Genomic DNA, 103,248 nt, shown 5'->3' with positions numbered 1-103,248 from the left:
CAAGACTGATTGTTAGTTGGCGCGGACGGGCGAACCGACTACCAGCCGCCCTGGGCCATCGTCTGGAACAGCCACTTGCCGTCGGTCTTCACCAACAGGTCGCCGTACCGCACGACCTGCGAGAAGTCACCGGCGGTGATGGTCGCGTCGGTGATCACGAACACCAGGTCGGCGTTGATGAACACCGGCGTCCGGACGGACTCCATCCGGACGTCGCCGTCACCCAGCGTCGCCCTCATGTCGGCGAGGAACCGCTCCCGGTCCCACGACTGCGCCGACCCGTCGGTCACCGCGTTGACCGGGAACAGCGCCATGTCGGCCATCGCCTCGACGTCCTTGGCCACCGCCAAGGCGTCCCACTGCTCGAACCACGCGAGCACGCCCGCCACGTCGTCGTCGGTCGGTACGAACCCAGCTCCACTACCCGGCACGGCACTCATGTCGTACATTGTACCGTACAGTGTACGGCGATGGTCGAAGACGGGTGCGAAAGGGATTTGGCCAGGGTTTTCCGGAATCCGGCGCGGGTCAGGCAGGCCAGGCGGTCAAGGCGATGTCGACCATCCGGTGCAACTGCTCGCGGTCGACGCCGTCCGCCGCCTGCACCGAGATCCCCTGCGCGACCAGCACCACGAACTTGGCCAGGTCGGCCGCGTCCACGTGGGCGGGCAGGTCGCCCTCGGCCTTGGCCCGCTCGAAGCGGTCCCGCAGCCCGACCTCGCCGGCCCGACGCCAGTCGGCCAGTCGCTCACGGGTCGCCACCGCGTCCTCGCCCATGGCCAGGCCGCCTTGCAGGCTCAGGCAACCGGTCGGGCAGCCGGGCCGGGTCGACACGTCGGCGGCGCCGCACAGCATGCGCTCGGCGGCGGCACGGGCGGTCGGCTGGTCGAGCGCGTCCCGCACGTGGACGGCCTGCCGGTCGGTGTAGCGCTCGAGCGCCTTGCGGAACAAGGACTCCTTGTTACCGAAAGCCGCGTACAGGCTGGGGCGGTTGATGCCCATCGCCTCGGTCAGGTCGGAGAGGGCCGCGCCCTCGTAGCCGCGTTCCCAGAACACCCGGAGGGCCTGGTCCAGCGCCTCGTCGGCGTCGAACCCGCGTGGACGTCCACCGGCCATCGATCCGTCACCTCGATTCTGGACCTGTCAGTACGGTACTCGATCCTCGCCGGTGAGAGCCGTCACAGGTTGTTGACCGATCGGTACAGAACGCGAATTGTGTACCTCATGGTAAATAACTCGGGCAGGTTGGCGGGACGGCGTGCGGTGGTCACCGGCGGCACGCGGGGCATCGGTGCGGGGATCGTGCGCAAGCTGGTCGCCGAGGGCGCGGTCGTGCTGACCACGGCCCGGTCGGCGGGCGGCGCGGACCTGCCGCCGGGCGTGCACTTCACCACCGCGGACGCGGCCGACCCGGACTCGGCGTCCCGGTTGGCGGACGAGGCCGTCAGGCAGCTCGGCGGGGTGGACATCCTGGTGAACAACGCCGGCGGTGGCCAGGCGAAGCCGGGTGGCTACGGCGACATCGACGACAAGGCGTGGCAGGAGATCCTGGAGACGAACCTGCTGGGCGCGGTGCGGCTCGACCGCGCGCTCCTGCCCGGGATGGTCGAACGGGGCTCGGGCGTGATCATCCACATCTCGTCGTCCGCGGCGCACGTCCCCGTCGGCCCGCTGCTGCACTACTCGGCCGCCAAGGCGGCGCTCTCGAACTACAGCAAGGGGCTGGCCGAGGAGGTGGCGCCCAAGGGCGTGCGGGTCAACCGGGTCTCCCCCGGCATGACCGAGACCTCCGCGGTGGACGCGGTGCTCGGCGAACTCGCCGCGAGCACCGGCGGCGGCCTCGACGACGCCCGCGCGGCGCTGGTCGGGATGATCGGCGGCATCCCGATCGGCCGCACCGGCACGCCGGAGGACATCGCCAACCTGGTGGCGTTCCTGGTGTCCGACGAGGCGGCCTGGATCACCGGCGTCGACTACGTCATCGACGGCGGCACCCTCAAGGCCGCGTAGCCCGGGGGGTCGACCGGCTCCTCGTCAGCGGTCCGAACAGCGGTTCCGCCGTGATCGGACGCCTTGTTCGATGAGGGCTGACTGACGAGGAGGCCGGGGTGGCGTTATCACGACGGGACGTGCTGCGGTGGGCGGGCGCGGCGGTGGCGGCAGGCGGCACGGTGGCCGCCGGCAGCGCGCCGGCCGCGGGTGGCACGGTGGCGGCGAGTGGCGCGCCGGCGGTGGCCCGGCCCGGGAGGTGGGCGCGGCTGCGCGCCCGCCTGGCCGGTGAGCTGCTGGTGCCAGGCGACGACGGCTACGCCGCCGCGCGGCTGCCGTTCAACAGCTTGTTCGACCACCACCGACCGGCCGCGATCGCCCGCTGCGCGCGTGCGGAGGACGTGCAGCGGTGCCTGGAGGAGGCTCGGCGCGGCCGGATCCGGGTGGCCGCGCGCGGCGGCGGGCACAGCTACGCCGCCTACTCCACCCCGCACGACGGCCTGGTGGTCGACCTCGGGCCGATGGCGGGCATCGACGTGCGGCCCGACGGCACCGCCGTGATCGGCGCGGGCGCGCGCCTCGGTGACGTCTACGCGGCCCTCGCCGCGGCCGGCCGGTGCCTGCCGCTGGGCAACTGCCCGTCCGTCGGCATCGCCGGCCTCACGTTGGGCGGTGGCCTCGGCTGGGTGGACCGCGCGCTCGGCCTCACGTGCGACTGGCTGCGCGCAGCCCGCGTGGTCACGGTCGACAGCCGCCTGGTCACCGCCTCCGAGGACCGCGAGCCGGACCTGTTCTGGGCGTTGCGCGGCGGCGGGGGCGGCAACTTCGGCGTGGTCACGTCGTTCGAGTTCGCCACCGCGCCCGCGCCGGAGGTGCTCACCGTGTTCCGGCTGAGGTTCCCGGCCGGGTCGGCGGCGGACGTGCTCGGGGCGTGGCAGCCGTGGAGCGCCGGGGCTCCCGACCGCTTGTCCAGCACCTGCGTGGTCCTGCCCGACGGTTCGGTCGACCTCACCGGCTGCTCGATCGGCCCGGCGGCCGCGCTGCTCGGCGACCTGGCCCGCCTGGGCGTCGACGGGCAGCTGGAGCACGCCGAGGTCGACTACCCGACCGCGACGGCGATCATGACCCAGGGGCACCCGCCCCGCAACGCCTTCCGCGCGTCCTCACGCATCGCGGACGGCATGTGGGACGACCCGGCGGCGGTGGCGGGGACGGTGCGGGGCAAGGACAGCGCGCTGCTCATCGTGGGCGCGCTCGGCGGTGCGATCGACCGGCTCGGCCCCACCGACACGGCCTACCCCCACCGCGGCGCGCCGACGTCCATCGAGGTCTTCGGCACCGTCGGCGACCTGCCGCCCGAGCTGGTCACCCACGAGGTGGACGACGCCCAGTCGGCGTTGGCCGGCCTGGTCGGCACGGGCACCTACATCAACTACCTGGACCCCGAGCAGGAGGACTGGGCGGCGACGGGCTACCGGCACAACCTGCCCCGGCTGCGCGCCGTCGCGCGCCGCTACGACCCGGACGGGGTGCTGCGGTTCCCGCAAGCGGTCGGGGCGCGGTGAACCGAGGGGTCGCGTTGGCCGTCTCGGGACTCCCCGGGCAGCACCGCGGGGAGTCCCGGACGTGGCGACGTTCGGTCGAGCGGATCTCAATCGCCGAGCGGGTCCCAGTCATCGAGTGGGTCCCAATCGTCCAGCGGGTCCCAGTCGTCAAGCGGGTCCCAGTCGTCAAGCGGGTCCCAGTCGTCGAGCGGGTCCACGTCCCAGTCGTCCAGCGGGTGCCCCTTGGCGACCGAGTCGCCGACGGCGTGGTCGGCCGGGACGGCGGACACCGGTTCGGCGTTGGCGGTCATGGTTCCGACCAGTAGTGCCAGGCCGCTCATCGTCGTGGCGGTCGCGGTGAGCAGAGTGCGTCGCATCGTCAGCCCTTCCTCGTGGCGGGTGCTGCGGCTGGGATAGCCGCCGACGCGAGGACGACGCCGCCGGACCGCCACCAGCACCCGAAGGAGTTACAGGAGGTTCACGACCGAACGCACCGGGTAAGCATCCGGGTCGCGGTCAGAGGGTCGCGGTCACAGCAAGGTCAACTGCTCCTGCACGACCGGGCCGTTCGGCGTCGAGGCGGGCAGGCTGCCCGCCGGCCACACGCCCTCGTCGTCGCCGGGCACGCCGACCGCGTCGCGGCCACCGCGCACGTCCAGGCCGTGCCGGCGCAACAACGGCTCGATGCGCGCCGCCAGCCACCGCCGGTACCGGACGTCCACATAGGACCCGCGCGCGTACAGCCCCCGGTAGTCGTCGGCCAGGTCCGGCCGCTCGCGCACCAGCCACCGGGCGAACCACTCGCGCGCGCCCGGCCTCAAGTGCAGGGGCAGGACCGTGACGCCGGTGGCGCCCGCGGCGGCGATCGAGGCCAGCAACGCGTCCAGCTGCTCGTCGGAGTCGGTCAGCCTCGGCAGCACGGGCGCGACGAACACCCCGCACGGCAACCCCGCGTCACGGACCCGGCGCACCAGCTCCAGCCTCGCCTGAGGACTGGGCGTGCCCGGTTCCAGCCCGGATTGCAGCTCGCGGTCCAGCAGCGCCAGTGACACCCCGATGCCCACCGACACCGAGGACGCGGCCTCCGCCAGCAGCGGGATGTCCCGCGACAGCACGGTCCCCTTGGTGAGGATCGAGAACGGCGTGCCGGAGTCGGCCAGCGCCCGGATGATGCCCGGCATCAACGCGTACCGGCCCTCGGCCCGCTGGTACGGGTCGGTGTTCGTGCCCATCGCCACGTGCTCGCGCCGCCACCGCTTGGACCGCAACTGGCCCGCGAGCACCTCGACCGCGTTGACCTTCACCACCACCTGGGTGTCGAAGTCGCGCCCTGCGTCCAGGTCGAGGTACGTGTGCGTGTTGCGGGCGAAGCAGTTGTGGCTGACCAGGCCGTTGGCCACGAAGTCGCCGGTGCCGGTGGTGATGTCGTACAACGTCCGCGTCACGCCGAGCGACTCCACCGACACCACCGCCAGCCGGGACGTGGACGGCACCGCCATGCCCTCCACCGCGTTGCCGCGCCCGATCGCCGGGCCGACGAGGTGCAGGAACCGCAGCCGCTCGGCCAGCCCGCCGGTGATCCGCACACCGCGCACCTCGACCACGTGCGACACGCGCAGCCGCAGCAGCGCCAGCACCGCCGCCTCGAACACCGCGCTGTCCGAACTGGACATCACCAGCTCGCCGCCGGTCGAGCTGCCCCGCGCGTCGAACAGACCGGCCAGGAAACCCTTCGACCACTCGTCACCCGGCGTGGTGGGCCACCGCACCAGGTCCTGCTCGCGCGGCACCCGGCCGCCGGCGAACTCGCGCACGCGACCGAGCACGTCCGGGTGGCTGGGCAGGCCGCCGCGCACCGCGCCCCAGAGGTAGCCCGCGCGGTACTCCTCGCCGTGCGCGGGCGGCGAGGCGAACCGGCCCGTCCCGACCAGCTGCGCGCCCTTGACCAGGAACGGCCGCTCCTCGAAGTCGTCGCACCGGCCGGGCGTGACGTGCTTCCACCCCTCGTCGGTGAGGAACCGGTGGTCGCCGCCCGCAATCACCTGCGTGCCGTCGGCCAACGTGACCCGGTAGGCGGGCTTGGAGGTCTTCCAGTGCGCCCGCACGCGGGTGACCACGAACCGGCCCTGCGCGGTGCCGAACACCTCCTCGCCGACGGCCAGCTCGGCGATGGGCTTGGTGCGGCCGTCCGCCAGCAGCACCGGCGTGTCACCGGTCAGGCAGTACGTGCAACCGTGCGTGCAGCCGCGGTACGGGTTGACCGTCCAGCCGAACGGCAGGCCGCCGCCGGGCACCTTGTTCAGCACGGACTTGGCGTTCACCTCGTGGAACACGACGTCGGCGAAGTCGGGAGTTCGTACGCTTCGGACCAGCCCCGGCAATCCCGGCAGGGCCTGCTGCCGGTCCGCCCCGTCCTTCTGCCCGTCCCATCGCATGTCCACATTCGAACACGTGTTCGAAAAAGGGTCAAACGGAGTGCTTGTGTCTGTGCTGGACGTCATCTTGTGGCCCTTCACCACCACCGCGTTCACGTTCGCCGGCGTCGCCACGAGCTGGGGCGAGGTCGCCGGTTTCGTGACCGGCGCGCTCTGCGTGTGGCTGGTGGCCCGGCAGAACCCGCTCAACTGGCCGATCGGCATCCTCAACAACCTCGCCTTCCTCGTGCTGTTCGCGACCAGCGGCCTGTACGCGGACTCGGGCCTCCAGGTCGTCTACGTGGTGCTCGCGCTGTACGGCTGGTGGGCCTGGCTGCGCGGCGGCGTCGAGCACACCCCGCTGCCGGTCGGTCGCACCACGCGCGAGCAGTGGTGGTGGCTCCTCGCCGCCGGCGTGGCGGGCACCCTCCTGCTGGTGTGGGTGCTCACCACGTTCAGCAACTCGACCGTGCCGTGGGCGGATTCCGCGACCACCGTGCTCTCGTTGCTGGCCACGTGGGGCCAGACCCGCAAGAAGGTCGAGTGCTGGTGGCTGTGGATCGCCGCGGACGTGATCTACGTTCCGTTGTACGCCTACAAGGGCCTGTGGCTGACCGCGGTCCTCTACGTGGGCTTCATGGCGCTGTGCGTGCTCGGCCTGCGCAACTGGACGAAGGCGTTGCGCCAGGACGAGGCGGTGGCCGCGTGACCGACTTCGACCACGCGCTGGTGCTCGGCAAGTTCTACCCCCCGCACGCCGGTCACCACCACCTCATCCGCACGGCCGCCGCGCGCAGCCGGCGCACGACCGTGACCGTGCTGGCGTCGGGCGCCGAGTCCATCCCGGTCGCCGACCGGGTGTCGTGGCTGCGCGCCGAGCACGCGGGCACGCCCGGTCTCGTCGTGCTCGGCGACGTCGACGACCACCCGATGGACTTCCACAGCGACGTGGTGTGGGAGCTGCACATGGGCGTGGCACGGGCGGTGCTCGCGCGGCGGGCCATCCTGGACGGCGACCCGGCGTCGGCGGCGGTCGACGTGGTGTTCTCCAGCGAGCGTTACGGCGACGAGATGGCCAAGCGGCTCGGCGCGCGGCACGTGCTGGTGGACCTCGACCGCGGCGCCGTTCCCGTGTCGGGCACGGCGGTGCGGGCCGATCCGCGCGGGCAGTGGGGGTGGCTCGCGCGGGCGACCAGGGTCGGGTTGTGCGCGCGGGTCGTGGTGGTGGGAGCCGAGAGCACGGGCACGACGACGTTGTCGCGGGAGTTGGCGGAGGCGTTGGGTGCGCCGTGGGTGCCCGAGTACGGGCGTGAGCACACCGAGCTGAAGCTGGCGGCCGCGCGGGCGTTCGACCCCGAGGCGGGGGTCGACGGTCTCGTGTGGACGGTCGGCGACTTCCAGGACGTGGCGCGCAGGCAGCAGGAGCTGGCCGACGCGGCGGTGGACGGGCCGGTCCTGGTGTGCGACAACGACGCGTGGGCGGCGACGGTGTGGGGTCACCGGTACCTCGGCGCGCCGCACCCGGACATCGCGCCGGACGCCCACCGCCCCGCCCTGTACCTGCTGACCGATCACGTCGGCGTGCCGTTCGAGCAGGACGGGTGGCGGGACGGCGAGCACCTGCGGGAGTGGATGACGGACCTGTTCCGGGTCGGGTTGGCCCGGCGGGGTGTGCCGTGGCGGTTGGTCACGGGGTCGCCGGAGGAGCGGCTGCGGCAGGCCTTGGCGGCGTGCGAGGAGGCGGTGGCGGCGCACTTCCGGTTCGCCGATCCGTTGCCCCAGGCCGATCCGTTGGAGCCCGGTCGGTGACGCGGCCGGGTCGGCATCAGCCCCGGAGGGCAGTCAGATGGTGACGAGGACTTGGTCCAGTGATTTGCGGACCAGGGCGGGCACCACGCAGTCGTCGGCCGGGTAGCCGATCGGGATCACCGCGAACGCCTTCTCGTTGCGCGGGCGGCCCAGCACGTCGCCGAGGAACTTCATCGGTGACGGCGTGTGGGTCAGCGCGCCGAGCCCGGACAGGTGCAGCGCGGTCAGCAGCATGCCGACCGCGATGCCGACCGACTCGTCCACGTAGTAGTGCTTGCGGCGGGTGCCGTCGGGCTCCAGGTAGTACCGCTGCTCGAACACGACGACCAGTTCCGGCGCGTCGGTCAGGTGCGGCTTGACGTCGTCGGTGCCGAGCGGGCGCAGCGCGTCCAACCACTCGTCGCCGAGCCGGCCCGCGTAGGAGACGCGTTCCTCCTGCTCGGCGGCCTCGCGGATGCGGCGACGCACCGCGGGGTCCTTGACCCGCACGAACGTCCAGGGCTGCTGGTGGGCGCCGCTGGGCGCGGTGGAGGCGACCGCGATGGCGTCGAGCACCACCTGGTCGGGCACGGGATCGGTGGAGAACATGCGCACCGTGCGGCGGTCCCGCATCCGGGCGCGCAGGTCGGCGGCCGTGCGCAGGGACTCGTCGACCGGCATCCTGGCCGGTCGGTACGGGACCGGCTCGAAGGACCGGCCGTGGATGGGTGTCCAGTTCGTGGTCACGTCGGCGAGCGTGGCACCGACCGGGGCGCGGTTGAAGGGCTCACCCCGAAATTCGCACCGAACTGTCCGACATGCGGACGACCGGGGTGGGCGGGCAGTATGTGCGCGTGCGCGCCAAGGACCTCATCGCCGCCCATGGACACGGCCATGGGCACGGCCCCGTCGAGCCTGCTTCCCGACGTGTGCGGAAGCTGCTGCTGGTCCTGCTGCTGCCGCTCGTGCTCGCGACCGTGGTCGGCGCGCTGCTGCTGTACCCGTTCGGGCACGAGCAGCGCACGGGCGCGGAGGCGGGGCTCGCGCAGGTGCCGGTGCGCGGTGACGTGACGGCGGTGGCGCGGGGCGGGTGCGGTCCGGACACGGGCGAGCCGGGCGCCACCGGGTGCGTGCTGGTGACCGTGAAGATGAGCGACGGCGCTGCGGCGGGTCGGGAGATCCGGATCCCGGTGCCGGACCAGCCGGGCACGCCGACGTTCACCGTGGGCGACGCGGTGGTGCTGTCCTACGGCGGCGGCGACCCGAACGACAGCACGTCCTACCAGCTGGCCGACTTCCAGCGGGGCGTGCCGTTGCTGCTGCTGGCCGTGCTGTTCGCGGCGGCGGTGCTGCTGCTGGGGCGGTGGCAGGGGCTGGCGGCGCTGGGCGCGCTGGCGTTGAGCTTCGTGGTGCTCGTGCTGTTCGTGCTGCCCGCCATCCTGGCCGGCGAGAACCCGCTGACCGTGGCCGTGGTCGGCGCGGGGTTGATCATGTTCGTGGTGCTGTACCTGACGCACGGGTTGTCCGCGCGGACGTCCACGGCGGTGCTGGGCACGTTGGTCAGCCTGGCGTTGATCTGCGTGCTGGGCGCGGTGTTCTCGGCGTTCGGCAAGCTGACCGGGTTGGACCAGGAGACGGCGAACCTGGTGTCGCTGCTCGGGCACGGCATCGACACGCGCGGGCTGCTGCTGGCGGGCACGATCATCGGCGCGCTCGGCGTGCTGGACGACGTGACCGTGACGCAGACCAGCGCGGTGTGGGAGCTGCGGCGGGCGAACCCGTCGCTGGGGTTCCGCGAGCTGTACGCGGCGGGGTCGCGGATCGGTCGCGACCACCTGTCGTCCGTGGTGAACACGCTGGTCATGGCGTACGCGGGCGCGGCGCTGCCGTTGCTGCTGGCGTTCACCCTGTCGGGGCGGAGCCTGGGCGAGATCCTGACCGCGCAGGAGGTCGCGCAGGAGGTCGTGCGGACCCTGGTGGGCAGCATCGGGCTCGTGGCGGCGGTGCCGATCACGACGGCGTTGGCGGCGTTCGTGGCTGGGCGTGAGGTGGTGCCGGTGCCGGGTGGGTCGGGTGAGTCCGGTGGGTCGGGTGAGTCCGGTGAGGTTGGTCGAGATCCCCTGTGGCGCAAGCACGTGAGGGGTGACCTGCGCACCGGCTACGACCCGGCGAAGGGGCCGTGGCGCCGTCCGGCTACCTCGCCAGCACCACCAGCAGCAACGCGATCGCGGCGGGCACGGACTGCACGACCAGGATCCGACGACTGACGGTCGCGGCGCCGTACAGGCCCGCGATGATCACGCAGATCAGGAAGAAGACGGAGAAGGCGAACCCGGTGGAGCCCCGGACGATCAGGGCGAAGATCAGCCCGGCGGCCAGGAACCCGTTGTAGAGGCCCTGGTTGGCGGCCAGCACCTTCGACTCGGCGGCGAACTCGGGCGTGGTGCCGAAGGTCGCACGGCCGCGTGGCGTGTTCCAGAGGAACATCTCCAGCACGACGATGTAGAGGTGGATGGCCGCGACCAGCGCGGTGAGGACATCTGCGGCGAGCTGCACGGATCGGTACCGTACCGCCATGCTGCGGACCGTGTTGGGTCTCACCGCCCGTGTCGCCACCGGGCTGGTGTCGGGCGTGCGCGCGTTGCCGCGCATCGCCGACGCGCTGGAGAAGCTGGCACCGCTGGCGCAGGCGTTGCCGCAGGTCGCGGAGTTGCGGGGCACGCTCGAACGGCTGGAGCAGCTCGCCACGTTCGTGGCCAACGAGGTGCCCGAGGCGTTGCACCAGCTGGAGGCGGTGCAACGCCGGTTGACGGAGCTGGAGCCCCGGATCGCCACGTTGGCCGGCAGCACCGGGCAGCTGGACGAGTCGATCCGCGTGCTGGCCGCCGCGCTCGGGCCGTTGCAAGGTACGACCGAGCGCCTGGGCAGGCTGGTCGACCGCCTGCCGGACCGGAAGCGCCGCACGCAGTCGCTACCGGGATAATCGTCGGGTGGGACGGATCCGGAAAGCCGACGAGACCATCAGCCGTGAGGTCGACTCGGGCATCGCGGAACTGATCCCGGACCCGGACGTGCCGAGGGCGTGGATGCTGCGGTTGAACGGAACGCCGCAGTCCCACGTGGACCTGGACGACCCCGGGCACCTGGAGTTCGAGTACCTGCGGCGGCTCGGCCACGTCGCCGACCTGGTCGCGCCGGGCAGCGAGCCGATCCGGGCGCTGCACCTGGGCGGCGGCGCGCTGACGCTGCCCCGGTACATCGCGGTGACGCGGCCGCGGTCCAGCCAGCAGGTGGTGGAGATCGACGCGGCGTTGGTCGACCTGGTGCGCGGCGTGCTGCCGCTGGACCGGAACTGGCGGCTGCGGATCCGCAACGGTGACGCGCGGGCGGTGCTGGAGAAGGCGCCCGAGGCGGCGTTCGACCTGGTGGTGACCGATGTGTTCGCCGGGTCGCGCACGCCCGCGCACCTGACGTCGGTGGAGTTCGTGGCGTTGGCGTCACGGGTGCTGCGGGCGGGTGGCGTCTACGCGGCCAACATCGGCGACGGCGGGAAGCTGGCGTTCGCCAAGGCCCAGGCGGCGACGGTTCGGGCGGTGTTCCCGCACGTGTGCGTGCTGGCGGAGCCGGCGGTGTTCAAGGGCAGGCGGTTCGGCAACTTCGTGCTGGTCGGGTCGCACGTCGAGCTGCCGGTGGCGGCGTTGACCCGGTTGACGGCCGGTGACCCGTTCCCGGGGCGGGTGGAGCACGACGACTCGCTGATCCGGTTCATCGGCGGGGTGCCGGCGACGACCGATGCGACGGCCACCCAGTCGCCCGCGCCGCCCAAGGGGACGTGGGGTTTGCCGGATGATTAGGGCGGCGCGCCCTTCCTCGTGGGGAAGGGCGCGCCGGTGGACGTGGGGCCTGGGTGGTCAGGGTTGGTCGAGGGTGGAGACGAAGCGGGAGATGGCTTCCGGGTTGAGTTTCTGGGCGAGGCGGCCGGTCGGGGCCTTGGAGCCCAGTTGGTAGAGGGGGCGGTCGGAGGCGGGGAGGCCTCGGGCTTCGGCGCGGAGTTGGGCGACCAGGAGTTCGGAGAAGACGAGGCCTGGGGGGTCGCCTCGGCCGGCTAGGACGTCGGCCAGTTTGCGCAGTGGGAGGACGCCCTGTTCGCGGCCCCCGGTGCCGGCGTAGATGGCCAGTGCGAGGTTGATCGCCTTGCCGCCGCCGCGCACGAAGAGGCCGACGGTGCGACTGCCGCGCACGTCGGTCACCAGCAGGTCGAGTTGGTCGGCGGTGTGCAGGTCGACCGAGCGCGTGCCGAAGGCGCGGACGGAGAGGACGTGGCCCTCCAGCCAGACCCTGCGGCGGGCTTCCGACCAGGCCAGCAGGAGGAGGGGTATGGCGAAGATCGCTGCCGCGACGAGACCCGCGGTCCGACCGGCGAGCAGGCCGAGCAGGCCGCCGAACGCGGCGGCGACGATCAACGCGCCGATGGCGACCGTGCGCGCGCGTTTGCGCACCGACTTCGGGTCAAGCAGGTCAAGGGCAATCCGCTCGCTCACCGGCCCAACGCCTCCAGCACTGAGATCACCACGTCCGCCAGCGGCACCTCGCGCTGGTCGCCCGACGACAACTCCTTGACCTGCACGACGCCGGCCTCGATGTCGCGCTCGCCCAGGACGAGGGCGAAGCGCGCACCCGAGCGGTCGGCGCCCTTCATCGCGCCCTTGAGGCCCTTGCCACCATAGGACAGGTCGAACCGGACGCCGGCGGCGCGCAAGGGAGCGGAGAGGGCGACGAGGCGGGACTTCGCGGCCTCGCCCAGCGGCACGCCGTAGACGTCGCAGCGGGTCTGGTCGCCCGGGGTGACGCCCTCGACCTGGCACGCCAGCAGCGCGCGGTCGACGCCGAGGCCGAAGCCGACGCCCGACAGTGGCTGGCCGCCGAGTTGTTCCATGAGGCCGTCGTAGCGACCGCCGCCGCCGATGCCGGATTGGGCGCCCAGGCCGTCGTGCACGAACTCGAAGGTCGTCTTCGTGTAGTAGTCGAGGCCGCGGACCATCCGGGGGTTCTCGGCGAACTTCACGCCCAGCTCGTTGAGGTAGCCCTTGACCTGCTCGTAGTGGGCGAGGGACTCGGCGGAGAGGTTGTCCACCATGAGGGGCGCGTCGGCGACCAGTTCGCGGACCTCGGGGCGCTTGTCGTCCAGCACGCGGAGGGGGTTCAGCTCGGCGCGGCGGCGGGTCTCGTCGTCCAGGGGCAGCTCGGCGAGGAAGGCCTGGAGCTTGTCGCGGTACTGCGGGCGGCACGTGGAGTCGCCCAGTGACGTCAGTTCGAGGCGGAAGCCGGTCAGGCCGAGGGCTCGGAAGCCGGCGTCGGCGATGGCGATGACCTCGGCGTCCAGGGCCGGGTCGTCGACGCCGACGGCCTCGACACCGACCTGGTGGAACTGGCGGTAGCGGCCTGCCTGGGGCTGTTCGGCGCGGAAGAACTGGCCCGCGTACGCGAGCTTCACGGGCAGCTGGCCGCGGTCGAGGCCGTGCTCGATGACGGCCCGCATGACGCCCGCCGTGCCCTCGGGCCGCAGCGTGATGGACCGCCCGCCCCGGTCGGTGAACGTGTACATCTCCTTGCTGACCACGTCGGTCGACTCGCCGACGCCGCGCGCGAACAACGCGGTGTCCTCGAAGACGGGCAGCTCGATGTAGCCGTAGCCGGCTCGGCGCGCCGACTCCACCAGCGTGTCGCGCACCGCCAGGAACGACGCCGAGGTGGGCGGGAAGTAGTCGGGAACGCCCTTGGGGGCGGCGAAGGGGGTCGTCACTGTTCTCTACAGTCCTCGGTGCGGTGCGGCCGGCGCGTCCGGTGAGCCCAGCTCCAGCAGGAACGGGTTGCTCACGCGCTCGCGACCGATGGTCGTCGTCGGTCCGTGGCCGGGCAGGACCACCGTGTCGTCGGTCAGCGTCAGCACCTTCGTGCGCAGCGACGTCAGCATCTCGCGGTGGTTGCCGCCCGGCAGGTCGGTGCGTCCGATGGAGCCGGCGAAGAGGGTGTCGCCGGACAGCACGAGCCGTCCGCCCTCCTCGGTGCCGGCGCGGAACATCACCGACCCGCCGGTATGGCCCGGTGTGTGGTCGACGGTCAGCCGGAGGCCGGCCAGGTCCAGCTCGGCGCCGTCGGTCAGCTCGCGCACCTCGCGCGGCTCCCGCATCTCCAGGTTGCCGCCGAAGAAGGCCCGTGACTGGGCGCTGATGCCCTTGAGCGGGTCGGCCAGCATCTCGCGGTCGTCGGGGTGGATCCACGCGGGGATGTCGTTGCCGTCGCAGACGGGCGCGACGGAGAACGTGTGGTCGAAGTGCCCGTGCGTGAGCAGCACCGCGACCGGCGAGAGCCGGTGCTCGCGCAACGCCTCGGCGACCGGCTCGACCGCGTCCTGACCGGGATCGACCACCACGCACGCCCCGCCCGCGCCCGTGGCCAGCACGAAGCAGTTGGCCTGGAGAGCGCCGGTCGGGAACCCGATCACCAGCACGGGATCACCTCTCGACGGCAACGGATCGACAACGGATCCCTGTGGACCACGCCAAGCAGCCTATCCGGCATACACCAGTCACATACCCGCCCCCTAGACTGCTGACCGATCGTCGCCGTCGACGAAGAGATCAGGGAGGTTGCAGGTGCCGACCAACGTGCAGCGCCGCGAGCAGGCCAAGCGGAAGCTGGAACGCCAGCTCGTCCGCAGGGCGGAGCGCGCGAAGCGGCGCCGGGTGATCGCGGTCGTCGCGACGGCGGTCACCGTCGTCGTGGTCGCGGGCGGTGTGTACTTCCTCGCCACGACCGATTTCAGCAGCACCGGCGACGACGCCGCCGCCAGCTCGACCACCCCGGCCCCGATCGAGATCCCGACCGAGGTGAAGGCGCTGCCCACGCGCCCGACGCCCATCGCGGACCCGGCCACGTGCGAGTACCGGCCGTCGACGGAGCCCGCGTCCAAGGAGGGCACCAAGGCCCCCGAGGCGAGCGCCCCCGCGACCGGCACGGCGACCGCCACCATCAAGGCCAACATCGGCGAGCTGAAGCTGACCCTGGACCGCGCCCTGGCGCCGTGCGCCGTGAACAGCTTCGTCAGCCTGGTCAAGCAGGGCTACTACGACGGCAGCACGTGCCACCGCATCGGCACCGAGGGCCTCCAGATGCTGCAGTGCGGCGACCCGACGGGCACCGGCACCGGCGGCCCGGGCTACACGTTCGACAACGAGACGTGGCCCGAGCTGACCTACGGCCGCGGCTACCTGGCCATGGCGAACGCCGGCCTCGACCAAGCGACGCAGAAGGGCACGAACGGCAGCCAGTTCTTCATCGTCTACGGCGACGCGCAGCTGTCGCCCGACTACACCGTCTTCGGCAGCCTCGACGAGGCCGGTCTGAAGCTCATCGACGAGGTCGCCCGCGCGGGCCACGACGGCTCGTTCGACCCGAGCCCCGGCGGCGGCAAGCCGAACAAGGAAGTCAAGTTCGAGTCGGTCGCGGTCGCCTGACGACAGCCGCGGAGAACACGCAGGGGCCCGGCACTCGGGAGAGGAGTGCCGGGCCCCTGCGTCTTCCTCATCGGCCAAGCCGATCTCTCGGATGGTCCCACCGGCCCCTTACGTTTCACTGACGCCACCAGGATCCCTGGCTGCCTCCGGTGCCCGAGACGGCCGCCGGGCCTCCTAGTGCGATCTCTTCACCCTTCAGCAACGCGAACCACATCCCCGTGCTCGGGTACGCGGACACGATCCACGGATCCCGGGCCGACGTGTGCGGGGTGCCGGCCAACGTCGGGGACCTGGTGACGTGGCACGTGGACACCTGGGACGACAACTTCCCCGCGTCCCGGGCGCTGCCGAGCCGGATCGACTTCCCGCGCGGGACGAGGCACGACGGATCAGCCTGGGGGCGGCGCGTCGGACGTGGAGGCGCGGTCAGCCGGTCACGACGCCGACGTCACCCGGTACACGTCGTACACGCCCTCCACGCTGCGAACCGCCTTCAGCACGTGACCGAGGTGCTTCGGGTCGCCCATCTCGAACGAGAACCGCGACACCGCGACCCGGTCCCGCGACGTCGTCACCGACGCCGACAGGATGTTGACCTTCTCGTCGGCCAGCACCTTCGTCACGTCCGACAGCAGCCGGTGCCGGTCCAGCGCCTCCACCTGGATCGCCACCAGGAACACCGAGGACGACGACGGCGCCCACTCGACGTCCAGCAGCCGCTCGGGCGTCCTGAGCAGCTCGTCCGCGTTGGTGCAGTCCGTCCGGTGCACCGACACCCCGCCGCCGCGGGTGACGAAGCCGAGGATGTCGTCACCCGGCACGGGCGTGCAGCAGCGCGCCAGCTTGACCCACACGTCGGCCGCGTCCTTGACGACGACACCGGCGTCCCCGGTGACCCGCCGCCGGGCGACCGTGGACGGCGTCGACCGCTCCGCCAGCTCTTCCTCGGCGTGCTCCACACCGCCGAGCTGCGCGACCAGCCGCTGCACGACGTGCCGCGCGGAGGTGTGGCCCTCCCCCACGGCCGCGTACAGCGCCGACACGTCGGGGTAGTGCAGCTCCTTCGACAGCGCGCCCATCGAGTCGGCCGAGACCAGCCTCTGCAACGGGAGCCCGACGCGTCGGACCTCCTTCGCGATGGCGTCCTTGCCGACCTCGATGGCCTCTTCCTTGCGCTCCTTCGCGAACCACTGCTTGATCTTCGCCTTGGCCCTGGGCGAGGCCGCGAACGACAGCCAGTCGCGGGACGGGCCCGCGCCCTCCGCCTTCGAGGTGAAGATCTCGATGACCTCGCCGTTCTCGAGCTTGCGCTCCAGCGCGACGAGCCGGCCGTTCACCCGCGCGCCGATGCACCGGTGACCCACCTCGGTGTGCACGGCGTACGCGAAGTCGACCGGCGTGGACCCGGTCGGCAACGTCACCACGTCGCCCTTCGGCGTGAAGACGAAGATCTCCCGCGCGGCCAGGTCGAACCGGAGCGACTCCAGGAACTCACCGGGGTCGGCGGCCTCGCGCTGCCAGTCGAGCAGCTGGCGCATCCAGGCCATCTCGTCGACCTCGACGCCCTTGCCGGTGTGCGTGCCGCGCGTCTCCTTGTACCGCCAGTGCGCCGCGATGCCGTACTCGGCGGTCCGGTGCATGTCGTAGGTGCGGATCTGCACTTCCAGCGGCTTGCCGTCCGGCCCGATGACCGTCGTGTGCAACGACTGGTACACCCCGAACCGGGGCTGCGCGATGTAGTCCTTGAACCGGCCCGGCATCGGCTGCCACAGCGCGTGCACGACCCCCATCGCCGCGTAGCAGTCGCGGACCTCGTCCACCTGGATGCGCACGCCCACCAGGTCGTGGATGTCGTCGAAGTCCCGACCGCGCACGATCATCTTCTGGTGGATCGAGTAGTAGTGCTTGGGCCTGCCCTCGACCTTGGCCGTGATCTGGGCCGCCGCCATCTGCTGGGACAGCTCCGTGATCACCCCGCCCAGGTAGGTGTCCCGGGACGGCGCGCGGTTGGCCACCAGGCGCACTATCTCGTCGTACTTCTTGGGCTGGAGGATCGCGAACGCGAGGTCCTCCAGCTCCCACTTCACCGTCGCCATGCCGAGGCGGTGCGCCAGCGGCGCGAGCACCTCCAGCGTCTCGCGCGCCTTGCGGGCCTGCTTCTCCGGCGGGAGGAACCGCATGGTGCGCATGTTGTGCAGCCGGTCGGCGAGCTTGATCACCAGCACCCGGGGGTCCTTGGCCATGGCGATGACCATCTTGCGGATGGTCTCCGCCTCGGCCGCCGCGCCGAGCTTGACCTTGTCGAGCTTGGTGACGCCGTCCACGAGGAGCGACACCTCGGTGCCGAAGTCGACCCGGAGCTGGTCCAGCGAGTAGTCGGTGTCCTCCACCGTGTCGTGCAGGAGGGCGGCGACCAGCGTGGTGGTGTCCATGCCCAGCTCGGCCAGGATCGTCGCCACGGCGAGCGGGTGCGTGATGTAGGGGTCGCCGGACTTGCGCCGCTGCGGGCGGTGCTTCTCCTCCGCCACGTCGTAGGCGTGCTGGAGCAGCGCCAGGTCGGCCTTCGGGTGCAGGTCGCGGTGGACGGCGGCCAGCGGTTCGAGCACCTGCTTGACCGGCGCGGCGCGCTGGGCGGTGATCCGACGTGCCAGCCGCGCGCGCACGCGCCTCGTCGCCGACGGAGGCCGTGCGGGCACGGGCTGCGACGTCTGCGCGGGTTCGGTGTCCTGGCTCAACCACGCTCCTCGGGTCTAGGAACCGAGGATAACTCCGTTGCGGGCCTCACCCCGGCGGCGAGCCGATGAGCGGTGCAGTTCACACGACGAGCAGCACCTGTCAATCAGCGCGACCGGTCGGGTTTCACCAGCCTGAACCCGTCCGCCAGTCACCCTTGAGACCGGCCAGGAACGCCGAGAAGCTCGTCCGGGGGAACCTCAACTGCCCCGCTTCCGGCTGCTTGCTGTCCCGGACCGCGGTCGCGTCCGCCGTGACCGACAGCTCCACGCAGTCCGGCTGACTCGAGCTGTAGGTCGACTTGCGCCACTGTCCCTGCTGGTCAGGCATACCTGGTACCCCTCACTTCCCGGATGCGCTTCGCGGACTGCCTCGGATCGAGCGCCCGCCGGGCCACGTCGTCCCAGGCCGCGGCCAGCTTGCTCACCACCCGTTCATTCTCCACGACCTTGATCCCGCTGTGGCCCTCCACGAAGACCGAGAGCGGCTCCTCGGGTTCCGGGTAGTCGAGCAGGGTCAACGCGCCGAACTGGGGACCATAAGCGCCGGTCTCGAAGGGGATGACCTGGAGGGTGACGTGGTCGTGCTCGGCGACCGCGAGCAGGTGCGTCAACTGCTCGACCATCAGCTCACGGCTGCCGACCACGCGGTGCAGCGCCGCCTCGTCGATCAGCGCGTGCAGGTGGAGCGGGTTGACCGGACGGGAGAGCAGCCCTTGCCGATCACGTCGCTCGGCAGCCGCCTGCGCGGTCCAACCCTTGCCCGCGGTCAAGGCCGGAGCGCATCGGCCGAGTTCCTCCGCGTAGCCGCCGACCTGGAGGATGCCCGGAATCACGGAGGGATCGAGTGAGCGCTCCTGGGCCGCCTCACCCTCGTCCATCCGGAACCGGAGGTAACCCGGCGACAGAGCGGACGCGTGCTCGACCACCACCGCGTCCACGTTCGCGCGTTCCCAGAGCGCCGTGCCCTCACCCAGCTCCTCATCGGTCGCCTTGAGGACCATCATGATCGCCAGGAACGTCGGGTAGCGCGGCAGGTGGTCGCCGGACAGCAGTCGGTTGACCGTGTCCTTCGACGTCTTGACCAGGTCCGCGACCTCGGCCGGCTTGAGCCCGGCCCGTTCCACGATCGGTTTGACGTGTCGACCGAGCCTGCGCTTGGCACGTGTGGTTCCTACCGCCATGGCGATCACCTTAGCCACTGTGCGTAACCGACTTGCACGCACAGTTAACCCGATTGCTTACCGCAAATTTGCTATCCGCAAACGATATGGTCGCAGCCATGACCGAGAGGTAGACCAAGCGGCCGTACGCCTCCGCTGCCAGTCCCCACACGTACGGCTTGGCGGCCACGCTGGAGGTGCACCGGGCGACCCTCGACCTCGCCGCGCGCCACCCCTCGTCGGAGTCGGCCGCCGTGCCGCCGGAGGTGGCCGCGCAGGTCTACGCGCGCATGGGCCTGTTCCAGGCCGCCACCACGATGGCCACGCGAGCGGTCGAGTTGCGGCGGGACCTGTCCCCGGAGTCGGCGACCGAGGACCGGCTCGCCCACCACGTGTTCGCCCTGGACCTCTTGGCGAGCACCTTCCGGGCGCGCGGGATGACCGACGCCGTCACCGGGTGCCTCGTCCAGCTGGTCGAGCTGCACTTCGAGTGCGACAACGCGGTCGCGAAGTTCACCCGAGCCGACGAGCTCTACGCCGAGTACGACACCGACACCGCGATCGCCGAAGAACGCGGTGAGCCGGTTCGCGATCGGCGACTTGGGCGTCATCCCCTGGTAGGCGAAAGTCGTTATGCTGCAACGGTTTCACTTGATCGAGTGATGCCGGCCGAATGCTCGTTCGAATGTCATCTAGTCATGGACACATCGCCCGCGCTGCTCACCGAGGACGGCCTCTTCGCCGCCGTCGCCTCGGTCGAGGCGTCGATGCGGGCGTTGCACCGGCGGCGGTTGGAACTGCCGGCCGAAGTGCTGCGGTGCGGCTATGACCTGGACGCCTTCCGTCGCCTGGCACGGGCGAACCCGGCCGAGATCAAGCAGTGGGTCGCGCAGGTCGCGTTGTTCCTGCCCTCGATCACCCCGACCGGGCAGCCGTTGCCTCCGTCGCACCCCGAGATCGGTGCGGCGTTGGCGGAGCAGGAACTGTCGGACGGTCATCTGCGGTAGTTGACGCGGGCGATCACCCCGCTGAAGCTGCCCGACTCGTCGGAGGCGATCCTGGTCGAGGCCGCCCGGTCCGTGGAGCCGCAGGCGGTGCGCCGGCCGGCCGACCGGATCCGGGACCGGATGGAGCAGGACGCGGCCGACGAGTGGGAGGAGCCCGTCGCCGAACCCGCCGACGTGCTGCACGTGCGCGACCTGCCGGGTGGCCGGATCGAGTTCTGGGGTGAACTGTCCGCAGAGACCGGGGCCCGGTTCACCGCCATGCTCGAACCACTCGCCCAGCCTCGTCCGGACGGCCCGCAGGACCGGGCGCTCCGGTGGGGCGAGGCGTTCGGCGACCTGGTCTCACCGGCCTCGCGGTCGACTCACCTGCCCTCCGAGGCCGGGGAACGCCCGCACATCAGCGTCACGCTCGACTTCGAGACGCTGCGACGGGGCGTCGGACACGCGGTGCTCGACGGCGGCCACTACCTCAGTGCCGCGCGGCGCGCCGGATCGCCTGCGACGCCAAGGTCATCCCGGTGGTGCTGGGCGCCGGCTCCGAGGTGCTGGACCTCGGGCGGACGAAACGAACGGTCAGCGTGGCGCAGCGCAAGGCACTGCACGCGCGGGACCGGGGGTGCGCGTTCCCGGGCTGTGGTCGGCCGCCCAAGCGGTGCGACGCGCACCACGTCGAGCACTGGGCCGACGGCGGCGACACCGACCTCGACAACATGGTGTTGCTGTGCCGCACCCACCACAGCCTGATCCACCACTCACGCTGGAGGATCACCATGACCGGCGGGGTGCCGGCGTTCATCCCGCCCCGCCACGTCGACCCGGCCCGACTCCCCCCGCCAGAACCTGCTCCACCGACCACCCACCGTCATCGCGGCCTGAGTCCCGAAGGGGGTCAGGCCGTGGGGGCAGGAGGTGGGGTCACACGGTCAGCAGGGCGTTGACGTCATGGCCGGCCAGCCGCTCACGGCCGCCCAAGCCGGGGATCTCCAGCACCACCGAGATCCCGGTGACCACGCCACCGGCGCGTTCCACCAACTCGCACGCCGCCGCGGCGGTGCCGCCGGTCGCCAGCACGTCGTCCACCACCACGACGTGCTGCCCCGGCACGATGGCCTCCGCCGGCAGTTCCAGCGTGGCCGTCCCGTACTCGAGGTCGTAGGACACGCGGTGCGCGACCGAAGGCAGCTTGCCCGGCTTGCGCAGCGGCACGACGCCGTAGTGCCAGCCGTACCCCAGCGCGGCGCCCAGCAGGAAGCCGCGCGACTCGATCGCGGCCACCACCTGGGTGTCCGGGTGGATCTTGTCCTGAAGGGCGTCGACCACGGCGCGCAGCGCGTCCGGGTCGGCGAGGACCGGCGTGAGGTCCCGGAAGACGACCCCCGGCAGGGGGAAGTCCGGGACCTCACGCAGCAGCCCTAGGGCGCGGTCGAGCTTCAACGGTGCTTCTTGCCCGTCGGGCGGCGCCGCGCGTCGCTCGCCTTGCCGGTCCGAGCGGGCACGCCCGCCGCGGCCGCCATCGCTTTCTCCTTGCGCAACTCGGCCTGCAGCGACTCGTCGTCGGTCGACTCCACGATGTCGCCACCGCTGACGACCTCGCCGGTCGCCTCGCCGGTCGCGGCGGCCCGGCGGGCCAGGTTGTCCCGACGCGCCTGCACCCGGGCGGCCTGCGCCTTGTACCGGGCGTCGCGCATCTTCAGGTCCACCGCGATCGGGGTCGCGATGTAGATGGACGACAGCGCGCCGATCACGATGCCGGTGAGCTGCACCAGCGCCAGGTCCTTCAGCGTGCCGACGCCGAGCAGGCCGACGCCGATCGCCAGCAGGCCCAGCACCGGCAGCACCGCGATCAACGAGGTGTTGATCGAGCGCATCAGGGTCTGGTTGACCGCCAGGTTCGCGGCCTCGGCGAACGTGCGGCGGGTGAGGCCGAGCAGGCCTCGGGTGTTCTCCCGGACCTTGTCGAACACCACCACCGTGTCGTACAGCGAGAAACCGAGGATGGTGAGCAGGCCGATGACCGTCGCCGGCGAGACCTCGAAGCCGACGATCGAGTACACGCCGGCCGTGATCAGCACGTCGTGCAGCACCGCGACGAGCGCGGCGATCGCCATCGACAGCTCGAAGTACAGCGCCAGGAAGATCATCACCGCGACGAAGAACACGAGCAGCGCGATCAGCGCCTGGCTGGTGATCTCACCGCCCCACGAGGCGGACACGGCGCTGTCGCTGATGGCGTCCACGCCGCCGTTGGGCTTCAGGTCCTCGTTCAGCGTGGTCTTGAGCTTCAACACCTGGTCGGCGTTGAGCGTCTCCGACCGGATCTGGATGGTCGCCGAGTCGCCGGTGCCCACGGTCTGCGTGGCGGCAGGCTCCTTGCCGAGGGCCTTCTCGAACGACTCCTTGGCCGCCTCGACGCCGATCGTGCCGGAGGAGCTGCTCGCGGGCATCTGGACGCGCGTGCCGCCGGTGAAGTCGATGCCCCGGTTGAAGCCCTTGAACACGATCGACAGGATGCAGATCAGCAGGATGACGCCGAAAATCACGTACCAGCGCTTGCGCTTGCCGACGATGTCGAACGCGCCGTTGCCGACGTAGAGCCGCTGGAAAACGTTGCGCTTCTTCGTCTCGGTCACGTCAGACCTCCTTCACAGCGGTGCTCTTCGCACCCGACGGCGCGCGGTCGTCGACGGCGGCCTGGACGGCGCCGCCGAGACCCGAGAGCTTCGGGTTGGACAGGCGCTTCGACTTGGAGATCATGCTGACCAGCGGGTGCGTGACCAGGAAGACCACGACCAGGTCGAGGACGGTCGACATGCCCAGGGTGAACGCGAAGCCCTTCACCTGGCCGACGGCGAGCACGTACAGGATGGCCGCGGCGAGGAAGCTGACCATGTCCGCGGACAGGATCGTGCGACGGGAGCGGACCCACGCGCGCGGCACCGCGGACCGGAACGACCGGCCCTCCCGCATCTCGTCCTTCAACCGTTCGAAGAACACCACGAACGAGTCCGCGGTGATACCGATCGACACGATGAAACCGGCGATGCCCGCGAGGTCGAGGGTGAACCCGATCCAGCGGCCGAGCAGCACCAGCACCGCGTAGACGACCACACCCGACAGGGCGAGCGACAGGATGGTCAGCACGCCGAGCAGGCGGTAGTAGAACAAGCAGTAGACGAACACCAGCGCGAGGCCGATTCCACCCGCGATCAGGCCGGCCTCCAGCGAGGCGAGGCCCAGCGTCGCGGACACCGTCTCGGCCTCGGAGGCCTCGAACGACAGCGGCAGCGAGCCGTACTTCAGCACGTTGGCGAGGCTGTTCGCCTCCGCCTGGCTGAACTTGCCGCTGATCTGCGTCGAGCCGCCGAGGATGGGCTCGTTGATGTTCGGCGCGGACACGACCTGCGTGTCCAGCACGACGGCGACCTGCTGCGAGACGTTCGCCGAGGTGAACTTGCCCCACTTCTCGCCGCCCTCGCCCTTGAAGGTGAGGTCGACGACGAAGCCCGCGCCCTGCGGGTCGGTGCCGGACACCGCGTTGTCGACGTCCTCGCCGCTCAGGCGCGAGTACAGGGTGAAGTCGTCGTCCTTGACGCTGCCGTCGGTCGGCGGGGTGACCGGGGCCAGCACGTACTTCTCGGTGCGGTCCTGGTCGCAGGTCAGCAGCGGCAGCGCCGGGTCGTCGTTGCCGATCAGCGGGTCGACCGTGGGGCAGGTGAACGCGGCGAGCGCCTGGGACACGGTCTGCGCGTCCAGCGTGGTCAGCTGCGGGTCCTGCCGGCAGGTGCGGGACTCCTCGATGGCCCTGGTCGGGTCGTCGGAGTACTGGCCCTGGAAGACCGCGCGGCAGTCGACCTGCGACTCGGCGGGCGGCTGCTCGCCGGCGGGCGCGTTCGGGTCCGCGGGCGGCGTCGTGGCGTCGGCCGGCGGGGTCGTGGTGGTCGGCTGGCCCTCGAACGCCGGGGCCGGGCGGCCCTGCGCGGTCGTCGGCGCGACGGAGTTCGCGGTCTCGGTCGGCTCCTTGCCCGCGCTCTCGGTCGGCGCGGCCGAGCCGGACGTGGACGGCGGCGCGCTCTGGGTCGGCTCGGGCTCCGGCGCGTTGGGCACCGGCGAGCCGATGACCTTGCGGAAGTTGAGCTTCGCCGTCTGACCGAGGCGCTTCGCGCCCTCGCTGTCGGAGCCGGGGACCGTGATCACCAGGTTGGTGCCGTCGCGGATGACCTCGGGACCGGCCACGCCCAGACCGTTGACGCGCGTCTCGATGAGCGTGCGCGCCTGGTTGAGCGACTCCTCCGACGGCGTCTTCCCATCAGGAGCCCGGGCGGTCAACGTGACACGGGTGCCACCCTGGAGGTCGATGCCGAGCTTGGGGGTCGCCTTGCCGTTCCCGGTGAAGAACACCAGGGAGTACAGCGCGACCACGATGAGGACAAATGCGCCCAGGTACTTCGCGGGGCGGATTTGCCCGGCCGGAGGTGCCACGGTCCGTCCGTCTCCTGATAGTTGACAAGGTCAGCGAGGCCGCAGCGTACCCCTGATGGTGTGAGCTGCGCGTCACTGCCTGGAGTCGGCACGTTGACAGTTGCCGGCTCCAGGCGAGGGGTCCGCTGGTTACTGCGGGTCTACTTCTGGTTACTTCTTGCTCTCCTGCTGTGCGCGGTCGACGTCCGCGGTCTCGTCCACGACGTCGTCGACATCCTCGACGTCGTCCACGACCGCGTCGGTCTCGGTGTCCACGACAACCTTCTCGCGAATGGCCTGGCGCAGCCAAGTGGTGACGACACCGTCGGCGATCTCGAGTTCGATCGTGTTGTCGTCGTCGTCCACGCCGGCCACCGTCGCGTACAGCCCGGAGGTGGTCATGACCCGGTCACCCGGCTCCAGCGAGTTCAGCAGCGCCTGCTGTTCGGCGACGGCCCGCTTCTGCTTGCGGGCGCTGAGGAACAGCGGCACCGCGAGCAGCACGAGCAGCAGCGGGAACATCAAGGAGGACAGGTCCATCATTCTCCGATCAACCGGACGGGGCAGACGCGAACAGCGCCCGGTACGTCCGAATTTCTGGGGTGCCTTCGCCGATTGTGCCAGGTGAGCAATACCGATCACTCGGTGGCGTCGTCGAACAGGGATCGGGTGGCCTCGCCCGGCGCCCGCGGCGGCGGCTGCAGGCCCAGGTGCAGCCATGCCGTGGCGGTGGCGACCCGACCACGGGGCGTGCGCGCCAGCATCCCGGCCCGGACCAGGTACGGCTCGCAGACCTCCTCGACCGTGGTGGGCTCCTCACCCACCGCGACGGCCAGCGTGGAGACGCCGACCGGACCGCCGCCGAACGAACGGACCAGCGCGCCCAGGACCGCCCGGTCCAACCGGTCCAGGCCCAGTTCGTCCACGTCGTAGACCTTCAGGGCGTCACGGGCGACCTCCAGGGTCACCGCGCCGTCCGCGCGCACCTCTGCGTAGTCCCGAACCCGCCGGAGCAGTCGGTTCGCGATGCGGGGCGTGCCGCGGGACCGGCCCGCGATCTCCCGGCCGCCGTCGTCGCGCAGGTCGACGCCGAGGATCCGGGCGGACCGGCGGATGATCAGCTCCAGCTCCTCGGGGCTGTAGAACTCCATGTGCCCGGTGAAGCCGAACCGGTCGCGCAGCGGCCCGGTCAGCGCGCCGGACCGGGTGGTGGCCCCGACCAGGGTGAACGGGGCGATGTCGAGCGGGATGCTGGTCGCGCCGGGGCCCTTGCCGACGACGACGTCGACCCGGAAGTCCTCCATCGCCAGGTACAGCATCTCCTCGGCGGGCCTGGCCATCCGGTGGATCTCGTCGATGAACAGCACGTCGCCCTCGACCAGGTTCGACAGCATCGCCGCCAGGTCGCCCGCGCGTTCGAGGGCGGGGCCGGAGGTGATGCGCAGCGACGCGCCCAGCTCGGCCGCGATGATCATGGCGAGGCTGGTCTTGCCCAGGCCGGGAGGACCGGACAGCAGCACGTGGTCGGGCGGCGCGCCGCGCTGCATCGCGCCCTGGAGGACGAGTTCGAGCTGTTCGCGGACCTTCGGCTGGCCGACGAACTCGTGCAGGTCCTTCGGCCGCAGGGTGGTCTCGAGGTCCCGCTCGGCGGGGTCGGGCAGCGGGTTGAGGGTGTCGTCCTCGTCGTGGTTCATCGCTTGCGGCCCAGGGCGGCCAGGGAGTGGCGGAGGACTTCGGACGTGCCGAGCGCGCCGTCGGCGGCCAGCACGGCGTCGACGGCCTGCTCGGCCTGCTTGGCCGGGAAGCCGAGGCCCAGCAGCGCCTCGGTGACCTGCGCGCGGACCTGGCCGGCGTCACCGGTGGCGCTCGGCGCGGGTTCGAGCCGGCCGACCTTGTCGCGCAGCTCGATGATCAGGCGCTCGGCGCCCTTGCGGCCGATGCCGGGCACCTGGGTGAGCACGGTGATGTTGCCCTCGGAGAGGGCGGCGCGCAGCTTGTCCGGCTCCAGCACGGCCAGGGTCGCCAACGCCAGCCTCGGCCCTATCCCGGACACGGTCTGCAGGAGGCCGAACAGCTCGCGGGCGTCGGCGTCGGCGAAGCCGAAGAGGGTCAGCGAGTCCTCGCGCACCACCAGCGCGGTGGCCAGCTGGGTCTCCTCGCCGCGGCGCAGCGTGGCGAGCGTGGCGGGGGTGGCCTGCACGGCGTAGCCGACGCCGCCGACCTCGACGACGACGTGGTCGAGCCCGATGGACAGCACCTGCCCGCGCAGTGACGAGATCACTGACCCTTACCTGCTTCCCGCTTGTCGATCGGTGTGGCCTTGGTCGATGCGGCCGATGCCCGCGCACCCGCCTGTGCCAGTTTCGCGCGGTGCGTCCGGGCGATCTCAGCCGCCCTCGCCTGCGCCTCCTCCAGGCGCGACCGCATGGGCGCGCGCCACAGGTGGCAGATGGCCAGCGCGAGCGCGTCGGCGGCGTCGGCGGGCTTCGGCGCGGTCTTGAGGCCGAGCAGCTTGGTGACCATGGCGGTGACCTGCGCCTTGTCCGCCCGGCCCGACCCGGTGACGGCGGCCTTGACCTCGCTCGGCGTGTGGAACACGACCGGCAGGCCGCGGCGGGCCGCCGACAGCGCCACCACGCCACCCGCCTGCGCCGTGCCCATCGCGGTGCGCACGTTGTGCTGGCTGAACACCCGCTCGATGGCCACCACCTGCGGCTGGTAGCGGTCCAGCCACTGCTCGACCGCGTCGGAGAGCTGGAGCAGCCGCAACGCCAGGTCCTCGTCCGCCGGCGTGCGCACGACGTCCACGGCGATCGGCCGCACCGCCCGGCCGGGACCGCCGTCGACCACCCCGAACCCGCACCGGGTCAAGCCGGGGTCGACTCCGAACACGCGCACGCTGGTCCCCTCAACCGCCGACGAACACCAGTTCGAAACCTTAGAGGGTGATCACCGCGGACCGCCCGGTGACACGCGCACGGTGACGAACAGGTACCCCCCGATCGACACAGCGTCACGAGGTCATTACAGTGGCTCGGTCAACTGATCGACTCCAGTGGCGGCATGAGCGGGGTGGCATGACCCTGAGGCGGTTCGGCGTCGTCGCCGTCGCCGTCTGCGCCCTGGTCGTCTGCGCCGTCAGCCTCGTGGTCTCCGGGGTGCTCGACCGGCCGACGTCCGTCGCGATCGACAAGTTCACCCAGTTGCTCGCCTCGGTCGCCGCGATGGTGTCGTACTGGCGGGCCGCGCGGGCACGGCAGGGCGTGGCCCGGCGCTGGCGGCTGTGGATGGTCGCCGCGATGGCGAGCCTGGCCATCGGGCTGGCCGTGTGGATCTGGGGCCAGGTGTTCCTCGGGGTGTCGCTGCCCTCGTCCACGCTGGCGCCGATCGGGTTCATGCTCGTGCCCGGGCTGACGCTGTGCGCGATCCTGGTGCTGGCGCACGGCGGGTCGGGCAAGCTGCCCGGCCACCGCAGCAAGCTGGTCGTCGCGCTGGACGGGCTGATCGTGGTCGGCTCGCTGTTCGTGCTCACCTGGGTGTCGCTGCTGGAGTCGATGGTCCGCGCCTGGGCCACCTCCGGCCCCGGTTTCGCGACCGTCGTGGCGCACCCGGCCGCCTACCTGGTGATGCTGGTCGTGCTGCTGGTGTCGTCGTGGACGCACCGCTCGGTGCGGCAGCTGCCGGTGCTGTTCATCGCGTTGGCGGGCTTGGCGCAGTCGGCGTCGGGCTGGATGTTCGCGTACCTGGTGAGCAAGGGCGCCACCGCCATCCCGACGGCCGCCGACATCGGGTTCATGGTGTGCCCCGCGTTGTTCTTCCTCAGCTCCATCGCGCCGAGCAACGCCGCGCGGGAGCGGGTCGGCGCGGCCAGGCTGCGCGCGGGCGAGCTGCTGCACCTGCTGGTGCCGTACCTGCCGATGCTGGTCACGGGCCTGTTCATCGTGGTCGGCACGGCGACCGGCGTGCGGCTCAACCCGCTGGAGATCTACGTCGGGCTCGGCGTGGTGCTGCTGGTGATCGCGCGGCAGCTGCTGACGCTGATCGACAACGTGAAGCTGCTGGAGCAGCTGCGGGAGAGCCGGGAGCGGCTGCGGCACCAGGCCTACCACGACCCGTTGACCGGGGTGCCCAACCGCGCGCTGTTCCGGGAACGGCTGGACGCGGCGCTGGCCGGGACGTCGCCGGTGGTGGTGCTGTTCATCGACGTGGACGGGTTCAAGGACGTCAACGACAACTTCGGCCACGCCGAGGGTGACGCGGTGCTGCGGATCGTGGCCTCGCGGTTGCAGGCGTGCGTGCGGTCGCAGGACGTGGTGGCGCGGCTGGGCGGTGACGAATTCGGCGTGCTGGTCGACGGCTACCCGCAGCCGCCGGAGGAGATCGGGCGGCGGGTGCTCGGCGCGCTGGACGAGCCGCACCGCACGGCGAACGGCTCGCACGTGATCCGCGCGTCGATCGGGATCTCGCACCGCGAGGCGTTCGACCCGACGTTGACCGCCGACGACCTGCTCGGCACGGCGGACGCGGCGATGTACACGGCGAAGCGGCTCGGCAAGGGAATGGTCGTAGTGCACGGATCGGTGGAGGCGGAGCTGACATGAGCACTGAGGACGTCATCAAGACGCTGGGGATGGTCGAGTTATCGGTCGAGGGAGGGTGGTGGGCGCAGTCGTGGCGGTCGCCCGAGGCGTCCGCGATCTACTACATGCTGCGGGAGGGCGAGTTCTCCGGCATGCACCGGCTGGACCACTTGGAGATCTACTCCTACCACCGCGGCGCGGCGCTGCGGATGCTCCTGCTGCACCCGGACGGCACGGTGACCACGCCGGTGCTGGGCCCGGACCTCGCCGCGGGCGAGCGACCGCAGGTGGTCGTGCCCGCCGGGGTGTGGCAGGCCGCCGAGCCTGACGGCGACTGGTCGATCGTGGGCACGGTCGTGGTGCCGCCCTACACCGATGACGTGGTCAGCTTCGGCGAGGCCGACACCCTCGCGCCGCTCTACCCCTCGCACGCCGACCAGATCCGCCGCTTCTGCCGCTACTGATCGCCGTCTTTCAGTGGTGGTGACGCTCCCGGCCGAGGGTGTCGACCGGGAGCGCGCCGGGGCGGGTCCACTGCGGCACGGGGCGGCTCGTCGGGCCCCAGGTGGCGTTCCCGTCCGAGTCCGCGCGCCAGGACCAGCACGCGTCCCGACCCGCCGGCCACCCGTCGGGGTTGTCCTCCCACGCCTCGCCACGGCCGTACGGCGTCAGGTCGAGCAGGCCCAGGGACCCGTTGACCCGCTCGTTGCCGCGCCCGGTCGTGGCGTAGGTGAGGAACGCGCGGTCGCCGTCGCGCAGGAAGCAGGTGATATGCCCCATGCTGTCGCCGAGCGGCGCGGCCAGGTCGCGCACCGAGTACCAGGGCTGGGTGTAGCCCATGAACTCGACGTAGGAGGCCACCTCGTCCCAACGGCCCGTGGTCAGGACGGCGAACGAGACACCGCGGGCGTTGAGGTAGACGGCGTCCTTCAGGTGCCAGGCCGTGGTGGTGCAGCCCTCGCACTGCCCCTGGTGCGGCGCGCCGTCGTACCACATGTGCTTGTAGACCACGAGCTCGTCGCGGCCCTCGAACAGGTCCAGGAACGGGACCGGGCCGTCGGGTCCGACGAGCTCGACCGCGGGGTCGAACTCCACCATCGGCAGCCGGCGGCGGGCGGCGGCGAGGGCGTCGCCCTCGCGGGTGTGCGCCTTCTCGCGGACCAGGAGCTCGTCACGGGCGGCCTGCCAGGTGGCCAGGTCGACGACGGGCGGGCGGCCGGGCGGCGCGGTGGTCGGGTCGGGCGTCATGGTGTCCTCCGGGTGTCTCGTGCGGGTGCTGCTCGTGCGTCGAACGAGGACGCCCCGGATCGACACGTGACCCGACCCGTCACGCGCCGGGGTCAGCCCATCGTCTTCTGGCCGTCGAGGGTCTCGCGGATGATGTCGGCGTGGCCGGCGTGCTGGGACGTCTCGGCGATCAGGTGCAGCACCACGCGGCGGACGGACCACGAGACGCCCGGCTCGAACCACGGTGCCACCGGCAGCGGGTGCGCGCTGTTCAAGTCCAGCTCCGAGAGCAGCCGCTCGGTCTTCGCCGCCGTCTCCTCGTAGTCCGCGAGCAGCCCCGCCAGCGTCTCGTCCGCCAGCATGCGGAAGCCGTTCTCCCAATCCGCCGGCTCGCTCTCCATCAGCTCCGCGCCGCCGACCGCGAAGCGCATCCAGCCCTCTTCCATGGCGCGGACGTGCTTGATCAGGCCACCGAGGGAGAGCGCGCTCGCCGTGGGCGTCTCCCGCGCCTGCTCGTCGCTCAGCCCGCGCACCGTGACGCGGAGGAACCCGCGGTGCCGGTCCAGGCTCGACAGCAGGTCGGTGAGCTCGGTCGAGAGGGTGGTGTTCATGGTGTGGTTCTGCCTTCCGCCTCAGTGGTGAGACCAACCCTAGGAGGCAATGCGGACGACTTCCGCCCTCAATTCCGATCCACGGTGAATTCCCCTGCTCCGAATTACGCTCGGGCGCGTGGACCTCCCCGTGATGCCCCCGGTGCGACCGATGCTCGCCAAGGCCGTGCACTCGGTGCCGCGCGAGCCCGGGCTCGTCTTCGAGCCGAAGTGGGACGGGTTCCGGTGCGTCGTGTTCCGCGACGGCGACGAGCTGGAGCTCGGCTCCCGCAACGACCGGCCGTTGACGAGGTACTTCCCCGAGGTGGTCGAGGTGCTGCTGGCCGGGCTGCCGCCGCGGTGCGTGGTGGACGGCGAGATCGTCATCGTCACGCCCGCGGGGTTGAGCTTCGACCTGCTGCAACTGCGGCTGCACCCGGCCGCGTCGAGGGTGCGCAAGCTGGCCGTCGACACGCCCGCCGGGTTCGTCGCGTTCGACCTGCTCGCGCTGGAGGACCGTGACCTGACCCAGACGCCGTTCGCGGAACGCAGGCGGCTGCTGGAGGGCGTGCTGCGGGACGTGCCGGGGCTGTACCTGACGCCCGCGACGGACGATCCGGACCAGGCCGAGGACTGGTTCACCCGGTTCGAGGGCGCGGGGTTCGACGGCGTGGTGGCCAAGCGGACCGACCTGCCGTACGAGCAGGACAAGCGGGTGATGTGGAAGGTCAAGCACGAGCGGACGGCCGACTGCGTGGTGGCCGGGTTCCGGCCGCACAAGGACGGGGTCGGGGTCGGCTCGCTGCTGCTCGGCCTGTTCGACGACGCGGGCTCGCTGCACCACGTCGGCGTGGCCAGCAGCTTCACCGCCGCGCGCCGCCGTGAGCTGCTGGAGGAGTTGGCGCCGTACCGGGAGGACGCGCTCGCCGACCACCCGTGGGCGGAGTGGGCCTCGATCGACGCCGCCACGCCCGGCGCGCAGAGCCGGTGGAACCCGACCAAGACGCTGACCTGGGAGCCGCTGCGGCCGGAGCTGGTCGCCGAGGTGCGCTACGAGCACCTCCAGGCACGGCGGTTCCGGCACACGAGCAGGCTGGTCCGCTTCCGCCCCGACCGCACGCCCGAGTCGTGCACGTACGCCCAGCTCGAAGAAGTCGCGCCGGCGGAGTTGACGGACATCTTCGGCGCCTGACCGCCGCTGCTCCGCGGCCGGCGGCCCGGTCGAGGTCGGGACCTGTCCTACTCGTCGGGCATCCTTGGTCGGGTGACCGACACCGCGGGCCGGCTGCTCTCCCTGTTGTCCCTGCTCCAGATGCCCCGCGAGTGGCCGGGCAGCGAGCTGGCGCGGCGGCTGGAGGTCAGCCCGCGCACGATCCGCCGCGACGTCGACCGGCTGCGCGAGCTCGGGTACCCGGTCGAGGCGTCGATGGGCGCCGAGGGCGGTTACCGGCTGGTCGCGGGCACGGCCATGCCGCCGCTGCTGCTGGACGACGAGGAGGCCGTGGCGATCGCGGTCGGCTTGCGGACGGCGGCGCGGCAGACCGTGGCGGGCATCGAGGAGGCGTCGCTGCGGGCGATGGCGAAGCTGGAGCAGGTGTTGCCGTCACGGTTGCGGCGGCGGGTGGCCGCGTTGGGCGCGGCCACGGTGCCGGTGGTGCTCGGCGCCGACGGGGTGACCGTGGACCCCGAGCACCTGACCGTGCTGGCGTCCGCCATCGCGAACCGGGAACGGCTGCGGTTCCGGTACTCGGCGGCGGACGGCGCGGAGAGCAGGCGGCACGTCGAGCCGCTGCACCTGGTGCCGTCCGGGCGGCGCTGGTACCTGGTGGCGTTCGACCCGGAGCGCGACGACTGGCGGTTCTTCCGGGTCGACCGGATGACCGCGTTGTCCCCCACCGGGGCGCGGTTCGCGCCGCGCGCGCTGCCCTCCGACGACCCGGCCGCCTACCTGGCGGAGCACATGCTCAGCCGTGCCCCGACCTACACCGCCGTGGCGACCGTGCACCTGCCCGCCCGCGACGTGCGGGCCAGGTTCCCCGGCGCGGGCGTCGAGGTCGTCGACGAGCGGACGTGCGTGATCAGCGACTTCACCGACACGGTGGAGTACCTCGCGTTCCACCTGGTGCAGCTGGGCTGCGAGTTCGAGGTGCACGAGCCGCCCGAGCTCGTCCGGCACCTGGGCGAGCTGCACGACCGGATCGGCCGGGCGGTCGGTCGGGCCTGAGCTCCCGGGCGCTCACTCGGCCGCCTTGGCCGCCTGCCGACAGGCGTCGACGAGCTGCGGCCACCGGCCCGCCCGGTCGCGGTTGATGGACAGCGGCGACGGGTGGGGCGCGTTGAACACCTTCAGCTTGTGGCCGCGGCCGGACAGCGTCCATCCCGTGCCCGCCGGCCTGCCCAGCACCACGACCGCCTTGAGCGCGGTCAGCATCCGCAGCAGTTCCACCAGGTACGGCACCGCCGCGCGCAGGTCGGCAGGCGACGGCTCGCGGCCGGACAGGTACCAGGGCACCACGTTCCAGCTCAGGCTCACCCGCCGGGACAGGCCCGCCTCGGCCATCGCGGCGAACACGTTGGCCGCGGTCGGGTCGTCGTTGTCCGGCGAGTTCAGGCCCGAGCCCGACGACGCGGGCCCGGGCGACTCCAGCAGCAGCAGGACCTTGGAGTTCACGCCGCCGCTCGCGGGGTCGAACAGCGGCACGTCGGCCTTGCGCTCGGTGGCGACGCGCTGCGCGAACTCCGTCAACTTCGCCAGGTGGGGCGCTTTGAGCAGAGCCATCTTCCGAGCGACGACCACGGGGTTCCGGTGTGCCCTCGGGGTGGAGGGGAAGACGTCCATGGGCGCTAGCGTTCCCGTCTTGATCAGGCACTACCATCCGCCGTCCGGGCGGCGCCCCGGAATCGTGCCGGCGTCACGCGAAGTGGGTGCGGGGCCGCTCCTCCAGGACGCCGTCGACATAAGTGTCGACCTTCTCGTTGTAGAACGCGACCAGACCCGCGAGCGGCCTGCTCTCCGGCAGCGGGTTGCGGTAGCCCCAGACGACGTTCTCGTGCGTCTGGTCGCCGACCACCACCGACCAGTACTCCGCGGTGCCCTTGTACGGGCAGCTCGTGCTCAGGTCGGTGGACCGCAGGAGGTCCAGCCGGACGTCGGTCATCGGCAGGTAGTAGCGGGCGGGCAGCCCGGTCTCGAACAGGATCACCGGGCGGTGCGAGTTCGCGACCTCGACGCCGCCGACCTCGACCCGGACGTGCCTGCTGCTCTGCAACGCGTCGACCCTGGTGTAGGGGTCGCGCGGGTGGGCGTAGACCGGCTCGTCCTCCTCGAACCACTCGTCCATCGCGTCCCAGTCCAGCCGGACCAGGCCGCGCAGCGCCTCCAGCGGCGAGTCCGGGTACCGCAGCCCCGCGCCCGCCGCCGAGGCCGAGCCGGTCTTCACGTCGAACAGCCGGCCGTTGCCCCTGCTGGGCGACCGCTTCACCTCGCCCGTCGCCACCAGGTCCGCCCGGACGTCCTCCGCCGGGAAGTAGTACGTGGGGTAGTAGGGCATCTCCCACACCAACACCGGCCGCGTGGTGTCCACGACCAGTTCGCCCGCGAGGAAGGCCCGGACCCGCTTGGTCCCGGTCTCCACCCGCACCCGTCCGCGTTCCGCAGCACTCATGATTCCGAAACTACGCGCGAGTCCGCCCGGCCGGGAGGCGTCGGGTTTCTCCGGTGTTGCCCAACGTTGCGCGGTGTCGCGGGACTGCGGCGCACCTGATCGGCGCGGTGGCCGAACACCCTGCGCCGAACGCCGGTTCCCGCTCTCCGGGCAGTCGAACCCACTGCGCCGAACACCCGCTCCCCCGCCACCGGCACGGCGGATGGCTATGCTCGGCCGGTGGTCGAGGTGGTCGACAACGGATCGGCGCCGCGTCTGGTCGTCTTCGACCTCGACGGGACGCTCTACCCGCGCGAGCTGTACACCGGGCTGGTCCTGGACGTCATCGGCGCGATGTTCGTGGAACTGCGTGGCGCGACGCCCGACCACGCCGCCCGCAAGGTGGCGGAGCTGCGCGAGCTGATGCGGACCGAGTGGTCGCGCACGTCGACCACCTCGTTCGTGCTCGCCAACGGGTTCGACGTGGACGAGTGGCGCGAGTACCGCGACGCGCACCTGTCGATCGTGGACGGCGTGCGGCCCGACGAGCTGGTGGTGCGCGAGCTGGAGCGGCTGCGCGCGGTGGTGCCCATCGCGTTGCTCACCAACAACACCACCGGTGCGGCGGAGGCGATCCTCGACCGGATCGGAATCGGCGTGGCCGGGTTCACCGGTGTGGTGAGCGCGGACGACGTGGGTGGCAGGCCGAAGCCCGACCCCGCCGCGTTCCGCGTGGTGCTGGAGCGGTTCGGCGTCGACGCCCGCCACGTGTGGGGCGTGGGCGACCGCTACGACATCGACATCCGGCCGCTGCGCGAGCTGGGCGGCGCGGGCATCACCGTCGAGGGACCGGCCGACCTGCCCGAGGCGGTCGACCACGTCCTCGGGCGCGTCTCACCGGCTTGATCCGGGTGGGCTCGCCGCCGACGGCGCCACCGCGGCCAAGCGCGCGGTCTGCGCGGCGCGGGCCGTGCCGATCGACGCCGCCAAGTCTCGGGTCTCCTGGTCCGCGCCGCTGTCCTGCTCGCCGCGCGCGAGCAGCGCCGACTGCTCCAGGTGCTCGCGCAGCTTCGCGGGCAGGCCGGACGGGTCGAGGCGCAGGCCCGCCAGGTCCGCCTCGGACACCAGGCCGGGCATCTGGTGACCGGCGTGCGGGTTGTCGTCCGACAGCCCGGCGCGCTCGCGCAACCGCTTGAGCTGAGCCAACTCCCGCTCGTGCGACTGCTCCACCTCCGCCGCGAACGCCGCGAGCTCGGGCGGCGCGAGGGCGAGCGCGGGCAGCAGCTGCTCGTTCATCGGGATCATCAGCTGGATCCACGCGGTGTCGGTGGCGTTGAACGGTGAAGCTGCCGGAGCGGGAGCCGGCGCCTGCGCGCACGCGGCCAGGAGCAGCAGGGCGGCACCCCAGAGCGCCCGCAAGCGCCCCGGGGTGGACGGGATCGTCGTCACCGCGGCAGCCGGTAGTCCGGCCCGAGGGCGGCGCCCCGGTGCGGCTTGTACTGGTCGTACCCGCGCGGGTCGCACTGGAGGCCGCCGTTGACGCAGTGGCTGACCAGCGCCTGCAACGTGGGGCCGTCCCACGCGTTCATGAAGTCGTAGTGCCAGGTGTACCCGCGCCCGCTCGCCAGCCGCACGCGCGACATGTCGCCCGACACCGGGAACGCGATCTTGAACTCCAGCATCGGCACGGGCACCGGGTGCGTGGACGGGCACACGAGCGTCGCCCGGTCCGGGTACGCCATGTGCGACTTGTGGTCCGCCGAGTCGAGGTCGCGCCCGTTCCAGCAGCTCGGGGCCTGGTAGCGGACGTTGAGCTGGGTCCCCGGCGGGCAGTAGGACGGGAAGTCCCAGTTGTGGGCGCTGTTGCCGCACTCCCAGCCCTCCACGGCGCCCGGCGCGGTGCGGAACTGGTCCTGCGTCGCCGTGGGGCTGCCCACCACGAACCGGATCCCGGCCGGGAACGACCGGACCTCCTGGTACTTCAGGATGCCGGACTTGTAGTAGATCACCTGCGGGAAGTCCGGCACGATCAGCTGGTCGCCGTTGTAGAGCGACGGGAACCAGTACGCCGACTTGTCGTCGGGCGTCCTGCAGTTGGTCTGCCCGGCCTTCAGCGAGTTGTTCGTGCTGTGGGCGTTGGTGGAGTTGTTGCCGAGGAACGTGTGCATGTGCGACGCGCCGGGCAGCCCGGGGAAGACGATCGGGTCGTCCGGCCGGTGCGCGGTGACCGAGCAGTTGGCCTGGAACTCGTGGTGCGTGACCAGCTCATCGGCCTGCGCCGGTTGGGTGGCGACCGCCAGGGTGGTCGCGAGTAGGCCGACCGCGGCGGTCGCGGCCAGCGTGCGGAGTGTTCGGGACACCTGTGTCCTCCTGCCGACGTGGGAACGTGGCTGGGAGAGCGCTCTCCCGATTGAGGTTGCCCGCCCGCCACCGAGGTGTCAAGGGGCGGCGCATTGACAGATCCGTAGTCGGTTCGTAACACTTCGAGCCGGGTTGAGAGAGCGCTCTCCCGCACCTCGATCCGACGATCCGGCAGGAGACGCCATGCACCGCCTCCGATCCGCCAGCACGGCACTCGCGCTGCTCATAGGACTCGCAGTGGTCCCGGGCACCGCGAACGCCGCACCCGTGCTGCTCTCCCAGGGCAAGCCGGCCACGGCGTCCTCGACCGAGGGCGCGGGCACACCCGCGTCGGCGGCCGTGGACGGCAACGCCGGCACCAGGTGGGCCAGCGCGTGGAGCGACCCGCAGTGGCTGCGGGTGGACCTCGGCGCCACCTCGATCCTCAGCCGCGTCGAGCTCGACTGGGAAGCCGCGTACGCCACCTCGTTCCAGCTCCAGGTCTCGGCCGACGGCAACACCTGGACCACCGTGCACACCACGACCGCGGGCACGGGCGGCAGGCAGGGCTTCGCCGTCACCGGGTCGGGCCGGTACGTCCGCGTGCACGGCACCCAGCGCGCCAACGGCTACGGCTACTCCCTGTGGGAGTTCCGCGTCTACGGCACGCAGGGCGACACTCCCCCGCCCGGCACGGGCGTGCGCGTCACCGGCTCCCAGGGCAACTGGCAGCTCATGGTGGACGGTCAGCCGTGGACGGTGAAGGGCCTCACCTGGGGCCCGCCGGCGGCGGACGCGGCCCGCTACATGCCGGAGCTGAAGTCCATGGGCGTCAACACGTTGCGCACTTGGGGCACCGACGCCTCGACGCGGCCCCTGCTGGACGCGGCGGCGGCCAACGGCATCAAGGTGATGAACGGCTTCTGGCTGCAACCCGGCGGTGGTCCGGGCTCCGGCGGCTGCGTCGACTACGTCACCGACGCCACCTACAAGAACGACATGATGAACACGATCCGGCAGTGGGTGACCACCTACAAGGACCACCCCGGCGTGCTCATGTGGAACGTCGGCAACGAGTCCATCCTGGGCCTGCAGAACTGCTACTCGGGCACGGAGTTGGAGAACCAGCGCGTCGCCTACGCCAAGTACGTCAACGAGGCCGCGCGCGCCATCCACGCCATCGACACCAACCACCCGGTCACGAACACCGACGCGTGGACCGGCGCGTGGACCTACCTCAAGGCGCACGCGCCCGACCTGGACCTGTACTCGGTGAACTCCTACGGCAACGTGTGCCAGGTCCGGCAGGACTGGGTCAACGGCGGCCACACCAAGCCGTACATCCTCACCGAAGCGGGCCCGGCCGGCGAGTGGGAGGTGCCCAACGACGTCAACGGCGTGCCCAGCGAGCCGACGGACGTGCAGAAGCGGGACGGCTACACCCGGGCGTGGGACTGCATCACCGGGCACGCCGGTGTGTCGTTCGGCGGCACGTTGTTCCACTACGGCACGGAGTACGACTTCGGCGCGGTGTGGTTCAACCTGACCCCGGCGGGCAAGAAGCGGCTGTCGTTCTACTCGGTGCAGCGGGCGTTCGGCGGCGCGACGCCGGCCAACACCCCGCCGGTGATCACCGCGATGTCCCTGCCCACCAGCGTCCCGGCGGGCGCGCGGCTGGACGTCGACGTGGCCGTGAGCGACCCGAACGGCGACCCGATCACCTGGTCGGCGGCGTTCAACAGCAAGTACATCGACAACAGCGGCGGCCTGGGCTTCACGCCCGTGCAGGTCGACGGCAACCGGCTGACGGTCACCGCGCCCGATCGGCTCGGGGTGTGGAAGGTGTACGTGATGGCCGAGGACGGCCGCGGCAACATCGGCATCGAGACGAAGTCGGTGCGGGTGGTCGCGCCGCAGCCCGCGGGCGTGGACGTGGCGCGGGGCAAGCCCGTCACGGCGTCGTCCTACCAGCAGGTGGGCGACGGCGCGCCGTTCCCGCCGTCGAACGCCGTCGACGGCAACGCGGGTACCCGCTGGGCCACCGACTGGTCCGACCCGCAGTGGTTGCGGGTCGACCTCGGCGCGGTGACCACGTTCCACCACGTGCAGCTGGTGTGGGAGGGCGCGTACGGCCGGGCGTACGAGATCCAGGTGTCCGACGACGGCGCCACCTGGCGCTCGGTGCACGGCACCACCACCGGCAACGGGGGCGTCGACTCGATCGACGTCACCGCGACCGGCCGGTACGTGCGGCTGCACGCCACGCAGCGCGGCACCGGGTGGGGGTACTCGCTCTACGAGTTCGGCGTCTACCGGCGCTGAGAGCGAGGGCGGAGGGGCCGGCGGGAGCACGTGCACCGACGCCGACCGGCAAAGCCGAAGGGCCGGAGGGGGAACTCCTCTCCGGCCCTTCGGCCGTCGCGCCGCCGGGTGCGGCCACTCCGGCGACGACGCGCGGGTGAGGGGCGTGCCGCGCAACACCCGCGGCACGCCCCTCGGCCGTTCCGTCAGCTGCCGCGGACGCGGCGAATCGTGTCCCGGTACCACAGCGCGCTGCTCTTCAAGGTGCGGACCTGGGTGTCGTAGTCCACGTGCACCAGGCCGAATCGCTTGTCGTAGCCGTAGGACCACTCGAAGTTGTCCATGAGGGACCACGCGAAGTAGCCGCGCACGTCCGCACCCGCCGTGCGGGCCTTGGCCACGGCCGCGATGTGCGACTCCAGGTACGCGGTGCGGTCGTCGTCCTGCACGAAACCGCTGTCGTCGGCCTTGTCGTCGAACGCGGCGCCGTTCTCCGTGATGACCATCGGCACGCCCGGGTACTCCTCACCGATCTGCACGAGCAGGTTGGTGAAGCCCTCGGGGACGATCTCCCAGTCCATCGCGGTGACCGGGCGGCCGTAGCGGACCTCCCGGCAGACCGGCACGCCGTCGGCGTCGGCCGTGTTGCCGTCCTCGTCCACGCCGGAGAACTTCGAGCTGGAGTAGTAGTTCACGCCCAGCACGTCGATGGGCTGCTTGATGATCTCCAGGTCGCCCGGCTCCTCGGGGATCTCCACCCCGCGCGCGGCCAGGTCGTCCACCACGTCGGCCGGGTAGTGGCCGCGCACCAGCGGGTCGAGGTAGATCCGCCGCGAGAGGCCGTCCGCGCGGCGGGCCGCGTCGTGGTCGGCCTCGCTGTCGGTGGCGGGGCTGGCGTGGCTCATGTTGAGCGTGATGCCGAACTCCATGGGCTCGGTCGCCGCCTCGCGCATCCGCTGTGTGGCCAGGCCGTGGCCGAGCAGCAGGTGGTGCACGGCGTGGATGGCCGCCTCGAAGTCCTGCCTGCCCGGGGCCTGCCGACCCTCGTAGTAGCCGAGCATCGCCGAGCACCACGGCTCGTTGAGCGTGGTCCAGTGGCGCACCCGGTCCGACAGCGCGTCGAACACGAGCATCGAGTAGTCGGCGAACCGGTAGGCGGTGTCGCGCACCGGCCAGCCGCCCGCGTCCTCCAGCTCCTGCGGCAGGTCCCAGTGGTAGAGCGTGACCCACGGGTCGATGCCCTTGGCCAGCAGCTCGTCGACCAGCCGGTCGTAGAACGCCAGGCCGGGCGCGTTGACCGGGCCCTTGCCGCCCGGCTGCACGCGCGGCCAGGCGACGGAGAACCGGTAGGTGTCCACGCCGAGGGAACCGATCAGCGCGACGTCCTCGGGCATGCGGTGGTAGTGGTCGCACGCGATGTCGCCGTTGTCGCCGTTGTGCACCATGCCGGGCGTGCGGCAGTACGTGTCCCAGATGGACGGTCCGCGACCGTCTTCCTCATGAGCCCCTTCGATCTGGTACGCGGAAGTCGCCACGCCCCAGCGGAACGAGGCGGGCAGGGTGTCGATCGCGGGGTCGAGCCCGACGGTCGGCGCCGTGGTGTCCATTGATCTCCTCTGGAGTCGGAACCCGTTGTCGTGAACGGGATCAGAGCCCGTTGTCGTGAACGGGGTGCAGCCAGCAGGCCACGGTGCGGTCGGCGGGGCCCTCGTGTGCCGCGTGGTCCTTCACGGGGGGAACGCCGAGCACCGGGACCTCCACACCGCAACGCTCCATTGCGTGCGGACAGCGTGGGTGGAACGCGCAGCCCGCGGGCATGGCGCGCAGGTCGGGCGGTGAGCCGGGGATGCCGGTCAGCTCGCGCTTCGGCCCGCGCAGCGCGGGGAAGGAGTTGAGCAGGCCGTGGCTGTAGGGGTGCAGCGGGTCGCGGTAGAGGTCGGCCGAGGTCGCCTCCTCCACGATCCGACCGCCGTACATGATCGCGATCCGGTCGGAGAACTCGACCAGCAGCGACAGGTCGTGGGTGATGAACACGACCGAGAACCCGAGCCGTTCGCGCAGCTCGACGAGCTGGCGCAGGATCTGCCGCTGCACCACCACGTCCAGCGCGGTGGTCGGCTCGTCCATGATGACGACCTTCGGCTCCAGCGCCAGCGCCATGCCGATCATCACGCGTTGCCGCATGCCGCCGGAGAGCTGGTGCGGGTAGCTGTCCAACCGGTCGGCGGAGATGCCGACCAGGTGCAGCAGCTCGCGGGCGCGGGCCAGCCGGGACGCGCTGCTGCCGCGCGGGTCGTGCGCCTTGATCACGTCGGTGAGCTGGGTGGAGATCCGGTGCACCGGGTTGAGCGAGTTCATCGCGCCCTGGAACACGATCGCGGTCTCCGCCCACCGGAACTTCCGCAGCTCGGGGTGGCTCATCCGCAGCACGTCGACCGGGTCGCCGCCGTCGGGGTGGTAGAGCACCTCGCCGCCGGTGATCACGCCCGGCGGCGGCAGGAGCCTGGTCAGGCCGTAGGCCAGGGTCGACTTGCCGCTGCCGCTCTCGCCCGCGAGGCCGAGGACTTCGCCCCGGTGCAGGGTGAGGTCCACGTCGCGGATCGCGTGCACGGCCTCCTCGCCGAGGCCGTAGTCCACGTTCAGGCCGCGGATCTCCAGCACCGCGTCGGTCACGGCGTCTCCCTTCCCTCGGACCGGGCCTTCGTCGCGAGCACCGGCGTGAAGCCGACCCGCATCCGGACCGTGTGGCCGTCGGCGGTCTTGACCTCTGTCTTGCCGCCGCCGCGCAGTCGCGGGCTGACGAACTCGTCGATGCCGAAGTTCACCAGCGACAGCGCGGTGCCCAGGAGCGCGATGGCCAGGCCCGCGGGCACGAACCACCACCACGCGCCCTGCGCCAGGGCCTGTTGGCTCTGCGCCCAGTACAGGACGGTGCCCCAGTTCCAGTCGCCGCCCGCGCCGATGCCGATGAACGCCAGCGTGATCTCCAGGGTCACCGCGAAGATGACCGTGCCGACGAAGCCGGAGGCGATGACGGCGGTGAGGTTGGGCAGGATCTCGAACAGGATGATCCGCGACGACTTCTCGCCGGTCGCCCGCGCGGCCTCCACGTAGTCGCGGCCGCGCAGCGACAGCGTTTGCGCCCGGAGCACGCGTGCGCCCCAGGCCCACGACGTGAGGCCGATGACCAGGGCGATGGTGAGCGTGCCCGTCTCCGGCAGCGTCGACGTGATGATGATCATCAGGGGCAGCGCCGGGAGCACCAGGAACACGTTGGACAGCGCGGAGAGCACCTCGCTGCCCGCGCCCGCCAGGTAGCCGGACGTGACGCCGACCAGGATCGACAGGATCGTGGCCACGACGCCCGCGACGAACCCGACGACCATGACGCTGCGCGTGCCGACCACGACCTGGCTGAAGATGTCCTGGCCGAGGTGGGTGGTGCCGAACCAGTGCGCGGCCGACGGCGCCTGGAGCAGGTCGTTGCTGCGCCCGGACGGGTCGTACGGCGCGATCCACGGCCCGATGATCGCGATCAGGGCGAAGAAGCCCAGGATGACCAGGCCGGCGGTCGCTTTGGGGTTGGCCACGAACCGCAGCCGGCGGCGCTTCACGGGCGCCGCGACCGGGGTGGCGGTCCCGGTGGTGGGTACCACGGTCACGGCTCAGCCCTCCCGTCGGGTGCGCGGGTCGAGCGCGAGGTAGGCCACGTCGGCGAGGAAGTTCGCCAGCAGCACGGACAGCGTGATGATCAGGAAGATCCCTTGCATGAGCGGGTAGTCCTTGGCGCCGACGGCCTGGAACAGCTGCAGGCCGAGGCCCGGGTAGGAGAACACGATCTCCACCAGCAGCGTGCCGCCGACGATGAAGCCCAGCGACAGCGCGAAGCCGGAGACGTTCGGCAGCAGGGCGTTGCGCGCCGCATAGGACAGCATCACGCGCCGGTCGGACAGGCCCTTGGCGTGCGCGACGGTCACGTAGTCCTCGGAGGCCACCGTCACCATCATGTTGCGCATGGACAGGATCCAGCCCGCCATGGACGAGATCAGGATGGTGAACGCGGGCAGGATGCCGTGCCGCAGCACGCTGCCGATGAACTCCAGGTCCGGGTTGGGCACCAGGCCGTTGTCGTAGGCGCCCGAGGCCGGGAAGAAGCTGTCCGGGCCGGTCAGCAGCGCGATCGCGATGAGGCCGAGCCAGAAGTACGGGATGGACGACACGAACGTGGTCACCGGGATCAGCGCGTCGGCCCACGAGCCGCGCCGCCAGCCGATGCCCGTGCCCAGCGCGGTGCCGATGAGGAAGCCGAGCACGGTGGTGATGCCGACCAGGCCCAGCGTCCACGGCAGGCCGTCGCCGAGCACCTGCGACACCGGTGACGGGAAGTAGGTGAAGGACAGGCCGAGGTCGCCGCTGAGCAGCTGGCCCAGGTAGGTGAAGTACTGCTCGACCAGGCTCGCGTCCTTGTCCAGCCCGAACAGCACGTACAGCGACTGCACGGCCTCGGTGGTCATCTGGCCGCGCGACCGGGTGATCAGCGCCTGCACCGGGTCGCCCGGGATGACGCGCGGGATGAAGAAGTTGATGGTGATCGCGGCCCACGCGGTGAACAGGTAGAACGCGATCCGCTTGAGGAGGTAGCTCACGAAGCCCCCTCGACGCCGCGCAGCTTCACCTTGTCGTCGTCGGACAGGTCGCCGTAGAGCCAGCAGGCGGCGAAGTGGGCCCCGGAATCGCCTTCCACGCTGCCGTCGCCGATGGCGAACCGCGGCGGGACCTTCCGCGCGCACACCTCCATGGCAAACGGGCACCGCGGGTTGAACCGGCAGCCGTCGGGCGGGTTGATCAGCGACGGCGGCTCACCCGTCCCGCCGTCCTTCTCCTGCGCGGCGGGCCGGTCGGGGTCCGGCGCGGAGTCGATCAGCAGCTGGGTGTACGGGTGCGCGGGCCGCTGGGTCACGGTCTCGCTGTCGCCGCCCTCGACCACGCGGCCGGCGTACATCACGAACGTCTCGTCGGCGAAGTAGCGGGCCGACGCGATGTCGTGGGTGATGTAGAGGATCGCGAGGTGCAGGCGTTCCTTGAGGTCGCGCAGCAGGTTCAGCACGCCGAGCCGGATGGAGACGTCCAACATGGACACCGGCTCGTCGGCCAGCAGCACCTCGGGGTCGGCGCCGAGGGCGCGCGCGATGGCCACGCGCTGGCGCTGGCCGCCGGACAGCTCGTGCGGGAACTTGTCCACGTACCGCTCGGGCGGGGTGAGCTGCACGCGGGTGAGCAGGTGGGCCAGCGCCTCCTCCAGCTCGGCCGGCGTGCGGCCCGCGTTGCCGTGGATCTTCAACGCGCGGGTCAGGTGGTAGCGCACGGTGTGCACGGGGTTCAGCGAGGCGAACGGGTCCTGGAAGATCATCTGTACGCGCTTGCTGTACGCCCGGAAGCGCTTGCCGCCCTTGGTCCTGACCGGCTCGCCGCGCAGCCGGATCTGGCCAGAGGTCTGGGGGTAGAGCTGCGCCAGCAGGCGGGCCACCGTCGACTTGCCCGAGCCGGACTCGCCGACCAGCGCGGTGACCCGGCCGCGGTGCAGCCGCAGCGTGACGTCCTCGACCGCGCGCACCGAGCGCGTGGTCTTCGACAGCAGCTCACGCCCGCGCTTGCGGACCGGGAAGTGCTTGGTCAGGCCATCGGCCTCCAGGACCACCTCAGTGGTCCCGGAGGCCGACGGTGCGGTGCTCGTCGTCATGCGGCCGGCTTCAGGTGCAGGACGACGTCGAGCGCGTTCTCCAGCGTGGGCTGCAGCGGCGCGTACTGGTTGGACTGGTCGGGCCAGCCCACCCAGTTCTTGGTGCTGTACTGGCCGCCCGCGTTGGCCGCGGAGGTGATGGCGACCGGCATGTCCCGCACGTGGATCTGCTGGATCTTGTGCAGGGCCGCGGTGCGGGCCGCGTCGTCGGCGGCGTTGGCGTACTCGTTGAGCAGCGCGGTCGCCTCGGGGTTCTCGTAACGGCCGTAGTTGCCGTTGATGCCGCCCTCGCCGATCGGCTTGTACAGCGCGCCGTTCATGATGTTCTCGAAGATGTCGTACGGCGTCGGACCGTTGTTGGTCCAGTGCAGCGCGGCCTGGAAGTCACCGGTGTCGAGCGCCTTGCTCCACGCGTCGGCGTTCGGCAGGTCGACCGTGGCCTCGATGCCGATCTCGGACACGTTGTCCTTGATGATCTCCAGGTTCGTCACGTAGTCCGACCAGCCGGACGGCACGGTCATCTTCAGCGTGACGGGCTTGCCCGACGGGTCCTTGAGCTTGTCGCCGTCGAAGGTGAAGCCGGCGGCGGTCAGCTCCTTCTTCGCGCCGTCCACGTCGACCGTGACGATCTTGTTCTTGAACTCCGGCGCGATGTACGAGTCGCCGGCGGGCGTCGGGATGCCGGTGATGTTGTCGACCTTCGGGTAGAAGTACCCGGCCTCACCCTGCATGAAGATGTCGTCGCGGTTGATCACCATGTTGACCGCGCGGCGCAGGGCCGGGTTGTCCCACGGCGCGACCTTGGTGTTGAACCACAGGCCGTGGATGCCGAGCACCGGCGGGAAGTAGAGCTTGTAGTGCTCGGGGTCCTTCGAGGTGTAGACGGCCTCGTAGTTCGGGATGAACACGAAGCTCCACTCGGCCGCGCCGGTCGCGAGCGCCGTGGTCTGCGCGTTGTTGTCGCTGTAGGAGGTGTAGCGGACCTCCTTGACCTTCGGCAGCTCCTGCCAGTACGAGTCGCGCACGGTCAGGGTGACGGTCTGCGGCGTGAACGACTTCAGCGTGTACGGACCGCTGCCGACCGGGCTCTTGAGCGTCTCCGTGCTCGGGTTCGCGATCGTCGACCAGATGTGCTTGGGCACGATCAGCTGCTCGAGGATCTTCTTCTGGTTGACGAACTGCGACCTCGGGAACTCGACCTCGACCTTGCTCCCGGAGGCGGTGACCTTGTCGTAGGGGACGGAGTCGACGTTCAGGCCGGGGTTCTTCTTCAGCAGCTCGAAGGTGAACGCCACGTCCTCGGCGGTCAGCGGCTTGCCGTCCGACCACGTCGCGCCGTCGCGGATGGTCAGGCTCAACTTGTGGAAGTTCTCGGTCCACTCCCACTCCGTGGCCAGCCACGGCTTGGGCTTCTCCGCGGGCTTGGTCTCGTTGACCATGGCCAGCGGCTCGAAGAGCAGCCGGCGGTAGCCGAGCGAGCTGGCCGCGGACGTGTTGAGGAACGGGTTGTTGTTCTCGGTCTGCGGACCGTTCGGCATGCCCACGTTCAGCACGCCTTCGTTCGTGCTGTTCGCACCGGGGTTCGAGGTCGAACAGGCTGCCGAGAACAGCAGTGCTGCCGCGACGGCGAGGGCGGACGTTCGCCTGAGTCGCATGGGTTCTCCTTGTCGGGCGGGGAAAGGGCGAGCGCTCGGGAGTGCGGGCCGCGCGTGCCATCGCGGCTGGGACGCTGGGCGCGTCCTCGTGTCGTTGCAGACTCAACCCCGGTGAGCCAAGTCACGTCAATCACGAACAGGTTACAAACTTAGACTAATTTTAAGTCGCAAACTAAGGTCCGTGCCGTGGCACCGAAGCGCACCACCGTCCGTGACCTGCGTCGGCAGAACCGCTCCACCCTGCTGTCGACGCTGTTCTTCGACGGACCGTTGAGCAGGTACGAGCTGTCCCGGCTGTCGGGGCTGTCGGCGGCGACGGTGTCCAACGTGACCGGCGAGCTGGTCGACGACGGGCTCGTGGTGGAGGCCGGTTCGGTGGACTCGGACGGCGGCCGGCCGCGCGTGCTGCTGCGCGTGAACCCCGCGTTCGCGCACGTCGTCGGGGTCGACGTCGGCGAGACCGGGATCAAGGTCGAGCTGTTCGACCTCGCGTTGACCCAGTTGGCCGCCCTCGACCACGCCCTGTCGCCGTCCTCGCCCGCCGCGGTGGCGTCGTTGATCGCGTCGTCGGTGCGGGACGTGGTCGCCGCGGCGGGCGTTGCGGCGTCGACCGTGCTGGGGGTCGGGATCGGCGTTCCCGGGACCGTGGAGCAGGGTGCGACGGCGGTCGTGCACGCGCCGACCATCGGGTGGGACGGCGTGCGGCTGGAGGAGCTGGTCGCGTCGGCGTCCTCGTCCGCCTGGCCGTTGTACGTGGAGAACGGGGCGAAGACGCAGGGCCAGGCCGAGATGTGGTTCGGCGCGGGCCGGGGCGCGAAGCACGTCGTCATAGCCCTCATCGGCTCCGGCGTCGGCGCGGCGGTCGTCACCGACGGCGGGGTCTACCGGGGCGCCACCAGCTCGGCGGGCGAGTGGGGCCACACGACGATCGTCTACGGCGGTCGGCCGTGCCGGTGCGGTGCCCTGGGTTGCCTGGAGGCCTACGTGGGCGCCGAGGGCATCCTCGACCGGTACCGCAAGGCGCGCGGGCGTGAGCTGCCGGCGGGTGACGAGCAGTCCACCGTGGCGGCCCTGATCGACTCCGCGCCCCGCTCCAGGACCGCCGCCCGCGTGCTCGAGGAGACCGCCGGCTACCTGGGGGCGGGCATCGCGAACCTGGTGAACCTGTTCAACCCGGAGCGCATCGTCCTGGGCGGCTGGGCCGGGCTGGCCCTGGGCGCGCACCAGCTGGACCGGATCGTGGCCGCCACCCGCGCGCACGCGCTGCGGCACCCGTACGAGCAGATCTCGATCGAACTGGGCCGCCTGGGACCGGACGCCGTCGCCGTCGGCGCCGCCACCCTCCCCGTCGCCGCCCTCCTGGACCGCGCCGCCGACCCGCGCAAACCGTCCTCGCCCGACCTGAGCGTCGAACTCGGGGTGCCCGACCGCAGGACTCGCGCGTTCTGAGCGCAGGACTCTCGCGCGAGTCCTGCGTTCGCGTCCCGCGTGTCGAACGCTCAGGACCCCCGAGTTCAACGCCCAGGTGGTTGACAGAGCGGGCCGGGTGGCCCGACGCTGGTCGGGAGAGCGCTCTCCGAGGCAAGGGGTTGGGTGTGGACGAGCCGGATCTTGGTCTGCTGGTCGGCAAGCTGGACGTGGCGCGCAAGGTCTGGCTGCTGACCGGTGCCACGGGGTGGCGGACGCACGAAGAGCCGGACATCGGCCTGCGGTCCATCGTCGTGTCTGACGGGCCGATCGGCGTGCGCGGCCAGGGGTGGGACGAGCGCAGCACGTCACTGGCCCTGCCCTCCCCGACCGCGCTGGCAGCCACCTGGGACGTCGACCTGGTGCGACGGCTGGGCGTGCTGCTGGCGGCCGAGGCGCGGCGCAAGGGCGTCGACGTGCTGCTCGCACCGACGCTCAACCTGCACCGCTCGCCGTTCGCCGGCCGGCACTTCGAGTGCTACTCCGAGGACCCGCTGCTCACCGGGCGCATCGGCGCGGCCTACATCACCGGCGTGCAGAGCGGCGGGGTGGCCGCCACCGCCAAGCACTACGTGGCCAACGACTCCGAGACCGAGCGCATGACGCTGAACGCCGACGTCGACGAACGCACCCTGCACGAGGTCTACCTGGCCCCGTTCGAGGCCGCCGTCGAGGCCGGCGTGTGGGTGGTGATGTCGGCCTACAACGGCGTCAACGGCGTCACCATGTCGGAGAACCCGCTGCTCGACGAACCGTTGAAGGGCTCCTGGGGCTTCGACGGCCTGGTGGTCTCCGACTGGGGCGCGATCCGCTCCACCGCGCCGTCCGCGCGTGCGGCCCAGGACCTCGCCATGCCCGGCCCGGAGAGCCCGTGGAACGACCTGGTCGCCGCCGTCGAGAACGGCGAGGTGCCGGAGAGCGCGCTGGACCTGAAGGTCGAACGACTGCTCCGCCTGGCCTCCAGGGTCGGCGCCCTCAACGGCACCACCGCCCTGAAACCCCACGTCGACGCCCCGCTGGACCTGCTGCGCGAAGCCGTCGCCGCGAGCACCGTGCTGCTGCGCAACGACGGCATCCTCCCGCTGTCGCCCGGCGTGAAGGTCGCCGTCCTGGGCCCCAACGCCGCCACCGCCCGCATCCAGGGCGGTGGCAGCGCGGGCGTCTACCCCGAGTCGGTCGTCTCCTTCCTGGACGGCATCGAGGAGATCTCCGAAGTCGTGCACACCGCCGGCGTCCGCCTCCAGGACCGCCCCGCGCCCCTGACCACCGCCAACTCCCGCCACCCGCACCACGGCGAGCCGGGCGTGCAGGTCCGCCTCCTCGACGCCGACGGCGCGGAACTGTCCACCGACCACCGGCTCCTCGGCCGCATCCTGGAAGTGCCCCTGGTCGACGGCGCGCGCACGATCGAGGTCCACGGCAAGCTCGACGTGGACGTGACCGGTGACTGGACCATCTCCGTCGCCGGCTTCGGCCACCTCACCGTCGACCTGGACGGCAACCGCCTGATCGACGAGAACGTCCCGCTCGACACCGACGACCCGGCCGTCATCCACCTCACCCCGCCGTACCGACAAGCCACCGCGCACCTCGAAGCGGGCACCACGGTCGACCTCGTCGCACGCCGCGAGCTGCGTGAGCACACCGGCACGGCCACCGTCCTCGCCGCCGACCCACCACGCCTGAGCGCCGCCGACGAACTGGCCCGCGCCGTCGGCCTGGCCCGCACCAGCGACGTCGCCGTGGTCGTCGTCGGCACCACGGACGAGATCGAGAGCGAAGGCTTCGACCGCACGTCCCTGGCCCTGCCGGGCCGTCAGGACGAGTTGGTGCGCGCCGTCCGGGCGGTGAACGACCGCACGGTCGTCGTCGTCAACTCCGGCGGCCCGGTCGAACTGCCGTGGCGCGACGAGGTCGCCGCCGTCCTGCTGACCTGGTTCCCGGGCCAGGAAGCCGGCCACGGCCTGGCCGACGTGCTCTTCGGCCTCCGCGAGCCGTCCGGCCGACTACCAACCACCTGGCCCGCCACCCAGCAAGACCTCCCCGTGTCGAACGTCCAACCGACCCACGGCGTCCTGCACTACAACGAGGGCCTCCACCTGGGCTACCGCGCGTGGCACCGTGCCGAAACCGCCCCTGCCTACTGGTTCGGCCACGGCCTCGGCTACACCACCTGGGCCTACGAACACGCCGGCACCACCAACTCCGGCCTCCGCGTCCGCCTCCGCAACACCGGCGACCGCCCCGGCCGCGAGGTCGTGCAGGTCTACGTGACGCGGCCGGACAGCGCACTCGAACGCCCGGAACGCCAACTAGCCGCCTGGACCATCACAAGTGCGGACCCAGGCGAAACCGTCGAAGCGGACATCGAGATCCCAGAACGCGCCTACCAACACTGGACCCCCACCGGCTGGACAACCGAACCAGGCCACTTCACCCTGCTGATCGGCCCCTCCTCCGGCAACACCCCCCTCACCCTCCAACACCACCCCCAACTCCCAGACTCCCCTCGACCCCAACCCTGACCACCAACCCACACCTCCCACCACGGCCCCGCAACCAACCCACCTAGGCCCGATTTGACATGGCTTCGGCCTGCCTGGGGTGCCCGTAAGGGCTCCATGTCAAATCGAGCCGGCCCCAACCCCGACCCGAACGTTCAACTCGACTATCCCGAACGTAGGACTCTCGCGTCCTGAACGTAGGACTCTCGCGTCCTGAGCGTAGGACTCTCGCGTTTCTGAACGTAGGACACACCCGACCTGAGCGTTCGACACGCGGGACCCGAAGGTTCGACACGCCCGGACAAGGAAGGCGGAGAGCGCTCTCCGGTGCATGGCAGAATGACTCCATGAGCAGATCGCCGACGACCCCGCCGACGTTGGAAGACGTGGCGCGGGTCGCCGGCGTGTCCCGCGCCACCGTCTCCCGCGTCATCAACGGCACCCGCAACGTCGACCGCAAGATCCAGGAAGTCGTGCGCGCCGCCATCGACAAAACCGGCTACGCCCCCAACCGCGCCGCCCGATCCCTGGTCACCAAACGGGCAGGCACGATCGCCCTCGTGGTCTCCGGCGCAGGCGACCCGGGCGACGAAGACGCCTTCGCCGCACGAGTGTTCTCCGACCCGTTCTTCGGCCGGGTGGCCAGCGGCGTCCTCGGCTTCCTGCGCACGCGCGGCGTGCACCCGGTGCTGATGGTCGCCGACACGGACCCGGCGCGCGAGGACGTGCTGTCGTTCCTCCGCCAGGGCAGCGCGGACGGCGCGCTGCTGGTCTCGACCCACGCCGAGGACCCCCTACCGGCCCGCCTGGTCGCAGCCGAACTGCCCGCCGTGCTGTTCGCGCGCCCGGCCCGTCCCGCGCCGATCAGCTACGTCGACCTGGACCACCAGGCCGGCGCGAAGCTCGCCGCCGACCACCTGGTGCGCCGCGGCTGCACGCAGGTCGCCACGATCACCGGCCCGCTCGACGTCCCCGCGTCCCAGGACCGGCTGACCGGGTTCCGCGACGCCATGGCACGGCACGGTTTCCCGTACGTCCCGATCGCCGAGGGCGGCTTCACCTCGGTCAGCGGCGAGGCCGCGATGGAACGACTGCTGGCCGAACACCCCGACATCGACGGCGTGTTCGCGGCCAACGACCTGATGGCGCAAGGCGCCCTGCTGGTGCTGCACAAGCACCAGAGGCGCGTCCCGGACGACGTGGCGCTGGTGGGTTTCGACGACAGCAGCCCCGCGCAGTCCTGCCGACCGAGGCTGACCACGGTGCGGCAACCGGTAGAGGACATGGCGGCCGGGATGTCCCGGTTGCTGCTGGACCACGTCGAAGAACCGGGACTGCGCCCCAGATCCGTCATCTTCGAACCCTCGCTCGTCGTGCGGGATTCCGCCTGAACCGTCGTTGACGTCTTCGCAACATCGGCGTTACGCTCCGAGAGAGCGCTCTCTCAGCGCCTCCGGTGCCACGGAGGCACGGCTCCGGGCCTTCTCGCGCCCCTTACCTCGTCAGGTAGGACAATGAGCTCTCCCCGTTCCCTGTCACGGGTCCTGACCGCCGCGCTGGCACTCGGCCTCGCCGCGGTGCTCAGCCCCGTGATCACCCAGTCCGCGCAGGCCGCCGAGTGCGGCACGACCAACGCCGCGCTGAACCGCCCGGCGACCGCGTCGTCCGTCGAGAACGGCGGCACCCCTGCCGCCGCCGCGGTCGACGGCAACACCGGCACCCGCTGGTCCAGCGCGTTCGCCGACCCGCAGTGGGTCCAGGTGGACCTCGGCTCGACGCAGCAGGTGTGCCGCGTGACGCTGACCTGGGAAGCCGCGTACGGCAAGGCGTTCCAGATCCAGCTGTCGGACAACGCGTCCACCTGGAACACCGTCTACTCCACCACCACCGGCACGGGTGGCGTGCAGAACCTGACCGTCACGGGCTCCGGCCGCTACCTCCGGGTCCACGGCACGGCGCGCGCCACCGGCTACGGCTACTCACTGTGGGAGCTGGCAGTCAACACCGAGACGACCGGCGGACCCGTCATCCCGCCCACCGACCCGCGCAACCCCGACTTCGGCCCCAACGTGCTCGTCTACGGCCCCGGCTACGACCGGGCCGCGATGCAGTCGCGCTTGGACCAGATCGCCACCCAGATGAAGACCAACCAGTTCGGCAGCGAGCGGTACGCCGTGCTGTACAAGCCGGGCGTGTACGACGCGGACGTCAACCTCCGCTTCTACACCCAGGTCGCGGGCCTCGGCCTGCGTCCGGACGACGTGCGGCTCAACGGCCACGTGCGCGTCGAGGCGGACTGGCTCCAGCAGGGCGACAACCCGAACAACCTCGGCAACGCCACGCAGAACTTCTGGCGCCAGGCCGAGAACCTGCACGTCAACCTGCCGGCCGGGCAGATCGAGCGGTGGGCCGTGTCGCAGGCCGCGTCCTACCGGCGGATGCACCTCAGCGGCCAGATCCACCTGTGGAACGGCGGCGACGGCTGGGCGTCCGGCGGCCTGATCGTGGACAGCAAGATCGACGGTGTCGCGGTCTCCGGTTCGCAGCAGCAGTTCCTGACCCGCAACAGCAACCTCGCGGGCGGCTGGAGCGGCTCGGTGTGGAACATGGTGTTCGTCGGCACGCAGGGCGCGCCCGCGCAGCACTTCCCGAACCCCTCGCACACCACCGTCGACACCAGCCCGGTCGTGCGCGAGAAGCCGTTCCTGTACTTCGAGAACGGCGAGTACAAGGTGTTCGTCCCGGCGCTGCGGCAGAACGCCCGCGGCACGAGCTGGGAAGCGGGCGCGCCCGCCGGCCAGTCGATCTCGCTGGCGGACTTCTTCATCGTCAAGCCCGGCACCCCGGTGGCGACGACGAACGCGGCGCTGGCGCAGGGCAAGCACCTCCTGTTGACGCCGGGTGTGCACCGCCTCACCGACACGATCAACGTGACGCGGCCGAACACCGTCGTGCTCGGCCTCGGCCTGGCGACCCTCTCCCCCGACACCGGCAAGGCCGCGATGGCGGTGTCCGATGTGGACGGTGTCAAGCTGGCCGGGTTCCTGGTCGACGCCGGTGTGCAGAACTCCCCCGTGCTGCTCCAGCTCGGCCCGACGACCTCGTCGGCGTCGCACGCCGCCAACCCGACCTCGATGCACGACGTGTACCTGCGCGTCGGCGGTCCCCAGGCGGGCAAGGCGACGACCTCGCTGGAGATCAACAGCGACCACGTGATCGTGGACCACACGTGGGTGTGGCGCGCCGACCACGGCACGGGTCCGACCGGCTGGACCGCCAACACCGGTCGCAACGGCGTCGTCGTCAACGGTGACAACGTGACGGCGTACGGGTTGTTCGTCGAGCACTACCAGGAGTACAACACGGTGTGGAACGGCAACGGCGGCCGGACGTACTTCTACCAGAACGAACTGCCGTACGACCCGCCGAACCAGGCCGCGTGGATGAACGGCTCGAAGCTGGGCTGGGCCGGGTACAAGGTGGGCGACCACGTCACGACCCACGAGGGTTGGGGCATGGGCGTGTACGCCTTCAACCAGGCCGATCCGAGCATCCGGACGGCGAACGGCTTCGAGGTGCCCAACCGGTCGGGCGTGCGGCTGCACGACCTGGTGACCGTGTCGCTCGGCGGCGTCGGCACGATCGACAACGTCGTGAACGGCATCGGTGGCGCCGCGAACATGGCCACGCAGCAACGTTACGTCGTCAACTACCCGTGATCGCGTGAGCAACCGCCCCGCCGAGGCTTTCATCCTCGGCGGGGCGGTTCGCGTTATCGGGCGCTTTGCTCCGACGCCGGGAAATCGCTTCAGGGAGTCGGAAGGTGAGGACCGGATCTGGCGGGTTCGCCTGGTCGACTGATGCCGTGTCCGGTATGGCCCGGGTGACTACCCTCCGCTGCACCCCACGAGGTGTCACGTCATTCCGACACGTACGGGTGAATGCTTGCAGCTTCACTGACGAGGCGTGGACTCCTCCCCCACCCGCGCCTGCAGTCGAGTCGCCCAAGCGGCAATGCGAACCAATAGCCCTCACCGCGCGAATACGCGCGGGCGATTCATCACATTCATCCCACGATCAGGTGGGAATTTCGTGACCACGCAAGATTCGACCGCTTCGACCGCACAGGGGACCCAATCCGAGGGGCGACGAACATCAAGGAGCTCCGCGCGAAGGGCGGCAAGGGCGTCACGGGTTCGTGAACTTCCTGTAGCGCGAGGGGTTTGCCCGCGCTAGCCCGCGGACAAGGGCAGGGAGTTCGTCGGCAGGCGCACCTTGCGCAGGAACGCGGGCAGCAACCACGGGCGTCGCCCGGCGACCCGCAGCTTGCCCGTGACCGCGGCACGGGCGCGGCTGACCCGGCCGAACAGCACCAGGTTCAGCACGGCCGGGTCGAAGGTCAGGCGCACGTCGACCGGCTCGCCCGGCTCCCCGATCGACACCCGGCCCTGGTGCAGGACGATCGTCACCGGGGTCGTGTGGCGGGAGCGGAACGCCACGGCGACGCGGCGGTCGCTGGGCGGTTCGCCGTCGAGCACGCCGCCGACGTCGTTGCGGATCATGCCGACGAGGAACAGCTCGAAGAACAACGCGGCTTCCCGCGCCGGGATCGACCACGGCGTGCCGACGCCCCGGGCGATGTCCCACCCGTGGACGAGCAGTTCGTTGACGAGGTGGGCCAGCACGCCCGCGATCGGCACCCGGGACGCGCCCAGCCACGGCACCGTCCGCTCTGGGTCGGCCTCCGTCGTGATGTCCAGGATCGAGGCCACCATCGACCGCAGCATGGCGCTCAGCGCGGCGGGGTCGCGCTCGGTGAACCGCCGCAGCGCCAGGTCGTTCAGGTTGGCGACGGTGTCCACGGTGACGGCGGGGATGCGCTCGGCGAGGCTCGGGTCGGCCACCTCCCCGCCGCCCGGTGCCAGCAACGTGGTGTAGATCGAGGCGATGGCGACGACGTGCGCCGCCGTGTCCGCCACCGTCCAGTCGGCGGTCGCGAGCGCGCTCGGGTCCGACGCGGCGACGAGGTCCGCGAACCTCCCCGTCACGTCCGACAGCACGTCCCGCACCACAGGCCACTGCTCATCGACCACGGCATCCCCCAGGTTGCTCGGCCCGTACGATAACAGCGTTTCGGTGATGGAGGCTACCGGAGCCGCACGGTGGTCTCCACGAACGCGCGCACCACCGGCCGGGCCGTCTCCGGCACCCACCCGACCGCGATCCGCAGCGGCTCGATGTCGGTCACCGGCCGCCACGCCAGGTCGGGGTGCGCGTAGTACTCGGCCATCGACTCCGGGCCGAAGCACACCGCCGCGCCGGCCGCGACGTGCTCCAGCATCTCGTCCGCGTTGTCGTTCTCCGGTCCCCACACGGGTTCGCCGCCGTCCGGCCGCGGGTTGACGGCCCACCAGTCCACCCACGCCTTCGGCGCCTTGCGCGTCCACATGAGCGGCTCGTCGCGCAGGTCCGCGATGCCCACCGACTCACGCGCCGCCAACGGGTGGCCGCGGGACAGGGCGACGTACCGCGCCTCGGTCGCCACCACGTGGGTGCGCAGGCCGTCGGTGTCGGCGGGCAGCCAGACGAACGCCACGTCCACCAACCCCTGCCGCAACGCGTCCGGCTCGCCGCCCCAGTCGCACCGCTTCGGCTCGATCGTCACGTCGGGCCGCTGCTCGGCGAACGCCGCCCGGGCCCGGCGCGCCACGCTGCCACCGCCCGACGTGACGAACCCGACCCTCAGCACGTTCGCCTCAGCCGCCGCCGCGGAACGCGCCGACCGCACCGCGTCCCGCCACTCGTCCAACGCCTTGCGCGCCAACGGCAGCAGCTCGCCGCCCGCCGCCGTCAGCCGGACCTCCCGGCCGGTCCGCACGAACAACTCGACGCCCAGGTCGGTCTCCAACTGCCTGATCTGCCTGCTCAACGCGGGTTGCGAAACGTACAGGGCCCGCGCCGCCCCGGTGAAGCTCAAGCGTTCGGCCACGGCCACGAAGTACCGCAGCACCCTGGTGTCCACGTCGAGAGGACTCATACAGGCAGCGTATTGGCCACCTGATCACCGCCGTGCCACGCCCGTGCCGCCCGCGGGCTAGGCCGTGACCGAACGTCGTTGCGGCGCGCGGTAAGCCCAGTCCCACACCGTTTCCACGGGGCCGCGCTCGAACCGCCGCATCCACCACGACGCGCCCACCACCAGCAGCACGGCGACCACCAGCCACACCCCGCCGGTGAACCACGGGCCCAGGTGACCCCACCGCCGCGCCAGGCCGAGACCCCACTCGTAGCACAGCACGGACGCGATCACGTTCTGGCCGACGTAGCAGCTCAACGCCGATCGGCCGACCGCCGTGACGCCACGGCGCACCGGGCCCGCGTCGGCCCGCATCCGGTTGACCAGCGCGGTGATCCCGCCGAGCAGCCCGAACGCGACCAGCGGCGCGCACACGTAGCGGTCGACGGCGAACCAGTCGGCGCCGGCGAGCGTGGTGGTGACGTTCAGCGGCACGCCGACCCCGAGGCCCCACACCACCAGCCGCCGTTGGATCCGGGCGCCACGGGCGGAGTTCTCCAAGGCGCCCGCCTTGAACAGCCGCGCACCCGCCAGGAACAGCAGCCCGCTCAGCGGCAGCACCAGGAACCCCTCGGCCCGGAAGACCGCGAAGTGCTCGACCCTGGCCCGCACGCCGTCCCACCAGCTGTCCGTGGCCGGCACGAACCCCGGATCGCCGACCGTCGTGACGTCGGTCAGCAGCGCCACCGTGATCAGGCCGACGATCCCCAGGTTCGCCGCGCCCATCGCGACCATCCAGCCGACCTGGACCCGCCCGCTGCGCCCCACCAGGTAGGCCACCAGCACGGACACCACCGCGTAGAACATCAGCACGTCGAACTCGAAGACCAGCACGTAGTGCAGCAAGCCCTCGAACAGCAGCAGCGCCGAGCGCCACAGGTACCACCCGGGCCACCGCTGCCCCCGCCGTTCGGCGGAGCGGTGCTGGATCGCGAGGCCGATGCCGAACATGATCGACAGCAGGCCGAGGAACTTCCCGTTGGTGATCATCTGCAGCAACGCGGTCGCGGTGTCGCCCGCGCCCGAGCCGAAGCCGGCCAGGAAGCCCATCACCCCCTGCGGATGCGTGAAAGCCCACACGTTGGTCCCGAACGTGCCCAGGATCGCCACCCCGCGCAGCACGTCGAGCGCCACGATTCGTCCGCCCATGACCCACCTCCCCCGAATCAGGTACCCGGCGAACGTAGGACGAAAGGCCGTTCGCGATCGTCGGTCGAAGGTGCCCGGCGGTGTCGCACCTTCGGACGATGGCCGACGGCCGAACGGATGACACGACGACCGCGCAAGGTGAGCGCGGAAGGTCACAACTCCATACCGTGAGGAGTTGGCCACGCGAACGTAACCTCGCGCGCCCGGCACGCAACACGCGGTTCATAGCTTCTCGGTTCCACCTGCCCGAAAGGAGCCGCCGGTGCGTCCCAGAACCTTCAGCCGCGGTCTGATCGCCCTCCTGCTGCCCGCTCTGCTCGCGACGGCCTGCGTCGACGAGCCCGGCGGTGGCGCGGGGGCCTCCGGTGACGAGATCAAGGTCGGCGTCCTGCACTCGTTGAGCGGCACGATGGCCATCAGCGAGGTGACCGTGCGCGACGCGGAACTGCTGGCCATCGAGGAGATCAACGCCAAGGGCGGCGTGCTGGGCAAGAAGGTCGTCCCGGTCACCGAGGACGGCGCGTCGGACTGGCCCACGTTCGCGGAGAAGGCGCAGAAGCTCATCTCGCAGGACAAGGTGGCGGCGGTGTTCGGCGGCTGGACCTCCGCCAGCCGCAAGGCGATGCTGCCGGTGTTCGAGCGCAACAAGGCGCTGCTGTGGTACCCGGTGCAGTACGAGGGGCTGGAGAGCTCGCCGTACATCTTCTACACCGGCGCGACGACGAACCAGCAGATCGTGCCCGCGCTGGACTACCTGGCCGCGCAGGGCAAGGAGAAGCTGTTCCTCGTGGGCAGCGACTACGTGTTCCCGCGCACCGCCAACAAGATCATCAAGGCGTACGCCGCGGCCAAGGGCATCGAGATCCTGGGCGAGGAGTACACGCCGCTCGGCCACACGGAGTACAGCACGCTGGTCAACAAGATCGTCGACGCCAAGCCGGACGCCGTGTTCAACACCCTCAACGGCGACAGCAACGTGGCGTTCTTCAAGCAGCTGCGCGGTTCCGGCGTCACGCCGCAGGCCACGCCGGTGGTGTCGGTGAGCGTCGCCGAGGAAGAGGTCAAGGGCATCGGGCCGGAGAACGTGGCCGGGCACCTCGTGGCGTGGAACTACTACCAGACCACCACCACGCCCGCGAACGACGCGTTCGTCAAGGCGTTCAAGGCGAAGTACGGCGCGGACAAGGTGACGTCCGACCCGATGGAGGCCGGCTACAACGCCGTGCACCTGTGGGCGGAGGCGGTGAAGAAGGCGGGCACGACGGAGGTCGAGGCGGTGAAGAAGGCCGCGGGCGGCATCACGATCGAGGCTCCCGAGGGCACGACCACCATCGACGGCGAGAACCAGCACGTCGCCAAGACCGCGCGGATCGGCCTGGTGCAGGCGGACGGCCAGATCAAGGAGGTGTGGTCCTCCCCCGGCCCGATCAAGCCGGACCCGTACCTGAAGAGCTACGACTGGGCCGGGGGCTTGAGCTGATGGGCGCGCTGGCCAACCAGCTGCCCATCGGGTTGAGCATCGCGGCGGTGCTGCTGCTCATCGCGCTCGGCCTGACGTTCACGTTCGGCCAGATGGGCGTGATCAACATGGCGCACGGCGAGTTCATCATGGCGGGCGCCTACACCGCGTACCTCTTGCAGGGTCTCACCAGCCAGTCGTTCCTCATCGCGCTGCCGGTCGCGTTCGCCGTGGCCGGGTTGATGGGGCTGCTGCTGGAGTGGTCGCTGATCCGGCGGTTCTACGGGCGGCCGTTGGACACGCTGTTGTTGACCTGGGGCGTGAGCCTCGTGCTGCAACAGCTGGCGCGTGACGTCTTCGGCGCGCCGAACGTGCAGGTGACCGCGCCGGGCTGGTTGGTGGGCGGCGTCGACGTGCTCGGCGTGCGCCTGCCGCACAACCGGGTGTTCATCATCGTGCTGGCGGTGGTGTGCGTGGTCGGGGTGTGGCTGTACCTGACCAGGCTGCCCGCCGGCCGCCGGATGCGGGCGGTGGTGCAGAACCGGGAGCTGGCCGCGTACAGCGGCATCGCCACCGGGCGGGTCGACCGGTTCACGTTCCTGCTCGGCTCGGGGCTGGCCGGGGTGGCGGGTGTCGCGTTGACGCTCGTCGGCCCGGTCGGCCCGAGCCTGGGCACCTTCTACATCGTGGACGCGTTCCTGGTCGTGGTCGCGGGCGGGCTCGGCCAGTTGCGCGGGGCGGTGCTGGCGGCGATCGCGCTCGGTTTCCTCAACAGCTACCTGGAGTTCTGGACGGACGCGAGCCTGGCCAAGGTGCTGGTGTTCGTGGCGATCATCGCGTTCCTCCAGGTCCGGCCGCAGGGCATGTTCGTGCTGAAGGGGAGGGCGTTGGTATGACGTGGGGTCGCATCTCCCTCGTGGCGTGCGTCGTGCTGCTGGCGTTGGCGCCGTTGGCGCTCTCGCCGTTCCGCCTCGGGTTGCTGGCGAAGTACCTGTGCTTCGCGATCGTCGCGGTCGGCATCGCGCTGGCCTGGGGTCAGGGCGGGATGCTGACTCTCGGCCAGGGCGTGTTCTTCGGCCTGGGCGGCTACGCGATGGCCATGTACCTGAAGCTGGAGGAAGCCGGGTCCGCCGGGTTGCCGGACTTCATGGTGTGGAGCGGCGTCGAGGAGCTGCCCGCGCTGTGGAAGCCGTTCGGCAACCCGGTGTTCGCGCTGGCGGCCGTGGTCTTGGTACCCGGACTGGTGGCGTTCCTGTTGGGGTTGCTCGTGTTCCGGCAACGCGTGCGCGGCGCGTACTTCGCGATCCTGTCACAGGCGTTGGCGGCGGCGTTCGTGATCCTGCTGGTGGGCCGGCAGGGCCTGACCGGCGGCACGAACGGGATGACGAACTTCAGCCGGTTCTTCGGGCTGGACCTCACCGATCCCAACGGGCAACGCGCCGTGTACGCGATCACGGCGCTCGTCCTGGGCGTGACGTTCCTGGTGGCGAAGCTGCTGGTGCGCAGCCGGTTCGGCCGGCTGCTGGTGGCCGTGCGCGACGGCGAGGACCGGGTGCGGTTCCTCGGCTACGACCCGGCCGTGGTCAAGGCGATCACGTTCACCGTCTCGGCGGTGATGGCCGGGCTGGCGGGCGCGTTGTTCGTGCCCGTGGTCGGCATCATCTCCCCCGCGCTGCTCGGCATCGTGCCGTCGCTGGAGCTGCTGGTCGGGGTGGCGGTCGGCGGGCGGTTCGTGCTGGCCGGCGCGATCGCGGGCGCCATCGCGGTCAACTACGCCAAGACGCTGTTCAGCGAGGACTTCGCCGAGGGCTGGCTGTACCTGCAAGGCGGGCTGTTCGTCCTGGTGCTGGTGTTCGCGCCGAAGGGCCTGGCGGGCGTGGTCGAGTCGCTGCGCCACCGGTTCTCGTCGCGCAGGCGGGTCGCCGCGGTGGAGGTGACGGCGTGACGGCGCTGCTGGAGGTGCGCGGGCTGCGCGTGGTGTTCGACGGTTTCGCGGCGATCGACGGGCTGGACCTCACCGTCGAGGAGGGCGAGCTGCGGTTCCTGATCGGGCCGAACGGCGCGGGCAAGACGACGTTGATCGACGTGGTCACCGGGCTGACCAGGCCGGTGACGGGCAGCGTGCGGTTCGGCGGCCGGGAACTGGTCGGCCAGAAGGAGCACCGGATCGTGCGGATGGGCGTCGGCCGCACGTTCCAGACCGCGACCGTGTTCGAGGAGCTGACCGTGGTGGAGAACCTGGACCTCGCGGAGAGCTTCCGGTTGCCGCTGCGGTCGTTGCTGCGCCGGCGGCGCGGCGTGTCCGACGCGGTGGCCTCGGCGTTGGAGACGGCGGACCTCACGGCGTCGGCCGACAAGCCGGCCGGTGTCCTCTCGCACGGGCAGCGGCAGTGGCTGGAGATCGGGATGCTGCTGGTGCAGGAGCCGAAGCTGCTGCTGTTGGACGAGCCCGTGGCGGGCATGAGCCGTGCGGAGCGGGAGCGGACCGGCGAGCTGCTGCACCGGATCGCCTCGACGCACACGGTGGTCGTGGTGGAGCACGACATGGAGTTCCTGCGCAAGTACGCGCGCAAGGTCACCGTGCTGCACCAGGGTCACGTGCTGCGCGAGGGTTCGGTCGCCGAGGTGCAGGAGGACCCGCGGGTGCGCGAGGTGTACCTGGGTCGGGCCAAGGGGAAGGCGGTCACGTGATGCTGTCGGTGTCCGGGGTGGACGCCGCCTACGGGCGGGCACGGGTGCTGTTCGGCGTGGGGCTGGAGGTGCCCGCCGGGTCGCTGGTGTGCGTGATGGGCCGCAACGGGGTCGGCAAGACGACGTTGCTGAAGACCGTGATGGGCACGCTCACGCCCACGGCCGGCCGGATCACGTTCGACGGGCAGGACATCACGCGGCTGCCGACGCACCTGCGGGTGCGCGCGGGCATGGCGTACGTGCCGCAGGGCCACGTCTCGTTCCCGCAGCTGACCGCGTGGGAGAACTTGCGGGTGACGCTGGAGGCCACCGGGCACCGCGACCCGGCGGCGGTGGACGAGGCGCTGGACGTGTTCCCGGCGTTGCGGCAGTTGGCCAAGCGGCCGGCCGGCTTCCTGTCCGGTGGTCAGCGGCAGCAGCTGGCGATCGCGCGGGCGTTGATCACCCGGCCCCGGCTGCTCGTGCTGGACGAGCCGACGGAGGGCGTCCAGCCGTCGGTGATCGACGAGATCGAGGCGGCGATCGACCGGCTGCACCGGGAGGTGGGGTTGACCGTGCTGCTGGTGGAGCAGTACCTGGACTTCGCGTTGCGGCTGGCCGACAGCTACGTGGTGATGGACGCGGGCGAGGTCGTGCGCGCGGGCGCGACGGAGGAGCTGCACGACGAGGAGGTGCGCCGGATGCTGGCCGTCTGACCTACCGGCGCCTGCTCGCGGCCTGGCGGGCGAGCGCGCCCGCGGCGAAGATCAGCAGGATCGCGGTCAAGCCCCAGCGCCGCTGGTCGCGGACCGTGTTGTTGGTCGGCGCCAAGGTCTCCACCCGCCGGTCCGGCACCTCGATGTCGGCCGGTGGTGGGGGCGGGGGCGGTTCCGCGGGTGGTGGTGGTTGCGGGGGTGGTGGGTTCGGCGGCGGGGTGGTCCGCAGCGGCGGCGGGATGTACGGCGGCGCCGCGGGTGCGGGGCGGACCGTGGTTGTGGTGGTGGTTGTCGTGGTCGTCGTCCGGGCGATGGTGGTGGTGGTCGTCGGCGGCGGGGTTGTGGTGGTCGTCCTGGTCGTCGTCGGTGGCGTGGTCGTCTTCGTCGTGGGCGGTGTGGTGGTGGTGGTGGTGGTCGTTGTCGTGGGCGGAGTGGTCGTGGTTGTCGTGGTCGTGGGCGGGGTGGTCGTCGTGGTGGTGGGCGGTGTCGTCGTCGTGGTGGGCGGTGTCGTGGTCGTGGTGGGGATCGGGATGGTGGTCAGGCAGCCCGACGAGTCGATGGTGTGCAGGGCCTTCCGGGACGAGATCTCCGTGACCACGCCCGAGCCGTCCAGCGCCACCCGCCACAACGTGCTGCGACCGCCCTGGTTGTTGTTCGTGGCGTACAGCGCGCCGTCCGGCGCGAGGGTCACCGCGCCGTAGCTGCTGCCGCCGGGCAACCGGCCGGCGCCGGGCACGGCCCTCGTCCGGCCGGTGTCCGGGTCGATGCTGACCACCACGCCGTAGCCGTGGGCGTGCGTGGCGACGCCGTAGAGCAGGCCGTCGTCCGGGTTGAGGTCGAAGTCGTCGACCGTCGTCCCCTCCGCCGGCCACAACCACGCCTGGTGCAGCACGTGCCCGAACGTGGGGCTGTTCCGGTCGATGTCGACCGAGTTCAGCCACGGACCGACGCGCACGACCAGCCGTTCGTCGACCACCACGCCCGCCGTCGCGTTCCGCAGCATCGGCGAGGGGCGCGGTGCCTTCCCGACCACCCGGCCGGTCCGGTCGAGGGCGACGAGCCTGCCGTGGTGGTCCACGCCGTACACGAGGTCCTGCTCGGAGGAGAAGCCGATGGCGTTCAGCCGCACGTCGAGCGTGGTGAGCGAGGACGTCTCGCCGGACGGCAGCCGCACCCGGAAAACGGTCGACGGGCCGTGGGCCTCCGCCTCGACCTGGATGGCGGTGCACACGACCTGGGCGAGCGCCTCGATCATCCGAATCGCTCCACGGCGGCCTCGAACGCCGCGGGACTCACCCCGGCGCCACCGCCGAACGGGTTCTGCAGCTGGTAGATCGCGTACAGCAGCAGGGTGATGGTCGCGGCGAGGGTCGCCACGATGAGCACGTGCGTGCGGATGCGCGCCCCGCCGAACAGCAGCGGCAGGCACACGGCCAGCACGCTGCCCGCGATCAGCACGAACCACACCACCGAGCTGACCCCGCCGCCCGCCGCGTCCAGCCGCTCCTGCCTGGCCTGGTACACCTGCCACAGCTGGTTCGCGGCCTCGGCCTTGCGGTCGACCTGCCACTCGTCGGTCGTCGGCGCATCGGCCACCACCCGGCGCAGCTGGTCGAGCTGCGACCAGCCGCTCGACTCGAACGACGTGCCCTGCGTCATGCCGGGCCACTCGTCGTCGATCACGGTGGCGGCGTAGTCGCGGGACAGGTTGCGCACCTGCTCGCCGGTCTCCGCGGACAGCGAGTCGCTCGCCCACGTGGCCGCCACCAGCCCGTCCGCCTCGCGGTACGCGGCCTCACCCGCCTGGGTGACGGCGTCGAACAGGGCGATGAGCACGAACGCCACCAGGACCGCGTGCAGGCCGCCCACGATCGTGAAGACCTGCCCCGCGGACTCGTTGTTCGCCGAGCGTCCCTCCAACTCGCCGTACTTGCGGATCAAGTAAGCCATGACGGCGGCCACGATGGCCGCGCCGCCGACCCACAGCAGACCTGTGAGGTAAATGCTCATCGACACCCTTTCGTCACTCGGGATGAATTCCACAGATCCGCCGATTTCACTCACCCGAAAGCTAGTGATCGACCCGATCCGGTGAGAAGTGCGTTCATCCGAGTGCCAGGAAACCCCAATCTCTCAGGTGACACGCTCACCTCGCACGAGCAGGAGCGCCAGCTGGAAGCCGCCAGAATGCGGTGAAATCCAGCTCATCGAGCTAACCCATTAGCCCGATCGAGTTGTTTGCATCACGACAGACCGTCGTGGGCCCCCAGAATATCCGCTCAGCCCGCGAACAGCAGCGCCAAACCGCCCGAGGTGTAGCCGACCATCAGGACCAACAACGGCACCTGACCGGTCAAGTGCCTGCTCGCCGGCAGCAGCCGCAGCGCGCGGTCGTGCGCGGACACCACGGCCAGCAGGTGCCCGGCGAGCACCGCGCCGAGCTGCACCGAGGCCACCAGCACGGGTGCGGCGAGCGCGTCGTCGGGGGTGAAGCCGGTGACGCCGAACAGCAGTGCGACGGCCCGTTGGCCCTCCACAGCGAGCAGCGAGAAGTAGTGCGCCACGACGTACCCGGCGACGATCGGCACCATCGAGTGCGCGAGCTGCCCGCCGAACGACCGGCACGCCAGCAGGTAGCTGCCCGCGACCAGCGCCACCGCCGCCACCAGCCCCGCCGTGTCCGGCACGGACAGGCGTTCCCAGGCGGGGGTGGAGCCGATGCTGTCGAACGCGGTCGAGCCGAGCAGCACCGCCACCACCGCGACCAGGCCGGGCCGCACGGGCGTGGCGACGAGCGCGCGGAACGGGTTGCCGCGCAGCGGCGACAGCCGGCCCAGCAGCGTCGAGAACACCTCGAACCCGTCGGCGCGCTCGAACCACGTGCGGCCGAACACCACGCCGCCGACGACGTTCACCACCGCGTGCGCCACCAGGAACCACGGCAGCGCGTCCGGCGAGACCAGCTCCACCCAGGTGAACGCGAGCAGGCCGAGCGCGGCGGGCCAGTGGCCGAGCCGTTCGGGGTACGCGCGGCCGAGCGTGACGCGGGCGGCCAGGCGCAGCGGGTTGACCACCCGCCACACCGGGCCGAACAGCATCGACAGGACCGGCACGCCGACCCACACCAGCACGAACACCAGGTGCGGCCACGCCGCGGCGGGCACGAGCACCAGCCCGACCGCGACCAGCAGCCGCACCGGCCACCAGTCGCGGTCGGGCGTCGCCTCGGCGGCGTCGAACCGGGGCTTCGTCCACAGCAGACCCAGCGCCAGGAACGACGCCAGCAGCGCGACCGCCGCGCCCTGGAGCACCAGGTCCAGCGGGAGCGGCAGGTCGTGCCGGGCGCCGACGCCGTGGGCGAGGACGGTCACCGCACCACCAGCTGCACGAGCAGCGTGTCGGGGTGGGCCTCGACGTCGAACGTGCCCGTCCGGTCCACGGTGAACTCGAGCACGGCCGGTTTCCCGCTCTCCGCCTTGGCCAGCACGTCGACGCCGTGCACGTGCACCTCCACCGGCTGCTCGCTGGTGACGGTCAGCTCGACGGCCTGCCCGCGCACCGCCTCCACCCGCTGCGGCGACGCCTGGTCCACCGACAGGGTCAGCACCAGCGGGTCGGTGGAGGGCGGGGTGGCCTCGGGCGCGGACGAGCAACCCGCCAGCACGAGCAGCGCGAGCACCAGGGCGTGAACGGTCTTCATGTGGTGGAACCAGTCCTTCTCAGGTAGTCGAATCCGCCTGCGGCGAGGCCGAGGCCGCCGCCCAGGGTGAGTGCCACGAGCAGCCGGTCGACGTCGGCCGGACCGGCGAACGGCAGCTGGGAGAACCGGAAGCTGTCGAAGTCCGGGATCCCCGCCACCACCAGCATCGCGCCCACGACGGCCGCCACGAACGCCGTCGCGGGCTTGCGCCGCACCGCCGCCACCGCGGCCACCACCGTCAGCGGCCACGCCACCAGGCCGACACCGCTCGCGCCGAGCAGCAGCGGCACGAACGACCCGCCCGTCACGGCGAGCGTCGAGCCGACCGCGTGCCACGCGTGCGCGGCCGTCACCACGACCACGCCGACGGCGAGCAGCGCCCGCGCGCGCCCCAGGAAGTAGCCGCCGAGGGCGAGCGCGGCCGTGATCAGCAGCCACCACAGCGGTTTCGGGCCTGGTACGACGTCCACCCGACCCTTGATCACCGAGCCGCCGAGCGGCACCTCCCACTGCGGCGCGGTGGTGCGGTCGTCGCGGTAGCGGTACGTCTCGCCCGGCGTGATCGCGTGGTCCGCGGTCCGGCCACCGGCTCCCCCGACGGTGATCGCGACCGCGCCGCCGTTGCGGATCTCCAGCTGCGTGCCGTGGTTGACCATCGCCGCCGTGACGCCGGGCAGCGGCGGTACGATCCCGGTGACCCGGCTCAGGTGGTCCTGCGGCGTGAGGCCGCCCGCGTGCGCCTGGGCCGGGCCGGCGGTGGTGATCAGCAGGACGAGGGCCGGCAGCAGCGCCCTCACCGGCGGGCGGTCGGCACGAGCACCACCGCCATCAGCACGCCGTGCAGCGCGGCCATGATCGGCGCACCGGTCCACATCTCGGTGACGCTCGGCGTCGTGCCCTGGTCGATGATGGCCGCCGCGAAGAACACCGCCCACGTGACGAACGACGCCGCCCCCGCGAAGACCCGGTACTGCGCGACCCGACCCTCCGACGGGTCCAGCTTGAGCAGCAGCACGTCGATCACCACACCGGACACCAGGAACCCGATCGCGATGCTCATGTTGGTGTAGTTGGCGACGGCGGTGCTCAGCAGCATCACCACGAACGCCAGCAGGGTCGCCGCGCCGAACGGCAGCCGGAACCGGCGCACGACCAGCAGCAGCGGCAGGATCATGATCAGGTTCGTGAACATGACCGACGCCGCCAGCTCGACCGCCCGGCCCGAGCCGCCCGCGCCCTTCTCGAAGCTGAACGCCCTGATCACCTGTTCGGTGGTGAACACGGTCGCGTCGGCGTACCCGGCGAACAGCAGCACCAGCGAGGTGGTGAACGCCAGGGCCAGCCCGGCGGGCAGGAACCGCCGCAGCGACGGGCTCACCACGTCCCGGTCGCTCCACAGCGTGCGCAGCGGCGTGGTGAGGATCAGCACCATCGACGAGATCAGCACCAGGTGCGTCGGGCTGAACAGGATGTCGATGCCCTGCTCGATGCCGATGAACGTGTGCCACAGGTAGTCGCCGACACCCGCCGCGGCGAACACCGGCAGCGCGATCACCGCCGGCCCGTAGCCGATCGGGACCGCGTCCAGCCCGCGCAGCCCCTGCTGGTAGTTGCGCCACAGCACCCACAGGATCCACGCGCCGGTCGCGGCGAAGCCCGAGTAGAACACCGCGTGCCACGGCGTGAAGAACGACTCGAGCTCGGGCACGTTGGAGTGCGCCCACGCGTCGAGGAACAACCCGATCGAGAACCAGGTGCCGAGCAGCACCGTGATCAGGTCCGTGCGGTAGTCGGCCCGGGGGCGCCGGCTCGTCGCCGGGCTCCCCGCCAGGTCGTCAACGTCTGCTTCGCGCCCCAGTGTCATGGGACGAGCGTGCCCACTCCGGAGGTGGCCCGGGAATCGTGCCAGCACCACCGCGTGGTGCGGTTAACCGCACCTCTCAGGCGTTGAGGTAGCGCAGGACGGCGAGGACGCGGCGGTGGTCGTGGGGGCTCGCGGACAGGTCCAGCTTGGCGAAAATGCTGGTGCAGTGCTTCTCCACGGTCCGCTCCGCGATGAACAGCCGCTGGGCGATGGCCTGGTTGGTGCGCCCTTCCGCCATCAGCGCGAGCACGGCCCGTTCCCGGTCGGTCAGCCGGTCGTCGCTGTCGTCGCGCCGCCGCACCAGCAGCCGGCTCACCACGTCCGGGTCGAACGCCGACCCGCCCGCGCCCACCCGCCGGATCGCGCCGGTGAACTCGGCCAGGTCCGACACCCGGTCCTTGAGCAGGTAGCCGACGCCGTCCGCGCCCGCGTCCAGCAGCTCGGCCGCGTAGCTCACCCGGACGTACTGCGACAGCACGAGCACCCCCGTCCCGGGGTACTGGCGGCGCAGCACCACCGCGGCCCGCAGCCCTTCGTCGGTGTGCGTCGGCGGCATCCGGATGTCCACGATGGCCACGTCGGGCCGGTGCTCGTCCACCGCCGCCATCAGCGCCGGCGCGTCCTCGACCGCCGCCACCACGTCGAAACCGGCCTCGGCGAGCAGCCGCGCCAACCCCTCGCGCAGCAGCGTCGAGTCCTCCGCGATCACGACCCGCACGGCAGCACCACCCGCACGCTCGTGCCCGTCGCCGCCGCGCTGACCACCCGCATCGTCCCCCCGTTCGCCTCGACCCGTTCGCTCAGGCCGCGCAGCCCCGAGCCGCGCACCGGGTCCGCTCCCCCGCGCCCGTCGTCGTCGACCTCCACCACCAGCCGCCCGCCCCGGCCGCTGATCACGACCTTCGTCCGGGACGCCTCGGCGTGCTTGGTGACGTTCGCCAACGCCTCGGCCACAACGTAGTACGCGGTCGTCTCCACCAACGGCGGCACGTCGTCCGGCAGGTCGAGGGTCAGGTCGACCCGCGGCTCGGCCAACGCGGTCAGCTCGCGCACCGCGCCGTGCAGGCCGCGTTCGGCCAGCACGGGCGGGTGGATGCCGTGGCACACCGCGCGCACGTCGTCGATGGTCGCCAGCACCGCCTGCTTGGCCTCGGCGGCGAGCGCCCGGGTGCGCTCCGGCGGCACGGTCTCGGCCAGCCCCAACGTCATCACCGCCGACAGCAGCCGCTGCTGGACGCCGTCGTGCAGGTCGCGCTCCAGCCGGCGGCGCTCGTCCTCGGCCGCCCGCAGCACCTTCGCGCGCGACTCGGCCAGCTGCCGCACCTTGGCCCGCAGCTCGGCGGTGAGCCGCTCGTTCTCCAGCGCCAGGCCGACGGCGGCGCACGCGGCGTCCACGAGTTCCAGGTCGAGCACGGGGTCGTGCAGCAGCACGGCGACCGGCGCGCCGGCCCGGTCCACCCTGGTGTGCACGTTGTCCAGTGCGACCGGGCTCCCGTCCACGTCCACGTACCGCTCCTGCTCGGCCACCCAGTACGCCACGCGCAGGCTCGGGTCGTGCAGCGTGGCGGCCAGCGCCTCCTGCACGCCGTCGCGCCTGCTGTCGCCGCTGAGCCGCACCACCAGGTCGGCCACCTCGCCGCGGTCCATCCGCCGGCGCAGCAACCCGGCCAGGTAGGCGAACGGGATGCCGCTCAGCGCCAGCGTCAGCACCACGTACGGCGGTTCGAGACCCGCGCGTTCCACCGGTTCCCACACCACGAACGCGAGGATCGCCACCGCGGTCGCGCCGAGCATCGCGGTCAGGGTCCGCCGCTGCGCGATGCTGCTGCGCCGCCAGCGGTGCAGTTGCAGCACCAGCATGGAGATGCCGACGACGGCCGTCATCATCGTCTCGGACTCGACGAGCCACGCGGCCCACGGCTGGCGCCGGTACTCCTCGGCCACGGTCAGCACCAGGCTCTCGGCGTACGCGGCGCCGACGACCAGCCGCCGCGGCAGCGTCACCAGCCTGCCCGTCGGGAACGCGACCAGCGCGTGCCCGAGCATCGACGGCCACCCCTTGGCGACGAGCATCAGCGGCATCGACCCGTCGGACAGGACGTAGTCGAGCAGCCAGCCGACGCCGATGAGCACGAACAGCAGCCCGATCCGGTTGCGCGGCTGCGCGCGGCGGCCGATCACACCCGCGGTCACGTAGACGACGCTCACCGCGAGCATCGCGAACGGCAGCAGCATGGTGCCCAAGGTAGCCGTGCCGGCGGGCCGGTCGGCTCAGCTTCGGCGCAGACCACCGATCACGACGCGCGCCAGCACGTCCGGCCGCAGGATCGACGACGGCGGCTGGAGCAGCCCGATGGTGCGGATGAACGCGGTGGCGGCCACGGGGTCGTGCGTGGCGACGCGTTGCAGCCGGGCGACGTACCGGTTCAGCGCCTTGGTGGACAGCGACCGGTGGCCGGTGATCTCCGGCAGCGCCAGGTCGCCGAGCGCGTTGAGCTGCCACACCGGGTCGATGATCTTGGCCGACGCGCGGAAGAACCGCCGCGCCAGGTCGTCCTCGCCGTCCTGCAGGCACTTGCGCAGCGCCTCGGACTCCATCGCCGCCACCGTCATGCCCTGGCCGTAGATCGGGTTGAAGCTGCACATCGCGTCGCCGAAGACCAGCAGGCCGGGCGGGAACTGCCGCAGCCGCTCGTAGCGGCGGCGCAGGCTGGCCGGGAACCGGTGCGTGCGGATCTCCGTGAGCGGCTCCGAGGCGGCGACGGCGTCCTGCACGTCCGGCGGCGCGGACCGCTTGAGGAACGCCAGGAAGCCCGCCTCGTCGGTGGGCGGGTGGTCACCCGCCATGCCGACCTGGGTGATCATCCACTGGCCGTGCTCCTGCGCGGCGAACGCGAACCCGGTCGGCCGGCCGGGCACCGGGCCGAGGAGCACCAGCTTGTCCGGGAACGGCGCGGCCGGGCGCACCAGCCGGCTCGCGTAGACCATGTCGACGTCGATGCGGTCCTCGTCGGGCGTCGGCAGGCCCAGGGACGTCAGCCAGGCCCGGGCCCGACCGGACCGGCCCATCGCGTCGATCACGAGGTCGGCGTCCAGCACCTCGTCCGCGCCGTCCCGGGTCACCTTCACGCCGACCACCCGGCCCTGCTCGAACACCGGGCCGACCACGTCGCACCCGGGCATGATCCGCACGCCGGGGTAGTCCGCGATCTTCGCCCGGATCGCGCCCTCCAGCATGGGCCGGGTCGTCTGGATGTCCGACGCGCCGGTGTCCGCGCGGACCAGGGTGTGGCCCGCGAGCACGAACCGCGCGTCGACGTTGAAGCCGACGCGCAACCCGCCCGCGTCGACCAGCTCGTCGGTCAGCCCGGGGAACATCACGTCCAGCGCCTGCTTGCCGCGCAGCAGGATCGTGTGGAAGTGCTTGGCCTGTGGCACGCCGCGCCGGTGCACGACGTCCTCGGTCAACGGGTCCCGGTCGACCACCGTGATCCGGTCGTAGAAACCGACCAGCGCGCGAGCCGCCAGCAGCCCGCCCATGCTCGCGCCCAACACCACCGCATGCGTCATCCGGCGACTCTGACAGCGTGGACCGCCAGCGTGCATCTTCGTCAGTGCGGACCTCGATTCCGCGTCGGGCGGCCCGCCCGGAGGTCCGGGCGGGCCGCTCGGTCAGGCGCCGGGCATCAGCGCTGCGGGCGCGGCGACAGCGCCACCTCGATGGTGTTGCCCGGACCCGACGTCATCGCGCTGATCAGGCCGGTGAGCGGGCCGCAGCCGGTCAGCTCCGGCAGCGTGTACGAGCCCGCGACGGTGCCGCCCGCGAGCGGGTCGAAACCCGGCTTGGACTCCAGCGGGATCGAGGCCGGTGTCTTCGTGCGGCAGTCGGGGCTCGTGCTGACCGGGATGCCGAGCACGGTGACGTGCGGCAGCTTCACCGTCACGCTGGACGTCGACTTGAGCACGCCGGCCGCCAGCGTGCCGGTGGTCTTGGCCGCCTGCGCGAACTGGATCTTCGCCTTGACCGGCACGAACCCGAAGGCCTTGAACCGACCGGTGGTCGGGTCGAGGGTCAGGTCGGCGTCGAACGCGCCGGTGGACAGGTCGAGCGCGGCGGCGATGCCACCGGTGAGGGCGACCGTGCCGTTGGCGGCCTTGATCCTCGTGCCGCCGGTCAGGCCGTAGCCGTACTCGACGACCGGCGGGCCTTGGCCCGCCTTCGTGCGGACCTTCAGCGCGGCGCTCGGGCCCGACGTGTTGCCCGCCGCGTCCTTGGCCACGACGGTGAACGTGTACTCGGTGTCCGCGCTCAGGCCGTCGACGGTGGCGGTGGTGCCCTGCGCGGTGGTGGCGAGGGTGCCGCCGTTGTAGACGTCGTAGCCCGTCACGCCGACGTTGTCCGCGGACTCGTCCCAGGCGAGGGCGACGCTGGTCTCGGTCTGGGCGGTGGATCGGAGGTTGCCGGGCGTGGCCGGCGCTTCGGTGTCCGGCAGCGGCCGGGTGCGGACCTTCAGCGGGGCGCTCGCGTCGGACGTGTTGCCCGCCGCGTCCTTGGCCACGACGGTGAAGGTGTACTCGGTGTCCGCGCTCAGGCCGTCGACCGTGGCGGTGGTGCCCTGCACGGTGGTGGCGAGGGTATTGCCGTTGTAGACGTCGTAGCCCGTCACGCCGATGTCGTCGGTCGCCGCCGCCCACTGCAGGGAGACGCTGGTCGGCGTCGCGCCGGTGGAGACCAGGTCGCCCGGCGCGGTCGGCGCCCCGGTGTCCGGTGCGGCCTTCGTGCGGGCGGTGACCGGTGCGCCGGCCGACGAGCGGTTGCCCGCCGCGTCCTTGGCCACGACGGTGAAGGTGTACTCGGTGTCGGGCGTGAGGCCGTCGACCGTGGCGGTGGTGCTTTCCACGGTGGTGGCGAGGGTGTCGCCGTTGTAGACGTCGTAGCCCGTCACGCCGACGTTGTCGGTCGCCGCGGCCCACGACAGGGGCACGCTGGTCGGCGTGGTCTCACCGGCGGTCAGGCCGGAAGGGGTCGTGGGAGCCTCGGTGTCCTGCGCCGAGGTGACGGTGAACGTGTGCAGCACGGTCCGCTGGGCCGGGTCGACCGGCGTGCAGTCCGCGACGAACGTGCCGAGGCCGGTGTCGGTGCCGTCGGCCTTCTTCGGGGTCATGGTGAGCACGAGGTCGTGCACGGACAGCGTCGCCGTGCCCGGTTGGTCGAACCGGAGCGCGGGCGCGGCGCCACCGGCGTTGATGATCAGGTCGCCGCTGGGCGGGATCGGCTGGTTCGGCACGGCCGTCGGCACGGCCACGGCGAGGTGGCTCCCCGGCGACCGCACCAACGACGTCGCGACCGCCGTGCCCTGGATGGTCTCCGCGCCGACGAGCCGCAGGCCCTGGGTCGCGGTCGGCCCGGCGTTCGACACGGCGGTGATGTCGATCTCCGGCGTGAACTCGCCGACGCCGATCTCCGCCGGCAGGTCGGTGTCGATGTCGACGGTGACGTTCTGGTTGCCGATCAACGGGAACGGGCACGTGTAGACCTGGCGCAGCGGGGGCGTGCCGCCGACGCCGGCCGGCGCCTCGGGCGTGACGGCCGCGCCCGAGACGGCGTAGGTGTGCAGCACGGTGTCCTGGTTCGGCGTCGGCGTGCAGTCGGCGACGAACGTGCCGAGGTCGGTCGGCGTGCCGTCGGCGCGCAGCGGGGTCATCTCCAGCACCAGGTCGGTCACCTCGACGGTGGCGGCGCCGGGCTGGTCGAAGCGCAGGCCGGGCGCGGAGCCGACGGCGTCGAGCACGAGGTCGTCGCCGATGGCCGGGATCGGCTGGTTCGGCACGTCCGCGGCGACCTGCACGGTGAGCGCGCCCTGGTCGCCGGGCGCGGTGACCTTCGAGGTGGCGCGGGCGGTGCCGCGGATCGTCTCGGCGCCGACGAGCCTCAAGCCCTGCGTGGCCGTCGCGCCCGCGTTCGACACGGCGGTGATGTCGAGCTTCGGGGTGAACGCGCCGGCGGCGACCGTGCCCGGCTGGGTGGTCTTGATGTTCACCGAGACGTTCTGGTCGCCGATCAGGGGGAACGGGCAGCTGTAGGTCTGGGTCAGGTCGCCCTGGGCGGCCGAACCGGTGCCCGTGCCGATCGCGAGGCCCGCGACGACCGTGGTCGCGATGGCCACCGCGCCGAGCCTGGTCAGCCCTCGGGCTGGTCTGCTGTGTCTCACGGAAACGTCCTCCCTGACGCCGAGCGCACGTCGGCAAATAAGGGGTGGAATGGTTCGCAGACGTGCTGCAAGGGGGAAATTAACCACGCCGCAACAGTTGCGCAAGACTGTTGGATGACCATTCGCGGACGGAGCTGGAAATTGTCACCTTCGGACAATTGTCCAGCGTTTGACCTGCACGAACGAGACACAGAAACGATTATGAAGAACAATTGGCACGCGGGCGCACAGTGCCGGGATTGATTTTGGCACACCTATGACAAACCGCGCGCCGAGTGCTCGGCGCGCGGTCGTCGGGTGGTGCGGTCGGGTGGTGCGGTCGGGTCAGAAGGTGAGCCGCCACGCGTCCACGTAGCCGGTGTCCTGGCTGTAGACGTCCTGCACCTTGAGCCGCCACGTGCCGTTGGCGACCTCGGAGGAGGCGTTCACGGTGTAGGTGGCGACCACGTTGGGCGTGCTGGAGTTGCTGGAGCTCTTGACCCGGTAGGTGGAGCCGTCCGGCGCCACCAGGTCGATCACCAGGTCGCCGCTGTAGCTGTGCTTGATGTCCACGCCGACCTTGAGGGTGGACGGCGCGTTGCCCGCGACGCCGCTCACCGTGACGTTGCTGTAGACCGCCGCGCCCGCGTCGGGGATGGTGACGTTGTCGAGGTTCTCGAAGACCTTGCCGGGGGGCTGCGGCGTGCCGCCGAGGTCGGCCGCGGCCTGGTTGATGGCCGCGGCGAACGTGCTGACCTCGGTGTAGACGCCGGGGTTGTCGGCCCGAGCGCACCCGTTGCCGTGGCTGACGATGCCGACCTGGACCCACGCGCCGTTGTTGTCGCGGCGGAACATCGGGCCGCCGGAGTCGCCCTGGCACGTGTCGACGCCGCCCGCGAGCTTGCCCGCGCACAGCTCGGCGGCCGGGATCAGGTCCGCGTAGTACGGGTCGGAGTTCTTGCACGTGGTGTCGTCGATGTAGTCGACGTTCGCCTTGAGCAGGTAGCGGGACTGGCCGCCGTTCTCCCGCGTGGCGCCCCAGCCGGCCACGGTGAACACGCCGGTGTTGTAGGCCGCGGTGGTGGCGATCGGCAGCAGCGCCGCGCCGGTGATCGGGCTGGCCAGCTTGATGATCGCCCAGTCGCCGCCGGTGGCCGTGCCGTAGGTGGGGGCGCGGTGCACGTAGGTCGACGTGCGGGTGACGCGGGTCGTGTCCTGCAGGTCCACCACGCCGTAGGTGGCGGTGATGGACGTGTTGTTGCCGGTGCGGCTGACGCAGTGCGCCGCCGTCAGCACCAGCTGGTCGGTCAGCATCGAGCCGCCGCAGCCCATGGACAGGCGCACCATCCAGGGGAACTCGCCCTTGGCGGCCTGGGTGCCGCCGACGACCATGGGCGTGGGGTTGCCCGCGTCCGACGACGGCGGGGCGGCGATCGCCTGGCCCCCGAAGGCGGCCAGGGCGGCGACGATGCCCACACCGAGGGCAAGCGTCCTTCTCACGGTGTCGCGCACGGTTGATCCTTCCCGCGCCCGGCCGGATTCGTGCTCGCAGGGTGGCCGGACGTCGAGATCGCAGGGAACTATCCAGCCGGCCCCTCTGCCGGCGACTCATCGTGCGTGGCGAACGGCCTGCTCACAATCCGTCGATCGACGGGAGTTCTTCCGGTGTGACCCGTGGTAGGGCGTGGTTCTGCCAGGTGTCGTGCGGCCCGATTTGACTTCCGCAAGTGTGAGTGGTTAATTACACTTGTGCCTGCCGCATCGAGCGAACGCCGCCTGTCGACCGCCGAGGAACGCCGCGAGACCGTTCTACGGACCGCGATCGGCGCGTTCGCCGCCCGCGGCTACTACGGCACCACCACCGGCGAGGTCGCGAAGTCCGCCGGCATCTCGCAGGCGTACGTCTACCGGCTGTTCCCCGACAAGGAGGCCCTGTTCCTGGCCGTGGTGGAGCACAGCTTCGCGCGGGTCAGGGAAAGCCTCGCCGACGGGGTCGCCGAGGCCAAGGGCAGCGCGCCGGAGGACGTCCTGCACGCGATGGGCGACGCCTACGCCCACCTGATTTCCGCGGAGAACACGCTCCTGCTGGTCCAGATGCACGCCCAGTGTGCGGCGATCTCCGAACCGGCCGTGCGGGAGGTCTTCCAGCGCGGGGTCGCGCGGACGGTCGAGTACGTGCGCAGCGTGTCCGGCGGCAGCGAGGAGCAGGTGCAGCAGTTCTTCGCCATGGGCATGCTGTGCCACCTGGTGGTGGCGGTCCACGCGGACGACGTCGACGCACCGTGGGCACGAACCCTGTCGAAGGGCATCCGCCACTACTGATCCACCCCCGACCAGCGGCCTTCTTCTGTTCTTTGTCTCCTGATTCTTTTGTCTCGCACTGTGAGTGACCAACCAGTCACCTCCTGCCCTGGATCGTGCCATGGCGACCACGCGCAGCGCCCGTCCCGCGCGGCCCTTCCCGCGCGCCCGACGGTTTCCTTCTTATGCAACGGAAATCGGCGTCCCGGAGGTCGACGTGACCAAAATGGACCGTCCTTCGACTCTCCCCACCCTCGTTCGCCCTTCATGAGCAGTCAGTCGTTGACGTGATCCTGGTGTGATCTCTACGTTCGGGAGTGACACCGCCTCGTCAACGTCGTCGAGGAAAGGGCTTTCCTGTGACAGTGAGTCGACGCGGTTTCCTGGTGGCGGGCGGGGCCGGACTGGCCGCCCTCGGCACGTCCGGGCTCGGCCGGGCAGCCACCTGGGAAACCGTCATCAACGGTTCGTTCGCGAACTACAGCACGTTGGAGTCGGTCTGGAACTACCGCTACCCGTGGGGTTCGGACCACAACGGCACGGCCCGGATGTACGCGAGCGCGTCCGACCACAACCACGTGTTCCTGGAAGGGTCGACGCTGGTCATCAGGGCGACCCGGATCAACTGGAACGAGGGCAACAGCTCGGCCGACCCGTACCTGCCCATCCGGTACCACTCCGGTGCGGTGCACGCCCGGCAGCACGTGCTGGTCAACGACCAGTTCCCGAACTGGGAGGTGCGGGGCGAGTTCCAGGCCCCGTCGGCGCGCGGCACGTGGCCCGCGTTCTGGCTCACGGGTGTCAACTCGTGGCCGCCGGAGAGCGACATCCTGGAGTACAAGGGTGACGCGCGGAACTGGTTCAACACGTACAAGAACGCCTCGGGCGGGTGGTCGAACACCATCCGTCCGGTGTCGTCGCCCGGTTCCTGGCACACGTATCGGGCGTGGATCACCAAGGTCAGTGCGACGGATGTGGACATCCACTACTACCTCGACGGGACGTGGGTCGGGCAGCACCGGGGCGCCAACTTCGTCGGCAAACCGATGTGGATCATCATCAACCTGCAGATGGAGGGCTCCTCCGGCACGTCCGGCCCAACCACTGACACTTACTACCGTGCTCGCAACCTCTACGTTGGCCGCACCCGCGCTTAGCCTGCGGTGCCGTGTGCGATGCCCCGTTCCCGCCGTCCGTGCTTCGCGCGACGGACGGCGGGAACGGGCTCAGTTGCGCGTTCAGCGATTTCGGGCAAGCTAGAGCCGTGCCACCCACCCGCCAATCCGATCCACCCGGCCCGAGTTCACCCTGATGGGTTACGTCGTCAGGAAACTTTGAACACACCATTGACGTTGCCGGGAAAGAAGGAGGCGGCAAGGCACGGCGGGCGGCCTGTCACGGAGACAGCCACCAGCCCCCCGTACACCGGTGGCCCCCTGAACACCGGTGGCAGGGTGCGCGCCAGGAGCACCGGACGTCGCGGTGCCAAACGTCGGGCGTCGGGCGTCGGTGCCAGGAGCGTCGGGCATCACGGTGCCAGGACACTGGCCTCGGGGTGCATGTTCGAGCGTCGGGGGAAGAGCTCGGGCCGTGCGGAGCCAAGCGGTGCACGCACGCCACTTCGCGGGAGCACCACCTCGCGTGAGTGCCAGACGGCGGGAGCGGGAGCACCGAATCGCGGGAGCACGGGGTCGCCGGCGTGGGTGTGGGCGTAGATGTGGGCGTGGGGCGCACCGCAGCAACCGCGTCGCCGGCGCAGCCACGGCTCGTCGCACGCGCGCAGGGATCGCGGGCGCGGGCCGCTAGGTGAACCTGTTGGCCGGCTTGGTGAATCCGCTAGCTGGCATGGCAGGCGTAGCGGGCGTTGCTGACGATCGCGCTGGCCGCCTTGGTGGCGGTCGTGGGCGGTCGCGGTGGTGCTGCGGAGGATGGGCGGGCGGGCCGTGTGGCGGCGCTACGGGATCGCGGTCGGGTTGGTGGCGGCCCTGGTGGTGTGTGCTGCTGGTGGCCGGTTTGCTCGCGCCGATGACGACCAGATGAGCCCGTGACGCCCCGATGAGGTCGAATGGCGGGTCGGGGTAGCCATGATCGGTCAGGTGGCGATGAGTGGGCGGATGGCGTCGCAATCGGCGTCGCAATTGGCTTTGACGACGCGCAATAGGCTCTGGAGCGGGCCGGTGGCGTTGGGTTCGGCTGCAGGGTCGGGTGGGGCGGTGAGGGTGGATGCTGAGGGTGCGGCGGTGAGGGTGGGATGAGGAGGTTGGGTGGGAGGGCCGTGGAGGGCGGCGGTGCCCGGCCCGACCTCGCCCGGCCCCGCCTCGCCCAGGGGGGAGGCGGGCCGGGCGCGTGGTAGGTCAGCCGGTTGGGGTGGTGATCACGGAGAACGTCGACCGCAGGCTCGCGTAGCGGGTGTGGATGTCGGTCAGGATCGTGTCGATCGGTACGTAGTTGTTCAGTTCGCCGGAGGCGCACGCGCCCTTGCGGGACTGCTGGTTGCCTTCCAGGATGCCCAACGCGGTGTGGTCGACCTGGCTGAACAGCGGACCGCCGCTGTCACCCGGCCGGGCACAGAGGTCCGTGTTGATGCCCACGTCGGTCGACAGGACGCGCCCGCAGCGGGTCCCCGGCTTGTAGCCCGTGCCCGCTCCGCTGTCGATCGCGCCTGGGGAGGTGACCGCGTTGGACGCCGAACCGGTCGCGCACACGACCCAGCCGGCCTTGACCTGGGCCAACGTGTGGGTACCGGTGATGTACTCGTCCGCCGACGTCTCCTGCACGCCGCACGGGGTGTCGACGTTGCTGTCCATCCCACCGTTGAAGCAGTACTTGAGCACCCGGTTGCGGCCCGTGTGGTTCTCCAGCCACGTGTTGCGGGTCGGGGTGTCGACGTACAGCAGCGCCGCGTAGTCGTACGGGTAGGAGTTCTTCTCGATGCCGTGCTGCTGGAGCACGGGCACGCCGTTGTGCTGCGTCGGCGTGTTGTTGGTCTTCGTCGCCATGCAGTGGCCCGCGGTCAGCACCCACGCCTTGCCCGGGTGGCCGCCGCCGGTGGAGCGCAGGTTGAAGCCGGACGTGCAACCGCCCCAACTCCCGTCGTCCCGCTTCATGTCCAGCCGCAGCCCGCCGCGCATCGGCCCGTGGTTGACGCACGCGAGCGGGTGGCAGGCACCCTGGTCGGGGAACGTCGCCGCCAGCGGGTTCGGCTTGGGCAGGACCTTGGTCCGCACGGTCACGCCGGACTCGTCGGCCACCGCCCGACGCGCCGCGTCACCCTCCTGCGCGACCTCGACGTCCTTGGCCACCGCGACCTTCTCCCGCGCGACCCACGAGCGCTCCCACAGCACGACCTCGTTGTCACGCTCGCTGACCGCGGGCAGGTACACCGCCTCTGCTCCGGCGCCCACCTTCGCGGCGATCCGGTCCTTGGCCGCGGTCAGGTCGGCCAACGAGTGCCGCACGGCCTGCGTCCGGACGTGCGCCCGGTCGGGCAAGTCCTCCAACAGCCGGTCCGCGGCGGCCGGGTCGGTCAGCGCCACCACCAGCTCGCCGGACGCCTGGTCGAGCCACATGCCGCCGTACTCGGCCGCGTGCTCCTCCCGCAGCACGCCGTCCAGGCGCACCGCCTCGTGCTGGAGCTCCAGCCGGCGCAGCGCCTCCCGCTCGCTGACGCCGTAGTTGTCGACGAGGTACCGCACGGACTCCGCGACCGCCGCCGGGTTCAGCGAGGCGCGTGCCGATGGCGCGGCGGTGGCTCCTCCCGTCGCGCTCACCACGGTCGCCGCGACGACCAGCGAGGCGAACAGGGCCCCCAAGCCCTTTGCTCTGCCCACGGACATCTCCTTGCTCGGTGAATGGGAAACATGAGCATTCAACCTGACGTGGACTGGCCGCGTCGGTGATGCCCTGCCGCGCCGGATGAAGACGGGTAGTCCTACCTACTTCATGCCCTCACGCGGTCGATCGGTTGTCACGGAATCCGTCGGGACTCCGTCAGGCGTCGAGGAAGGGGATCAACTGCTCCTCCTCGTAGGTCAGGTGGGCCTCCAGCTCGCCGATGAGCTGGTCCACGTCGGCGCGCAGGGTCGCGACATCGCCGCGTTCGAGGGTCTGCCGCAGCCGTGCCAGCAGGGCGGCGATGGTCTCGTGCTCCTCGGCGAGCCGGTCGAGGGTCGGCGCGAGTTCCGGGAACCGGTCCCGCAGCATCGGGAACATGCCGCTGTCCTCGGACGTGTGGTGGAAGCTCAGGCCCTGGCAGGCGGTCAGGCAGTTGACCTTGAGCTGCGCGCCGAGCGTCGGCTTCGACCCGGCGACCTCCCGGCGGATGGTGGCGAGCTCCCGCCGGAACGCGCCGTGCACGAGCTTGAGCGCCGCGCCCCAGCTCGCCGCGTTCGGCGGGCCGCCGGAGACCTGGGCCAGCGCGACCACGGGGATCCGCCGGGTCGTCTTGGCCTGGTACTCCGCCCAACCCGGGTCGGACTCGACGGCCCGCTCCCACAGCTCGTCGCGTTCCGGGCCGTCCAGGACGGTCGCCTTGGCCTCGTAGGTGAAGACGCCGTCCTCCACCTGCGCCACCGGGTTGGCCACGAGGTTGTGGAACCACGCGGGGTGGCGCGGCGAGCCGCCGCCGGACGCGATGACGACGATCCGGTCGCCGTCCGGCAGGTAGCCGAGGGGGTTCGTGCGGCGGGCGCCGGTCCGGGCGCCGGTGGTGGTCAGCAGGATGAGCCTGCCTCCTTCGAAGGGACCGCCGACGCGGCCCGCGTTGGCGCGGAACTCGTCGATCACCTGCTGGTTGAAATCCATCTGCGGTTCGTCTCCTGATTTTGGGCATGACCGGATCACCACGGGTGAATTGCGCCGTGGTTTTCGGTGAAGGTTTTGTGGAGGCGCGCGGGCACGACGGTCCGCGCGGTCACGCGCGTGCGCGCTGATGCGCTGGTGTGGGGAGCAACGGGGTGCGGGTGCGTCGCGGCTACGTGCGCGGAAACCCGGGGAACCCCGGTGTGCGGCGGGCCTCTGGCCCACCCGGCGGTCAAACCTTGGCCGGGTGACTCTCTCGCTCGTGGCTCAAGGCCGACCCGGCAGTCACGGTCGAGAGCATATCTTGTGAATGCGACGTCGGGCAACATCCGTCATTGTGCGACGATCGATGACGTGCCCCGTCTTCTTTTCCTGCTGTTGTTCGCGGTGTCCGCGTGCACCGCCGCGCCGCCGGTTCCGCCGCCGTCGCCGTCACCGTCCGCCGACGCCTGCCCGACCGGCGTGGAGTACGCGGTGACGGGCGAGGAGGCGGCGTCGGGTTTGCGGGTGCTGACGCTGGAGCTGACCAACTGCGGCACGGAGGCGTTGCGGCTCGAGGGCTACCCGTCCGTCACGGTCCTCGACGCCGACCGCGAGCCGCTGACGATCGCCGTCGGGCGCGGGTCGTTCGGGATCTCTGCGGTGGAGGCGTTCGACGCCGAGCCCTGGCCGGTCGCGGTGGGGCCCGGCGAGTCCGCGGTCACCGGGTTGTTGTGGCGCAACACCTACACCGACACGTCCGCGCCGCCGGTGGTCGGCGAGCACCTGGAACTCGCCGTCGCCACCGGCCGGCCGGCGCAGGTGTTCACCCCGACCCGGGAGAACGGCGAGCCCGTCACGATCGACCTCGGCAGCTCGGGCAAGCTCGGCCTCCGGCCCTGGACCGCCGCACCCTGACCGCGCACCACCGGCGCGCCCGAAGGGCTACGCCCGCATCACGGTGGAGATCGGGATGCGGGCCGCGCGCAGCGCCGGGACGAGGCCGCCGAGGATGCCGGCCACCAGGCCCGCGACCACACCGGCCACGCCCGCCTGCCACGGGAACGCCGTGCCCTCCAGCGACGGGAACCGCGAGCCGAACAGCATCAGCGCCACCTTCAGCCCCACCACGCCCGCGCCGATCGCCAACGCCGCCGTGAGCAGGCCGGTCAGCAACGTCTCGGCCAGCACGATGCCCGCCAGCAGCAGCCGGGGCGTGCCGACGGCCCGGCGCAGCGCGAACTCCTCGATGCGCTCGCCGACGGTGGCCAGGCCGACGTTGAGGATGCCCGCCACGCCGATCAGCAGCACCAGCGCCGCCATGCCGAGGAAGATCCAGCGCATCAGCGCCAACTCCGTGGACATGCGCTTGAGCGTCTCCACCGTCTGGACCTGGATGCGGTCCGCGGGCGTGCCCGCCGCGACCAGCCTGGCGCGCAGGACGTGCTCCACCTCGACCGCGGCCGGCGTCATGAGCACCTGCAGGCCGGGGCCCATCTCGTTGCCGCTCATGCTGGTCACCGGCAGCCAGTTCAGCAGCTCGTCGGACCTCACGTAGGCGGTCGGCTGGTAGCCGCCGTCGTCCACCACGCCGACGAACTGCGGCGTGGGGTTGGCGTCCGCGCCGTCGACCCTCATTTCCGCCGGCACCTGGTAGCGGCTGAACGCCTTCGCCGCCTCCAGGTTGAGCACGAGCCTGGGCGCGAGCGACGGCGCGCCGTCGAAGTCGAGCCACCGGCCCTGCGACGGGCGGAACGGCCGGAACTGGCGGATGTCACCGGTCAGCCCGACGAGTTGCAGCTCGATCGCCTGGCCCTGCGGCGAGGCCGCGTTGCCGTCGTCGAGCGGGCGGCAGCCGTTCTCGTCGCACATCATCCGGGCGCCGCCGGGCTGGTCGATCGGCCCGCCGCCCTCGTTGATCGGCTTCACGCCGGGTTCGCCGATGATCGCCCGCGCGCTGGTCATGGCGACGGCGTCGGTGCGGCCCTTCAGCACCTCCAACGCCACCGGCACGGCCTGGCCCTCCGGCGACAGGTACATCTGCCGGGTGCCGTCCTTGCCCTGGTACAGCTCGACGTCGGCGAGCATGGCCCGGTTCGCGATCTCCGCGCCGGCCTGCACCACGACCACGGCCAGCACGCCGAGGAACAGGCTGACCATCGACAGGAACGTGCGCAGCTTGCGGGCCCGGATGCCCTGGCCGCCGATGATCAGCGACGCCCGGAGCCTGCCCGACAGCCTGATCACGCGACCACCCGCTGCCCGGCCGGGCGCAGCAGGCCGTCGGACAGGTGCAGCACCCGGCCCATCTTCGCCGCGTGGTCGTGGTCGTGGGTGACGAGCACGAGCCCGCAGCCCACGTCGGTGGCCTGCCGCAGGACTTCGACGACGAGGTTGCCGGTCTCGGTGTCCAGCGCGCCGGTCGGCTCGTCGGCCAGCAGGATCCGCGGTTCGCGCACCAGGGCGCGGGCGATCGCGACGCGCTGCTGCTCGCCGCCGGAGAGCCGGGGGGGCTTGTGCTTGGCCAGGTGGCCGATGCCGACGCGGTCCAGCGCCGCCAGCACCTTGGCCTTGCGCTTGCGCCTCGGCAGCCAGCCCTGGCCGTTGACCAGCGCCATGGCCACGTTCTGCGCCGCGGTGAGGTGCTTGAGCAGGAAGAACCGCTGGAACACGAACCCGAACTCGGCGCTGCGCAACGCGGCGGCCTTGCGCTCGGGGATCTTCGTGATGTCGCGGTCGCCCAGCAGGTACTGGCCGCCGTCGGGTCGGTCGAACAGGCCGATCAGGCTGAGCAGCGTGCTCTTGCCCGAGCCGGAGCGGCCGAGGATGGCGACGCTGTCGCCCGCGTGCACGGTGAGGTCGACGCCCGCGAGGATGGTGCGCGGCTCGTCCTGGCCCTTGAGGGTCTTGGTCAGGCCGGTGAGGTGGATCAACGGGGGCGCCGCCACCGGCGGCGGCACGAGCAGGGGTGACGTGGTCACTTGCGCCCCGCCCCCGGCTCGACCTGGCCCGCGGCCTCGCCGGGTGGCAGGTTCGGTCCGGGCACGGCCAGCGTCTCCTCGCCCGTCAGGCCCGACTTGATCTCCACGACCTTGCCGTCGGTGAGGCCGAGCTCGACGTCCGTGGTCACCTTGGCGCCGTCGGCGCCGACCACGTCGACCTTGCCCTTGCCCTGGCCGCCCGCGACCGCCTCGACCGGCACGACCAGCGCGTTCTGCGCGGACGCGGTGACCAGTTCGAGGGTGGCGGCGGCGCCGTTGACCATCTTGACGTCGGCGGGCGCGGTGCACACCAGGCGCAGCCCGGTCGGCTCGGAGGACGTGTCGGGCTCCCGCGGCTGCTGCTGGGGCGGCGGCGCGGGGGTGTTGGCGCCGGTGGCGTCGGTGTCGTCCGGCTCGGGCTGCGTGGGCGGCGGCGCGGGCACGGTGCCGGCGGGCAGCGCCGCGATCGTGCCGAGCAGCGTGCACGGGAACGGGCCGGGGCCGTTCTTGATCTGCGCCTGGACGACGCCCTGCGCGGCGTCGGAGATCCGGTAGGCCTGCTCGCCGTCGATCTCGGCGACGATGCCGTAGCCCGCGTGCTTGGCCGAGGCGATCGGCATGCCCGCGGTGACGGTGGCGCGGTCGTCGACCAGGCGTCCGCCGAACGTGGAGCCGGCGGGCACGTCGACGTTGGTGGGCTTGCCGTCCGTCCAGACCGTGGCGATCCGGGTCGGCCTGGTCGGCGTGGCGGTCGGCTCCTCCACGGTCCAGTAGCGCACCTGGCCCGCGACCGGGGCCACGATCCCGAACAGCGGGTTCATGGTGACCTTGCCGGTGAGGCTGACCTTGTTGGTCAGGTCCTGCCTGGTCGGCGTGGCCGTGGTCTGCACGGTGCCGCGCGGCGCGAGCTCCGGGTTGACCGGTTCGGCTCCGGTCGACGTGCACGAGGCCGCGGCGAGCACCGCCGCGGCCAGTCCGCACACGCGGACGAAGGCAGATTTCGACACCGGTCCCCCCAAAGCGATTCCCCTATCCGGTCTCGCCAATTTACCCATATGACGCCGGCGGGATCATCGGGGTTGCGTGCCAACGGGAAACCGCTCTCACCCCGGCTGGGGCGAGAGCGGTTTCCGGTGGTCAGGGGTCTGCCCCGCTACGCGACGGCGTGCAGGTTCCCGTCGGCGCCCGCGAGGCAGCGGGCCGAGCTCGCGCCGCCGTTGACGAACTCGGTGAGGCAGCGGCCGAACTGCTCGTGGCCGGCGGCGTTCGGGTGGAACGACTGCTGGGCCAGGTGCAGGCCGATGGCGTCCAGGCCGCCGGTCACCAGCGCGTACGGGTCGACGGTCAGCCTGCGCTGCCACTCGCCCGCGGAGCTCTCGCCCTTGCTGCACGCCTCGCGGTTCTCCGTGGCGCGGGAGAGGTCGAGGAACTTCACGCCCGACCGGGTCGCGACCCCGCGCAGCGCCTCGGACAGCTGCGGCACGGCGGTCGTGCGGCCGTAGCCCGCGTCGGCCAGGCGCAGCGGGCAGCCCTGCGGGCCGTGCAGGTAGCGGTCCATCTTCTCGGTCACCGGCGAGGCGTACGAGGTGAGGACCAGGTTGTAGGAGGAGGTGGCGTAACCGGCCTGGGTCATCGCGGTGCGGACGTCGCGCAGCGCGTTCTCGACCTTGGGCGCCATCCCGGCCAGCCGGCCGGGCCACTCGCGCTCCAACGTGGACCGGCAGCTCGCGCCGAACGGGTTCACCCACGCGGCCACGCAGTCGACCATGGTGTCGGCGAACCGCACGTCGTCGTTCGCGCCGACCTGCACGACGACCGTGGTGACGCGGTACTGGCGGGCGATGTCGATCAGCCGCCGCGCCTGGGAGCCCTCGGTGTAGTGCACGGTGTCGGCCAGGGACACGTTCGCCGAGTCCGCGCCCGAGCACGCGAGGTTGAACGTCCGCTCGGCCAACTGGGTGCGGTGGACCATGGCCCGGGTGGAGCGGTGGCACCAGTTGCCGTTCTCGCCCTCGGTGCCCGGCTCGTAGGACCCGGCGCCCTCGCCGGACATCGCGCTGTCGCCGAGCGACACCACGGCGGTCTGCCGGTCGTCGACGGCCCCGGCCGTGACGGGGACCGCGAAGAAGGTGGAGCCGGTGAGCAAGAGCGCGCCGACCACGGCGCCAACCTGTTTCCGCGACACCGCAGGCCTCCATAGGGGGTTGCCGTCGATCGGACGTGATCCGACCGTAGGGTGCGCGTAACGTGCCGACAACGTCCGATCGGCTGTTCTGCCCGAACCTTCGGCGGTCCGCACGTGATCGGTCCACCTCGGGTCGAGGGCCGGTCCGCGTCGGTCCACAAAGGACCGCACGGGCGATCAGCCCCAGGCGGCGAGGTGGTCCGCGCAGGCCCGGGAGACGGCGGCCTCGTCCGACCCCTCGGTCAGGTGTCCGATCGGCAGTCCCGCGCGGACGTCGGCGGGCAGGTCCTCCACGATCTCGGCGACCTTCTGCGCCACCCACCGCCCCTCGGCGCGACCATCGGCGAACATCCGCGCGACGTGGGTGCAGGAGAGCGCGGCGGCGGCGAAGTCGGCGGGCGGGATCGACGCGCCGCACTCGGCCAGCGCGCCCGCCAGCAGGTCGCGCACCTCGCCCGAGTCCCTGCCGCCGAGCCCGGCCAACGCGCGCAGGTCGTCACCGTCGTACCCGTCGACCAGCCAGTGCGCGGCCCAGCCGGGCACGTCCTCGGTGGGGACGGCGTCCAGGGCCGCCCGGAGCGCGACCAGTCTCGGCGTGGGGACCATGCGCCCATCCTGCGGTGCGGAGGGCCGTGGGTCGAACGAGAAACGGTGTGGTCGAGCGGAGGTAAGCCGCCCCACCACACCCGGCTCGTCTCGACTGCTCCCTCGAGCCGGTGCCGCTTCGCCGCCATGAGGGCGAGATCGGCGGCGACGAAGAACGCGTCGGCCGCGCGCGCCGGCGTCGGCATCCGCACCGTCGACTACCACACGAGCCTGGGCTGATCTCGCCCGCGCAGCGGCGGAATCGGCGGCGCCGGAGGCGCACGGCGTGCTGACGGCCATCGCGAACCGCGTAGACTCGCTGATCACGTTGGCGTTGGAGCTGCCTCCCGTGCCGTGGAGCCGAAATCCGGAGGCCCGTCGTGTCCACGCCAGAGCCCGGCCCGTTCCAGCCGTACATCTCGGTCCACGACACGCCCAGCACCGACGCCGGCTGGAACCGCCACCCGGTCAAGGGGTCGCTGCACCGCATCCGCCACAGCCGGACCGTCGAGGACGCGCACGCCCAGGCGACGACCGAGGCGGTGGTGCTCCTGCACTCGATCCGCCGACTCCTGCTGTGGATCGCGGTGCTCCTGGCGATCCTCGTGGCCCTGGTGATCGTGCCGCGAATCGTGATCCTGTTCTCGTAGCCGTCGTCGACCCCGCCGTGCGGACGACGGGGTCGACGACCGTGGAGGATCAGCCCAGCCAGGGGGCGAAGTGCTCGGCCACGACGGTGGTCAGGCCGCCGACGCTGAGCCGGCCGTCGACCTCGATCACCCGCAGGCCGTGCTCCCGCGCCCGGTCGACCACGTCCTCGGCCAGCAGGCGGTCCCGTTCCAGGCGGTTCGCCTGCGCCCGTTCCGGGTCGCTCACGGCCGCGGAGACCTTGGCCGCCCTGGGCAGTTCGCGCAGCTGCCGTTGCCGGAACGCCTCGGTCGGCACCAGGAACACGGCCTGGCGCGGGTCGGCGAGCAGCGGCGCGACGAGCTCCGGCCGCAGGCCCCACCCCTCGGCGACGAGCGGACGGCCGCTGGACAGGGCGCGCAGGTCGTCGAGCACCATGCCGAAGCGCTCGGCGTGGCTGTGCTTGCTGTGCTCGGCCATCTCCTGCGGCGACGGCCGCACCCACGTCGTGTCGGGGTCGTGCGCCTGGAGGGTCTGCCACGCGTGCCGGTGCGGGTAGCGGCCGGCCTGCGCCAAGGCGCGGTCGTAGTGGCCTCGGGCGTCGTGGAAGTCGTAGTGGTAGGCGGTCAGTCCGAATCGGCGTGACAGGAGCCAGGCGACGGTCGACTTGCCCGACCACTGCGCGCCGCCGATCCACAGGACAGTGCTGAGTTCACCAGAAGGTCCCCACCTCATGGTGGCAAGGGTGACTGCTCCGGAAGGCGCCCACAAGTCTTGTTTTTGCTGGTCAGAAGTGGTTGAGTAGTAGAAGTTCAGCCGGTTGTCAGGTCCCCACCCCACACCGGCGGCAGTCAGGCCCCGTCCGTCGCGGGTTCGGTGTGCACGGTGACGGCGGTCAGGCGTGGGACGGCGCGCTTGAGGTGGTGCTCGACCTCGTGCGCGATGCGGTGGCCCTGCTCGACGCTCAGCCCCGCGTCCACCGCGATCGCCAGCTCCGCCCGCAGCACGTGGCCCGTCCAGCGCATCCGCACGCGATCGGCCCGCACCACGCCGTCGACCTGCGCGGCGGCGCGTTCGGCCAGGTCCACCGACGCCGGGTCCACCGCGTCGAGCAGCCGGCCGAAGACCTCGCCGGCCGCGTCGCGCAGGACGAACAGGATGGCGACCGTCATGCCGAGGCCGACGAGCGGGTCGGCGGCGGGGAAGCCGAGGGCCACGCCGGCGCCGCCCAGCACGACGGCCAGCGACGTGAAGCCGTCGGTGCGGGCGTGCAGGCCGTCGGCCACCAGCGCGGCCGAGCCGATGGCCCGGCCGACGCGCATGCGGTAGCGGGCGACCAGCTCGTTGCCGAGGAACCCGACCACGCCCGCCGCGGCCACGACCCAGAGGTGCCGCACCGGCTGCGGGTCGACCAGGCCGCGCACCGACTCGTACCCGGCGTACACCGCCGAGGCGGCGATCACCAGCACGATCACGACGCCGGCCAGGTCCTCCGCGCGGCCGAGGCCGTAGGTGAACCGGCGGGACGCGGCACGGCGACCCAGCACGAACGCGATGGCCAGCGGCACCGAGGTGAGGGCGTCGGCGAAGTTGTGGACGGTGTCGCCCAGCAGCGCGACCGAGCCCGTGACCAGCACCAACACCGCCTGGGCGACCGCCGTGGCGAACAGCGCCACGAACGAGACGACCAGGGCGCGCATCCCGCGCCTGCTGCTCTCCAGGGCGGTGTCCACGCGGTCCGCCGAGCGGTGCCCATGGCCGTGCCCGTGGCCATGTCCGTGTCCGTGCGTTCTGTCGGTCACCGTTCCGCCTCTGGTCGACCTGTGGGTGCTGTCAGCATACCTGCGCAGTCACGCAGATACGCAAGCAAGTAGGCTGACGCCCATGCACACCGCGTTGTCGGACTTCGACATGCCCAACGACGAGCAGGTCCACCTGGCCGCCGAGTCGTTCCGCCTGCTCGCCGACCCGACCCGGATCAAGGTGCTCTGGGCGTTGTTGCAGGGCGAGTCCTCGGTGGCCTGCCTCGCCGAACTGGCGGGCGCCGCGCCGACCGCGGTCAGCCAGCACCTGGCCAAGCTGCGCCTCGCGGGTCTGGTGAAGGGCCGTCGGGAGGGGACGTTCGTCTACTACTCCGCCGCCAACGACCACGTGAGATCCCTTCTGGCGCAAGCGCTCTACCACGCCGACCACGTCGACCGGGGCATCCCGCCCGCCGACGACGCCGAGCAGGAGGTCGCACACCACAAGCACTGAGCGACACCGGTGGTTTCACCCTTACGTCGCAACGAACCGGGCTTATCAGTGCAGCTCAGCGGGTATCCGAAGCTCCCCACCCGGTTCGACGAGGAGCAGGATATGGGCACCTCCACCTCCCCCTTCCGCGACGGGAGGCCGTGATGGCGCAGTCGCGGGACCTGATCGACATCCGCAGCGGAGACCTCTTCCACCAACCCGTCCCCTACGGCCTGGTGTACCCGACGTGCACGGCGGACGGCGAAGCGCCGCCCAGCCAGCGCGGCCGGACCTGGGAGCACCTGACCGCCTCGGGCCGCGTCCTCGAGCCGGTATCCCGGTGACGCGCGGCGGTAGTCCCCCGACGGGGCCGTGGGCAGCAGCCCGCGGCCCCGTTCTCGTTGTGGTGCCAGGGAAACCGGCGAGTCCTGCCGGCGGGGCGTCGGCACGCGGCTGCTCCGCGCGGTGCTGCCGCGGTTGGCTGAACGCGGGCGCACCGTGATCGAGGACTGGCGGCTGGTGGAGGGCCGTCCGGGCACGGACTGGGCGCGACGGCTGGGCTTCCGCACCGTGCGGTCGCTGGCGGCCATGGTGATGACCGTCGCCGACGTCGATCGGACGCGGTGGCCCGTCGGCGTGCCTCAGGGGTACCGGGTCGAGCGGTGGGCCGACACCGCGCCGGACGAGGTCGTCACGTCCTACGCCGCCGCGCGGAGCGCGATCCACGACGTGCCGATGGGCACGACCGAGTTCGTCCCTCCCGAGTGGACGGTCGAGCGGGTCCGGGCGAACGAGGCCGAGCTGTCGGGCGAGAACGTCGAGCAGCGGGTGGTGGTCGCCGTGCACGAGGCCACCGGGGAGGTCGCCGGGTTGACCGAGGTGGTGCTGCTGCCGCGCGAACCGCGCACGTTCCACCAAGGCGACACGGTGGTCCTCGCGGCCCACCGGGGCCGCGGGATCGGCTTGGGCCTCAAGGGCGTGATGGCCCACTGGCTGGTCGAGGACCACCCCGAGCTGCGGCGCATGCACACCGTCACCAACTCCGACAACGAGCACATGATCCGGGTCAACCGCAGGCTGGGCATGACCGTCGAACGCACCGAACTCGTGGTGGCGCACGAGATCGACGCGCTGACTGCCCGCCTCACGACCTGACGAGCGCCGCGCACACCCCGCAGTCCGGCACCGCCCGGTCCGGCACGCCCAGCGCGGCGAACCCCTCCGCCGCCGCGCGCCACGACCGCGCCGCCTCGCCGTGCCGCCCCGCCGCGCACTCCGCCCGTGCCATCCCGAGCCGCCCGCGTGCCCGCTCGTACCGGCCGCCGACGCGCCGGGCGTGCTCGAAGTGCCGCAACGCCAGTTCCGGCTCACCGGTCGCCAGGCGCAGCAGCCCCAGCTGGTAGCGGACCTCGCCGAGCAGCAGCGGGTCGGCCGCCACGGCCGCGACCGCCAACGCCGCGTCGAGGTGGTCGCGGGCGAGGCTGAGCCCGCCGCGCGCCAGGTGCACCGAGCCCAGCCCGCACAACGCCTCGCCCTCGTGCCGCTGGTCGCCGAGCTCGCGGAACCGGATCAGGGCGTCGTGGTAGCACGTGGCCGCGCGGTCGGGTTCGCCCGCCTGCCGGTGCACGTGCCCGAGGTTGAGGGTGGCGGCGGCCACGCCGAACCGGTTGGCCAGCTTCTCGAACACGGTCAACGCCCGCTGGGCGTGGTCGAGCGCGCGGGCCGGGTCGCCGAGCCTGAGGTGGAAGCCGCCGAGCGCGGTGTGCGCGACCGCCTCGCCGAACGCGTCGTCCTCGCCGAGCCGCAGCGCCAGCACCCGCTCGCCCTGCTCGACCGCGTCCCGGTAGCGCCCGGCCAGGTAGTGCACGACGGCGATGTTGGTCAACGTCCGCGCGGCACCCGCGTGGTCGCGGAGTTCTTCCCACAGCGCCAACGCCTGCTCGTAGGCGTCCACCGCGTCGGTGTGCCGTTGGGAGGTCTGGTGGGCGACGCCGAGCGCGTTCAGCGTCTCGGCCTGTGCCCGGATGTCGCCGAGGACGCGCGCGGACGTCAGGCCGACCTCGTGGGTGGCGGTCCAGTCGTCCAGCCGGCCGAGGGTGAACCAGTGCCGCCACAGCGCGTTCGGCAGCCGCCAGGCGTGCTCGTGCAGGCCGGACGTGGCGGCGAGGCGGGTGGCCGCCACGAGGTTGCGGTGCTCGGCCTCCAGCCACCGCGCGGCGGTGTCGCGGTCGCCGGGGCCCGCGTCGGTCGCGACCGCGGCCACCGCTGCCGCCGCCCGGTCCAGGTACCAGTCGAGCACCCGGGTCACAGCGGCGGCGGACTCGTCGGGGTCGGCCAGCTCGGCGGCGTACACGCGCAGCAGGTCGTGCAGCCGGTAGCGGTCGAGCCCGATCTCCTCCACCAGGTGGCCGGAGGCGAGCACGGCGAGCTCGTGGCGGACGTCCGACCCGGTGGCCGCGCCGGCCGCCTCGGCGTCGAAGTCCGAGCCGGGCAGCACGCCGAGCAGCCGGAACACGCGCGCGACGTCGGGCGGCAGCGCCCGGTAGGACCAGGAGAAGACGGCGCGCACCGCGGCGGACGGGTCGTCCGGGGGTGAGAGCAGGTCGATCCGCCTGGTCTCGTCGGCCAGCTGCGCGGCCAGCGCGGTCAACGTCGCCGAGGGTCGGCGCACGGCCCGGTGCGCCACGACGCGCAACGCCAGCGGCAGCCCGCCGCACAGGTCGACCAGCCGTGCGGCGGCGGCCGGTTCGACGTCCACGCGCCGGCCGAGCACACCGCGCAGCAGCGCCACGCCGTCGTCGGTGGACAGCGGCACGACGGCGATCGGGTGCGCGCCGTCGCGGGCCGCGAGGCCGGCGAGTTCCGCGCGGCTGGTGACCACGACGGCGCAGCCGGGCGCGCCGGGCAGCAGCGGCCGGACCTGCTCGGCGGACCGGGCGTTGTCCAGGACCAGGAGGACGCGGCGGTCGGCGAGCAGGGACCGGCACAGCGCCGAGCGTTCGGCCTCGCTCTCCGGCACGTGGTCGCGGTGCACGCCCAACGCGCGCAGGAACTCGCCCAGCACGGCACGCGGCGGCGCCGGCTCGCCTTCCCCGTGCCCGCCGAGGTCGGCGTAGAGCTGCCCGTCGGGGAACCGGTCGGCGACGCGGTGCGCCCAGCGCAGCGCGAGCGCGGTCTTGCCGACACCGGGCGTGCCGACGAGCGCGACCACGACGGGCCCGGCGGCGGGTACGCCACGTCGATCCCCCGCCATCGGCCCGACACCGGGCACGGTGGCCGCGGCGGACTCGGCGAACCGAGCGCCCACAGACCCGACGCCCGTTACATGGCCACCCACCACCGACCCGACGCCAGGCCCTGCGGGCCGGCCATCCAGGGCCGCCTCGGCCGCGGACAGGGCTGCCCGATCACCCGCCACCGGCACCGCTGCCGGCCCGGCGATCCGATCCCTCACCGCCCCGCCGGCCGGTCCGGCGACCGCCGCGGGCGCGGAGGGCGGCCCGTCCCCCTGCCGAGCAGGCGCCTGCGCGGTGAGCAGGGCGTCCAACTCGGCCAGGTAGCCCTCCCTCGCGACCAGGTCACCGGCCGCCGGCAGTTGGCGAGGTGTCGGCGTGGCGGCGGGGGCCGGGGTGTCCGCGTCGGCCAGCAGCCGCTGGTGCAGGTGGCGCAAGTCCGCACCCGGTTCGACGCCCGCCTGCTCGATCAGCAGCCCGCGCAACCGCCGGTAGACCTCCAGCGCCTCCACCCGCCGTCCGCAGCGGTGCAGGGCGAGCATCAGGGCGCCCGCCACGCGTTCCCGCCCGGGGTGCTCGGCGGCCAGCGCGGTCAGGTCGCCGACCACGTCGTGGTGCCGACCCAGCTCCAGGTCCGCCTCCAGCCGGTCCTCCAGCGCGGCCAGCCGCTCCTCCGCCAGCGCGACCACCAGGCGGTTGCGCAGCGGCCCGTCGGCCGTGTCCGCCAACGGCGCGCCGCGCCACTCCCCCAGCGCCGTCGCGAGCAGCCGCCGCCGCACCGCCACGTCCGCCGTGGCCCGCGCCCGTGCCACGACGTCCCGGAACCGGTGCAGGTCGACGTCCGCCGGGTCGACGTCGAGCCGGTAGCCGCCGCCCGTGCCGACCAGCGCCACGCCGAGCCCGCCGAGCAGCTTGCGCAGCCTCGACGCGTACACCTGGAGCGTGCCGCGGGCGGTCGGCGGCGGCACGTCCCACAGCGCCTCCGCCAACCGCGCCACCGGCAGCACGCGACCGGCTTCCGACGCCAGCACCGCCAGCACGCACCGGAGCTGCGGGCCCGGCACCGGGATCAGCCGATCCCCGTGCGCCACCTCGACCGGACCCAGGACCGACAACCGCACCGTGCCCCCCATGACCGGTGAAGTTAGCGACAGTCCGGGCCCGGACACAGGCTGTCCGGCCGTCCGGAGCTGTCCCGGACAGCCGTCCGGGACCGTGCGCCACCGGCTCACCCGCCGCGGCGAAAAGCACCTGACTGTCGGTGGTGATCGGTAGGCTCACCGTGCGGACCCACAGCGGAGGAGGCCGAGTGACGGCGAGCGACGGGCGGCTGGTCGGCGACCTGGCCAGGGCCATCGACGAGTCGGACTTCGCCTGGTCGCTGGTGCTCGTCGGCGAGGACCAGCGGGACAAGCTGGCCGCGCTGACCAGCGACCTGCTCGGCAAGCCGTCGACCAGCGGCGACGGCAAGCAGATCGCCTCCGGCTACGCCTACTGGGGCATCGGGCCGACGATCGCCTGGGCGCACGCCTGCGCCGACCCGTTCTACCTGGTGATGAAGCAGAGCCTGGACTCGTTCACCCGCCGCTGGGGCCGGGTGCGCGGCCGCATCGGCGAGGGCTTCCACCACGTGAGCTTCGGCGTCGGCACGGGGCACAAGGACCGGCTGGTCCTGGAGCACCTGCTGGAGCGCAACCCGGGCCTGCTGTACGTGCCGGTCGACATGAGCTCGGAGATGCTGCGGCTCGGCACGCAGGAGGCCACGCACCGCGTCGGCCTGCGCGGGCACCGGGTGGTGCCGGTGCAGCTCGACTTCTCCATCCCCGACAACCTGGCCGAGCTGCGGGAGCTGATCCACCGGCTGGTCGGCGACGAGCCGGTGCTCTACTCGCTGCTGGGCAACACGCTGGCGAACTTCGACCACGACGGCGAGCTGCTCGCGAACCTCACCGCGCTGGCCCGGCCGCAGGACCTGTTCCTGCTGGAGGTCGCCACCACCGAGGCGTTGAACGACGACCTGGCGCAGGACGCGGTCGAGGAGTACGCCCGCAGCCGCGCCTACCGCGAGTTCGTGACCAGCTCGTTGCTGCACAACACCGACCTGACGATCAACGTGGACGCGGTGCAGTTCCGGGGCGCGGTCGAGGGCGACCGGGCGTTGAAGGTCAAGGTCGTCTACCAGAACCAGACCGGTGGCGACATCATGATGATGCTGCCCGACCGCAACCGGGTGCCGTTCCCCGACCGGGACACCATCCGCCTCTACCTGACCCGCAAGTACGCGCGGAAGGCGTTGGACGGGATCGTGCGCGAGGCCGGGATGCGCAAGGTCACCGGCACGCACTCCGACTTCGGCGTGCCGCGCTCGTCGCAGGGCTTCGGCATGGACCTGCTGCTGCTCGCGCCCGGCGAGCCGGTGCCCGCGCCGAGGGCGGTCGACGACGTGGCCGACGTCATCTGGGGGAACTGACCCCCGATGACCCGCATCGCGATCACGGCCCTCACGTTCGGCGCGCTCGCGGTGGCGATGGCGCTGGGCGTGAGCTGGTTCGTCGTGTCGCCGCCGGGCGAGCGGTGGGAACCGGCGGTGAACTCGTTGGCGCTGCTCGCGGGCATCACCGGCATCTTCGCCGAGCGGTGGGCGTCGCAGCGCGAGCAGCGCAAGCAGGCGCTCGAGTCGATCCGGCTGGAGATGACGCGCAACCGGGAGACGCTGGACGGCGAGGCGTTCAGCGTGAGCTCACGCGGCAGGCGGGTGTACCCGAGGCTGGTGCAGTCGGCGGTGGACTCGGCCTTGTCGTCGGGCGCGCTCAGCCCGCACCGCGACGCCGACCTGATCGACCTGCTGCACCGGTGGCGCACGGCGGTCGCGTCGGTGAACCGGCGGCTGGAGCTGACCGAGATGCTGGTGTTCACCAGCGCGTCGGACGAGAAGGCCGAGCAGTTCCACACGGCGCTGCACAGCGCCAGCAGCTTCTTCCAGGGCGTTCGCACGCTCCTCGACGAGGCCCAGGCCACCCTCGACGGGCCGGTGCGCCCCTAGCTCGCGGCCAGCAGCGCGCCGTCGGCCGGCGCGAGGCCCAGCCCGTCCACCCAGCGCGCCACGGCCGCGGGGTCCGGCCGGACCGGGCCGCGCAGCCTGGCCAGCACGAACGGCGGCTCGGCGCTGTCGGTCTCCACCGCGACCGACCAACCGCGGTCCTCGTCCCACAGCAGCGCCACGTCCCGGTCGGCGAAGCCGGGCAGGTGGCCGTCGAGCGCGAGGTAGGCGCCGAGGCGGGAACCGTCGGACTGCACGCAGGAGCACTCGCCGCTGAGGCCGAGCGCCCGCGTCACGTCCGACACGTAGGCCAGCACCGCGCGCACCGCGTTGTCGTCATCGAATTCCCAGTCCATCCCGCACCACCGTCCCCGCCCCGGATGTCCCCGTCGACGCCTACCACTCGGCGCGGTCCGGGGTAGCCCGATCGTGCGGTTTCAAAACCCGTACGTCCGGACTCTTGGGCCGGTGAGACGTCAGGGAGCGACCGGACCAGGCTTGTCGTACAGGTAGGCGCCCACCCAGTCGACCGCGTCCCGGGTCGGCTCCGCCGGTGGGGCGGCCACGAAGTTCGCCGCGTCGTCGATGCTGCCCGTGCCGTCGTAACGGGCGGTCAGCGGGTACGGGAACACCGGCCGGGTGCGGACCGCGTCGCCGGCCCGGCCCGTGGCGATGACGCGGTCCGGCGCGGCGCCCTGCTCCACCCACGCCAGCAGCTCGCGGATCGGGTCGAACCCGGTCAGCGTGCCGCCGCCGCCACCGCAGTGGTGCATGCCGGGGACCATGAACACCCTGGCCCAGGAGCGGACGTCACCGTCACGTTGCGCCAGCCGTTCGTAGTAGTCGAGCAGGGCGCGCGGCGGAACGCCCTGGTCGCTCCAGCCGTGCCAGAGGATCAGCTTGCCGCCCGCCGCGCGGAACTCGTCCAGGTCGAGGCTCATCGCGTTGCCGCGCACGCCCTCGACGTTGAGCCGGGCGAACTCCTCCGCGGTGAACTCGACGTCGGCCAGCGACGAGCCGGGCGAGCCCACCGGGAAGCCCATGTGCTTGAGGAAGTTGTCCGCGAGCAGGGCGGAGAACGTGGCGGCGCGGGGACTGGCGGTCGGGGTGATCCAGTCCACCCAGGCCCGCTCGGAGCCGCGTTCCTGCCCGGCCGGGTAGAGCCGCTTGCCGCGGGCGTCCTTCGGGCCCGCGTACAGCTTGCGCACCACGTCGAGCTGCTCGGGTGTGAGGCACTTGCCGCCGGCGGCCGTGCACAGCAGCGGCGCGGGGTCGTAGTCGCACCGGCGCGGGTCTTCGATCTGGTCGTCCACCAGGCCGTCGATGCGGTCGCAGTGCCGCAGCACGGCGTCGTGCAGCAGGGGCAGCAGGTCGGCGGTGAGCACCGGCAGGCCGTCCGCGCCGGTGTTCGTGCGGGCCAGCCACGCCTGGTAGAGCACGAGCGGGCTCTGGTAGTTGGCGGGCGCGCCGGCGATGATGCCGTCGAAGTCGTGCGGGTAGCGCTGGGCCAGCAGCAGCCCTTCCCGGCCGCCGTTGGAGCAGCCGGTGAAGTAGGAGAACGAGGGCGGCTCGCCGTAGAAGTCCTCGATCACCCGCTTGGCGGCCATCGAGACCACGTGCGGCGCGCGGAACGCGAAGTCGTCGCGGGCGGCCTGGTTGGCGGCGGCGGGCCTGCCGTCGGCCGACCGGACCGTGCCGCGACCGACGTGCCCGTCGTCCGTGGTGGCGACCGCGACACCGCCGACGTCCGGTCCGCAGTCGGGGAACGAGGGCGACACGAGCTCACCGCAGAACCCGCCGCACCCGTACTGCAGGTAACGGCCGGTGTAGGTCGTGGTCGGCAGCTTCAGGTGGAACCGGACCTCCGGCTCGACGTACCCGAGCACGGCGCAGTGCGCCGCCTCGTCACCCTCCCCCACCGCTTCCGCCTGCGTCACGTGCGCGCGCGTGCCGGGGATCTCGAAGTCCCGCACCAGGTCCGCGCAGTCGGCCACGGGCCGGATCGCCGTGCCCTGCTCGCCGCGCGCGGCGGCGAGGGCGGCCACCAGCGCCACCACCATGCCGACCAGCACGCCCCACCGGATCACGCGCACCTCCATCCCCGCCCATTCTGCCGATCACCGGCGCACCGCTCGGATCCCGGGTCCGACGGCAGGTGCGCCAAGCCCGTTCGTGCGGAGTATCCCCTGTTCGGGGCGTCGGCGGACGGGAAACGGATCAGGGACGGGGTGTGAGCACCGCGACGCCCGCGATGTCGTCCAGGTACGCGGCGGTGAAGCCACCGGCGACGTTCTCCGCCTCGGCGATCACCACCGTGACGCCGTCGAGCACGGCGGAGTCGTAGTTGTGCGCCGTGAACGGGACGTCGGCGATCTGGAGGAGGGACCCCGACAGCGGGGTGAGGTCGCCGGTGCCGTGGATGTCCTCGAGCTTCTTGAACTCGCGGGCCTTGTCGCGGTCGTCGAACTCGATCCAGGCCACGAACACGACCGCCGTCCCACCCTTGTCGTCCGTGAGGGTGAACAGCATCCGATCAAGGGCCACGCAAGGCACGGCCTTCAACAACTCCTGCACCTGCCCGAACGAGTGGGACACGCACTCGTCGTCAGCGCGAGTCGCCCGATCGACCACCCTGAGCCCGGAATCGCGCCAGATCTCGTCCGGATCGCCAGGCGCCGCGAGCCCACCAGCCCCAAGAACAACCACACCGGCCAGCGCGGCAGCGGCGATCAACCCACCGGACCCCACACCACACCTCCACCCCGACCGGCACCGTCACCCACTGGTACCCGCTCCGACGGTAACTCCCACCTGCCAACGACGGACAGGCCAATCCCCAACGATCACGACCGACGCCACACTCGTGACCTGCGCCGCCAACTCATCTCCACAACGCCCCCCAGCAGCCCCTCAACCGCCCCACAACGGACCCGCGACCTCTCCGCAGAGGCCCGATTTGACATGGCTTCGACCTGCCTAAAGCACCCGAACCCATGTCAAATCGAGCCGGACTTGAGCGTGACCACGGGACGAAACCGGACCACCGAGCCGGCCTCAACCCCTAACACCAACCACCAACTCAAGACTCAAACGCCGCCACCACCGCCGCCATATCCGCCCCTTCCCCAACCCGCCCCGCCGCCACCCGATAGTGCTCGTTCAACACCCGCATCAACCGATCATCCGTACCAGCCACCGCCATCGCCGCCATGATCAGCTCACTGTCCTTGACCGCGCCGTCCACCCCGAACGACGCCGTGAACTCACCGTCGATCATCGCCCGTCCCTTGACCTGCGCATAAGTGCTGTCCACGGGACCACCGGCGATCACCTCCAAGAACGCGTCGGGATCCAACCCCAACCCGCGCGTCAAAGCCACCGCCTGCGCGGTCGCCGCCGTGATCGACAGCACCCACGAGTTGGCCGCCAGCTTGAGCCGCTGCCCGTCCCCGGGCCGTTCACCCGCCCACACCGTGCGCAGCGCGATGGCGTCGAACACCGGCGCGAGGAACTCCCGCACCTCCACCGGACCGGCCGCCAGCACGGTCAGCTTCCCCTGCTCCGCCGGCGCGCGCGTGCCGAGGACGGGTGCGTCCACGAATGGCACGCCGTGCATCGCGGCCAGTTCCGCCAAGTGGTCGACGCCGGCCAAGCCGACCGTGCCGCACTGCACCCACACCGCACCGCGCTCGACCGACGGCAACGCCTCGGCCATCACCCCGGCGGTGGCCTCGGCGTCGAACAGCATCGTGAGCACGACGTCCGCGCCGACGACCGCGCTCTTCGGGTCGTCGGCGACCAGCGCGCCCTCGTCGGCCAACGGACGCGCCTTGGCCACGCTGCGGTTCCACACCACGACGTCCATCTTGGACCGCAGCAAGCTCCGCGCCATCCCGGCGCCCATCAGACCCGTGCCCAACACCACCGCGCGCATGGACCCAACATTCCATCCAGGACGGTGGACCGCATCACGAAGGCAACGATGCCAGGTACCCGGGCGCCCGGCGTGCGTGCGCCGCCCGTTCGAACGCGGCGGCGAACCGCAGCACGGTCGCGTCCTGCCGATACCCGGCCATGAACGACACACCGATCGGCAACGGCCCGGCGAAGCCCGCCGGCACGGAAGCGTTCGGGTAGCCGGACACGGCCGCCGGCGTCGACGACCCCAGCTCGAACGCGTCACCGCCGCCGTACTCGGTGCGCCAGGCCGGCCCGTTGGTCGGCGCCATGATCACGTCCAGCCGGTGCGCGGCCAGCACCTCGTCGATCGAGCGGCGGGCGAGCGCGGTCGCGGTCCGGCGCTGCTCGACGTACGCCGGATCGGTCACCGGCGGAGCCTTCGCCGCCTCGACGAACAGCTCCTGCCCGAACTTGCCCAGCTCCACCGGGTCGGCCTCGTTGAACGCGATCAGCTCCGTCAACGTCCCAGGCACGCCGCCCGGCCGCGTCTTCAGGTACAGCTCCAGGTCGTGCTTGAACTCGGTGATCAGCGCCGGGAACTCGGCGGCCTCGACCTGCTGCTGGTACGGCAGCTCCACCTCGACCACCACGGCGCCGGCGCGCCGCAGCACGTCCACCGCCGACTGCACGACCCGGTCCGCCTCGGCGTCGCGCCCGGCCTTCCGCCACACGCCGACCCGCTTGCCGTTCAGCGTCGCCGACCCGAGGTCCGACGCGTAGTCGACGCCCTTGCCCTCCAGCACGGACATCAGGATCGCGGCGTCCACGACGTGCCGGGCCATCGGACCCGCCGTGTCCTGCCACGACGAGATGGGCACGATGCCGTCGCCGCTGATCCGGCCGAGCGTGGGCTTGAGGCCGACCACGCCGTTCTGGCCGGCCGGGCACACGATCGAGCCGTCGGTCTCCGTGCCCACCGCGACCTGCGCCAACGACGCCGCCACCGCCGCGCCCGAGCCGGACGACGAGCCGCACGGGTTGCGGTCGAGGACGTGCGGGTTGTTGGTCTGCCCGCCGATCGCGGACCACCCGGACGTGGACGACGTGGAGCGGAAGTTCGCCCACTCGGACAGGTTCGTCTTGCCCAGGACCACCGCGCCCGCGTCACGCAGGCGTCGCACCAGCTCGGCGTCGTCTCGCGGCGGCACGCGCAGGGCACGTGAGCCGGCCGTGCTGCCCATGGTCCTGGTGTCGATGTTGTCCTTGAGCAGGACCGGGATGCCGTCCATCAGGCCCTTCGCCCGCCCTTGCCGACGTCGCCGGTCGCTCTCCGCCGCCTGCGCGAGCGCTTCGGGGTTCAGCGCGACGACCGAGCGGACCTTGCGGTCGATGGTCTCGATGCGGCGCAGGTAGGCGCGGGTGAGGTCGACCGAGGTGAGGGTGCCTGCGTCCATTCGGCGGACCAGGTGCGGGATGGTGGCCGCGTCCAGGTTCTCGACCGGGCGGGTGCGGGCGTGGGCCGGTGGTGCGACGACGAGCACGCACAGCAGGGCCCCGAGCAGGGATCGCATGCCGGTAGCCCAGTCCTGGGGACCGTTCCCGGTCAACCCGCCGTTGGTCGGGGGCTTCGGGTGGCGTTTGTTTGGGCGTTGGTCGCGGCTCAGGCGGTGCGGGTCATTTAGGCGCTTCGCCCTGGTTGACGCGCGCGTGCAGCCGTTCGCGGATCTCGTCGGGCGCGTAGGCGCGACGCTTGCGTTCCGCCCGTGCGATCACCACGCCGGTCGCCGCGACACCCGCGACACCGGCCAGTCCGAGCAACTTCCACCAGCGCATCTGCCTAGGCTACCGGGATGGCTGGAACGAAGATCGGTCTGGACGAGGCGGTCGAACTCACCCGTACCGGTGACATCTGGTTGTTCCGCGGCAGCTCGGTGGCCGACCGGGCGATCCGGGTGACCACGAACAGCCCGGTGAACCACGTCGGCATGACCGTGGCCGTCGAGGACCTGCCGCCGTTGATGTGGCACGCCGAGATGGGCCGCTCCCTGCCGGACGTGTGGACCGGCACGCACCACCGCGGCGTGCAGTTGCACGACCTGCGTGACGCGGTGCTGGTGTGGGCGCGGAAGTACGGGCAGCGGGCGTGGCTGCGGCAACTCGACCGGCCGACGACGCGGGAGGAGGACGACGCCGTGCTGAAGACGGTGGCGCGGTTGAACGGGACGCCTTTCCCGTCGACGGCGAGGTTGGCCGGTCGGTGGTTGCGCGGGCGGTTGCCGAATCTGCGCAAGTCTTCGGACGCGACGTTGGAGACGGCGTATTGCGCGGAGGTGGTGGCGGTGACTTACGAGGAGATGGGGCTGCTGCCGAGCGGGCGTCGGGTCAACTGGTACGACCCGGGGCGGTTTTGGAGTGGTGATGAGCTGGATTTGGTGGGTGGGGCGCGGTTGGGGGACGAGATCGGGGTGGAGATACCTCGGGAGTGATTCGGGGTTTGGTAGTCGCGGTCAAGCCCGGCCCGATTTGACAGGCGGGTTCCAGTAGTCGTCGCAACACCTGGGTTGTTCGGGGGTTGTGGTGTTCGGGATCCGTGGGGATCGGTCGCCTCAGGGGCGTAGGAAGCTGGGTGCCGAGCGTCGGGCCTGTCTTGACCTTGTGGCGTCGGGTGTGGGCACGACCGAGGCGTGTCGGATCGTCGGGGTCAATCGCAGGACCGGGCACCGGTGGCGGCACGGACGAGCGGATCGGGTGGTGCGGGCGGCGGATCGACCGTCTCCCACACCACCCACACCACCCACACCGTCCGCGCCGACACCGCTACCGCCACCGGTGTCGGCGGGTCGGTATCTGTCGGTCGCGGAGCGGATCGTGATCGCGGACCTGCTGCGGGAGGGCCG

97 protein-coding genes and 2 pseudogenes are annotated in these 103,248 nt (G+C 71.6%); 37 read left to right on the top strand and 62 right to left on the bottom strand.

What is annotated here, in order from left to right:
- Positions 1-38: 38 nt before the first annotated feature.
- Positions 39-440, bottom strand: a complete 402-nt coding sequence (locus LNK82_RS39130) for a nuclear transport factor 2 family protein (protein WP_230571911.1) — start codon at positions 438-440, stop codon at positions 39-41.
- Between the two features lie 88 nt (positions 441-528).
- Entirely contained in the window at positions 529-1,116 is a 588-nt protein-coding gene (locus tag LNK82_RS39125; RefSeq protein ID WP_230571910.1) for a TetR/AcrR family transcriptional regulator, read from the bottom strand.
- Positions 1,117-1,224: 108 nt separating this feature from the next.
- On the opposite strand from LNK82_RS39125, the gene LNK82_RS39120 reads away from it, so the two are divergent.
- Complete coding sequence (locus LNK82_RS39120; RefSeq protein ID WP_230571909.1) at positions 1,225-2,010, top strand: SDR family oxidoreductase; 786 nt, start codon at positions 1,225-1,227, stop codon at positions 2,008-2,010.
- A 98-nt stretch (positions 2,011-2,108) separates the two neighbouring features.
- On the top strand, positions 2,109-3,554 hold the full coding sequence (locus tag LNK82_RS39115) for an FAD-binding oxidoreductase (RefSeq protein ID WP_230571908.1): 1,446 nt from the start codon (positions 2,109-2,111) through the stop codon (positions 3,552-3,554).
- An 86-nt stretch (positions 3,555-3,640) separates the two neighbouring features.
- Here LNK82_RS39115 and LNK82_RS39110 read toward each other — a convergent pair whose 3' ends face one another.
- Positions 3,641-3,910, bottom strand: coding sequence for a hypothetical protein (locus tag LNK82_RS39110; RefSeq protein ID WP_230571907.1), 270 nt, complete (start codon positions 3,908-3,910; stop codon positions 3,641-3,643).
- A 153-nt stretch (positions 3,911-4,063) separates the two neighbouring features.
- On the bottom strand, positions 4,064-5,968 hold the full coding sequence (locus tag LNK82_RS39105) for an intein-containing Rv2578c family radical SAM protein (protein WP_230571906.1): 1,905 nt from the start codon (positions 5,966-5,968) through the stop codon (positions 4,064-4,066).
- A 46-nt stretch (positions 5,969-6,014) separates the two neighbouring features.
- On the opposite strand from LNK82_RS39105, the gene pnuC reads away from it, so the two are divergent.
- Together pnuC and LNK82_RS39095 are read left to right on the top strand one after the other, a co-directional pair.
- Positions 6,015-6,656: a nicotinamide riboside transporter PnuC gene (gene pnuC / locus LNK82_RS39100; RefSeq protein WP_230571905.1), complete on the top strand. Its 642-nt coding sequence runs from the start codon at positions 6,015-6,017 to the stop codon at positions 6,654-6,656.
- Complete coding sequence (locus LNK82_RS39095; protein ID WP_230571904.1) at positions 6,653-7,756, top strand: AAA family ATPase; 1,104 nt, start codon at positions 6,653-6,655, stop codon at positions 7,754-7,756. The genes pnuC and LNK82_RS39095 overlap by 4 nt, the downstream gene beginning before the upstream one ends.
- Positions 7,757-7,789: 33 nt before the next feature.
- On the opposite strand, the gene LNK82_RS39090 is transcribed toward LNK82_RS39095, so the two are convergent.
- Positions 7,790-8,416, bottom strand: a complete 627-nt coding sequence (locus LNK82_RS39090; protein ID WP_230571914.1) for a nitroreductase family protein — start codon at positions 8,414-8,416, stop codon at positions 7,790-7,792.
- 137 nt (positions 8,417-8,553) lie between these two features.
- On the opposite strand from LNK82_RS39090, the gene LNK82_RS39085 reads away from it, so the two are divergent.
- A complete protein-coding gene (locus LNK82_RS39085; protein ID WP_230571903.1) occupies positions 8,554-10,002 on the top strand; it encodes a YibE/F family protein in 1,449 nt (482 codons plus the stop codon).
- Here LNK82_RS39085 and LNK82_RS39080 read toward each other — a convergent pair.
- The gene (locus LNK82_RS39080; protein WP_230571913.1) at positions 9,929-10,291 is read right to left on the bottom strand and encodes a DUF1304 domain-containing protein; all 363 of its coding nucleotides are present in this window, start codon (positions 10,289-10,291) and stop codon (positions 9,929-9,931) included. The two genes, LNK82_RS39085 and LNK82_RS39080, sit on opposite strands and share 74 nt — an antisense overlap.
- A gap of 19 nt (positions 10,292-10,310) precedes the next feature.
- Here LNK82_RS39080 and LNK82_RS39075 point away from each other — a divergent pair, with 19 nt between their 5' ends.
- Both LNK82_RS39075 and LNK82_RS39070 read left to right on the top strand, forming a co-directional pair.
- Positions 10,311-10,718 (top strand): hypothetical protein, encoded by a 408-nt coding sequence (locus LNK82_RS39075; protein WP_230571902.1) that lies wholly within the window; start codon positions 10,311-10,313, stop codon positions 10,716-10,718.
- Between the two features lie 7 nt (positions 10,719-10,725).
- A complete protein-coding gene (locus LNK82_RS39070; RefSeq protein ID WP_230571901.1) occupies positions 10,726-11,589 on the top strand; it encodes a spermidine synthase in 864 nt (287 codons plus the stop codon).
- Between the two features lie 57 nt (positions 11,590-11,646).
- Here LNK82_RS39070 and LNK82_RS39065 read toward each other — a convergent pair whose 3' ends face one another.
- Genes LNK82_RS39065 through LNK82_RS39055 form a run of 3 tightly spaced genes read right to left on the bottom strand, consistent with a single transcriptional unit; the run spans position 11,647 to position 14,246 of the window.
- Positions 11,647-12,276, bottom strand: coding sequence for a hypothetical protein (locus LNK82_RS39065; protein WP_230571900.1), 630 nt, complete (start codon positions 12,274-12,276; stop codon positions 11,647-11,649).
- The gene (gene hisS, locus LNK82_RS39060; RefSeq protein ID WP_230571899.1) at positions 12,273-13,538 is read right to left on the bottom strand and encodes a histidine--tRNA ligase; all 1,266 of its coding nucleotides are present in this window, start codon (positions 13,536-13,538) and stop codon (positions 12,273-12,275) included. The genes LNK82_RS39065 and hisS overlap by 4 nt, the downstream gene beginning before the upstream one ends.
- A gap of 6 nt (positions 13,539-13,544) precedes the next feature.
- A complete protein-coding gene (locus LNK82_RS39055) occupies positions 13,545-14,246 on the bottom strand; it encodes an MBL fold metallo-hydrolase (RefSeq protein WP_230571898.1) in 702 nt (233 codons plus the stop codon).
- Positions 14,247-14,391: 145 nt separating this feature from the next.
- On the opposite strand from LNK82_RS39055, the gene LNK82_RS39050 reads away from it, so the two are divergent.
- A complete protein-coding gene (locus LNK82_RS39050; protein ID WP_230571897.1) occupies positions 14,392-15,252 on the top strand; it encodes a peptidylprolyl isomerase in 861 nt (286 codons plus the stop codon).
- A 434-nt stretch (positions 15,253-15,686) separates the two neighbouring features.
- Here LNK82_RS39050 and LNK82_RS39045 read toward each other — a convergent pair whose 3' ends face one another.
- The 3 genes from LNK82_RS39045 to LNK82_RS39035 form a co-directional block, all read right to left on the bottom strand.
- Positions 15,687-17,987 (bottom strand): RelA/SpoT family protein, encoded by a 2,301-nt coding sequence (locus tag LNK82_RS39045; protein ID WP_230571896.1) that lies wholly within the window; start codon positions 17,985-17,987, stop codon positions 15,687-15,689.
- A gap of 124 nt (positions 17,988-18,111) precedes the next feature.
- On the bottom strand, positions 18,112-18,315 hold the full coding sequence (locus LNK82_RS39040; protein ID WP_230571895.1) for a DUF397 domain-containing protein: 204 nt from the start codon (positions 18,313-18,315) through the stop codon (positions 18,112-18,114).
- The gene (locus tag LNK82_RS39035) at positions 18,308-19,168 is read right to left on the bottom strand and encodes a helix-turn-helix domain-containing protein (RefSeq protein ID WP_230571894.1); all 861 of its coding nucleotides are present in this window, start codon (positions 19,166-19,168) and stop codon (positions 18,308-18,310) included. The genes LNK82_RS39040 and LNK82_RS39035 overlap by 8 nt, the downstream gene beginning before the upstream one ends.
- A gap of 158 nt (positions 19,169-19,326) precedes the next feature.
- Here LNK82_RS39035 and LNK82_RS39030 point away from each other — a divergent pair, with 158 nt between their 5' ends.
- The 3 genes and pseudogenes from LNK82_RS39030 to LNK82_RS48500 all read left to right on the top strand — a co-directional run bounded on the left by LNK82_RS39030 (position 19,327) and on the right by LNK82_RS48500 (position 21,092).
- The gene (locus LNK82_RS39030; protein ID WP_230571893.1) at positions 19,327-20,154 is read left to right on the top strand and encodes a hypothetical protein; all 828 of its coding nucleotides are present in this window, start codon (positions 19,327-19,329) and stop codon (positions 20,152-20,154) included.
- Positions 20,155-20,622: pseudogene (locus LNK82_RS48505) on the top strand (DUF222 domain-containing protein); the annotation flags it as partial.
- 50 nt (positions 20,623-20,672) lie between these two features.
- Entirely contained in the window at positions 20,673-21,092 is a 420-nt protein-coding gene (locus LNK82_RS48500) for an HNH endonuclease signature motif containing protein (protein ID WP_372470770.1), read from the top strand.
- Here LNK82_RS48500 and LNK82_RS39020 read toward each other — a convergent pair.
- From LNK82_RS39020 to ruvC, 7 genes are all read right to left on the bottom strand, one after another.
- Positions 21,070-21,588, bottom strand: coding sequence for an adenine phosphoribosyltransferase (locus tag LNK82_RS39020; RefSeq protein WP_230571891.1), 519 nt, complete (start codon positions 21,586-21,588; stop codon positions 21,070-21,072). The two genes, LNK82_RS48500 and LNK82_RS39020, sit on opposite strands and share 23 nt — an antisense overlap.
- The gene (gene secF / locus LNK82_RS39015) at positions 21,585-22,784 is read right to left on the bottom strand and encodes a protein translocase subunit SecF (RefSeq protein ID WP_230571890.1); all 1,200 of its coding nucleotides are present in this window, start codon (positions 22,782-22,784) and stop codon (positions 21,585-21,587) included. The genes LNK82_RS39020 and secF overlap by 4 nt, the downstream gene beginning before the upstream one ends.
- Before the next feature lies 1 nt (position 22,785).
- Positions 22,786-24,633 (bottom strand): protein translocase subunit SecD, encoded by a 1,848-nt coding sequence (gene secD / locus LNK82_RS39010; RefSeq protein WP_230571889.1) that lies wholly within the window; start codon positions 24,631-24,633, stop codon positions 22,786-22,788.
- A 150-nt stretch (positions 24,634-24,783) separates the two neighbouring features.
- Entirely contained in the window at positions 24,784-25,152 is a 369-nt protein-coding gene (gene yajC / locus LNK82_RS39005; protein ID WP_230571888.1) for a preprotein translocase subunit YajC, read from the bottom strand.
- A gap of 98 nt (positions 25,153-25,250) precedes the next feature.
- A complete protein-coding gene (ruvB, locus tag LNK82_RS39000) occupies positions 25,251-26,306 on the bottom strand; it encodes a Holliday junction branch migration DNA helicase RuvB (protein WP_230571887.1) in 1,056 nt (351 codons plus the stop codon).
- Entirely contained in the window at positions 26,303-26,893 is a 591-nt protein-coding gene (gene ruvA / locus LNK82_RS38995; protein WP_230571886.1) for a Holliday junction branch migration protein RuvA, read from the bottom strand. The genes ruvB and ruvA overlap by 4 nt, the downstream gene beginning before the upstream one ends.
- Positions 26,890-27,510 (bottom strand): crossover junction endodeoxyribonuclease RuvC, encoded by a 621-nt coding sequence (gene ruvC, locus LNK82_RS38990; RefSeq protein WP_230571885.1) that lies wholly within the window; start codon positions 27,508-27,510, stop codon positions 26,890-26,892. The genes ruvA and ruvC overlap by 4 nt, the downstream gene beginning before the upstream one ends.
- A gap of 179 nt (positions 27,511-27,689) precedes the next feature.
- Here ruvC and LNK82_RS38985 point away from each other — a divergent pair, with 179 nt between their 5' ends.
- Positions 27,690-29,213, top strand: a complete 1,524-nt coding sequence (locus tag LNK82_RS38985) for a GGDEF domain-containing protein (protein ID WP_230571884.1) — start codon at positions 27,690-27,692, stop codon at positions 29,211-29,213.
- Positions 29,210-29,656: a cupin domain-containing protein gene (locus LNK82_RS38980; protein WP_230571883.1), complete on the top strand. Its 447-nt coding sequence runs from the start codon at positions 29,210-29,212 to the stop codon at positions 29,654-29,656. Before LNK82_RS38985 ends, LNK82_RS38980 begins: the two co-directional genes overlap by 4 nt.
- A 10-nt stretch (positions 29,657-29,666) precedes the next feature.
- Here LNK82_RS38980 and LNK82_RS38975 read toward each other — a convergent pair whose 3' ends face one another.
- Complete coding sequence (locus tag LNK82_RS38975; RefSeq protein ID WP_230571882.1) at positions 29,667-30,440, bottom strand: DUF899 family protein; 774 nt, start codon at positions 30,438-30,440, stop codon at positions 29,667-29,669.
- A 92-nt stretch (positions 30,441-30,532) separates the two neighbouring features.
- A complete protein-coding gene (locus LNK82_RS38970; protein ID WP_230571881.1) occupies positions 30,533-31,030 on the bottom strand; it encodes a DinB family protein in 498 nt (165 codons plus the stop codon).
- Positions 31,031-31,148: 118 nt separating this feature from the next.
- Here LNK82_RS38970 and LNK82_RS38965 point away from each other — a divergent pair, with 118 nt between their 5' ends.
- Positions 31,149-32,201, top strand: a complete 1,053-nt coding sequence (locus LNK82_RS38965) for an ATP-dependent DNA ligase (protein WP_230571880.1) — start codon at positions 31,149-31,151, stop codon at positions 32,199-32,201.
- A gap of 72 nt (positions 32,202-32,273) precedes the next feature.
- Positions 32,274-33,233: a helix-turn-helix transcriptional regulator gene (locus LNK82_RS38960; RefSeq protein WP_230571879.1), complete on the top strand. Its 960-nt coding sequence runs from the start codon at positions 32,274-32,276 to the stop codon at positions 33,231-33,233.
- Between the two features lie 12 nt (positions 33,234-33,245).
- Here the strand turns inward: LNK82_RS38960 and LNK82_RS38955 are convergent, their stop codons facing one another.
- Complete coding sequence (locus LNK82_RS38955) at positions 33,246-33,788, bottom strand: uracil-DNA glycosylase (protein ID WP_230571878.1); 543 nt, start codon at positions 33,786-33,788, stop codon at positions 33,246-33,248.
- A 133-nt stretch (positions 33,789-33,921) separates the two neighbouring features.
- On the bottom strand, positions 33,922-34,674 hold the full coding sequence (locus tag LNK82_RS38950; protein ID WP_230571877.1) for a DUF427 domain-containing protein: 753 nt from the start codon (positions 34,672-34,674) through the stop codon (positions 33,922-33,924).
- A 219-nt stretch (positions 34,675-34,893) separates the two neighbouring features.
- Between LNK82_RS38950 and LNK82_RS38945 the strand changes: the two genes are divergently transcribed.
- Positions 34,894-35,559 (top strand): HAD family hydrolase, encoded by a 666-nt coding sequence (locus LNK82_RS38945; RefSeq protein WP_230571876.1) that lies wholly within the window; start codon positions 34,894-34,896, stop codon positions 35,557-35,559.
- Here LNK82_RS38945 and LNK82_RS38940 read toward each other — a convergent pair.
- Both LNK82_RS38940 and LNK82_RS38935 read right to left on the bottom strand, forming a co-directional pair.
- Positions 35,548-36,102, bottom strand: a complete 555-nt coding sequence (locus LNK82_RS38940) for a DUF305 domain-containing protein (protein ID WP_230571875.1) — start codon at positions 36,100-36,102, stop codon at positions 35,548-35,550. The two genes, LNK82_RS38945 and LNK82_RS38940, sit on opposite strands and share 12 nt — an antisense overlap.
- Entirely contained in the window at positions 36,099-37,013 is a 915-nt protein-coding gene (locus LNK82_RS38935; protein WP_230571874.1) for a DUF1996 domain-containing protein, read from the bottom strand. The genes LNK82_RS38940 and LNK82_RS38935 overlap by 4 nt, the downstream gene beginning before the upstream one ends.
- Positions 37,014-37,197: 184 nt before the next feature.
- On the opposite strand from LNK82_RS38935, the gene LNK82_RS38930 reads away from it, so the two are divergent.
- The gene (locus LNK82_RS38930) at positions 37,198-39,315 is read left to right on the top strand and encodes a discoidin domain-containing protein (protein WP_230571873.1); all 2,118 of its coding nucleotides are present in this window, start codon (positions 37,198-37,200) and stop codon (positions 39,313-39,315) included.
- 185 nt (positions 39,316-39,500) lie between these two features.
- Here the strand turns inward: LNK82_RS38930 and LNK82_RS38925 are convergent, their stop codons facing one another.
- From LNK82_RS38925 to LNK82_RS38895, 6 genes are read right to left on the bottom strand one after another with little or no spacing between them, the layout of a single operon-like run.
- Positions 39,501-40,901 carry a GH1 family beta-glucosidase gene (locus LNK82_RS38925; RefSeq protein WP_230571872.1) on the bottom strand — a complete coding sequence of 467 codons (1,401 nt, stop codon included), beginning with the start codon at positions 40,899-40,901 and terminating at the stop codon, positions 39,501-39,503.
- A gap of 40 nt (positions 40,902-40,941) precedes the next feature.
- The gene (locus tag LNK82_RS38920; protein WP_230571871.1) at positions 40,942-41,967 is read right to left on the bottom strand and encodes an ABC transporter ATP-binding protein; all 1,026 of its coding nucleotides are present in this window, start codon (positions 41,965-41,967) and stop codon (positions 40,942-40,944) included.
- Positions 41,964-42,956, bottom strand: coding sequence for an ABC transporter permease (locus LNK82_RS38915; protein ID WP_230571870.1), 993 nt, complete (start codon positions 42,954-42,956; stop codon positions 41,964-41,966). Before LNK82_RS38915 ends, LNK82_RS38920 begins: the two co-directional genes overlap by 4 nt.
- Before the next feature lie 3 nt (positions 42,957-42,959).
- Positions 42,960-43,940: an ABC transporter permease gene (locus tag LNK82_RS38910; protein WP_230571869.1), complete on the bottom strand. Its 981-nt coding sequence runs from the start codon at positions 43,938-43,940 to the stop codon at positions 42,960-42,962.
- Complete coding sequence (locus LNK82_RS48495; protein WP_372470769.1) at positions 43,937-45,034, bottom strand: ABC transporter ATP-binding protein; 1,098 nt, start codon at positions 45,032-45,034, stop codon at positions 43,937-43,939. The genes LNK82_RS38910 and LNK82_RS48495 overlap by 4 nt, the downstream gene beginning before the upstream one ends.
- Entirely contained in the window at positions 45,031-46,689 is a 1,659-nt protein-coding gene (locus LNK82_RS38895; protein ID WP_230571868.1) for an ABC transporter substrate-binding protein, read from the bottom strand. Before LNK82_RS38895 ends, LNK82_RS48495 begins: the two co-directional genes overlap by 4 nt.
- A 186-nt stretch (positions 46,690-46,875) precedes the next feature.
- On the opposite strand from LNK82_RS38895, the gene LNK82_RS38890 reads away from it, so the two are divergent.
- The 4 genes from LNK82_RS38890 (at position 46,876) to LNK82_RS38875 (ending at position 54,379) form a co-directional block, all read left to right on the top strand.
- Positions 46,876-48,138 (top strand): ROK family transcriptional regulator, encoded by a 1,263-nt coding sequence (locus LNK82_RS38890; protein ID WP_230571867.1) that lies wholly within the window; start codon positions 46,876-46,878, stop codon positions 48,136-48,138.
- Between the two features lie 146 nt (positions 48,139-48,284).
- Entirely contained in the window at positions 48,285-50,681 is a 2,397-nt protein-coding gene (locus LNK82_RS38885) for a glycoside hydrolase family 3 C-terminal domain-containing protein (protein WP_230571866.1), read from the top strand.
- Positions 50,682-51,007: 326 nt separating this feature from the next.
- Complete coding sequence (locus LNK82_RS38880; RefSeq protein ID WP_230571865.1) at positions 51,008-52,051, top strand: LacI family DNA-binding transcriptional regulator; 1,044 nt, start codon at positions 51,008-51,010, stop codon at positions 52,049-52,051.
- A 123-nt stretch (positions 52,052-52,174) separates the two neighbouring features.
- Entirely contained in the window at positions 52,175-54,379 is a 2,205-nt protein-coding gene (locus LNK82_RS38875; protein ID WP_230571864.1) for a discoidin domain-containing protein, read from the top strand.
- A gap of 513 nt (positions 54,380-54,892) precedes the next feature.
- Here LNK82_RS38875 and LNK82_RS38870 read toward each other — a convergent pair.
- The 3 genes from LNK82_RS38870 to LNK82_RS38860 are packed head-to-tail and all read right to left on the bottom strand — an operon-like array spanning position 54,893 to position 57,885.
- Positions 54,893-55,753, bottom strand: a complete 861-nt coding sequence (locus tag LNK82_RS38870) for a maleylpyruvate isomerase family mycothiol-dependent enzyme (RefSeq protein WP_230571863.1) — start codon at positions 55,751-55,753, stop codon at positions 54,893-54,895.
- A gap of 53 nt (positions 55,754-55,806) precedes the next feature.
- Positions 55,807-56,697 carry a LysR family transcriptional regulator gene (locus tag LNK82_RS38865; RefSeq protein ID WP_230571862.1) on the bottom strand — a complete coding sequence of 297 codons (891 nt, stop codon included), beginning with the start codon at positions 56,695-56,697 and terminating at the stop codon, positions 55,807-55,809.
- A gap of 57 nt (positions 56,698-56,754) precedes the next feature.
- Complete coding sequence (locus LNK82_RS38860) at positions 56,755-57,885, bottom strand: DUF418 domain-containing protein (RefSeq protein WP_230571861.1); 1,131 nt, start codon at positions 57,883-57,885, stop codon at positions 56,755-56,757.
- A 262-nt stretch (positions 57,886-58,147) separates the two neighbouring features.
- On the opposite strand from LNK82_RS38860, the gene urtA reads away from it, so the two are divergent.
- Genes urtA through urtE form a run of 5 tightly spaced genes read left to right on the top strand, consistent with a single transcriptional unit; the run spans position 58,148 to position 62,730 of the window.
- Positions 58,148-59,365, top strand: a complete 1,218-nt coding sequence (urtA, locus tag LNK82_RS38855) for an urea ABC transporter substrate-binding protein (protein ID WP_230571860.1) — start codon at positions 58,148-58,150, stop codon at positions 59,363-59,365.
- A complete protein-coding gene (gene urtB / locus LNK82_RS38850; RefSeq protein ID WP_230571859.1) occupies positions 59,365-60,240 on the top strand; it encodes an urea ABC transporter permease subunit UrtB in 876 nt (291 codons plus the stop codon). The genes urtA and urtB overlap by 1 nt, the downstream gene beginning before the upstream one ends.
- Positions 60,237-61,289 carry an urea ABC transporter permease subunit UrtC gene (urtC, locus tag LNK82_RS38845; protein WP_230571858.1) on the top strand — a complete coding sequence of 351 codons (1,053 nt, stop codon included), beginning with the start codon at positions 60,237-60,239 and terminating at the stop codon, positions 61,287-61,289. The genes urtB and urtC overlap by 4 nt, the downstream gene beginning before the upstream one ends.
- A complete protein-coding gene (urtD, locus tag LNK82_RS38840) occupies positions 61,286-62,035 on the top strand; it encodes an urea ABC transporter ATP-binding protein UrtD (protein ID WP_230571857.1) in 750 nt (249 codons plus the stop codon). The genes urtC and urtD overlap by 4 nt, the downstream gene beginning before the upstream one ends.
- Entirely contained in the window at positions 62,035-62,730 is a 696-nt protein-coding gene (urtE, locus tag LNK82_RS38835) for an urea ABC transporter ATP-binding subunit UrtE (RefSeq protein ID WP_230571856.1), read from the top strand. Before urtD ends, urtE begins: the two co-directional genes overlap by 1 nt.
- Before the next feature lies 1 nt (position 62,731).
- Here urtE and LNK82_RS38830 read toward each other — a convergent pair whose 3' ends face one another.
- The 12 genes and pseudogenes from LNK82_RS38830 to LNK82_RS38780 form a co-directional block, all read right to left on the bottom strand.
- Entirely contained in the window at positions 62,732-63,985 is a 1,254-nt protein-coding gene (locus tag LNK82_RS38830; RefSeq protein ID WP_230571855.1) for a hypothetical protein, read from the bottom strand.
- Positions 63,982-64,740, bottom strand: coding sequence for a bestrophin-like domain (locus LNK82_RS38825; RefSeq protein ID WP_230571854.1), 759 nt, complete (start codon positions 64,738-64,740; stop codon positions 63,982-63,984). Before LNK82_RS38825 ends, LNK82_RS38830 begins: the two co-directional genes overlap by 4 nt.
- A 269-nt stretch (positions 64,741-65,009) precedes the next feature.
- Positions 65,010-66,101 (bottom strand): hypothetical protein, encoded by a 1,092-nt coding sequence (locus tag LNK82_RS38820; protein WP_230571853.1) that lies wholly within the window; start codon positions 66,099-66,101, stop codon positions 65,010-65,012.
- Complete coding sequence (locus tag LNK82_RS38815) at positions 66,098-66,430, bottom strand: hypothetical protein (protein WP_230571852.1); 333 nt, start codon at positions 66,428-66,430, stop codon at positions 66,098-66,100. Before LNK82_RS38815 ends, LNK82_RS38820 begins: the two co-directional genes overlap by 4 nt.
- On the bottom strand, positions 66,427-67,227 hold the full coding sequence (locus tag LNK82_RS38810; protein ID WP_230571851.1) for a hypothetical protein: 801 nt from the start codon (positions 67,225-67,227) through the stop codon (positions 66,427-66,429). Before LNK82_RS38810 ends, LNK82_RS38815 begins: the two co-directional genes overlap by 4 nt.
- Positions 67,224-68,294 carry a hypothetical protein gene (locus LNK82_RS38805; RefSeq protein ID WP_230571850.1) on the bottom strand — a complete coding sequence of 357 codons (1,071 nt, stop codon included), beginning with the start codon at positions 68,292-68,294 and terminating at the stop codon, positions 67,224-67,226. The genes LNK82_RS38810 and LNK82_RS38805 overlap by 4 nt, the downstream gene beginning before the upstream one ends.
- 76 nt (positions 68,295-68,370) lie before the next feature.
- On the bottom strand, positions 68,371-69,012 hold the full coding sequence (locus tag LNK82_RS38800) for a response regulator transcription factor (RefSeq protein ID WP_230571849.1): 642 nt from the start codon (positions 69,010-69,012) through the stop codon (positions 68,371-68,373).
- A complete protein-coding gene (locus LNK82_RS38795; RefSeq protein WP_230571848.1) occupies positions 69,000-70,529 on the bottom strand; it encodes a sensor histidine kinase in 1,530 nt (509 codons plus the stop codon). Before LNK82_RS38795 ends, LNK82_RS38800 begins: the two co-directional genes overlap by 13 nt.
- A gap of 36 nt (positions 70,530-70,565) precedes the next feature.
- The gene (locus LNK82_RS38790; protein ID WP_230571847.1) at positions 70,566-71,864 is read right to left on the bottom strand and encodes an FAD-dependent oxidoreductase; all 1,299 of its coding nucleotides are present in this window, start codon (positions 71,862-71,864) and stop codon (positions 70,566-70,568) included.
- A 116-nt stretch (positions 71,865-71,980) separates the two neighbouring features.
- Positions 71,981-74,506, bottom strand: coding sequence for a fibronectin type III domain-containing protein (locus LNK82_RS38785; RefSeq protein ID WP_230571846.1), 2,526 nt, complete (start codon positions 74,504-74,506; stop codon positions 71,981-71,983).
- A gap of 324 nt (positions 74,507-74,830) precedes the next feature.
- A complete protein-coding gene (locus LNK82_RS48490) occupies positions 74,831-75,103 on the bottom strand; it encodes a proprotein convertase P-domain-containing protein (RefSeq protein ID WP_372470772.1) in 273 nt (90 codons plus the stop codon).
- Positions 75,104-75,196: 93 nt separating this feature from the next.
- Positions 75,197-75,997: pseudogene (locus tag LNK82_RS38780) on the bottom strand (S1 family peptidase); the annotation flags it as partial.
- Positions 75,998-76,234: 237 nt separating this feature from the next.
- Between LNK82_RS38780 and LNK82_RS38775 the strand changes: the two are divergent.
- Together LNK82_RS38775 and LNK82_RS38770 are read left to right on the top strand one after the other, a co-directional pair.
- Positions 76,235-76,807 carry a TetR/AcrR family transcriptional regulator gene (locus tag LNK82_RS38775; RefSeq protein WP_230571844.1) on the top strand — a complete coding sequence of 191 codons (573 nt, stop codon included), beginning with the start codon at positions 76,235-76,237 and terminating at the stop codon, positions 76,805-76,807.
- A gap of 344 nt (positions 76,808-77,151) precedes the next feature.
- Positions 77,152-77,943, top strand: a complete 792-nt coding sequence (locus LNK82_RS38770; RefSeq protein WP_230571843.1) for a family 16 glycosylhydrolase — start codon at positions 77,152-77,154, stop codon at positions 77,941-77,943.
- A 1,197-nt stretch (positions 77,944-79,140) separates the two neighbouring features.
- Here the strand turns inward: LNK82_RS38770 and LNK82_RS38765 are convergent.
- Positions 79,141-80,622 carry a chymotrypsin family serine protease gene (locus tag LNK82_RS38765; RefSeq protein ID WP_230571842.1) on the bottom strand — a complete coding sequence of 494 codons (1,482 nt, stop codon included), beginning with the start codon at positions 80,620-80,622 and terminating at the stop codon, positions 79,141-79,143.
- A 154-nt stretch (positions 80,623-80,776) separates the two neighbouring features.
- Positions 80,777-81,589 carry a nitroreductase/quinone reductase family protein gene (locus LNK82_RS38760; protein ID WP_230571841.1) on the bottom strand — a complete coding sequence of 271 codons (813 nt, stop codon included), beginning with the start codon at positions 81,587-81,589 and terminating at the stop codon, positions 80,777-80,779.
- 351 nt (positions 81,590-81,940) lie between these two features.
- Between LNK82_RS38760 and LNK82_RS38755 the strand changes: the two genes are divergently transcribed.
- Positions 81,941-82,483, top strand: a complete 543-nt coding sequence (locus tag LNK82_RS38755; protein ID WP_230571840.1) for a DUF4232 domain-containing protein — start codon at positions 81,941-81,943, stop codon at positions 82,481-82,483.
- Positions 82,484-82,510: 27 nt separating this feature from the next.
- Here the strand turns inward: LNK82_RS38755 and LNK82_RS38750 are convergent, their stop codons facing one another.
- The 5 genes from LNK82_RS38750 to LNK82_RS38730 form a co-directional block, all read right to left on the bottom strand.
- Positions 82,511-83,812: an ABC transporter permease gene (locus tag LNK82_RS38750; protein ID WP_230571839.1), complete on the bottom strand. Its 1,302-nt coding sequence runs from the start codon at positions 83,810-83,812 to the stop codon at positions 82,511-82,513.
- Positions 83,809-84,480, bottom strand: a complete 672-nt coding sequence (locus LNK82_RS38745) for an ABC transporter ATP-binding protein (RefSeq protein ID WP_372470771.1) — start codon at positions 84,478-84,480, stop codon at positions 83,809-83,811. The genes LNK82_RS38750 and LNK82_RS38745 overlap by 4 nt, the downstream gene beginning before the upstream one ends.
- Positions 84,481-84,542: 62 nt before the next feature.
- Positions 84,543-85,553, bottom strand: coding sequence for an efflux RND transporter periplasmic adaptor subunit (locus tag LNK82_RS38740; protein ID WP_230571837.1), 1,011 nt, complete (start codon positions 85,551-85,553; stop codon positions 84,543-84,545).
- Between the two features lie 146 nt (positions 85,554-85,699).
- On the bottom strand, positions 85,700-86,707 hold the full coding sequence (locus LNK82_RS38735) for a GDSL-type esterase/lipase family protein (RefSeq protein ID WP_230571836.1): 1,008 nt from the start codon (positions 86,705-86,707) through the stop codon (positions 85,700-85,702).
- 201 nt (positions 86,708-86,908) lie between these two features.
- Positions 86,909-87,337 (bottom strand): hypothetical protein, encoded by a 429-nt coding sequence (locus LNK82_RS38730; protein WP_230571835.1) that lies wholly within the window; start codon positions 87,335-87,337, stop codon positions 86,909-86,911.
- Positions 87,338-87,696: 359 nt separating this feature from the next.
- On the opposite strand from LNK82_RS38730, the gene LNK82_RS38725 reads away from it, so the two are divergent.
- Entirely contained in the window at positions 87,697-87,966 is a 270-nt protein-coding gene (locus LNK82_RS38725; RefSeq protein WP_230571834.1) for a hypothetical protein, read from the top strand.
- Between the two features lie 49 nt (positions 87,967-88,015).
- Here the strand turns inward: LNK82_RS38725 and LNK82_RS38720 are convergent, their stop codons facing one another.
- Complete coding sequence (locus LNK82_RS38720) at positions 88,016-88,678, bottom strand: hypothetical protein (RefSeq protein WP_230571833.1); 663 nt, start codon at positions 88,676-88,678, stop codon at positions 88,016-88,018.
- Positions 88,679-88,794: 116 nt separating this feature from the next.
- Positions 88,795-89,676 (bottom strand): cation diffusion facilitator family transporter, encoded by an 882-nt coding sequence (locus tag LNK82_RS38715; protein ID WP_372470768.1) that lies wholly within the window; start codon positions 89,674-89,676, stop codon positions 88,795-88,797.
- A 151-nt stretch (positions 89,677-89,827) separates the two neighbouring features.
- Here LNK82_RS38715 and LNK82_RS38710 point away from each other — a divergent pair, with 151 nt between their 5' ends.
- The 3 genes from LNK82_RS38710 (at position 89,828) to LNK82_RS38700 (ending at position 91,333) form a co-directional block, all read left to right on the top strand.
- Entirely contained in the window at positions 89,828-90,199 is a 372-nt protein-coding gene (locus LNK82_RS38710) for an ArsR/SmtB family transcription factor (protein WP_230571831.1), read from the top strand.
- A gap of 143 nt (positions 90,200-90,342) precedes the next feature.
- Entirely contained in the window at positions 90,343-90,522 is a 180-nt protein-coding gene (locus tag LNK82_RS38705) for a hypothetical protein (protein WP_230571830.1), read from the top strand.
- 133 nt (positions 90,523-90,655) lie between these two features.
- Positions 90,656-91,333: a GNAT family N-acetyltransferase gene (locus LNK82_RS38700; protein WP_230571829.1), complete on the top strand. Its 678-nt coding sequence runs from the start codon at positions 90,656-90,658 to the stop codon at positions 91,331-91,333.
- Here LNK82_RS38700 and LNK82_RS38695 read toward each other — a convergent pair.
- Positions 91,323-94,544, bottom strand: coding sequence for an AfsR/SARP family transcriptional regulator (locus LNK82_RS38695; protein ID WP_230571828.1), 3,222 nt, complete (start codon positions 94,542-94,544; stop codon positions 91,323-91,325). The two genes, LNK82_RS38700 and LNK82_RS38695, sit on opposite strands and share 11 nt — an antisense overlap.
- A 176-nt stretch (positions 94,545-94,720) precedes the next feature.
- Here LNK82_RS38695 and LNK82_RS38690 point away from each other — a divergent pair, with 176 nt between their 5' ends.
- Positions 94,721-95,881: an L-histidine N(alpha)-methyltransferase gene (locus LNK82_RS38690; protein WP_230571827.1), complete on the top strand. Its 1,161-nt coding sequence runs from the start codon at positions 94,721-94,723 to the stop codon at positions 95,879-95,881.
- A gap of 6 nt (positions 95,882-95,887) precedes the next feature.
- Positions 95,888-96,454 carry a hypothetical protein gene (locus tag LNK82_RS38685; RefSeq protein WP_230571826.1) on the top strand — a complete coding sequence of 189 codons (567 nt, stop codon included), beginning with the start codon at positions 95,888-95,890 and terminating at the stop codon, positions 96,452-96,454.
- On the opposite strand, the gene LNK82_RS38680 is transcribed toward LNK82_RS38685, so the two are convergent.
- From LNK82_RS38680 to LNK82_RS38655, 6 genes are all read right to left on the bottom strand, one after another.
- Positions 96,451-96,807 carry a DUF6292 family protein gene (locus LNK82_RS38680; protein WP_230571825.1) on the bottom strand — a complete coding sequence of 119 codons (357 nt, stop codon included), beginning with the start codon at positions 96,805-96,807 and terminating at the stop codon, positions 96,451-96,453. The genes LNK82_RS38685 and LNK82_RS38680 overlap by 4 nt on opposite strands.
- 120 nt (positions 96,808-96,927) lie before the next feature.
- The gene (locus LNK82_RS38675) at positions 96,928-98,550 is read right to left on the bottom strand and encodes a tannase/feruloyl esterase family alpha/beta hydrolase (protein WP_230571824.1); all 1,623 of its coding nucleotides are present in this window, start codon (positions 98,548-98,550) and stop codon (positions 96,928-96,930) included.
- 118 nt (positions 98,551-98,668) lie between these two features.
- Positions 98,669-99,046, bottom strand: coding sequence for a hypothetical protein (locus LNK82_RS38670; RefSeq protein WP_230571823.1), 378 nt, complete (start codon positions 99,044-99,046; stop codon positions 98,669-98,671).
- 484 nt (positions 99,047-99,530) lie between these two features.
- Positions 99,531-100,385, bottom strand: coding sequence for an NAD(P)-dependent oxidoreductase (locus tag LNK82_RS48035; protein ID WP_504948035.1), 855 nt, complete (start codon positions 100,383-100,385; stop codon positions 99,531-99,533).
- A gap of 34 nt (positions 100,386-100,419) precedes the next feature.
- Positions 100,420-101,922, bottom strand: coding sequence for an amidase (locus tag LNK82_RS38660; protein ID WP_230571821.1), 1,503 nt, complete (start codon positions 101,920-101,922; stop codon positions 100,420-100,422).
- Between the two features lie 103 nt (positions 101,923-102,025).
- Positions 102,026-102,184, bottom strand: a complete 159-nt coding sequence (locus LNK82_RS38655) for a hypothetical protein (RefSeq protein ID WP_230571820.1) — start codon at positions 102,182-102,184, stop codon at positions 102,026-102,028.
- 17 nt (positions 102,185-102,201) lie between these two features.
- Between LNK82_RS38655 and LNK82_RS38650 the strand changes: the two genes are divergently transcribed.
- Together LNK82_RS38650 and LNK82_RS48485 are read left to right on the top strand one after the other, a co-directional pair.
- Positions 102,202-102,837, top strand: a complete 636-nt coding sequence (locus tag LNK82_RS38650) for a hypothetical protein (protein ID WP_230571819.1) — start codon at positions 102,202-102,204, stop codon at positions 102,835-102,837.
- A 91-nt stretch (positions 102,838-102,928) separates the two neighbouring features.
- The coding region (locus LNK82_RS48485) for a helix-turn-helix domain-containing protein (RefSeq protein WP_443706272.1) at positions 102,929-103,248 on the top strand (320 nt) is incomplete at its 3' end.

Origin of the sequence: Saccharothrix luteola, assembly GCF_020859565.1 — a bacterium.
Classification (GTDB): domain Bacteria; phylum Actinomycetota; class Actinomycetes; order Mycobacteriales; family Pseudonocardiaceae; genus Actinosynnema; species Actinosynnema luteola.
This window is presented reverse-complemented; position numbering and strand designations above follow the sequence as displayed.

What these genes read in the sequence shown, in the direction of transcription:
- LNK82_RS39130 (WP_230571911.1), bottom strand. Translation starts at nt 440, where the DNA reads ATGAGTGCCGTGCCGGGTAGTGGAGCTGGGTTCGTACCGACCGACGAC.
- LNK82_RS39125 (WP_230571910.1), bottom strand. Translation starts at nt 1,116, where the DNA reads ATGGCCGGTGGACGTCCACGCGGGTTCGACGCCGACGAGGCGCTGGAC.
- LNK82_RS39120 (WP_230571909.1), top strand. Translation starts at nt 1,225, where the DNA reads ATGGTAAATAACTCGGGCAGGTTGGCGGGACGGCGTGCGGTGGTCACC.
- LNK82_RS39110 (WP_230571907.1), bottom strand. Translation starts at nt 3,910, where the DNA reads ATGCGACGCACTCTGCTCACCGCGACCGCCACGACGATGAGCGGCCTG.
- LNK82_RS39105 (WP_230571906.1), bottom strand. Translation starts at nt 5,968, where the DNA reads ATGCGATGGGACGGGCAGAAGGACGGGGCGGACCGGCAGCAGGCCCTG.
- LNK82_RS39090 (WP_230571914.1), bottom strand. Translation starts at nt 8,416, where the DNA reads ATGCCGGTCGACGAGTCCCTGCGCACGGCCGCCGACCTGCGCGCCCGG.
- LNK82_RS39085 (WP_230571903.1), top strand. Translation starts at nt 8,554, where the DNA reads ATGCGGACGACCGGGGTGGGCGGGCAGTATGTGCGCGTGCGCGCCAAG.
- LNK82_RS39075 (WP_230571902.1), top strand. Translation starts at nt 10,311, where the DNA reads ATGCTGCGGACCGTGTTGGGTCTCACCGCCCGTGTCGCCACCGGGCTG.
- LNK82_RS39040 (WP_230571895.1), bottom strand. Translation starts at nt 18,315, where the DNA reads ATGCCTGACCAGCAGGGACAGTGGCGCAAGTCGACCTACAGCTCGAGT.
- LNK82_RS39035 (WP_230571894.1), bottom strand. Translation starts at nt 19,168, where the DNA reads ATGGCGGTAGGAACCACACGTGCCAAGCGCAGGCTCGGTCGACACGTC.
- yajC (WP_230571888.1), bottom strand. Translation starts at nt 25,152, where the DNA reads ATGGACCTGTCCTCCTTGATGTTCCCGCTGCTGCTCGTGCTGCTCGCG.
- ruvB (WP_230571887.1), bottom strand. Translation starts at nt 26,306, where the DNA reads ATGAACCACGACGAGGACGACACCCTCAACCCGCTGCCCGACCCCGCC.
- LNK82_RS38985 (WP_230571884.1), top strand. Translation starts at nt 27,690, where the DNA reads ATGACCCTGAGGCGGTTCGGCGTCGTCGCCGTCGCCGTCTGCGCCCTG.
- LNK82_RS38980 (WP_230571883.1), top strand. Translation starts at nt 29,210, where the DNA reads ATGAGCACTGAGGACGTCATCAAGACGCTGGGGATGGTCGAGTTATCG.
- LNK82_RS38975 (WP_230571882.1), bottom strand. Translation starts at nt 30,440, where the DNA reads ATGACGCCCGACCCGACCACCGCGCCGCCCGGCCGCCCGCCCGTCGTC.
- LNK82_RS38970 (WP_230571881.1), bottom strand. Translation starts at nt 31,030, where the DNA reads ATGAACACCACCCTCTCGACCGAGCTCACCGACCTGCTGTCGAGCCTG.
- LNK82_RS38955 (WP_230571878.1), bottom strand. Translation starts at nt 33,788, where the DNA reads ATGGCTCTGCTCAAAGCGCCCCACCTGGCGAAGTTGACGGAGTTCGCG.
- LNK82_RS38950 (WP_230571877.1), bottom strand. Translation starts at nt 34,674, where the DNA reads ATGAGTGCTGCGGAACGCGGACGGGTGCGGGTGGAGACCGGGACCAAG.
- LNK82_RS38930 (WP_230571873.1), top strand. Translation starts at nt 37,198, where the DNA reads ATGCACCGCCTCCGATCCGCCAGCACGGCACTCGCGCTGCTCATAGGA.
- LNK82_RS38925 (WP_230571872.1), bottom strand. Translation starts at nt 40,901, where the DNA reads ATGGACACCACGGCGCCGACCGTCGGGCTCGACCCCGCGATCGACACC.
- LNK82_RS48495 (WP_372470769.1), bottom strand. Translation starts at nt 45,034, where the DNA reads ATGACGACGAGCACCGCACCGTCGGCCTCCGGGACCACTGAGGTGGTC.
- LNK82_RS38895 (WP_230571868.1), bottom strand. Translation starts at nt 46,689, where the DNA reads ATGCGACTCAGGCGAACGTCCGCCCTCGCCGTCGCGGCAGCACTGCTG.
- LNK82_RS38880 (WP_230571865.1), top strand. Translation starts at nt 51,008, where the DNA reads ATGAGCAGATCGCCGACGACCCCGCCGACGTTGGAAGACGTGGCGCGG.
- LNK82_RS38875 (WP_230571864.1), top strand. Translation starts at nt 52,175, where the DNA reads ATGAGCTCTCCCCGTTCCCTGTCACGGGTCCTGACCGCCGCGCTGGCA.
- LNK82_RS38865 (WP_230571862.1), bottom strand. Translation starts at nt 56,697, where the DNA reads ATGAGTCCTCTCGACGTGGACACCAGGGTGCTGCGGTACTTCGTGGCC.
- LNK82_RS38860 (WP_230571861.1), bottom strand. Translation starts at nt 57,885, where the DNA reads ATGGGCGGACGAATCGTGGCGCTCGACGTGCTGCGCGGGGTGGCGATC.
- urtB (WP_230571859.1), top strand. Translation starts at nt 59,365, where the DNA reads ATGGGCGCGCTGGCCAACCAGCTGCCCATCGGGTTGAGCATCGCGGCG.
- urtC (WP_230571858.1), top strand. Translation starts at nt 60,237, where the DNA reads ATGACGTGGGGTCGCATCTCCCTCGTGGCGTGCGTCGTGCTGCTGGCG.
- urtE (WP_230571856.1), top strand. Translation starts at nt 62,035, where the DNA reads ATGCTGTCGGTGTCCGGGGTGGACGCCGCCTACGGGCGGGCACGGGTG.
- LNK82_RS38830 (WP_230571855.1), bottom strand. Translation starts at nt 63,985, where the DNA reads ATGATCGAGGCGCTCGCCCAGGTCGTGTGCACCGCCATCCAGGTCGAG.
- LNK82_RS38825 (WP_230571854.1), bottom strand. Translation starts at nt 64,740, where the DNA reads ATGAGCATTTACCTCACAGGTCTGCTGTGGGTCGGCGGCGCGGCCATC.
- LNK82_RS38815 (WP_230571852.1), bottom strand. Translation starts at nt 66,430, where the DNA reads ATGAAGACCGTTCACGCCCTGGTGCTCGCGCTGCTCGTGCTGGCGGGT.
- LNK82_RS38805 (WP_230571850.1), bottom strand. Translation starts at nt 68,294, where the DNA reads ATGACACTGGGGCGCGAAGCAGACGTTGACGACCTGGCGGGGAGCCCG.
- LNK82_RS38795 (WP_230571848.1), bottom strand. Translation starts at nt 70,529, where the DNA reads ATGCTGCTGCCGTTCGCGATGCTCGCGGTGAGCGTCGTCTACGTGACC.
- LNK82_RS38790 (WP_230571847.1), bottom strand. Translation starts at nt 71,864, where the DNA reads ATGACGCATGCGGTGGTGTTGGGCGCGAGCATGGGCGGGCTGCTGGCG.
- LNK82_RS38765 (WP_230571842.1), bottom strand. Translation starts at nt 80,622, where the DNA reads ATGTCCGTGGGCAGAGCAAAGGGCTTGGGGGCCCTGTTCGCCTCGCTG.
- LNK82_RS38760 (WP_230571841.1), bottom strand. Translation starts at nt 81,589, where the DNA reads ATGGATTTCAACCAGCAGGTGATCGACGAGTTCCGCGCCAACGCGGGC.
- LNK82_RS38730 (WP_230571835.1), bottom strand. Translation starts at nt 87,337, where the DNA reads ATGGTCCCCACGCCGAGACTGGTCGCGCTCCGGGCGGCCCTGGACGCC.
- LNK82_RS38720 (WP_230571833.1), bottom strand. Translation starts at nt 88,678, where the DNA reads ATGAGGTGGGGACCTTCTGGTGAACTCAGCACTGTCCTGTGGATCGGC.
- LNK82_RS38710 (WP_230571831.1), top strand. Translation starts at nt 89,828, where the DNA reads ATGCACACCGCGTTGTCGGACTTCGACATGCCCAACGACGAGCAGGTC.
- LNK82_RS38705 (WP_230571830.1), top strand. Translation starts at nt 90,343, where the DNA reads ATGGCGCAGTCGCGGGACCTGATCGACATCCGCAGCGGAGACCTCTTC.
- LNK82_RS38695 (WP_230571828.1), bottom strand. Translation starts at nt 94,544, where the DNA reads ATGGGGGGCACGGTGCGGTTGTCGGTCCTGGGTCCGGTCGAGGTGGCG.
- LNK82_RS38685 (WP_230571826.1), top strand. Translation starts at nt 95,888, where the DNA reads ATGACCCGCATCGCGATCACGGCCCTCACGTTCGGCGCGCTCGCGGTG.
- LNK82_RS38680 (WP_230571825.1), bottom strand. Translation starts at nt 96,807, where the DNA reads ATGGACTGGGAATTCGATGACGACAACGCGGTGCGCGCGGTGCTGGCC.
- LNK82_RS38675 (WP_230571824.1), bottom strand. Translation starts at nt 98,550, where the DNA reads ATGGAGGTGCGCGTGATCCGGTGGGGCGTGCTGGTCGGCATGGTGGTG.
- LNK82_RS48035 (WP_504948035.1), bottom strand. Translation starts at nt 100,385, where the DNA reads ATGCGCGCGGTGGTGTTGGGCACGGGTCTGATGGGCGCCGGGATGGCG.
- LNK82_RS38660 (WP_230571821.1), bottom strand. Translation starts at nt 101,922, where the DNA reads ATGCGATCCCTGCTCGGGGCCCTGCTGTGCGTGCTCGTCGTCGCACCA.
- LNK82_RS38655 (WP_230571820.1), bottom strand. Translation starts at nt 102,184, where the DNA reads ATGCGCTGGTGGAAGTTGCTCGGACTGGCCGGTGTCGCGGGTGTCGCG.
- LNK82_RS38650 (WP_230571819.1), top strand. Translation starts at nt 102,202, where the DNA reads ATGGCTGGAACGAAGATCGGTCTGGACGAGGCGGTCGAACTCACCCGT.